Origin of the sequence: Acidovorax bellezanensis, assembly GCF_025421555.1 — a bacterium.
GTDB classification, from domain to species: Bacteria; Pseudomonadota; Gammaproteobacteria; order Burkholderiales; family Burkholderiaceae_C; genus Comamonas; species Comamonas bellezanensis.
The window spans coordinates 54,347-140,307 of record NZ_JAODYH010000006.1; the positions used below are offsets into that span (position 1 = coordinate 54,347).

Below are 85,961 nucleotides of genomic sequence, written 5' to 3' on the forward strand. Positions count from 1 at the left end.
CTGGCACAGGCCGATCTGCAGACCCTGGGCCCGCGGCGCTGGAGCACGCTTTCGGGCGGCGAGCGCGCGCGAGGCATGCTGGCCGCGGTGCTGGCCGCCGATCCGCCCGTGCTGCTGGCCGACGAGCCGGGCGCGGCACTCGACGTGCAGCACCGCCTGGCGCTGGTGCAGGCGCTGGCGCTGCGCGGACGGGACAGACTGGTGGTGGTGGCGATGCACGATCTGGACCTGGCGTTCGAGCGCTTCGATCGCGTGATCGTCATGCATGGCGGCCGCGTGGCCATGGATGGCAGTCCGGCGCAACTACTGCACCAGCCCCAGCTCGACGAAATTTTCGGCGTGCACTTCGAGCGCATTGCCGCGCCGCCCCACATCTTGCTGCGCGCGCGCAGCAGGCCACAGGAGACAGCGACATGATGCGTATCGACATTGCCGGCTGGACGCGTGAAGCCATGGCCGGCGATCCCAAGGCGTTCAGCGCGATTTTCGAGAACGCGGACCGCTGGGGCTTTGACGGCGTGTGGTTCAGTGAATTCCGCCTGCCGCAGACCGACTGGCAGTATCCCTCGCCCTTGCTGTTCGCGGCGGCGCTGCTGGCGCGCACCGAGCGCTTGCGCGTGGGGACGGCGGTGCTGGTGCTGCCCTTGCACCATCCGCTGATGCTGGCCGAGGAAATCGCGCAGCTGGATTTCCAAAGCGGTGGCCGTATCGACGTAGGCATAGGCCGCGGCACGGAGCCGGCGTCATTGGAATGCCTGGAAATCGACCCGGCCAGCACGCGCGAGCGTTTCGAGCAGGGCGCGCGCATTCTGCGCGATGCCTTGCGCGGCGAGACGGTGGCGTCGACGGGGGAACTGTGGAATTTTGCCTCGCGAAAATTGATGTCGCTGCCCGTGCAGCGCCCGCATCCGCCGATCTACGTCGCGGGCTCGACACCGGAAACCCTGGGCTTTGCGCTGGCCGAAAACCTGCCCTTGCTGCTGAGCCTGGAGCCGCCGGAAAGCGCGCAATTGGAGCGCCTTGCAAGCGTTGCCCGGCAGCAAGGCGGCGACGCCCAGGCGCTGCTGGCGCGTTCGTCGCTCGCGCGCTATGTCTGCATCGGCGCCAACGAAGCGCAGGTCGCGCAGCAGCTCGATGCGCTCTGGGAAAAGCTTTACGCGCGCCGTGTCCACTTTGCCGCCAAGCGCGGTGTGGCCGCGGCCGACGTGCCGCCCATCGATAGGCAAAAGGTGCTGCGCGAGCAATTCATCCACGGCACGCCAGAACAATGCCATGCGCAGATTCGCCAGTTGCAGGCAGACACCGGCATCGGCAGCCTGCGCTGCATCTTCAATGCCAACGGCCTGTGGAGCAACGGCGCGGCGCTGACCGCGATGGCGCTGTTTGCCCAGGAAGTCCTGCCGGCCTTGCACCAGGAAGTCCGCACACCGCTGCATGCCTGACAATGCCGGCATGGACTCAGAACAACTCCAGCGCCTGTTGAGCGTGCAAATGCCTTACGGCAAATACGCGGGCCGCTGCATTGCCGACCTGCCCGGCAACTACCTGATGTGGATGGCGCGCGAAGGCTTTCCGCGCGGCGATCTGGGGCGCCTGCTGGCGCTGATGTACGAGCTCGATCACAACGGCTTGTCGCACTTGCTCGATCCACTGCGCAGGTCGCCGCCGCAGGCCTAAGCCTTGCGGGCCGGGCGCCGCAAACGCCGCCAGCCCATGACCACGCCGGTCGCGCTCAAGGCCAGGCCGCCCAGGCTCAGCGTCAGCAGCGTGATATCCCACAGCGGGCGCCGCTCCAGCAAGGGCAGCCAGTCCCAGCTGTGCAGCATGGCGAACAGCCAGCGCTTGGTGCGCTGGCGGCTGTCCAGCCGGCCGAGCACGCTGCCCGTGTGCGGGTCCAGATGGACCCAGGTCGCATGGGGATCGTCGAACACGATGCGCCAGATCGGCAGCGGCCTGTCGCTGCCGCCCATCATGCTGTGGGCTTCGCGGGCGTAGTAATACAGGTCGTAATCGAGCAGCGTTTCCATGCGCGCCACGGGGTAGGGCAGCAGACGTGCGGCCGCGGCCCCCAGGGTTTGCGGGGCCAGGGCCAGCGGCTGGGCGGTGCGGCCGTCGAGCAGCATGGGCTGGCCGCTGCCGATTTGCGCGAACGCGGTGGTCTTGCCGAGCACGGGGGCCCAGCGCAGCTCGCGCACGGATCCTCCTGCCGCGGTGATCAGCGCCTGGGGCGTGGCGTCCTGCACGCCGAAGACCAGCGGTCCGCCTTGCAGGGCGCTGGTCTGCAGCGGTGGCGCTCCGCTGTCGAAAATGCGCCAGGGGTTCATGGACATCAGGCCGCTGAAGATCCAGGTGATGGTGACCAGCGCGAACAACAGGCCCGTGACATGGTGCCAGCGCAGCATGCTGCCGCCCGCATAGGGCGAGCGCGAGCCGCTGCGGTAGGTGCGCGTGAAACGCCAGCGCAGCAGCCCGACGGCGGTGCCCGCCAGCGCGACGGCAATGCCGGCGATGGACAGGGCGTTGACGATGTCGCTCCAATAGGCATCGAGCGCATTGCCGCGAAACGGGTAGAGCCAGTGGATCCAGGCGCCGGCGTAATTCCAGAGCCGTTCGCTGCGCGTGGCGTCGCGCACCACTTCGCCGGTCTGGCCGGAGATGTACAGCCAGGTCTTGTCGGCATCCGGCAACTCCACGCGGTGCAGCGGACGGTGGGCGTCCAGCCCGCGCGAATGGGTGAAGGCGTCTTCGTCCAGACTGCCGAGATAGAGCGGATCCGCACCGCTGCCCCCATAGGCGGCGGCGCTGGCCAGCGCCCAGGCGGCGTCCACCGGAGGCAGGCGCTCGCCGCTGGTGGCATCGATGACCGTTGCGCGGCTGCCTTTCGTGGCCGAGGGCGTGACGAAGTAGACCGCACGTCCACCGCTGGCCGCGGCCAGGCGCAGCTCCTTGAGCGGGCCGCTGATGCCTGCCCGGTCCAGCGCCTGGGCCGGACCCAGCAGCGGCGCCGTGGCGGCCAGGGGCGGCAGGTGCTGCAGCCGCTCGGCGGGCGTGAGCTTGGGGTAGCCCACGTACATCATCACCATGCCCGAGAAGAACCACATGGCAAAGAAAGCGCACAGGGCGATGCCCAGCCAGCGGTGGGCCAGGTACAGCCAGCGTTTAGGGTGAAAGCGCATCATCAATAAGTCACGCGTAGCGTGAGATCGGCGGTGCGCGCCGCACCGAGATAAGCCATGGTGCTGGTGACGTTGGACGCGTACAGCCGGTTCGTGGCGTTGCGCACCCGCGCCACCACCGACACATTGCGCTGGACCTGGTAGCTCAGGCCCAGGTCGAGCAGCGTGTAGGCGGGCCAGTTCTGTGTGTTGGCGGCGTCGGCATAGACCTTGCCGACATGGCGCAGGCCGGCGCTGGCCTGCCAGGCGGGCGAGAAGGCGTACGAGGTCCAGAGGTTGGCGACCAAGGCGGGGGTGTTGGTCGGCGTGCTGCCGGCCAGCGATACGCCGCCTTGGCGGAAGTTGTCATAGCGGGCGCGCACGAAGCTGACATTGCCCTGCAGGGACCAGGCGCGCGTGGGCTGCAGGCCCAGGGCCAGCTCCAGGCCCTGGGACGATTGCTCGCCCACGAGCACGGTGAGGGTGGAGTTCTGCGGGTCCTGCGTGGCGATGTTCTTGCGCGTGATGCGGTAGGCCGCCACGGTGGCCGTGCCCTTGCCGCTCCAGAAGTCCAGCTTGCTGCCGACTTCGATCTGGCGGCCGGTGGTCAGCGCGCTGTTGTTGCGCACATCGGCGAACGAGGCCGTGGAGAGCACGCCCGACGGTGGGTCGGCCGCCGTCGCGTACTGGGCATAAAGGTTGGCGCCCGGCGCGAAGTCCCAGACCAGGCCGATGCGGCCCGTGGTCGGGTGGTAGCTGCGCTCGAACGTGGCGGGGCTGGCGGCGGTGACTTCGCGGCGGTTGGTCAACTCCAGCGCAATGCGTTCATGGCGCAGCGCCGTGAGCAGTTGCAGCGAAGGCGCGATGGCCGTGCGGTTTTCCGCGTACAACGCCGTGGTGACGATGCGGTTGTCGCGGTCGGGGTTGAAGCCGGGCGCCATGCCGGGAATGTCGAAGAAGTTCTCCGTGCGGAAGGCATAGGGGTTCACCGTGCTCACCGTGGCCGGCAGGCTGTTGGGAAAGCGGGTCTGGCGGTTGAGGCTCACATCCAGGCCGAAGGCCCAGTCGCTGCGCCGCCCGAAGAGCTGTCCCTGCTGCGTGGCTTCCATGCGGTTGCCGATCAGCTGCTGGTCGTGGCGCTGCAGGAAGGCGGCCGAGCGGATGACGGCGCTGTTGTTGGCGTTGAAGCGGTAGCTCTCGACGTTGCGGTAGTCGCGCAAGGCATCGTAGGCGTAGAAAGTGTTCTTGAACTGCAGCGCGTCGTTCACGCGCCAGTCGCTGATAGAGCGCAGCCACTGCACGCGCTGGGCGTACAGGCCGTCGGCGCTGTTGTAGTTCTTGAAGCGCGTGTCTTCGTCGATGCGCAGCGTCCCCTTGGCCGGGTTGAGCAGGGGCGTGCCCCAGTAGGGGCGGTCCACGTTTTCGTTCTGGTACTCATAGGCCAGCGTATGGGTGAAGCCGTTGCCCAGGTCCGACAGCAGCGAGGCGGCCAGCTGGGTCGCGCGGCTGCGCGTGCCTTCGGTCCAGCTGTCCGCGTCCTTGTGGTTCAGATCCAGCCGCAGGAAATGCGCGTTGGCGCTGTCCGCGGCGATGCGGCGGTTCAAGCCCACGGACGCCTCCTTGAGGCCATGGCTGCCCAGGCGCAGCTGGGCTTCGGAGAAATCGTGGCGCTCGGGGAGCTTGGTGATGTAGTTGATCGTGCCGCCGACGCCGCCCGCGCCGTACAGAAAACTCGAGGCCCCGCCTATGGCTTCCACCCGGTCGTAAATCCAGCTGTCCACGGGGCGCGCGGCGATGCTGTACTGGACGTTGATGCCGTTGAACAGTTGGCTGAGCGAGCTGGCGCTGAACCCCCGGTAGCTCACGCCGATGTTGCCGGGCACGCTGTGGGCCGTGACGCCGGGAATGGCCTGCAGGATGTCCTGGGTGCTTTGGGCACCGCGCGCTTCCATGGTGGCGCGGTCCACCACGGTGACGCTGGCCGGCGTTTCGCGCGGCGTCAGGCCCAGGCGGCTGGCGGTGGCGGCGGGCGTGTCCAGGGGCAGCAGGCCGTTGGCCTGGGGCGCGGCGCCTTGCACTTCGACCGTGGGCAGGGAGGCCGGGGAGTCCTGTGCCTGCGCAGCGAAGGCAACAGTGGCGAGGGCGGCGGACAGGGCGGTAGCCAGGGGCTGGCGGCGATGGGGCGAAAAAAGCTGCGTCATGGAATTCTTGTTTTCACGGGGCGAAAGCGCTGGCCGCGCGGCAGTGCCGCATGGCCGGCCTTGGCCATGGGCCATGGGGTAGTAGGGGATCGAAGGGGGAGGTTCGCGCTGCGGGGTGCAGCGACGGCACGCCAGGCACGCGTGCGCGTGGCCAGGCAAGGTCAGCAGGGACGGAGCCGGCGGGGGCTCAGGCGCGCGTGGGGGGGCCGCGGGGCGGCAGCGGCGCGCCGACAAGGGCGGCGATGCGCGCAGAGACTACGGGCTGCAGCGCCCGGCCCAGCGGTTGCGGCTGGGCGAAGAGTTGCGCCGTCTGCTGCGGCGGCGGCGCATTGGCGCTCAGGCACAGCGGGCAGTCCAGGCTGTGCTGTCCGTTGGCTGTGACCTGCTGGCCGTCGTCGCCCACGACGATCATCTTCATGCCGCCGCTGGCCGAGCAGATCATTTCCATGGTCTGCGGACTCACGAAGGGCGAAGCCACGGCGATTCCCAGCGTCAGGGCGAACCACACCATGACCAGACGGGCCAGGGAGATGGAGTTGCGCAGGATTTGCATGACGGCACATTATGGCGCGCTGCCCGGGCAGCATGTGCGAATCTGCCTACAAACAACAACGGAGCCCTGGGGCTCCGTTGCGTGGGTCAACCAGGGCCGGGACAGGCCCGGACTGGATGGCTTACTTGACCGCGGCGCGCGCGGCTTCTGCCTTGGCCTTGGCGGCATCGGCCTTTTTCTGCAGCTCGGCCGCTTCGGTTTCGGCGGCCTTGGCTTCAGCAGCCTTGGCTTCGGCGGCCTTGTCGCCCGAAGGGCCGGCAATGGCGTTGCCCACCATGCTGCCGGCAACGGCGCCGACTGCGGCAGCGCCCAGCGTGCCCATCATGCCTGGGCCACGGGCCGGAGCGGCAGCAGCAGCGGGTGCAGCGGCCGCGGGGGCGGCTGCTGCTGCAGGGGCGGCAGCGGGAGCGGCTGCCGCTGCAGGCGCGGCGGGCTTGGCTGCGGGAGCTGCTGCTGGCTTGCCGATGCTGGCCGGGCGAACGGACTTGCCGCCACCCATGCGCTTTGCATGGGCCAGGCTAGGCGCGAGCAGCGCAGCAAAGGTCAAAGCAAGCACGGAGGCAGTGGTGCGGTAAGAGATGTTCACAAGAAATTCCAAATGAAAAGTCGACAAAAAGTGTGACCCATGCGGGCGCCAGGCCTGCTGCGCGCAGCAGTCAGGCCATTGGGTTCACCGTCTCTACATGGGGGGACTGCGCCAGAATGCAAGCGCGGCCGGGGCGAGAAGCCCAGGCGCGCAAGGTGGCGCAGGGCGCCCGCGTGGAATAAGTCGTTTTTGTGCGGGTGCTTGTTTATTCTAGGGGCCAAGCTAAAGACCTTGGCCCAGCGCTCAGCGCAGGATTTCCAGCAGCCGGTCGAGGCCGCCCTGGTTGATCGCGATCTGGGCTTCGGCGCGCACGCGGGGCTTGGCGTGGAAGGCCACCGACAGGCCGGCGGCGCCCATCATGGGCAGGTCGTTGGAGCCATCGCCCACGGCAATGCACTGCGCGGGCGCGATGCCCAGCAGCGAGGCCACTTCCAGCAGCGTGCGGCGCTTTTCCGCGCCGTCGCAGATCTCGCCCCAGGGCTGTTCGATCAGCTTGCCGGTGAGCACGCCCTTGTCCATGGCCAGCATGTTGGCGCGCACGAAGTCGATGTTCAGCAGACCGCGCACGTACTCGGCAAAGTAGGTGAAGCCGCCCGAGACCAGCAGCACCTTGAGGCCGGCCCGCTGGCAGGCCTGGACCAGGGTTTGCGCGCCCGGCGAAAGTTGCAGGCGCTCGTCGCGCACCTGGGCCATGTCGGCCTCGGTCACGCCCTGGAGCAAGGCCACGCGCTGGCGCAGGCTTTCCTTGAAGTCGGTGATCTCGCCGCGCATGGTGGCTTCGGTGATGGCCGCGACTTCGGCCTTCTTGCCCGTGGCGTCGGCGATCTCATCGACGCACTCGATGGTGATCAGCGTCGAATCCATGTCGAAAGCGATGAGTTTGTAATCGCTCAGCAGCAAAGGGGCGGGGGTGCGCTGGACCATCAGGCCAGGGGCAAATTCGGTAGCGGCGCTCATGTGGGGCGGAGGAAGGGGATAAAAAAAGAGCCCCTGCGCGCAGGCAGGGGAGCTGGGCCTGCATTATCCCCCCGGCCGGCGCTTTTGCAGGCGGGTGGTTTACCGGACGCCGGGCGAAGTCGGGGCTGCGACCGGCGTGCCGATCTGGCCCGCGGCGCCGGCCCGGCTTTCCTCCTGCTCGGCATGCCAATCCAAGGTCAGCGTAAGCGCAGCCACCGCCAGGCTGGCCACAGCGTAGGCGAGGGCGGGAATCAGGCGTTGAAGCAGCATGGTCAGCTCCGCAAGAGATCAGAAACAGGCGATTTGCCTGTAAAGGATCTAGCAAGCTCTGTGCCATGTGCGGGCCCCGAGGCCCAGGGCCCTGCGCTTAAGCCGCCAGCGTCTCGGCCTTGAGCGGCTGGCCCAGGCTTTTGAGCACGTCGCGCACCAATTGGGCGCGGGCCATGGGGTCGGGCAGGGCGCGTTCTATGCGCAGCTTCTCGTTGCCGGCCAGCTTGATGTGCTTGTTCTTCTGGATCAGGCTGATGATGTTCATCGGGTCGATAGGCGGCTGGGGCTTGAAGCTGATGTGGATCACGCCGGGCGCCGCATCGACCTTCACCACGCCATAGGGCTGGCTCAGCACGCGCAGGCGGTGCACGTCGATCAGCGTCTGCGCCTGGGGCGGCAGCTTGCCGAAACGGTCGACGATTTCTTCCAGCAGGTTGTCGATCTGGTCGGTGGACTTGGCCGTGGCCAGCTTCTTGTAGAACGACAGGCGCAGGTGCACGTCGCCGCAATAGCTGTCGGGCAGCAGGGCCGGTGCATGCAGATTGATGTCGGTGGCCACCGACAGCGGCGACAGCAGGTCGGGCTCCTTGCCTTCCTTGAGCGAGCGCACGGCTTCGGACAGCATTTCGTTGTACAGCTGAAAGCCGACTTCCATCATGTTGCCGCTCTGGTTTTCGCCCAGCACTTCGCCCGCGCCGCGGATTTCCAGATCGTGCATGGCCAGGTAGAAGCCGCTGCCCAGCTCTTCCATCTGCTGGATGGCGTCGAGCCGCTGCTGGGCCTGCTTGGTCAGGCTTTCGATGTCGGGCACCATCAGATAGGCATAGGCCTGGTGGTGGCTGCGGCCCACGCGTCCGCGCAGCTGGTGCAGCTGGGCCAGGCCGAACTTGTCGGCGCGGCTGATCAGAATGGTGTTGGCGCTGGGCACGTCGATGCCGGTCTCGATGATGGTCGAACACAGCAGGATGTTGTAGCGCTGGGCGACGAAGTCGCGCATCACGCGCTCGAGCTCGCGCTCGGGCATCTGGCCGTGGGCCACGGCAATGCGCGCTTCGGGCAGGATTTCCTCGAGCTTCTGGCGCCGGTTCTCTATGGTCTCGACTTCGTTGTGCAGGAAGTAGCACTGGCCGCCGCGCTTGAGTTCGCGCAGCACGGCTTCGCGGATCACGCCCGTGCCTTCGTTGCGCACGAAGGTCTTGATCGCCAGGCGGCGCTGGGGCGCGGTGGCGATCACGCTCAGATCGCGCAGGCCTTCGAGCGCCATGCCCATGGTGCGCGGAATGGGCGTGGCGGTGAGCGTCAGCACATCGACTTCGGCGCGCAGCGCCTTCATCTGCTCCTTGTGGCGCACGCCGAAACGGTGTTCCTCGTCGATGATCAACAGGCCCAGGTTGTGGAACTGCGTGGATTCCGACAGCAGCTTGTGCGTGCCGACCACGATGTCCACCGTGCCGTCGGCAATGCCTTTGACGGCTGCGGTGATTTCCTTGCCCGAGCGAAAGCGCGAGACTTCGGCGACCCGGATGGGCCATTTGGCGAAGCGGTCGACCAGCGTGCGGTAGTGCTGCTCGGCGAGCAGCGTGGTGGGCGCGAGCAGCGCCACCTGCTTGCCGCCCGTGACGGCCACGAAGGCCGCGCGCAGCGCGACTTCGGTCTTGCCGAAGCCCACGTCGCCACAGACCAGTCGGTCCATGGGCTGGGGGCTGATCATGTCCTGGATCACGGCGTGGATCGCGGCCTTCTGGTCGGGCGTTTCCTCGAAGCCGAAATCGTTGGCGAAGGTCTCGTAGTCCTGCGGGCTGTAGCGGAAGGCATGGCCTTGGCGCGCCGCGCGGCGGGCGTAGATGTTGAGCAGCTCGGCGGCCGAGTCGCGCACCTGTTCGGCGGCCTTGCGCTTGGCCTTTTCCCACTGGTTGCCGCCCAGCTTGTGCAGCGGAGCGTCTTCGGGCGACATGCCGGTGTAGCGGCTGATCAGCTGCAGCTGGCTCACGGGCACATACAGCACGGCATCGCCGGCGTAGGCCAGGTGCAGGAATTCCTGCAGCGCGGGACTGCCGTCGGGATTTTGCTGGCCCACGTCCATGTTGATCAGGCCCTGGTAGCGGCCTATGCCATGCTGGCTGTGCACCACCGGGTCGCCGATCTTGAGCTCGGACAAGTCCTTGATCAGCGCTTCGACATCGCTGACCTGTTCCTGCTTCTTGCGCCGGCGCGTGGTCGGCCCGGCCGCGAACAGCTCGGTTTCGGTGACGAAATCAATGCCTTGCGTCGCCCAGCGAAAGCCGGTGGCCAGCGGGGCCGTGGCGATGCCGACTTTTTCCGTCGTGTCGGCCTGGAACTCGGCCAGCGAGTCGAAGGCCGGCGGGTTGAGCTGCGACGCGCGGAAGAAGTCCAGCAGGCTTTCGCGCCGGCCGTCACTTTCGGCCAGCAGCAGCACGCGCTGGGGCGTCTGGCGAATATGGGCGTGCAGGCGTGACAGCGGGTCGTCGGCGCCGCGCACCACGGACAGGTCTTCCAGGGTCTGGAAATCGCTCGCCTCGGCGCTGGCTTCGGCCGCGCCTTCGGCGGGCGGGCGCACGGCCAGCTGCGCATAGGGCTTGGCACGCAGATAGAACTGCTCGGCGCTGAGGAACAGCGACTCGGGCGGCAGGGCCGGGCGCTCGGGGTCGCCCTGCACCAGGCGGTAGCGGTCCTTGGTGTCCTGCCAGAAGCGCTGGAAGGCCGGTTCCAGATCGCCGTGCAGCACCACGGTGGCCTGCTCTCCCAGGTAGTCGAAGACCGTGGCCGACTCCTCGAAGAACAGCGGCAGGTAGTACTCGATGCCGGCCGTGGCCACGCCATTGCCCATGTCCTTGTAGACCCGGCTGCGCGTCGGGTCGCCTTCGAGCAGTTCGCGCCAGCGGCTGCGAAACAGCGCGCGCGCGTCGTCGTCCATGGGGAACTCGCGCCCGGGCAGCAGGCGCACTTCGGGCACGGGGTAGAGGCTGCGCTGGGTGTCGGGGTCGAAGGTGCGGATGGAGTCGATTTCGTTGTCGAACAGATCCACCCGGTAAGGCACGGCCGAACCCATGGGGAACAGGTCGATCAGGCCGCCGCGCACCGCGTACTCGCCGTGGCTCACCACCTGCGAGACATGGGAATAGCCGGCCAGCGTGAGCTGGGCCTTGAGCTTGGCTTCGTCGAGCTTTTGCCGCACCTTGAAGTGGAAGGTGTAGCCGGCCAGAAAGCTCGGCGGCGCGAGCCGGTACAAGGCCGTGGTGGCGGGCACCAGCACCACGTCGGCGCCGGTCGCATGGTCGTTCTGGCTGATGCGCCACAGCGTGGCCAGGCGCTCGCTGATCAGGTCCTGGTGCGGGGAAAACGTGTCGTAGGGCAGGGTTTCCCAGTCGGGAAACAGTGCGCAGCGCAACTCCGGCGCGAAGAAGGCCAGCTCTTCCATCAGCCGCTGGGCATCGCCGGCATCGGCGGTGACGATGGCCGTCACGCGACCAGCGGCCTTTTCGCGGGCTCCCACACGGGCCAGCAGCAGCGCATCGGCGCTGCCCACGGGGCGGGGGAGGGTGAATCGTTTGCCGGGGGTGAGTTTGGGCAGTTCCATGCGGTAAGTGGTTGGCGCCGAAGATGTGGTCTCAATAGGCTTGGCGCCGGTCAAGCCGGAAGCAGCAATTCTAGAATGACGCCCATGAACGATTCCATTGCGCCTCCGATAGCCCCATCTGCAGTATCTGCTTGTCTTGCCTCGGAGCTTGCGGCAGGGCCGCGGTTGTGGGCTTTCGTGCCCTGCGCCGGCGTGGGCGCGCGGGCGATCGCCGCGGGCCAGCAGCCCGATCTGCCCAAGCAATACCAGAGCGTGGCCGGCCGGCCGCTGGTGCTGCACACGCTGGCGGCGCTGGCCGGCGTGGCGCGGCTGTCGGGCACGCTGGTGGGAGTGAGCGCGGGCGACCGCTTTTTCCAGACCTTGCCGGGTGCCTGGCAGGTCGCGGCCTGCGGCGGAGCGACGCGCGCCGACACCGTGCTCGGCGGCCTGGACGCATTGACGGCCCAGGGCGCGCAGGAGTTCGACTGGGTGCTGGTGCACGACGCGGCGCGCTGCCTGCTCACGCCGGCCATGGTCGACCGCCTGATCGACGCCTGCCTGGATGATCCCGTGGGCGGCCTGCTGGCCCAGCCGCTGGCCGATACTCTCAAGTCGGCCGCCGTGGTGGAAGGCGTGGCGCGTGTCGCCGCAACGCTGCCGCGCAGCGACAAATGGCTGGCCCAGACGCCGCAGATGTTCCGCCTCGGGCCTTTGCGGCTGGCGCTGCAGGCCATGGGCGCGGCTGCCACCGACGAAGCCAGCGCCATCGAGGCCCAGGGCCTGCAGCCGCGCCTGGTCGTGGGCGGCGCGCAGAATTTCAAGGTCACTTATCCCGAGGACTTTGCGCTTGCCGCGGCCGTGATCGAGTCGCGCGAGCGCGAGCGCATCGGATAATCGGCTTTTCAAGTGCTTTGCGGAGTCGAGTCAACCATGTCTATTCAATTTCGTATCGGTGAAGGCTGGGATGTGCATGCCCTGGTGCCCGGCCGCAAGCTGGTGATCGGTGGCGTGGAAGTGCCCCACAGCATGGGCTTGCTGGGGCATTCGGATGCCGACGTGCTGCTGCACGCCATCACCGATGCGCTGCTGGGCGGCGCGGCGCTGGGCGATATCGGACGGCATTTTCCGGATACCGATGCGCAGTTCAAGGGTGCCGATTCCGTGCAGTTGCTGGTCGAGGCCGCGCGGCGCGTGCGCGCCACGGGCCTGGAAATCGGCAACATCGACAGCACGGTGATTGCCCAGGCGCCCAAGCTCGCGCCGCATATTCCCGCCATGTGCGCGCGCATCGCGCAGGCGCTGGGGCTGGATGCCGACCAGGTCAATGTCAAGGCCAAGACGGCCGAGAAAATGGGCCCGGTCGGTCAGCTCCAGGCCATGGAGGCCCGGGCGGTGGTGCTGCTGTTCAAGCCCGCTGCGGTGCGCGCGGAGGCAGCTGGCGCTTGATCTGCGGACGCTGCAGGCGTTGCTCCGGGTCCTTGCCGTCGGGCAGGCTGGTGGCGCGCTGCAGTTGGATGTGGGCGGCCAGTCCGCCCGACGATGCGTTCGACAGGGCGAACACGCCGCCCATGCGCTGCACCGCCTTGTCCACGATGGACAGGCCCAGGCCTGCGCCGGCTGCGGCCGTGCGCGCTGAATCGCCGCGGAAGAAGGGCTGGGTCAGGCGGGCCAGCTGCTCGGGCGGTACGCCGCGGCCATGGTCGCGGATGCGTATCACCACCCAATGCTCGCGGTCCTTGGCCGAGACTTCGACCTGGGTGGTGTCGGTGTCCGGGCTCTTGCCGTAACGCCGCGCGTTCTCCAGCAGATTCGAGATCACGCGCGCCAGCTCCACTTCGTCGGCCAGCACGTACAGGCCTTCGGGCACGTTCATGCTGATCTGCAGTTCGCGGTGGTCCTGCACCGCATAGACGCAGGACGACACCACGGCATGCAGGTTGACGGTGGTCAGCGTGACATGGTCGGGGCGCGCGTAGTCGAGGAACTTGTCGATGGTCGCGTCGAGCTGAACGATGTCGGCGACCATGTGGTCGCGCGCCACGTCGTCGGCCACGCTCATTTCGGTTTCCAGCCGCAGCCGCGCCAGCGGAGTGCGCAGATCGTGCGAAATACCAGCCAGCATCACCGCCCGGTCCTGCTCCAGCTTGGAGAGTTTCTGGGCCATGCGGTTGAAGCCGATATTGACTTCGCGGATCTCGCTGGTCACGGCCTCCTCATCCAGCCGGCTGGCGTCGAAATCGCCATCGCGCACGCGATTGGCCGCATAGCTCAGCTGCTTGAGCGGCTGGTTGATGAGGCGGGCAATCACGGCCGCGCCGGCCAGCGACAAGGCCCCGGCCGTGATCAGCCAGACCAGCCAGGTACGCCCTCCTGCCGGACTGAAGCGCGAGCGGTCCATCAACAGCCAGTTGGGGTCGCCATTGATGGTGAAACCCACCCACAGGCCGGCCTCGCCATTGACGCTGCGCGCCACGATGGTGCCCGGCCCTAGACGCGCCGTGAGTTCCGCGTTGAGCCGCGTGCCCAGCGCGCCTTGCTCCAGCAACTCGAACTTGTCGTTCGGCTCGCGCGGCAGGATGCGCACGCCTTCCTGGTCGGCCATGGTCTTGATCAGCGACACGCGCGCAATCCCGTCGGCGTGGACCAGGGCGGCGCGGCTCAAGTTGACCAGCGAGGCCACCTGCTGCGCTGTATGCAAGGTGCGCGGCTCGAATTCGAAGGCGCGCAGGGTTTGCAGCCAGGCCAGGATGGAGCCGATCAGCAGCAGCGCCAGCAGACAGAAAGTGCGCCAGAACAGGTTCAGGTTCAGGCGCGACCGCGCACCGCTGCGCGTGGTCGGATAGTCCAGGGGCGCCGGACTGGTGGCGTCAGGCGCTGGGGCAGAGGAAACGTTCATCGAGAAAATAGCGCCAGGCGGCAGCAGCGGTGGAAGGTCCGGGCCAGAGTGAAAATCTTAGCCATTGCCGTCCGGCACGAAGACATAGCCCACCCCCCAGACCGTCTGGATGTAGCGCGGGGCGGCCGGGTCTTCCTCGATCAGCTTGCGCAGACGCGAGACCTGCACATCAAGGCTGCGGTCGAAAGGCTCGAATTCGCGACCGCGTGCCAGCAAGGCCAGCTTTTCGCGCGACAGCGGCTGGCGCGGATGGCGCACCAAGGCCTTGAGCATGGCGAACTCGCCCGTGGTCAGCGGCAGCTCTTCGCCATTCTTCTGCAGCACGCGCGTGCCCAGGTCGAAGCTGAAAGGGCCGAAGCTGACGATTTCGTTGTCGCCCGAAGGTGCGCCCGGCGCTTCCTGCGGTGGTCGGCGGCGCAGCACGGCGTGGATGCGTGCCAGCAGTTCGCGTGGGTTGAAGGGCTTGCCCAGGTAGTCATCGGCGCCCACTTCGAGGCCTACGATGCGGTCTACATCCTCGCCCTTGGCGGTGAGCATGATGATGGGCGTGCGGTCGTTGGCCGCGCGCAGGCGCCGGCAGATCGACAAGCCGTCTTCGCCAGGCATCATCAAGTCCAGCACGATCAGGTCGACGGTTTCACGCAGCAAAATGCGGTTGAGCGCCTTGCCGTCTTCGGCGATCATGATCTCGAAGCCTTCCTGCGTGAGGTAGCGGCGCAGCAGATCACGGATACGCGCGTCATCATCGACGACCAAAATCTTGTCGGTGCGGTTGGTCTGTGTGGCCATTTTTGGTCCTCGGTCCTATTTGTAACAGAGCCCATTCTGACCATCTTGAAGCCAAAAATACGGCTTTGGGGTCAAACTTTGACTAAATGTTACAAGTGTTGCCGTGCCGCCGAGGTCGTATCCTCTTGGCTTACAGAAGCTGACGATGTCGGATGCTAAGGTAGGCCGCAGGCCTGCAGCCATACGGCGGCGGGTATTTCCCCCATCAGGAGAACGCATGAAGAAATTGTCCCAATGGATTGTGGTCGGCGCGCTGTGCGCCGGGGCTTCCGTGGCCGGAGCGCAAACGACGCCGCCGCTGCTCAATGTGCTCCAGCTGTCCAGCACGGGGACCGTGGAAGTGACCCAGGACCTGCTGGTAATGACCCTGGCCGCCACGCGCGAAGGCAGCGATGCGGCCAGCGTGCAGTCGCAGCTGCAGAAGGTGCTGGACCAGGCCTTGACCACCGCCAAGCGGCAGGCCCAGCCCGGGCAGCTGGACGTGCGCACGGGCAGCTTCGGCATCTACCCGCGCAACAACAAGGACGGCAAGGTGACCGGCTGGCAGGGCCGGGCCGAGTTGATCCTGCAGGGGCGTGACTTTGACCGCATCACGCGCACGGTTGCGCAAATCGACGGCATGCCGGTGAGCCAGACCGGCTTCGGCCTGTCGCGCGAAGCCCGCGAAAAAGTCGAAGGCCAGGCCCAGTCCGAGGCCATAGGCCGCTTCCAGTCCAAGGCCAAGGAACTCGCTCAGGCCTTCGGCTTTGCGCAATACACCGTGCGCGAAGTCTCGGTGAACAGCAACGACATGGCTTTTGCCCCGCGCATGAGCATGATGGCCAAGGGCATGAGTGCCGACGCCGCGGCTGCGCCCATCCCCGTCGAGGCCGGCAAGGCACAGGTGGTGGTGAATGTCTCGGGTTCGGTGCAGATGGTGAAATAGCCCCCACGCTTGCTCGCTTCGCGTAGCCGCTGCCCCCCAGGGGGCCGTCCGCCGCCTTGGGGCGGCCCGGCGGCGGCGGGTGTGGTCCTTTCGGACGCTCTGAGGTGTTTACCGATGCCCTCCGCAGGGCACGCGCTGCCGATGCCATAAAGAAGCTATCCCGTCCCACCCCTTGTGGATGCGCCTGGCGCGCACAGGGCGCGGGCTGGCCGGAGTGCCGAAGGACACGGAGGCTTCGTGATCTGACTCGCCGCGGTTGTTCGAGCGTAGCGCCGTAGGCGCGAAGCGAGTTCCGCGGTGCAGCCCGTGACCGAGCACGACAGGTTGCCCGGAGCGAAGCGCAGGGACGCAGGAAGCAGGGGCGCATTCTTTTGCTTCGTTTTCTTGTGCGAGCAAGAAAATGAAGTCGGCTGCCGGGCCGAGACCCGGCCCCTGCCCGCGGCAACGGCATGCCGCCTAAAGCAGGCAACAGGCGCAAGCCTACTGCGCCGCCCAGCCCCCATCCATATTCCAGGCCACTCCGCGCACATTGGCCGCCGCAGGCGAGCAGAAGAACACCGCCAGGCCGCCGAGCTCTTCGGGCGTGGTGAACTGCAGCGAAGGTTCTTTTTCGGACAGCAAGCGGCGCGTGGCCTCCGCGACGCTGATGCCTTGTTCGGCGGCCTTGGCGTCGACCTGTTTTTGCACCAGGGGCGTGAGCACCCAGCCGGGACAGATGGCGTTGCAGGTGATGCCGGTGGTGGCGTTTTCCAGTGCGCAGACCTTGGTCAGTCCGACCAGGCCGTGCTTGGCCGCGACATAGGCCGACTTCTGCGCCGAGCCGACGAGGCCGTGCACCGACGCGACGTTGATGATCCGGCCCCAGCCCTTGCCGCCATCGGCCGCCTGCATGGCCGGCAACACCAGACGCGTGGTGTGAAAGGCGCTCGACAGGTTGATGGCCAGGATGGCGTCCCAGCGTTCGGGCGCAAAGTCCTCGATGGGCGCAACGTGCTGAATGCCGGCGTTGTTCACCAGAATGTCGATCTGGCCGAAATTGCGCACGCTGTAGTCGATCATGTCCTCGATGTCGGCCACCCGCGCCATGTCGGCACCGTGATAGGCGACCTTGGCGCCGGTCGCGTGGCCCGCGGCCTGGACTTCGGCGCGCGGCCCGTCGACATCTCCAAAACCGTTGAGCACGATATTCGCGCCCTGTTGAGCGAGGGCCTTGGCGATGCCCAGGCCGATGCCGCTGGTGGAACCAGTGACAAGAGCAGTTTTGCCTTTCAGCATGGAAGGTCTCCGAATGAATTACGATGCTAGCGAGCATTATCGAACCGTGCTCTTGGATTGTGCCCCCATGAATCAACCTACGCTGAACTACGTACTGTGCCCTGGTGCCGCAGCCGCGCCCCAGGGCGCGGGGGCCACGGCGAGCCCATTGCAGGCTTTGCCCGAGGCCGGCGCGCACCGCATGGCCTATTGGGAGTGGAATGCCACCGGCAACCCCCACCACCCGCATGCCCTCATCTGTGTGCACGGCCTGTCGCGCCAGTCGCGAGATTTCGATGTGCTGGCCCAGGCGCTGAGCCGCCACATGCGCGTGATCTGCCCCGATGTCGTCGGGCGTGGCCACAGCGACTGGCTGGCCAACCCCATGGAATACGGCCTGCCGCGCTATGCGAGCGACATGCTGGCCCTGGTTGCGCAACTGCATGCCGCCAGCCCGCTGACCACCCTGGACTGGGTGGGTACAAGCATGGGCGGCCTGATCGGCATGATGCTCGCCGGCCAGGAGAAACAGGCTTTGCCCGTGCCTATCCGGCGCCTGGTACTCAACGACGTAGGCCCCAGCATCCAGTGGCAGGCCTTGCAGCGCATTGGCGAATACCTGGGCCAGCCCCTGGTCTTCGCTTCGCTGCAGCAGGCGGCCGACGCGCTGCGCCTGATTTCCACCGGCTTCGGGCCGCACACCGACCAGCAGTGGCTGGACTTGACCGCGCCCATGCTCAAGCCGCGCCTGGAAGGCGGGCTGGAATTGCATTACGACCCACGCATCGCCACGCCGTTTCGCGCGATGACGCCCGAGATGGCGCAGGCGGGCGAGGCCTGGATGTGGGCGGTCTATGACCGCATACAGGCGCAGACCTTGCTGATTCGCGGTGCGCAGTCCGACCTGTTGACGCCCGAGACCGCGCTGGCCATGGCCGAACGCGGCCCACGGGCCCGCTGCGTGACCCTGCCTGGCATAGGACACGCGCCCACCCTGGTTGCCGCCGATCAGGTGGCGCTGGTGAAGGAATTCCTGTTGTCGGCCAGTACCGCGGTCCGGGCCACGGCTGAAGCGGCTCTGGTCGACGGAGCCTGCCCATGAAAAGCGCTACGACCATTGCGCCGTCGCCTGACGCGGCAGCTCCGCGCCTGGGCGCCGAAGTGGTTCCGCCGCTGATCCAGGCCACGGCCATGACCTTGCCCGACCAGGTGGACGCACTGGTGCGCGCGCGCGCGTTTGCCGAGCCCCTGCTGGCCAGCGAAACCATGGCCACCGGGGAAAACACCTTGCTGCACGCGGATGCGGTGGCGGCGATTCTCAAAGGCATTGGCGGCTCCGAAACCATGCAGGCCGCCTGCTATCTGGTCTACGCGAGCTTTCACCTGAACCGCCCGCAGGAAGTGATTTCAAAGGCATTCGGCGAGAATTTCGCCACCTTGGCCGTGGAAACCACCAAGCTGATGCGCGTGCAGCAGCAGGCGCGCGACGCGGAAGCCTCGACCCAGCATGTGGACGACGCGGCGGCGCAGACCGAAACCGTGCGCAAGATGCTGCTGGGCTTTTCGCGCGACCTGCGCGTGGTGCTGCTGCGCCTGGCGTCGCGCCTGCAGACCCTGCGCTTTTACGCGGCCAGCAAGCGGCCGGTCTCGCCCAGCATTGCACGCGAAGCCCTGAATGTGTTCGCTCCTCTGGCCAACCGCCTGGGCATCTGGCAGATCAAGTGGGAGCTCGAAGACCTGGCCTTCCGTTTTCTCGAGCCCGATACCTACCGTGAAATCGCCCGCTGCCTGGACGAAAAGCGCGCCGAGCGCGAAGTCTTCATGGAGCAGCTGCGCAGCCGCCTGGAAAGCGATCTGCGCGCGCACAGCATCAGCGCCACCGTGCAGGGCCGGCCCAAGCATATCTACAGCATCGTCAAGAAGATGCGCGGCAAGTCGCTCAACTTCGATCAGGTGTTCGACATCCGCGCACTGCGCGTGGTGGTGCCCACGCTCAAGGATTGCTACGCGGCCCTGTCCTGGGTGCACGAGCAGTTCACGCCGATAGAGGCCGAGTTCGACGACTACATCGCCCGCCCCAAGGCCAACGGCTACCAGTCGCTGCACACCGTGGTGCGCGATGAAAACGGCCGGGCCATCGAGATCCAGATCCGCACCCAGGCCATGCACGACCATGCCGAGCATGGCGTGGCCGCGCACTGGGCCTATAAGGAAGCGGGCGCCAAAGGCTATGCGGGCGTATCGGCCAGCAGCGAGTACGACGCCAAGATCGCGGTGCTGCGCCAACTGCTGGCCTGGGGCAGCGACCTCGCGGGCACGCCCGCGCATCGCGGCCTGTTCGAAGACCGCATTTTTGTGCTCACCCCCGACGCGGCCGTGATCGAGCTGCCACAGGGTGCGACGCCCGTGGACTTCGCCTACGCCGTGCACACCAGCCTGGGCCACCGCTGCCGCGGCGCGCGCGTGGACGGCGCCATGGTGCCGCTGAACACGCCGCTGCAAAACGGCCAGACGGTGGAAATCACCACCGTCAAGGAAGGCCGGCCTTCGCGCGACTGGCTCAATGCCGATCTGGGCTACCTCAACAGCCACCGCGCGCGCGCCAAGGTGCGCGCCTGGTTCAACGCCCAGGCCACCCACGAAACCGTGGCGCGCGGGCGCGAATCGGTGGAAAAGCTGCTGCAGCGCGAAGGCAAGACGGCGATCAAGCTCGAGGACCTCGCGGGACAGCTGGGCTTCAAATCGGCCGATGCCTTGTTCGAAGTGGTCGGCAAGGACGAGTATTCGCTGCGCAATATCGAGGCCGTGCTGCGCCCGCCCGAGCCCGAAGGGGTGGAGGAGCCGTTCTCGCCGGTGCGCAAGGCGCGTGGCAGTGAAGCCGGGCCCAAGGGCGGGGTGCTGGTGGTCGGCGTGGATTCGCTGATGACGCAATTGGCCAAGTGCTGCAAGCCCGCGCCGCCCGACGACATCCGCGGCTTTGTGACGCGCGGCAAGGGCGTCAGCGTGCACCGCTGCGACTGCTCCAACTTCCGTGAAATGGCCGCGCGCAACAGCGAGCGTGTCATCGACGTGGCCTGGGGAACGCCCAAGGCCGCCGTGGGCGCCGCGGTCTATCCGGTGGACGTGGCCGTCGAAGCCGCGGACCGCCAAGGCCTGCTGCGCGACATCTCCGATGTCTTCGCCCGCGAGAAAACCAATGTGATCGGCGTGCAGACCCAGTCCGTCAAGGGCACGGCTTGGATGACCTTCACCGTGGAAGTGGCCGATTCCGGTCGGCTGAGCAAGGTGCTGGGCATCGTGGCGAGCGTGACGGGAGTGCGGTCGGCTCGGCGGAGGTAGCTGGGCTCCCCCTGAGCGGCTGACGCCGCTTCGGGGGACGGCAGCCTTGCTGCGGGGCTGCCCTTGCTCGGGAGCGCCGAGAAATAATCTGCGCTGTTTGCAAAAAAGAGGCCGGGTTGGGGAAAACGCCATTTTCCCAATGCTATACTTGTGGAATCGAACAGGTAGACGCAGGCGCGTAGCTCAGCTGGTTAGAGCACCACCTTGACATGGTGGGGGTCGTTGGTTCGAGTCCAATCGCGCCTACCAAATTCAGCAAGTCTTGACCAGAGGCTTGCAAAGGAAAATCCCGCTGAAAAGCGGGATTTTTTTTGCCCGGAAAAAGCGGTTTTCCATCCAGGCCAAAAAAAACAGGGCCTCGCGGGCCCTGTTCTTGTTTCCGCGAAAGCGCTTACATGCGCTGGGGCAAGGCGGTCACGATTTCGGGGAAGAACCACAGCATGACCAGCGCAAACACCATCAGCAGGAAGTAAGGCGCGCAGACTCTGGCGATATAGGTGATCTGCTTGCCTGTCATGCTTTGCAGCACGAACAGGTTGAAGCCCACCGGCGGAGTGATCTGCGCGGTTTCCACGGTGATCACCAGGAAGATGCCGAACCACAGCGGATCGATGCCAGCCGCGTGGATGATGGGCAGCACCACGCTCATGGTCAGCACGATGGTGGAAATGCCATCGAGGAAGCAGCCGATCAGGATGTAGAAGATGCCCAGCACGATGATCAGCATGCCCGGCGACAGGTTGAGGCTGCCGACAAACTCCGCCAACTGGCGTGGCAGGCCGATGTAGCCCATGGACAGGGTCATGAAGGCCGCGCCCGCCAGGATCAGGGCGATCATGCAGTACAGGCGCGTGGCGCCAAACAGCGAGGCCTTGAAGTTTTTCCAGCTCAGCGCGCCTTGCGATGCCGACAGCACCAGCGAGCCCGCGACGCCGATGGAGGCGGCTTCGGTGGCGGTGGCAATGCCCGAGTAGATGCTGGCGATCACGCTGGCGATCAGCAGCACCACGGGAATCAGGTGGCGGGCTTCGTAGACCTTCTGGCGAAAGCTCAGCTGGACATCGGCCTTGGGCACCTTCTCGGGGTTGAGCAAGGCCCAGACCATGATCCAGCCGCTGAACAGGGCGGCCAGCAGCAGGCCGGGCACCACGCCTGCCATGAACAGCTTGGAGATCGACAGCTCGGCCGACACCCCATAGACGATCAGGATGATGGAGGGTGGAATCAGCAAGCCCAGGGTGGCGGGGCCGCCCAGGGAGCCAATGATCTGGTCCTCGGGGTAGCCGCGTCGGCGCAACTCGGGAATATTCATCTTGCCCACGGTGGCGCAGGTGGCGGCGGACGAGCCGGACACCGAGGCAAAAATGGTGCAGCCGATGACGTTGGTGTGCAGCAGGCGGCCGGGCAGGGCGTTGACCCAGGGAGCGAGGCCGCGGAACATGCTTTCCGACAGATTGGTGCGGTAGAGAATTTCACCCATCCAGACAAACAGCGGCAGGGCCGTGAGGGTCCAGCTGCTCGATGAGCCCCAGATGGTCACGGCCATGGCGTCGCCGGCCGAGCGGGCGGTGAAGAATTCCATGCCGAACAAGGCCACGCCGGCCAGCGTCAGGCCGACCCAGACGCCACCGCCGAGCAAGGCGAGCAAAACGACAATCAGCGCAACGCTGGCAAAAATTTCATTCATGGGGAGTGCCCTCGGTGACGCGGGGTTTGCGTTGGCCCATCAGCTCCAGCACCAACTCATCGCAAAAGGCGATGAAGAACACCAGCGTGCCCAGGCCCATCAGCAGTTGGGGAATCCACAGGGGCGTGGCGTCTATGCCCACGGAGATGTCTTCAATCTCCCAGGACTGCCAGACCATGCGTGTGGAGTAGAACGCCAGAAAGCCCGACAACAGCGTGGCGATCGCCAGGGCGGTGACTTCCATGGCCTTGAGGGCCTTGCCTTTGAGCATGCCCAGGACCAGGGTGACGCGAATGTGTTCGCCGTGTTTGAGGGTGCTGGCCAGGGCCATGAAGCCGGCGCCGGCCATGGCGTAGCCCGCATAGGCGTCGGTGCCGGGGGCGGAAAATCCAAACTGGCGGCTGATGACGGTGGCCAGCACCATCACCAGCACGCCAACCATGGAAATTCCGGCCAACCAGGCGCTGGCGGAATATAAGGAGTCGAGCAATCTGCGCATCCGATTGGTCCTTGGGGGGCGAGCGAGTCAGCCGCCCTCATGCGAGGGAAATGAAAATCCCCGGACCGCGCGCAAGGCGCTGTCCGGGCAGGGGGGGGCGCAGGATTACTTGGCGGCCTTGAAAGTGTCGAGCACGGACTTGCCGTCAGCGCCGGCTTTGTCGGTCCATTCGCTGACCACGGTGGCACCCACCTTGGCCAGGTCGGCCTTGAGCTGGGCCGACGGTTCTTCGATCTGCATGCCGCCGGCCTTCATGGTGGCGATGGAGCGGGCATCGACGTCGCGGGATTCTTTCCAGCCACGCGTTTCCGCGGCGGCCGCCGCCTTGAGCACGGCTTCCTGCTGGGTCTTGTCCAGTGCATTGAAGGCCTTCTTGCTGACCACCACGGCATTCTTGGGAATCCAGGCCTGCACGTTGTAGTAGTACTTGAGGTTCTCGTACAGCTTGTTGTCGGCGCCCGTGGCGCTGGAAGTGATCAGACCTTCGATCACGCCGGTGGCCAGGGCCTGGGACAGTTCGGCTTCCTGGATGGTGACGGGTTGCGCGCCGACCAGCTCGCCAATGCGGGCGGTGGTGGGCGAGTACACGCGCCATTTCATGCCCTTGAGGTCGGCAATGGAGTTGATCGGCTTCTTGGTGTAGATGCCTTGCGGTGGCCATGCCACGGCATACAGCAGTACCTGGCCTTGTTTGTCCAGCAGCTTTTGCAGCTGCGGCTTCTGGGCCTGGTAGAGCTTGAAGGCTTCGTCGTAGCTGCTGGCCAGGAAGGGCAGGCCATCGACGCCGAAGATGGGTGCTTCGTTCTGGAAGCTGACCATGAAGAACTCGCCCATTTGCGCGTTGCCGGTTTGCACGGCGCGCTTGATTTCCGGCATCTTGAACAGCGATGCGCCAAAATGTGGCGTGATCTTCAGCTTGCTCTGCGTGGCGGCATCCACATCCTTGACGAACAGCTCGTTGTTCTTGGAGTGGAAATTGAACGCCGGATAGGCTGTGGCAAAGTCCCACTTGGTTTGTGCCGCGGCAGCGCCTGCAAACCCGATACTGGCCGCAAGGGTGGCGGTGGCACAAAAAATTCGACGCTTCATGGGTGGTTCCTGACAAAGGTGAATGGAATATCTGCATCCCGGTGCGGTACGGGGCTGGCAGGCCGTGTTGCTCATGCAGGCAATTTGCGTGCCAAAAGTAACACTTATTACCTTTTTGACTTATTGGTGTTTTCAACAATGCCAAGCATTTGTAGGTGGTGTAGCTTCTGATTGTTGGCTGTTCAATTTGGAATTGTTCAATCAAATTTGGTGCATCGTTCTATCTGCTTTTCTCCACCTTGGTGCACGGCAAGCCCGCCCTTGAAGGCCTGGGAAAGACTGCGGCGCAGCCGCCCCGGCGCCGAGGGTCAGACAGAACATGGCCAAAATACGTGGAAGATCCGGCCGTTTTTCATTTGGCATGGTGAAAAACTGCTATAGTTGCGGCTTCGAAAGATTTAGGCGCGTAGCTCAGCTGGTTAGAGCACCACCTTGACATGGTGGGGGTCGTTGGTTCGAGTCCAATCGCGCCTACCAAATTTCTAGAAAAATCCGAGTGATCGGATTTTGTTTTTTCAGGGTTGATGCAGACCGAAGTCTGCACCGCCCAAGCCGACCCAGGCGCGTAGCTCAGCTGGTTAGAGCACCACCTTGACATGGTGGGGGTCGTTGGTTCGAGTCCAATCGCGCCTACCAATTAACCATTGGTTAAAAAGCCTTTCAGATCAACGATCTGGAAGGCTTTTTTGTTTTCCGCACGCGGTCGCTCAGCTCCTCGCTGCGCGCCAGTGCTTGAACAGCGCGCCGATCCGGGTGCCCCAATCCGCCGGCCGGGCGGGTGCCACCGGCATGACCGCCGGGCTCCAGCGTATCCGGGCCTGCGTGCCCATGGCCGTGACCTGTATCCAAAGCACGCCCGGGGCACGCCAGCTTTGGCCCGCCTGCAGTCGCAGCGACTGCCCGGGCAGCGCGTAGTCCCCGGCCAGCGCCGAGGTGCTCAGATGCAAGGTGCCGCTGGCACAGAATATTTCGTCGCCCGCGGCAAGTACACGGGTCAGGGTCTGGCCGCTGGCCAGTTGCGCATGGGAGGGGATAGGGGCGGTCATGGGAGGCCTGGCTATGCTGCTGTTTCGTTCCGCCAAGCGTAGGCCCAGCGCTGTATGCGCAACAGGCACAGCAGGGCGATTGGGGCAGCACAGCAGCGCGGATTTTTCCGCATCTGTTCCGGTGGATTTACGGTCCATCTGTATCTGTTGTGAAACAGCAGACGCAGGCATGATGCGGGGCCGGTCCTTTTTTCGGGATGTCCCATGTTGCTGCCCTTGCCCACCGATGTGTCACTGCCGCTGTACCAGCGGATCGCCGCCGATTACGCCCGTGCGATGGCCATAGGGGCATTGCAGGTCGGGGAGCGCATGCCTTCGGTGCGTGAAGTGATGCGCCGCCACCAGGTCAGCCTGTCCACCGCCTTGCAGATGCTGCGGCATCTGGAGGCCGCGGGCCACCTGGAAGCCCGCCAGCGTGTGGGCTACTTCGTGCGCCATGCCCAGGGCAGCGCCCTGGCGCCGAACAGCGAACCGGATCTGAGCCAGCCTGTGCAGGGCAGCGATCAGGCGCATTTTGTCGGCATCAACGAACATATCTCGCTGCTGCTGGAGCAGGGGCGTCAGGCCGATGTGCACACCGATATCGGCGGCTGCACGCCGCCCGCGGGGCTGTTCGACCACCACTATCTGAACAAGGTCGTGGCCAAGCTGCTGCGTGAGCAGCCGACCCTGCTGGTGCAAGGGCGTTCGCTGCTGGCCAACCAGGGCAACCACCCCGACTTCCAGCAGGCCATGGCAAGGCGGGCGCTGGCCAGCGGCATCCGCGTGGCCCCGGCCGATGTGCTGGCCACCACGGGCAATTCCGAAGCAGTGGCCTTGGCGCTGGCGGCCGTGGCCTCGCCCGGCGACCTGGTCGCGGTGGAATCGCCGACCTATTACGGGCTGCTGCAGGTCGTGGAGTCGCTGCAGCTGCAGACGCTGGAAATTCCCTGCAGCCCGCGCACGGGCATGTCGATCGAGGCGCTGGAACTGGCGTTCCAGACCCAGCCGCGCCTCAAGGCCGTGGTGGTCGTGCCCGAGCTGCAGATGCCGCTGGGCGCGCGCATGCCCGACGCCCACAAGGCACGCCTGGTGGCGCTGTGCACGGCCCATGGCGCGGCCTTGATCGAAGACGATTCCTATGGGCTGTTTGTCGAAACCGAGCAGCCCGTCAAGCCCCTCAAGGCCTGGGACAACGCTTCGGGCCATGTGATTTATTGCCAGGCCTTCAACAAAAGCCTGGCCCCCGGGCTGCGCCAGGGCTGGATGAATGGCGGCCGCTGGCACGGCCGGGTGCAGATGCTCAAATTTGCCCAGAGCCGCAATACGCAGACGCTGGGCCAGTTGGTGGTGGCCGAGGTGCTGGGCTCCGCCGTGCACCAGCGCAGCCTGGCGAAACTCAAGCAGCAGCTGCGCGATCAGCGCGAAGGCATGGCCCGGCTGGTGGCGCGCTTTTTCCCCCTGGGCACGCGCCTGAGCCTGCCCCCGGGAGGCTTGTGCCTGTGGGTGGAGTTGCCCGATGGGTTCTCGAGCGCGGCGCTGTTCGCCGAGGCCCTGGCGCAGGGCATCCGCATTGCCCCGGGCAGCATGTTTTCGAACTCCGGGCGCTACGAGCACTGCCTGCGGCTGGCCTGCACCCACCCCGTGAGTCCGGCGATGGAGCAGGCCTGCCGCACGCTGGGCGCCATGGCTTGTCGGCAGCTGGGGCAGGCCGCGCGCGGCTGAGCGCGGCCTGAATGGGCTTACTGCGGCCGCTGGCGCGCGGGCACGCGCTGCTCCAGTGGCGCGGGTTGGTAGCTGGCATCAAAGCTGCAGCCCTGGCCGAACGTCGGCTCGAAGCCGCTGCAGGCCGTGGTGATGCCGGCGGGCGTGGGCTTGCTGCCCTGGTCTATCCAGCGCAGCAGCGCGGACATCAGCGTGGGGTAGGTCGGGTCGCTGATGTAGCTGTGCGTGCCTTTGCGGGTGAAGGTCTGCACCAGACGATCCGCACTGCCGCCTTGCTGCATCACGCGCAGGTAACGGGCGTCCAGCTCGACGAAGGCTGTGGGGTCGCTGATCCACTTGGCGGAGAGCACGGGCACGGGGATCTTGCCGACCGGGTCGGTGTCCTCGGCAAAGCGCGCATAGGCGGCGGGATCGGCGCGGTAGCGCAGCACGCCGGCATTCAAGGCCGCGTCATCGGCCGAGCCGGAGTAGACCGCGCCGGTATTGCCGAACGGGCTGGCGCCGCCGGTGCGTTGGGCACTGATGTCCTGGAAGTGCAGGGTGGCCCAGTGCAGGTGCGACGCAATGGCGCTTTCCGGAATCCGGATCACGCCCGCCAGCGTGCGGATTTTCGCCTGCTGCGCGGGCGTGCGCTGCGCGGCGGGCTTGTCCAGCGCCAGGCATTCGTTGGCGCGCGCTGTCACGTCGGCGTTCTTCATGCTGGCCTTGGCTGGCAGGCCCAGGTTGAGAGCGTACTGGGCTTCGTTCGGGCGCGGATGGTTGCCGCACAGGTACTGGTAGACCACGCGCAGATCGGTGCGGAAATCGTAGGCATGGGTGCCGCCGCCGAGCACGCCGCTGGTCAGCAGCACGCCGTCATACGGGCGCTCGCCCACGCTGTCCTGCGTGAACATTTCCGCGCCCTTGGCCGCCACCCCCGCGCCCCATGACTGGCCGTGCAGGATGGTGCGGCGGGGCTGGGCCACATGGTCGCGGAAGATGCCGCGCAGGCGCTCCGTGTCTTGCGCCGCGGCACGCACGGCCACGCCGCCTTGGCGAAAGCTCGAGCCTGCCCAGGCATAGCCGGCCTTGACCATGATGGCCCAGCGGGTGAGGTCTTCTTCCACGCGCGCGGCGCTGGGCGCGGCGAGGCTGGGGCCGCCGTGGGCGTGCAGCACCAGCACGCCGTTCCAGTCGGCGGGTCGGGCGATGAGGTAGTAGGCGCCCATGGCGTCCTTGCCGGCAAGGCATGTGGCGCTGCCGGGCACCGCCGCCGGACAGGCGGTGGGCGCGGGCGCTGCTTCCTGGGAGGTGGACGGGCCGTGCAATCCGGCCGAGCCGCCGGCGCAGCCGGAAAGCGCCAGCAAGGCGAGAAGAGAGATGCCGTGGGGGCGCAGAGGCAGGCGCATGGGTTGTCTCCTGTGTGGCGGGGCCGCCAGGGAGTCTATCGGCAAGCCCGCGCGGGCAGGAAATTGGGCCGCAGGGACCGGTTTGCAACGCAAAAGTTCCAGCGCTTTTTTATGCCTTTAATCCTCTATTCAAAGTGAGGACAAGGTGCTACAACCACTGCATACGGCAAGCGAATGCCTTGCAACCTTGCGGCACTGTTCGCCTTTGAGTGTCGCCACGGGAGGTCATATGGATGTCCTGAGCAACTCTGCTGCACGTTACGTTCGCCTGCGCGAAGAGGAAATGTCTGTCGACGAATACCTCGCACTGTGTCTGCGCGATCCCATGGCCTACGAGAGCGCTGCCCAGCGCATGCTGGTCGCCATGGGAGAGCCGGAAATAGTGGATACGCGCAGCGACCCGCGTCTGTCGCGACTGTTTGCCAACAAGGTCATCCGCCGTTACCCCGCCTTCGCCGAGTTCTACGGCATGGAGGACTCCATCGAGCAGGTGGTGAGCTTTTTCCGCCATGCAGCCCAGGGACTGGAGGAGCGCAAGCAGATCCTGTACCTGCTGGGCCCGGTGGGCGGCGGTAAAAGCTCGATCGCCGAACGCTTGAAGTACCTGATGCAGAAAGTGCCGTTCTACGCGCTCAAGGGCTCGCCGGTGAACGAGTCGCCGCTGGGTCTGTTCGATGCCGTGGAAGATGGGCCGGTGCTGGAAGAGCAGTTCGGCATTCCGCGGCGCTGTCTGCAGCATGTGCTTTCGCCCTGGGCCGTCAAGCGGCTGGAAGAGCTCGGCGGCGATATCCGCCAGTTCCGCGTCGTCAAGCGCTACCCCAGCATCCTGCGCCAGATCGCCGTCGCCAAGACCGAGCCGGGCGACGAGAACAACCAGGACATCTCCAGTCTGGTGGGCAAGGTGGACATCCGCAAGCTGGAGAACTTCGCCCAGGATGACACCGATGCCTACAGCTATTCCGGCGGCTTGTGCCTGGCCAATCAGGGCCTGCTGGAATTCGTCGAAATGTTCAAGGCCCCGATCAAGGTGCTGCACCCACTGCTCACCGCCACGCAGGAGAGCAATTACAAGGGCACGGAAGGCTTTGGCGCCATCCCCTTCGATGGCATCGTGCTGGCGCACAGCAATGAAAGCGAGTGGAAGGCCTTTCGCAACAATCGCAACAACGAGGCCTTCCTGGACCGCATCTACATCGTCAAAGTGCCGTATTGCCTGCGCGTCTCCGAAGAGGTGAAGATCTACGCAAAGCTGATCCGCGAATCGGCGCTGGCCAATGCCGTGTGCGCGCCCGGCACGCTCAAGATGATGGCCCAGTTCTCGGTGCTCACGCGCCTGATGGAGCCGGAGAACTCCAGCATCTTCAGCAAGATGCAGGTCTATGACGGCGAAAGCCTCAAGGACACGGACCCGCGTGCCAAGAGCTACCAGGAGTACCGCGATTTCGCGGGCGTGGACGAGGGCATGTCGGGCATCTCCACGCGCTTTGCCTTCAAGATCCTGTCGAAGGTCTTCAACTACGACAGCACCGAGATTGCGGCCAACCCGGTCCATCTGATGTATGTGCTGGAGCAGCAGATCGAGCGCGAGCAGTTCTCGGCCGAGCTGGAGACCAAGTACACCGGCTACATCAAGGAATACCTGTCGCCGCATTACGCCGAGTTCATCGGCAAGGAAATCCAGACCGCTTACCTGGAGAGCTACAGCGAGTACGGCCAGAACATCTTTGACCGCTACGTCACCTACGCCGACTACTGGATCCAGGACAACGAGTACCGCGACAACGACACCGGCGAGGCCTTCGACCGGGCTGCACTCAATGCCGAGCTGGAGAAGATCGAAAAGCCCGCGGGCGTCGCCAACCCCAAGGATTTTCGCAACGAAATCGTCAACTTCGTGCTGCGCGCGCGCGCCAACAACCAGGGCAAGAACCCGGCCTGGACCAGTTACGAGAAGCTGCGCCTGGTGATCGAGAAGAAGATGTTTTCCAACACCGAGGAGTTGCTGCCCGTCATCAGCTTCAACGCCAAGGCCAGTGCCGAGGATGCGCGCAAGCACGAGGATTTCGTCGTCCGCATGGAGTCCAAAGGCTATACGCCCAAGCAGGTGCGCCTGCTGTGCGAGTGGTACCTGCGCGTGCGCAAGAGCAGCTGAGAGCCGCGCCGGCATTCAGCACGGCGGACCATGCATGGGGAGTTCAGATGGCATTGCAAATCATCGATCGTAGGCTCTCCGGCAAGAACAAGTCGGTGGGCAACCGCGAGCGCTTCGTGCGCCGCTACAAGCAGCAGATCGCCGAGGCGGTACGCCGCGCCGTGGAAAAGCGCGACATCCGCCACATCGAGAAGGCTGAAAACATCACCATCCCCCGCAAGGACATCCACGAGCCTGTGTTTCGCCACGGCCAGGGCGGCATCTCCGACATCGTGCACCCGGGCAATAGCGACCATGTGCGCGGTGACCACATCGCCCGGCCGCAGGGCGGAGCGGGCGGGTCGGGCTCGCAGGCCAGCGACAGCGGGGAGGGCGAGGACGATTTCACTTTCACGCTGTCCAAGGAAGAGTTCATGGAGCTGTTCTTTGAGGATCTGGCGCTGCCGCGCCTGCTGCGTACCCACATCGGCAACACGCTGCAGTACAAGACGCGCCGCGCCGGCTACAGCCATGACGGCACGCCGCACAACCTGGCCTTGCTGCGCACCATGGGCGGGGCCCTGGGGCGGCGCATCGCCCTGACGAAGGCGCCGCAGCGCGAGCTCAAAGTGCTGCAGGCCCAGCTCGAATCCCTGCTGGCGCAGGACGATGGCACCAGCGAGACGGTGGCGGAACTGCAGCAGCGCATCGACGCACTGAAGGCCCGCATCGGCAAGGTGGCCTTTCTCGACCCCATAGACCTGCGTTTTCGCAACCGCATGAAAGTGCCCGAGCCCAGCAGCCAGGCCGTGATGTTCTGCGTGATGGACGTGTCCGGCTCCATGGACCAGGATCGCAAGGATCTGGCCAAGCGCTTTTTCATCCTGCTGTATTTGTTCCTCACGCGCCACTACGAGAAGATCGACATCGTCTTCATCCGCCACCACACCCAGGCCGCCGAAGTCAGCGAGGACGAGTTCTTCCATTCGCAGGAGACGGGCGGCACGGTGGTCAGCAGCGCGCTGGTGTTGCTCGATCAAATCATTCGCACGCGCTATCTCGCGAGCGGCTGGAACATCTATGTGGCCCAGGCCAGCGATGGCGACAACTTCAACGACGACAGCGCCAACTGCCGCAATCTGCTGGTCGACAAGATCCTGCCGCTGGTGCGCTACTTCGCCTATGTGCAAGTGGTGCAGGAGGAGCAGAATCTGTGGGTGGAGTACAGCCAGCTGGCGCCGATGTATCCGCACTTCGCCATGCGCAAGGCGACCGCGGCGAGCGATATCTATCCGGTGTTTCGTGATCTGTTCAAGAAAGAGGGCGTCTCCGTATGAACCTCTCTCAATACCCTGTGCTGGCGCCGCGCCAAGGCCCGCATCCCTGGAAGCCCGGCGTCACGGGTGAGCGCCTGCAGCGCGGCGTGCCCACGGCCCCGCTGCCAGCGGGCAAGCGCCCGGCCCACCCTTTGCCCGACCCCAGCGACTGGACGTTCGAGCTGATCGAACGCTACCACGCGGCCATTGCCGCCACGGCCGAGCGCTTCGGCCTGGACACCTATCCCAATCAGCTGGAAGTGATTTCGGCCGAGCAGATGATGGATGCCTACTCGAGTGCCGGCATGCCCGTGGGCTACCGCCATTGGAGCTATGGCAAGGACTTCCTCGCGACCGAGCGGCGCTACCGGCGCGGCCACATGGGCCTGGCGTATGAGATCGTCATCAATGCCAATCCCTGCATCAGCTATCTGATGGAGGAAAACACCACGGCCATGCAGGCGCTGGTGATCGCCCATGCGGCCTATGGGCACAACAGTTTCTTCAAGAACAACTACCTGTTCGGCATGTGGACGGATGCGGGCAGCATCATCGACTACCTGGTCTATGCCCGGGATTTCGTCGCGCAATGCGAGGAGCGCCACGGCCTGGAAACCGTGGAGCAGTGGCTGGACTCCTGCCATGCCCTGGCCAATCTGGGCGTGGACCGCTACCGTCGCGCGACCAAGAAAAACCTGGCGCGCGAGCGCGCCGAGCGCGAGCAGCGCGAGGCCTACGCCCAGCAGCAGGTGAACGTGCTGTGGCGTACCCTGCCGGTGCGCCCGGGCAAGGACAGTGCGGCGCAGGAAAACGAGCGCTTTCCCAAGGAGCCGGAGGAAAACCTGCTGTACTTCATCGAGAAGAACGCGCCCCTGATGGAGCCCTGGCAGCGCGAGATCGTACGCATCGTGCGCAAGATCGCCCAGTATTTCTACCCGCAGCGCCAGACCCAGGTGATGAACGAGGGCTGGGCCACGTTCTGGCACTACACCTTGCTCAATACCTTGTATGACGAGGGCTGGCTCACCGACGGGGTGATGATCGAGTGGCTGTCCTCGCACACCAACGTGATCTACCAGCCGCCGGCAGGGCACCGCGCCTACAGCGGCATCAACCCCTATGCCCTGGGCTTTTCCATGTACCGCGACATCCGGCGCATCTGCCAGGATCCCACCGAGGAGGACAGGCGCTGGTTCCCGGACATGGCGGGCACCCCCTGGCTACCGGCGCTGCACCATGCCATGCAGAACTTCAAGGACGAGAGCTTCGTCGGCCAGTACCTGAGCCCGCAGCTGATGCGCGACATGCGTCTGTTCTCCATCCACGATGACGCCAGCGAGCACGATCTGCTGGTCAGCGCTATCCACGACGACGACGGCTACCGCAGCCTGCGCCAGACCCTGTCGCAACAATACGACCTGGGCGCGCGCGAGCCCAACATCCAGGTCTGGAATGTGAACCTGCGCGGCGACCGCAGTCTGACCTTGCGGCACACCCGCTACCAGGGCCGGCCCCTGGCCGACGATGTGCTAGAAGTGCTCAAGCACGCGGCACGCCTGTGGGGCTTTGGCGTGCGGCTCGAAAGCGTCAATGGCGACGGTGAGATGCCGGTGCTGCTGCATTCGGTGTCGCCGCCGCCGGGGTGACCTGACGCACCCCCTGAGCGACTTCGTCGCTTCCCCCTCTCATCCTTCGGTGGAGGGGGACGACACCATCGCTGCGGGGCGGCCCTTGCTCGGTGTCCCCTTGCTGGGGCGCGCCGGTTTCATAGGCCGTGGGCGATGCCGCGGCGGCCGCGCCGTCAGTCTGGCCGAGCGTTGCGTTCCAGCGGCACCACCTTGCACTGGTCGATGATGTAGCGCACGAAGGTCTCGGTCACGCGCAGCATGCTGGCGATGTCCACGGCTTCATCGATGCCGTGGATGTTGCGGGCGATGGGGCCGTAGTTGGTCACGGCCCAGGGGGTGGACAGGCGGAAGTGCCTGCCGTCGGTGGTGGCGGTGCAGGCCAGGTGCCGGGGCGCCGCGCCATGCATGTCCGCGTGGGCCTGTTGCAAGGCCTGCATGGCGGGCGCTTCGAGGTCGTAGACGCAGCCCGGGGCCTTGAAGCCGCGGTGGTCTATCTCGATGTGCAGCGCGGGATTGATGCGCTGTGCCGCCTGGCGGATCAGCTGGCTGAACCATTGCACGGCTTCGTCGGCATCGCGGTCGGGATAGAAGCTCGCGCGTATGCCCAGCGTGCAGGTGCAGGGCACGGAGGAATGCCATTCGCCGCCTTCGATCTTGCCCAGGTTGATGTTGATGGGCTGGGCTACATGGGCGAATGCCGGGTGGCGGTTTTCCGGCCGGTTGAGATCGTCCTGCGCCTGCTTGAGGACTTGCATGATCTGTATGCCGGCTTCGATGGGGTTCAGGCCCTGGTTCATGTAGGCGACATGGGTCGGCCGTCCCGTGATCTTGACGGTCAGCCAGCACACGCCGATCTGCGCCGCCATGACGGTTTCGCCAAAGGGCTCGGGAATGAGCACGGTGTCGAAGGCTTCATAGCGGGCCTTGAGGCGTGCCTGGTGCAACGCGCCCAGGCTGGCGAGCGTGCCGTTGCCCGTGTCCTCTTCGTCCACCACGGCGTTGATGCCGACCAGCGAGGCCGGCTGCAAACCCATGGTCTTGAGCGTTTGCAAGGCGGTGAGGGCGCAGGCCAGGCCGCCTTTCATGTCACCCGCGCCGCGCCCGTACAACCAGCCGTCCTGTTCGTAGGGGGCGAAAGGCGGTTGCGCCCACATCTCGGCCGGGCCGGTGGGCACGACATCCAGATGGCCGTTGAACAGCAGCTTGCGGCCTTGCGAGATGCCCGACGGCGGCTGGTGGATGGCCAGCAGGTTGTAGCGGTTGTTGTCGGGGTTGCAGGGGCAACTGAACAACGGGTGGTTGCGCAGACTTTCGCTGTCCATCGGCAGGTGTTCGGTCGCCAGGCCCTGCGCCTGCAGCAACGCTTCCATGGCCTCGCAGGCGCTGGTTTCCGCGCCGCTGAAACTCGGCGCGGCGACCAGCCGCGCGGTGCTGTCGATCAGGTAGGCGCGCTGCTGCTGCACGGCGTGGCGTATGGCTTCGGCGCTGGGATGGAGGTGGTGCATGGGGCATTCCTTGAAGGGGGTGCGGCTTGCTTTGCAATATATGGGCCCAGCGGCGCAGCCTGGGCTGTGTGGCTCTACTGGTCTGATAGGTCGATGGGATTTTGGGCTGAATTCCGTGAAATTGGTGCAATTTCAGGATTTATGTGCACCACGATGGCTCTTGGTCAGACCAGTTTGGTGCTGGATTCATGACTTTAAAGAGTCCGAGAAACATGGCTTTCCGGCTTGTCCGCGCCGGTTGGACAGCCGTTGTCAGAGGCCGCGGGAGCGTGGGCAATAGAGGGCGCCGGGGCTGGCATGGCATTTGCGTAAAGAGCTGCAGATGTCAACCGATACCGTGGAGCCCATTGAATGAACTATGCCACCGCAGCCGTCGCCTCGGCCACCAAGAACCCGCCAGCCTGGAGCGATGAGGAATGGGTGGTACGCAAGGATCTGGCCGCGGCCTACCGGCTCATGGCCTTGCTGGCGCTGGACGACAGCATCTACACCCATATCTCGGCGCGGGTACCGGGCACCGAAGACCAGTTCCTGATCAATCCCTACGGCATGTTGTTTGGTGATGTGACGGCCTCGTCCCTGGTCAAGGTCGACACGCAAGGGCGCATCGTCGAGCCTTCGGCGCATGACGTGAATCCGGCCGGTTTCACCATCCACAGCGCGTTGCACATGGCGCGCCACGATGCGCAGTGCATCGTGCACACCCATACGGTGGGCGGCGTGGCCGTGAGTTCGCTGGCCTGCGGCCTGCAGCCTTGCAATCAATGGGCGCTGCAGTTCTACCAGCGTGTGGCCTACCACGACTTCGAGGGCATTGCGCTCAACCATGCGGAGCGTGAGCGCCTGGTGAGCGACCTGGGTCCGGTCCACAAGGCCTTGATCCTGCGCAACCACGGTTTGCTCACGCTGGGCGGCAGCATCGCCGAAGCGTTCATTCTGATGATCAACCTGGAGCGTGCCTGCCGCGTGCAGATCGCCATCCAGTCCAGCGGGCAGATTGCCTTCACCGTGCCCAGCGAGGTCTGTGAATTGACGGCCCGGCAGTACGAGTCGGGCGAGAGCAACCGCTTGGCGGACGACGCCACGCCTTGCGCGCGCGAGTGGCGCGCGCTCAAGCAGCGGCTGGCCCCGGCCTCGGCGCTGCCCTTCGACTGCTGAGCGCCCGGCGCTTTCCCTGATTTCCATCCTCTTGCCATGCTGGCGGGCTGCCGGCAGGGGGTGGCTGCGCCTTTTTATTCCAAGGAGTCTTCTATGAAACGCCGTGAACTGTTCCAACTGACCGCTGCCGGCATGGGGCTGGGTATCGCAGGGGTGCCCCTGCATGTACTGGCCCAAGGCAAGGCGGGAGGGGTCATCAATGCCGTGGTCCAGCCCGAGCCGCCGGGACTGATGCTGGGCATACTGCAGAACGCTCCGACCCAGATGGTGGCGGGCAATATCTACGAAGGCCTGGTGCGCGTGGATGAGAAGCTCAACCCCATGCCGGGCCTGGCCCAGTCCTGGGCGATGAGCAGCGACGGCCTGACCTATACCTTCAAGCTGCAAAACGGCGTGAAGTGGCACGACGGCAAGCCTTTCAGCTCGGCCGACGTGGTGTTCTCGGTGGATACCTTTCTGCGCAAGACCCATGCGCGTCTGCGCGGCAATCTGGGCGTCATCGACAGCATCACGGCGCCGGATGCGAACACCGTGGTCTTCAAGCTCAAGCACACTTTCGGTCCTTTCCTGGGCCTGTTCGAAGTCGGCTCCATGCCCATGGTGCCCAAGCACATCTACGAAGGCGCAGCCGACTTTCTCAACCATCCGGCCAACAGCGCGCCCATAGGCACGGGGCCGTTCAAGTTCAAGGAATGGGTCAAGGGCTCCTACATCCACCTGACGGCCAACGAGAGCTACCGCGAAGCGGGCGTGCCGCAGGTCAAGGACTTGTACTTCCATGTGATCCCGGACGCCGCTTCGCGCGCCGCGGCCTTTGAATCGGGCAAGGTGGACGTGGTGCCCGGCGGTGCCGTGGAGTTCTTCGACGTGCAGCGCCTGTCCAAGCTGCCCGGCGTCTCGGTGACGACCAAGGGCCATGAGTTCTTCGCCCCGCACTCCTGGCTGTGGCTGAACAACCGCCGCAAGCCGTTCGACAACGTCAAGTTCCGCCAGGCCGTGATGTATGCGCTGGACCGCGAGGCCATGGCCAAGATCGCCTGGCACGGCTATGCCAAGGTCGCGACCGGCCCGCTCAACAGCGCGGTGAAGTTCCACTCCAACAAGGTGACCCATTACGCGCGCGACCTGAACAAGGCCAAGGCCTTGCTCAAGGAGTCGGGCTACGACGGCAAGCCGCTGCGCCTGCTGCCCATGCCTTACGGCGAGAGCTGGATGCGCCTGGCCGAAATCATCCGCCAGAACCTGATGCAGGCCGGGGTGAAAGTCGAGATGGTGTCCACCGATGTCGCCGGCTGGAACCAGCGCCTCAACGAGTGGGACTACGACATGGCCGTGACCTATGTCTTCCAGTACGGCGACCCGGCCCTGGGCGTGGCGCGCAACTACATCTCCAGCCAGATCGCCAAGGGCTCGCCGTTCAACAACGTCGAGGGCTACAGCAATCCCAAGGTCGATGCCTTGTTCGACGCCGGCGCCAAGGAGATCGATCCCGCCAGGCGCGCCGCGATCTACGAGGAAGTGCAGAAGCTGCTGGTCGACGAGGTGCCGGTGGCCTGGCTGCACGAAATGCAGTTCCCCACGCTCTACCGCAGCAGCAAGGTCGAAGGCCTGATCAATTCCGGCATCGGCCTGAATGATGGTTTCGCGCGCGCCAAGCTGAAGTAAGCCATGGCCTGGCGGGGTGGTCGGCGCTGGCCGCGGACCGCCCCGAGCAGGCCCGTCAGAGTCCCCGCGTCGCAGGCGCGGGCATGGACCTCGGAAGCGAGAACGATATGAACCGATTGCAATTGATGCTCAAGCGGGTGGCCCAGGGCCTGATGGCCATTCTGGTCATCGCCACCGTGAATTTTCTGCTGATCCGGGCGGCACCCGGCGACCCGGTGTCGGTGATGGCCGGGGAGGCCGGCGCCTCCGACGCGCAGTTCGTCGCCCAGCTGCGCAGCCAGTTCGGCCTGGACCAGCCCTTGCCCATGCAGCTGTGGCATTACCTCAGCAATGTGGTCCAACTGGACCTGGGCTTTTCCTACCGCCAGCAGCAGCCGGTGCTGGACCTGATTCTGGAGCGGCTGCCGGCCACGCTGCTGCTCACGGGCAGCGCCTTCGTGCTGTCGCTGATCCTGGGCGTGGCGCTGGGCGCCTGGGCCAGCCGCAAGGTCGGCACCTGGGTGGACAGCGTGATCACCGTCTTTTCGCTGGTGTTCTACGCCACGCCGCTGTACTGGCTGGCGATGATGGCCGTGCTGGTGTTCACCGTCTCGCTGGACTGGCTGCCGGGCTTTGGCTTCTTCAGCGTGGGCGCGGACCTGAGCGGCATCGCCCTGGCCTGGGACATCTTCAAGCATCTGCTGCTGCCGTCGATCACGCTGGCGCTGTTCTACATGGCGGTCTATGTGCGCATGACCCGCTCCTCGATGCTGGAAGTGGCGCAGATGGATTTCGTCAAGACCGCGCGGGCCAAGGGCGTGCACCCGCGGCGCATCCAGCGCGCGCACATCCTGCGCAACGCCTTGCTGCCAGTGGTGACGCTGGCGGGCATACAGGCTGGCGGAATGATTGGCGGCGCGGTGCTGACCGAGACGGTTTTCAGCTGGCCGGGCATAGGCCGGCTGATGCTGGAAGCGCTGCTGCAGCGCGACTACAACCTGCTGATGGGCTGCTTTCTGGTGACTTCGGCCATGGCGGTGCTCTTCAACCTCATCACGGACTTCATCTACACGCTGGTGGACCCGCGCATAGAGCTGGCTTGAACCATTTTTGAAAGCACATCATGAGCAAAGCATTCTGGCGGCGATTCGGCCGCAACAAGGGCGCCGTTCTGGGCCTGTTCGTGCTGGCCTGGGTGGCGCTGGTGGCCCTGGTCGGTCCCCTGCTGATCAGCCACAACCCCTGGGACATGGTCGACGCGCCGTTCGTGCCGCCCATGGGGGCTGATGGCATGTTGCTGGGCACGGACACCATGGGGCGGGACATTCTCGCCGGGCTGGTCTATGGGGCCCGGGTCTCGCTGATCATCGGCCTGGTGTCGACGGCCGTGTCGCTGATCATCGGCGTGGGGCTGGGCGCCGTCGCGGGCTATTTCGGCGGCTGGGTGGACGCGCTGCTGATGCGTTTCACCGAGCTGTTCCAGTCGGTGCCCAGCTTCGCGCTGGCCATCGTGCTGGTGGCCATCTTCGAGCCTTCGGTGGCTTCCATCGTGACGGCCATCGCCATCGTTTCCTGGCCGCCGGTCGCACGCCTGGTGCGCAGCGAGTTCCTGACCCTGCGCCAGCGCGACTTCGTCTCGGCGGCCCTGCTCGCCGGCCAATCGACGCCGCGCATCATCCTCACGCAGATCCTGCCCAACGCCATTTCGCCCATCGTGGTGATGGCCTCGCTGATGGTGGCCAGCGCCATCCTGCTCGAGTCCAGCCTGAGCTTTCTGGGTCTGGGCGATCCCAACCAGATGAGCTGGGGCTACATGGTCGGCACCGCCCGCACGGTGATGCGTCAGGCCTGGTGGATGGCGGTCTTTCCCGGCCTGTCCATCGTTCTCACGGTGCTCGCCCTGAATCTGGTCGGAGAAGGCCTCAACGACGGTCTCAACAGCCGCCTGGACGCAAGGAAATAAGCCATGAATGCACCTCACGCTGTACTGAATTCCGCCGCCGCACCCGTGCTCAAGGTGCGGGGCCTGAGCATCAAGCTGCCCGCCGGCGGCGACCGCCAGCTGGCCGTCGATGGCGTCTCCTTCGATCTGCTGCCCGGCAAGACGCTGTGCGTGGTGGGCGAGTCCGGCTCGGGCAAATCCATGATTGCCAACGCTGTCATGGGCCTGCTGCCCAAGCCCCATGTGGCGCCCGTGGCCGGCCAGGTGCTGTTCGAAGGCCAGGACCTGCTGCCGCTCGACGAGGCGCAGATGCGCAGCCTGCGCGGCCAGCGCATAGGCATGATTTTCCAGGAGCCGATGACGGCCCTCAATCCGGTGATGCGCATAGGCGCGCAGCTGGAGGAAGTGTTCGATGCGCATCTTTCGCTCGGCAGCGCGGAAAAGCAGCGCCGCATCATCGCGGCCCTGGGCGATGTGGGCCTGCCGGAGCCGGAGCTGATCTGCCAGAGCTATCCGTTTCGCCTCTCTGGCGGCCAGCGTCAGCGCGTGATGATTGCCTGCGCGCTGTTGCTCGAGCCCACCTTGCTGATCGCCGACGAGCCCACGACGGCCCTGGACGTCACCACCCAGGCGCAGATCCTGGCACTCATACGGCAATTGCAGGAGCGCAAAGGCACGGCCGTGCTGTTCATCACCCATGACTTCGGCGTCGTCTCCGAGATCGCCGACCAGGTGGTGGTGATGCAGATGGGGCGCTGCGTGGAGGAGGGCGCGGCCAGCGACGTGCTGCTGCGCCCACAGCATGCCTATACGCAAAAGCTGCTGGCGGCGATTCCCACAGGCCAGGTGCGCAGGCTGCCAACGCAGCGTTCCCCGCATTTCGTGCTGCAGGTGCAGGACCTGGAAAAGGTCTACCAATCGGGCGGCGGGCTGTTCACCAAGGGCCGGCGCGTGCACGCGGCCAGGAAGATCTCCTTCAACCTGCGTCGTGGGGAAACCTTGGGCCTGGTCGGCGAGTCGGGTTCGGGCAAGTCCACCGTGGGCAAGTGCCTGGTGGGCCTGCATTCCTTCGATGAGGGGCGCATCCTGTTCAACGGCAAGAGCCTGCACCCCGAGTCCGACTTCCGGGCCGTGGCCGCGGGCAAGATCCAGATGGTCTTCCAGGACCCCTATGCCTCGCTGAATCCGCGCCACCGCATAGGCCCGACCATTGCCGCCGGGCCCATCGCCCAGGGCGTTCCCAAGGACAAAGCCATGGCCCGCGCGCTCGAGCTGCTGCAGCTCGTGGGCCTGGGGCCCGAGGCCGCCGATCGCTTTCCGCACGAGTTCTCGGGCGGGCAACGCCAGCGCATAGGCATTGCGCGCGCCCTGGCGATGGAGCCCCAGCTGCTGGTCGCCGACGAGCCGGTGTCGGCCCTTGATGTGTCGGTGCAGGCCCAGGTGCTCAAGCTGTTTGCCCAGGTGCGCGAGGAGTTCGGCCTGGCGATGGTCTTCATCACCCACGACCTGCGCGTGGCGGGCGAGTTGTGCGACCACATCGCGGTCATGCAAAGGGGGGAGATCGTGGAGTACGGCACCAGCCAGGAAGTGCTGTGCAATCCGCAGCACCCCTATACCCGCTGCCTGATAGATGCCATCCCCAAGCTGGCGAGCGCGGCGCTGAGCCCGCTGGAGCTGGCATGAACGCGCAGGGCGTGACGGTGCTGCTGCTGGCCAGCCGGCACCTGGACATGACTTACCTGCTGGCGCCGCTGCAGTCGGCGTTCGACCGTGCAGGGCAGGCGGTGGAACTGCGCCTGCTGCCGCCTACGCCGTCGCTGGCCGGCGTGCCAGGCGGTGAGGAAGTGGATCTGGCGCTGTGCTGGGATGCGCCGCTGGGGCTGTGGCCGCACCTGCCGCGGGTCCAGCTGGCGCAGTCGCTCGCGGCCGGCGTCGACCATTTGCTGGCCGATCCCACGCTGCCGCCGGACCTGCCGCTGGGGCGCATTCGCGACCCCCACATGGCCTCGGGCATGACGGCCTATGTCGTGGGCACGGTCGCGGCCGGCCACCGGCAGCGCGCGACCTATGCGCGCCAGCAGGCACAGGGCCTGTGGCGGGAACTGCCGGTGGTGCCGGCCACGCAGTACACGGTCGGCATCGCCGGCATGGGCACGCTGGGCGCGCGCTGTGCCCAGGTGCTGGCGGCCATCGGCTACCAGGTGCGCGGCTGGAGCCGCACGGCCCCGGCCGCGCCTTTGTCGGGTTGCTCCCACTACGCTGGCGAGGCGGAACGGGATATGTTCCTACAGGGGCTGGACGCCCTGGTCTGTCTGCTGCCGTTGACGGCGCAGACACAGGGGTTCGTGAACCAGAAGTGTCTGTCGCAGCTGGCGCGGGGCGCCCATGTGATCAATGTCGGGCGCGGTCTGCATGTGGTTGACGCCGACCTGCAGGCAGCGTTGCACAGCGGCCAGGTCGGCTTGGCAACCCTGGACTCGTTCGCGCAGGAACCCTTGCCGGCGGAGCACTTCTGGTGGCGCACCGCAGGCGTGGAAATCACGCCGCATATCGCCACGCGCACGGCCCCCGCGGTGATCGCCGAGCAGACCTTGCGGCATTGGCAGCAGGCGCAGGCGGGCCGGCCTTTGGACGCCGCGGTGGACAGAGCACAGGGTTACTGAAGTGAAGCACGAAAAGGAAAATCGATGATCCAGGCTTTTTTTGATGCCGAGCAATTGGGCCACGACCCACAGCAGTTCATGCGCCTGGGGCGCTTGCACAAGCCCACCGATGTGCCCGCGCGCGCCGAGGCCTTGATTCGCGCCCTGCAGGCCTGCGGCGCGAGCGTGCAGGTGCCGGCCGATGGCGGGGCGGAACTGCTGCACAAGGTGCACAGCCCGCACTACATTGACTACCTGGCCGGCGCCTACGAGCGCTGGCAGGCGCTGCAGGGCATGGGCGTGGAGCCGGGCATTGAAGTCCTGCCCAATCTGTCGCCCTACTACGGCGTGGCGCCGGGACAACGGCGCAAGCCCTGTCCATCGCCTTCGCTGGTGGCGCAGACCGGCTACTACCTGGGCGACCTGTCCTGCCCGCTGGGACCCAAGAGCTGGCGCTCCATCCTGCGCTCGGCCCATACGGCCGCCGCGGCCGCGCAGGCGGTGGTGGACGGCGCGCGCCTGTCCTATGCGCTGTGCCGGCCTTCGGGCCACCATGCCCACCACGATCGGGCCAACGGCTTTTGCTATGTGAACAACAACGCCCTGGCGGCGCAGATCCTGGCCGAGCACTTCGGCCGCGTGGCCGTGCTGGACGTGGATGCCCACCATGGCGACGGCACGCAGAACATCTTCTACGACCGCGGCGATGTGCTGACCGTCTCGACGCACGCCGACACCAGCGCCTACTTTCCTTTCTATACCGGCTTCACCGATGAGCGCGGCGTGGGCGCGGGCGAGGGCTGCAACCGCAACTTCCCGCTGGCCCACGGCAGCACCACCGCGGACTTTGCGCCCGTGCTGGCGTCGGCCGTGCAGGCCGTGGAGGAGTTCGCTCCCGCGGTCGTGGTGCTGGCCATCGGTTTCGACACCTACGAGTACGACCCGATCAGCGTGCTGCGCTTCGACTTCGAGGCCTATCGCATGGTCGGCCAGCGGCTGCGCGCGCTGGGCCTGCCCGTGGTGGTGGTGCAAGAGGGCGGCTACATGGTCGATTCCCTGCAGCCCGGCCTCACCGCCTTGCTCGAAGGCCTGGGCGCGGTCTGACGTTTTTTGCTCGCGAATATTCTTGAACTGGGAGTCAATATGGTGGAATGTCTCAATCCCGTGCAGGCGCGCCTGAACGTGCGTGGTGATCGCCTGTGGCAATCGCTGATGGAGCTGGCGCGCATAGGCGCGACGGCCAAAGGCGGCAGCTGCCGCCTGGCATTGACGGCCGAAGACGGCCAGGGGCGGGATCTGGTCGTGGGCTGGATGCGCGAAGCCGGGCTGCAGATCCAGATCGATGAAGTCGGCAACATCTTCGGCCTGCGCGCGGGCCGCGATCCCGAGCTGGCGCCCGTGATGACCGGCAGCCACATCGACACCCAGCCTACGGGCGGCCGCTTCGATGGCTGCTTCGGCGTCATGGCCGGCCTGGAAGTGATGCGCAGCTTGCAGGAGCAGGGCGTGGAAACCGAGGCGCCGCTGGCGCTGGCCATCTGGACCAACGAGGAGGGCTCGCGTTTCGTGCCCACCATGATGGGCTCGGGCGTGCACTGCGCGATCTTCCCCAAGCAAGTGGCCTTGGAAGCCCGTGACGGCCAGGGCATTTCTGTGGCCCAGGCCCTGGACGGCATAGGCTACCGCGGCACGCTGCCGGTGGGCCAGCTGCAGCCCCAGTGCTACCTCGAAGCGCACATCGAGCAAGGCCCCATCCTCGAAGCCGAGGACAAGACGATTGGCGTGGTCACGGGTTCGCTGGGCCTGCGCTGGTACGACGTGACGGTGACCGGCATGGAAGCCCACGCAGGCCCTACGCCCATGCCCATGCGCCAGGACGCGCTGTACGCGGCCGCGGAACTCATGCGCGAAGTGGTGGACATCGCCAACGCCGCGCCGTTCGCGCCCGCGGGGCGCGGCACCGTGGGCGAAGTCCATGTGCACCCCAACTCGCGCAATGTCATTCCCGGCCAGGTGAAATTCACCGTGGACCTGCGCCACCCCGACATGGCACAGCTGAATGCGATGGAAGCGCGCTTTCGCGCCGCCGCCGCGCGCGTGGCCCGGGGCACGGCGGGCCTGCAGGTGTCGGTGGTGGACGTGCAGGAGTTCCCGGCGACGCCGTTTGCCGCCCACCTGATCGACGCGGTCGAGGAAGCTGCGCAGGCCCGCGGGCTGTCGCACCAGCGCATCCTGACCGGCGCCGGCCACGATGCGGTGTACATGGCGCGGCGCGTTCCCACGGCCATGGTGTTCGTGCCCTGCAAGGACGGCATCAGCCACAACGAGTCGGAAGATGCGGACCCGGTCCATCTGGCCGCGGGCTGCCAGGTGCTGTGCGATGTGATGCTGGCCCAGGCCGGGCAGGCGCGCTGAATGCCCGGCGCCGAAGGCCAGGCAGGGCCGGTGGCCCTGAACTTCTGGCAGCGCCTGTCACCGCAGGTGCAGGGCATGTGGCTGTTTCTCGGCACCTTGATGGTGTTTGCGTTCTATGACGCTTTTGCCAAGACCATGCTGACCCAGCACAGCCCGGTGGTGATGAACCTGGCGCGCTACCTGACGATCAATGTGGTGGCGGCCGGGCTGCTGTGGCGCTATTGCCGCGCCACGCCCGGGGCGACCCAGGCGATCGCCGGCGCCTTGCGCCAACCCAACCTCTGGTGGCGCAGCCTGTGCCTGGGCGTGGTGGGCACGAGCTTCATGACGGCGCTGGTCACCATGCCGCTGGCCGAGGCGACGGCGATCTACTTCACCGCCCCCCTGCTGATGGTGTGGCTGGCCCGGCGCTGGCTGGGAGAGTCCGTTTCCGCCGTGCAATGGGCAGCGGTGGCCCTGGGCTTCGTGGGCATGCTGCTGGTGGTGCGCCCCGGCAACAGCCTGCCGCTGCAAGGCACGCTGCTGATGGTGCTGGCCGCGGCCTGCTATGCGGTCTTCCAGCTGCTCACGCGCAAGCTGGCCGGGCAGGTGCCCGGGCCTATCCAGTTCGCGCACATGGCCTGGATCTGCCTGCTGGTGACGGCTTTCCCGGGCTGGCTGGCGTGGCCGCTGACCTGGCCGACGGCGGCGCAGTGGCCGGTGCTGGTGGTCGGCTCGCTGGCCAGCGGCCTGGGGCAACTGCTCATGCTGGCCGCCTACCAGCGGGCTTCGGCCGGCACCCTGGGGCCGTTGAACTACCTGCAGCTGTTGATGGCCGTGGCCATCAGCGCTTTCTGGCTCGGAGCGGCGCCCGATGCCTGGGCCATGGGCGGTATTGCGCTGATCGGCAGCGCCGGGCTTTATCTGGCCTTGCGCCGCCAATGATGTCCATGCCCTCCCAGAGCATTTCCACCCGGCGGCTGTACCGCGAGATTGCCGAGCAGATCCGTGCGCGCATCGAAGCCGGGAAGTTCCCCCTGGGCGCGCGCCTGCCTTCCGAGCGCGAGCTCGCGGAGAGCTTCGATGTCAGCCGGTCTTCGGTGCGCGAAGCCCTGATCGCGCTGGAAATCAGCGGCTACGTGGACGTGCGCATGGGCAGCGGCATCTACGTCTGCGCCCTGTTGCCGACGGGCGAGGGACTGCGCCAGGCGGAGGCCGCCGCCGAGATGGCGCCGTTCGAGTTGCTGGAGGCGCGCCTGCTGGTCGAGCCCGAGTGCGCGGCGCTGGCGGCCCAGCACGCCACGCCCGAGCAGCGCGCGCAGTTGGCCGAGTTGCACCGGGCAACGGAATGGGCACACCAGCATCCCGCCGCAGGCCAGGGGCCGCTGCATTACGACCGCATGTTCCACCAGGCCGTGGCCCAAGCCTGCCCCAACGCGGCCCTGGCTTCGGCCTGCATGCATTTGTGGGACCTGCGCGAGCGCTCGCGCATGTTCCAGCGGCTCGATGACTACTTCGTCACGCCGGCAATCTGGCAGATCGCGTGGAATGAACATGTGCGCATCGTGGACGCCATCTGCGCCGGCGATGCGGTGCGCGCCCGCCATGCCATGGCCTATCACATCAATGCCATCATGGCGCGGCTGCGCGAGGACCCCGAAGGCTGGGTCAGCTGAAGCCGCGGGGTGCTGTACGGCGGCTCAGTCGGTCTGCAGGCACAGGTATTTGAGTTCCAGATAGTCCTCAATGCCGTGCTTGGAGCCTTCGCGGCCCAGGCCGGATTGCTTGACGCCGCCAAAGGGCGCGACTTCGTTGGAGATCAGGCCGGTGTTGATGCCCACCATGCCGTATTCCAGCGCCTTGGCGACACGCCAGGTGCGGCTTTGGCTTTCGGTGAAGAAGTAGGCGGCCAGGCCAAAGATGGTGTCGTTCGCGCGCGCCACGACTTCTTCTTCGCTGTCGAAGCGGAACAGCGGCGCCACGGGGCCGAACGTCTCTTCGCTGTGCACCAGCATGTCGTCGCTCATGTTCGTCAGCACCGTGGGCTCGAAGAAATACGGGCCCATCGCGGACTGCTGGCCACCCAGGCGCAGTTGCGCACCCTTGGCCACGGCATCGGCGACATGCTGCTGGGCCTTGCGCACTGCGGCGGCGTTGATCATCGGGCCGTGGGTGACGCCGGGCGTGAGGCCGTTGCCCAGCTTGAACTGGGCCACGGCGGAGACCACGCGTTCGGCCACCTGTTCGTAGATGCTGGCGTGCACATAGATGCGGTTGGCGCAGACACAGGTCTGGCCCACATTGCGGAACTTGGACGCCAGGATGCCGGCCACGGCCTTGTCGATGTCGGCGTCTTCGAAAACGATCAGCGGTGCGTTGCCGCCCAGTTCCAGCGAGAGCTTCTTCACCGTACCGCTGCACTGCTGCATCAGCAGGCGGCCGGTCTGCGTCGAGCCCGTGAAGCTGAGCTTGCGCACGGTATCGCTTTCACACAGGGCCTGGCCTATGGCCTTGGGGTCGCCGGTCAGCACCTGGAAGACACCCGCCGGGATGCCGGCTTCCAGGGCCAGCACGCCCAGGGCCAGGGCGCTGAACGGCGTGCTTTCCGCAGGCTTGAGCACCATGGCGCAGCCGGCGGCCAGGGCTGGGCCGGCCTTGCGGGTGATCATCGCGGCCGGGAAATTCCAGGGCGTGATGGCCGCGCAGACGCCGATGGGCTGCTTGATCACCAGCAACTGCTGGGCGGCGTTGGGCGACTGCAGGATCTCGCCATCGATGCGCTTGCTTTCCTCGCTGAACCATTCGATGAACGAGGCTGCGTAGCCCACTTCGCCCTTGGCTTCGGCCAGGGGCTTGCCTTGCTCCAGCGTCATGATGCGGGCCAGGTCGTCCTGGTGCGCAAGCAGCAGCTCGTACCAGCGGCGCAGTATGGCCGCGCGCTGCTTGCCCGTCAGTGCGGCCCAGGGCTTCATGGCGCGCTCGGCCGCGGCGATGGCCGCGACGGTTTCGGCGTGGCCCAGTTCGGGCACATGGCCGATCAGCTCACCCGTCGCCGGGTTGTGCACGGCGATACGCGGGCCGTCGCCCACTTCCTGCCAGCCGGTGGCGAGCAGGCAGGCTTGACGAAACAGGTCGGGGCGTTGCAGGGATAAAGACATGGCGTGGGGGGATGAAAGAAAAAAAAGGCCTGGGCCGGGGAGCAGCCAAGGCCGGAAAAGTGACGGGGCCGACGCAGCAGCCCCTGGGCTCAGCGGCCCTGGATGAGGGTGTCGAGCAGGTCCAGCGCGCGGTCGAACAGCGCATCCTCGATGGTCAAGGGGTAGAGGAAGCGCACGACGTTGCCGTACATGCCGCAGGTCAGCAGCAGCAGGCCTTGGGCCATGGCAGCCTGCACCAGGGCATTCACGCGCTCGGCATCGGGCACGCCGTTCTTGCGGAACTCCACGGCGACCATGGAGCCCAGGCCGCGCACATCGGCGATGCCCGCGTCCGCCGCCTGCAGGGTGCGCAGACGGGCCTGGAGCTTGCTGCCCAGGGCCTGGGCGCGGGCGCAGAGCTTTTCGTCTTCAATGATGTCCAGCACGGCATGCGATGCGGCCACCGCCAGGGGGTTGGCTGCGTAGGTGCCGCCCAGGCCGCCGGGGTGGGGCGCGTCCATGATTTCGGCGCGGCCCACGACACCGGAGATGGGCATGCCGCCGCCCAGGCTCTTGGCCATGGTGATCAGGTCGGCCTTCACGCTGTGGTGCTCCATCGCGAACATCTTGCCCGTGCGGCCGAAACCGGTCTGCACTTCATCGGCGATGAGCAGCATGCCGTGCTGGTCGCAGAGCTTGCGCAGGCCTTCCATCAGTGCGGGTGGCGCGGGGTTGAAACCACCTTCGCCCTGCACCGGCTCGATGATGATGGCGGCCACGCGTTTGGGGTCCACATCCACCTTGAACAGCATTTCCAGCGCGGCCAGCGAGTCGCTGACTTCCACGCCTTGCATGGCGCTGGGGAAAGGCACATGGTAGACGTCGCTGACCATGGTGCCGAAGCCGCCCTTGTAGGGCATGACCTTGCCGGTCAGCGTCAGGCCCATCAGCGTGCGGCCATGGAACGCGCCGTTGAAGGCGATCACGGCCGAGCGGCCCGTGGCGTAGCGGGCGATCTTCACGGCGTTCTCCACGGCTTCGGCGCCGGTGGTGAAGAACGCGGTCTTGGCCGGGCCGGCGATGGGCGCGAGCGCATTGAGGCGCTCGGCCAGCGCGATGGCGCTTTCGTACGGCACGATCTGGTAGGCCGTGTGCGTGAAGTGGCCCAGTTGTTCCTGGATGGCTGCCACGACACGCGGATGGCGGTGGCCGGTGTTGAGCACGGCGATGCCGGCGGCGAAGTCGATGTATTGCTTGCCTTCGACATCGGTGATCAGCGCGTTGTCGGCCTGCGCTGCATGGAAGTCACACATGACGCCGACGCCGCGGGGAGCGGCTGCGAGACGGCGTTGTTTGAGGTCGGCGTTGGTGCTCATGGTGTTCACAGTAAAACGTTGAAGTGATCTCATTAGAAGCCTGAATTGGCCCATTGGGCTAGGCCACTTTGGCGTCAGAATATGGTGCCAATTGGATTGGTGACGCGGAATACCGCAACAACGCAGGAAAAGACGGACTTATGCAATCAGTGTGCGCAGACCTGGTGCTGCAAATGGGGTGGGAACGTGGGGCAGGGCCGGGCCGCGCAGGGCCGGGCCGCGCAGGGCAGGGCTTGACCCAGCGCCTGAGCGCCTGCCTGCGCCAGGCCATTTCCGAAAGGGTGCTCGAACCCGGCAGCCGCTTGCCAGCGTCGCGGGATCTGGCGCGGGAGCTGCAGGTGGCGCGCAACACGGTGTCGAATGCTTACGAGCAGTTGCGCATCGAAGGCTATGTGCAGGCCCGCGTGGGCAGCGGCACCTTTGTCGCGGATGCGGCGCCAGAGCAACTGCTGCACGCCCCGCGCCTGTCCGGGCGCCAGCGTGCGCTGGCCAGCGAGCCCTATCCGCAGCCGCTGGTCAGGCTCGCCGACCGGGCGCAGCGGGTGCTGGCCCAGGCCTCGGCCGCACCCCAGCAATGGGGGGCTTTCATGCCGGGCGTGCCCGATGTGTCGGAGTTCCCCCGGGAGGTCTATGCGCGCATTCTCAACCGGCTGTGGCGGCATGCACCGCCGCAGATGCTGACCTATGGCACGCAAGCCCATGTGACGGCCTTGCAAAAGGCGCTGGCCGCGCATTTGCGGGTGGCCCGCTCGGTGCAATGCCAGCCGGAGCAGATCCTGATCACCGAAGGCGTGCACCAGGCGATCGATCTGGCGGCACGCGTTCTGGTCAATCCCGGCGAGCATGTGTGGATGGAAGAACCAGGCTACTGGGGGATTGCCAATGTCCTGCGCATGAGTGAAGGCATTGCCATTCACGGCATGAAGGTCGATGGCGAGGGCATGGTGCTGGAGCCGCAAGCGCCGGTGCCCAGCCTGATCTGCACCACGCCGTCCCACCAGTACCCGCTGGGCAGCGTCATGAGCCTGGCGCGGCGCAAGGCCTTGCTGGCCTATGCGCGCAAGGTGGGCGCCTGGATTGTGGAAGACGACTACGACAGCGAGTTCCGCTTTTCCGGCAGCCCGGTGCCCAGCATGCAGGGGCTGGAATTGAACGCGCCAGTGATTTACGTCGGGACCTTCAGCAAGACGCTGTTTCCCGGATTGCGCGTGGGCTATATGGTGCTGCCGCAAGGCCTGGTCGAGCCCATGCAGCGCATGCATGCGGAGATGTACCGCGAAGGCCACCAGATCACGCACCAGGCCTTGGCCGAGCTGATGGAAGGCGGCCATTACGCCGCGCATATCCGCCGGATGCGCGTGCTGTATGCGCGCCGCAGAGAGCATTTGCTGCAGCTGGTGCAGCGCTACCTGGGCGACGAGTTCATGCCCGGACACGACAGCCAGGCAGGCCTGCACCTGGTGCTGCCACTGCCGGCCCATGTCGACGACCAGCTGCTGACCAAGCGCTTGTCGGAAGCGGGCGTATTGGCGCGCCCGCTGTCGCAATATTACGTGGGACCGGACGCGCGCAAAGGCTTGCTGCTGGGCTATGCCAGCGTCTCGGAAGCGCAGATGCAGCTGGCCTTTTTCACGCTGGTGCAAGTGCTCAGAAAGCAGCTTGCACCCACGGCCTAGGCCCGCTGGCGGTTAGGGCTTCAAGCCGGCGGCCGCGATGATGGCCTCGGTTTTTGGCATCTCGCGGGCGATGAATTGCTCGAAGTCCTGCACGCTGCCGCCCATGGCTTCGGCGCCCGTGCCTTGCAGCTTGGCCTTGAAATCCGGAGTGTCCAGCGCTTCGTTGATGGCCAGGTTGAGCTGGTTCACGATGTGCTTGGGCGTGCCTTGCGGAGCGGCAATCCCGTACCAGGGTGCGATGTCGTAGGCGGGATAGTTTTGCTCGGCAATGGTGGGGATGCTCTTGGCCATGTCGGAGCGCTTGCTGGTCGACAGTCCCAGAGAGATCAGGCGGCCCGATTTGACCTGGGGCAGGGCGGTCATGATGGTGTCGAAGTACATGGACACATGGCCGGCGATCAAGGCAGGAATGGCATCGCCCGCGCCTTTGTAGGGCACGTGAACAATGTCCACGCCCGCCATCTGCTTGAGCATTTCACCGGCGATGTGCGAAGTCGTGCCCGCACCGAAGGACGCATAGGTCAGCACGCCTGGATGGGCCTTGGCGTACTGGATCATTTCGGCCAGGGTCTTGAAAGGCTGGTCCTTGTTGGTCAGCAAGACATTGGGCGTGTAGGCCACCAGGGCCACTTTTTCGAACTTATCGGGGTTGTAGCTAAGGTTCTTGACGGTGAACTTGTTCGTCACCATGGAGGCAGGGCCCGTCATCAGCAAGGTGTAGCCATCGGCGGGAGCGCGGGCGACCGCGACGCTGCCGATGCCGGCCGAGCCGCCCGGCTTGTTCTCGACAATGAAGGGCTGCTTGAACTTGATGCCCAGGTTGTGGGCCAGTTGGCGCGTGATCAAGTCGGTGGCGGAACCGGCGGAAAAAGGCACGACGATCTTGACGGCCCGTGTGGGCCATTCGTTGTCGTTGGCCATGCCGGCTGCCATATGACCAGCGAGCAATGCGAAAGCAGCGGCTTTCAGGTACTTATTGAACTGCATGATCTGATCTTTCATCGGTGAGAAAACGTGAATCGATTCCGGGAAGCGGGCACCGGCAGCGACGGCCGGCGGTGCCGTGCTCGGCGCTGGGCTCAGTAGCCCAGTGCGCAACCGTCCTTGCGGTGGTCGGAGGCGCCATGCAGCACGCCGTTGTGCCAGTCGATGCGGATGGCCTGGGCCCCGCCGATCGCCGGCTGCAGGGGCTCGGCCAGCTGGTAGCCCATGGCCTCCAGACCGGCCTTGGTTTCTTGCGGCATGGTGTGCTCGCACTCGACAATGTCCTGCCCAGGCAGGGGGAAGAGCCGGGGCAGATCGCTGGCCGCCTGAATGTCCATGCCGTAGTCCACCACCTTGCTCAGAAAGTGCGCGTGGCCCATGGCCTGGTAGTGGCCGCCCATGACGCCGAAGACGTACTCCACCTGACCGTTTTGCGTGGCCATGCCGGGGATGATGGTGTGCAGGGGGCGCTTCCACGGGCCTATGCAGTTGGGGTGTCCGGGCGTCAGCTCGAAACTCTGGCCCCGGTTGTGCAAAAGAATGCCGCTCTGGGGATCGATCAAGCCGGAGCCAAAGGGGTGGAAGACGGAATTGATGAAGCTGGCGCAGTTGCGGTCCTTGTCGACCACGCTGATGTAGACCGTGTCCTTGTGCTCCACGGCCAGGTTCTGGCGGGTGCTGTCTATGACTTCGGCGATATCGCCTTCGCTGACGCGGCGCGCAAACTCCGCGGACAGGATGTAGTCGACATCCATGTCGGCGAATTTGGGGTCGGCCAGCAGTGCATCGCGCACCTTGTAGGCGAGGCGGGTGGCATCGATTTCCGTGCGCATGCGTTCGGCCGACAAAGGGTCGGGTGCCACGGCTTTTTGCTGCAGGAGGTTGAGCAGCAGCAGCGCCACGATGCCTTGGCCCGGAGGCGGGCATTCATGGACTTCGTAGCCCCGGTACTGGACCTTGATGGGGTCCAGGAACTCGCCGCGGTAGTTGGCAAAGTCTTCCAGCGTGTGGCTGCCGCCCTTGCTTTGCAAATAGCTGACCAGGTTCTGCGCAATTTCGCCTTCGTAGAACACTTTGCGGCCTTCGGCGGCAATCTTGCGCAGCGATGCCGCGAGCCGGGGTTGCTTGTGCACCGAGCCGGCACTGGGCGACTTGCCGTGGACGAGCAGCAGCTCCTGGCCTTCTGGCGTGGCCTGGATCAGGCCGGTCTGCATGCGCCAGTCTTCGGCGCAGCGCGGGGCCACGGCGTAGCCGTCTTCGGCAAAGCCGATGGCCGGCGCGAAGAGGCGGGACAAGGGCATGCTGCCGAATTTCTCGCGCAAGGTGGTCCATGCGTCGACGGCGCCCGGTACGGTGACGGCATGCGCGGACTGGCGCGGCAGGAACTTGTCTCCGGTGGCCGTCAAGGCTTTGACATCGATGTTCTTCGGTGCCCAGCCCGCGCCGTTGAAGGCGGTGATCTTGTCCGTGCCTTTTTCGCTGTACAGCGCAAAGCAGTCGCCGCCTATGCCGGTGGAGCCTGGCTCGACCACGCATTGCACGGCGCAGGCGGCAATCGCCGCGTCCATGGCATTGCCGCCGTCCTGCAGGACCTGGATGGCCGCCAGTGTGGCGCTGGGGTGGGATGTAGCCGCCATGCCATGCTTGGCCATGACCACCGAACGTCCTGATTTCTGGAAATCTCGCATGCGTTTGCCTCTTGAAGATGTGGAACAACCGGGGAAGCCAGGCACGTGGGCCAGGCTTCCTATATCTGTGTCACCGCCACTGTGCTGGCTTTTTTCAACAAAGTGAATACGTGTTTACTTGGATACTTGGATCCAATTTATTGCAAGCAAGCACCGTGCCATGTGTGTGCCGAAGGGGCAGGAACGGAGCGAGGAAATCGCCTGTACAGAGAGGCGCGGCGGCGTTTTTCCCGGACATGTCGCTGGCGCGGTCGGCCGAAAGCAGGGCGCGGACCTGGGGGCCGCATCAGCTTGGTGCGCGAAGCGCTGGGGCGCCATCGTGGGCGCGCTGCGCGGTGGTCGAAAACGGTGCATGCCTTGAAGGCGCGCGATGCGACGGTGAAATGGGGCGGCGCGCTTTTACAATGGGGGAGGCGCATGCTCCACACCAGAGATTTCTAGCGCGCCAGACATGGCGGTGTCAGCGCAAATCTGGATGATGGTGACGGCGAAATGACTGGCAGGCCACATATCAAATATATTCAATATGAATATATTGACGAATAAAATTTCTCGGTCCTGGAAGGTTTGAATCTATGAATCGTAATCAGTTGAGCGCCCAGGAAGAGGCGTACCAATATTTGCTCAATGCGATCCGTATGGGGGAGTTGCAGCCGGGCCAAAGAATTGTGGCTGAAGACGTCGCGGAAGTGCTGGATATGAGCAGAATGCCGATTCGCGAAGCATTGCGGCGGCTGTCGACGGAAGGGCTGGTGGCGATGCGTGCCAATCGCGGGGCCGTGGTGAAAAAGCTCAGCAAGGATGAAGTCCAGGAGATTTTTGAAATGCGTGCCGCCCTGGAAGCCCTGGCCGCGGCCAAGGCGGTGACGAAAGCCACGGCTTCAGATATTCACGAGTTGGAATTCCTGTTGAGCCGGCTGGAGTCGGTGAAGTCGGATTTGTCCTTGTGGATCACAGCGCACCGCGAGTTCCATGAAAAAATATCGGCAATCAGTCAGGCGCCGCGTTTGCTGGCGCAAATATCGTCATTGCATGCACTGATTGAGCCCTTGATGCGGATCTGGATAGAGAAAGCGCCAGGGTCGAAAAATGTGAACTCCGTGCACCAGGAAATCCTGCACGTCATGAAGTCCGGCGATGCGGATGCCATGGAGAAGCTGATCAAGAAGCACTCCAAGGTGACGGCGGACGTGATCCTGCAAAGCATGTTTGACGAGTGAGCGGCGGGCGAGCGCGCCCTGAGCGATCGCGCCCCGAGCCTTCCGCCGTGGTGCGGCGACAATGACCGCACCATGGATCTGCGCACTCTTCGTTATTTCATTGCCGTGCTGGAGGCGGGCAGCCTCTCGCGCGCGGCGGGCTCGCTGTTCATCGCGCAGCCTGCGCTGACCGCGCAAATCAAGAAGCTGGAAGCTGAGTTGGGTGCCAAACTCTTCGAGCGTTCGCATGCCGGTGTGACGCCCACGCCCGCGGGACTGCAGCTTTATGAGGACGCGCGCCGCTTGCTTTCCGATGCCGATGCCGTGCGTGAACGCATACAGCGTTTGCCTCAAGGGCCTGAGGGCTCGGTCACGGTGGCGGTGCCGTTTTTGTTGGCTTCGCTGCTGATGGGGCCGGTTTTGGCGCACTTGAAGACAAGCCATCCGCGCATCCGCGTGTTCGTGCTCGATGACCTGAGCTTGATGGTGAAGAATGCCATGCTCGATCGCCGGGCCGACGTGGGCATCCTGGTCAATACGGCGCAGGTGGACGGCTTGCGCTGCAAGCCCCTGGCGCGTGAGTCCATGTACATCAGCGGGCAGGATGCGGATGGCGCGGTGGCCGCGTTGCTGCGCTTCCCAGGCAATGCGGGCGGCGTGGCACGGCCGGAGATCGATTTTGCGCAAGCCGTGCAATTGCCGCTGCTGCTGCAGTCGCGGCGATTTTCCATCCGGCAGAACGTGGAAGATGCGGCAGCTTCGCTGGGGGTGGTCTTGAACGTGGTGCACGAGCATGATTCCCTGCGCGTCATCCGATCGCTCTACCGATGTGGCGCGGGCTTTGCCTTTACGCCCGCCTGCTCCTTGTCCGACAGCCCGCCACCGGCGGAGAACTGGGTGACTGCCCGGGTGGTCAACCCCGAGTTGCCGCGCAGCTATCACCTGGCCACCTTGGCCGACCGCACTCCCAGCCTGGCGGCGTGCGCGGTGATGGAAGCGCTGGAGCAGATGTCGCGGCACCTGATTCGCGCGGGCCTCTGGGAGGCGGATCTGCTGCTGCCGGAGCAGTAGGCCTGAGGCTTTGCATGGGAGGGGCTCATCAATTTCATTGATGGCTATGGATAACAAAACAGTATTTCCTTGATGCCTGGTGGTTTGGGACACTGCGATGCATAGGCGGGCAGAACGCACCGCACACCAAGGAGAGCCTGTGAGTCAGTCCCCCATCTGGGTCGCCAACGTTGGCGAACTCATCTCGCGCTGCGCACGCGCTTTCGGCCCGCGCATCGCGGTCAAAAGCCCTGACCGCAGCAGCACCTACGCTGAATTGGAGCAGCGCTCGAACCGCCTGGCGAATGCGCTGCTGGCTGCGGGTTTGCGGCGCGGCGACCGCGTCGGCATTTATCTGCCCAATTGCATCGAGGTGGTCGAAATCGAGCTGGCCTGCTACAAGGCCGGACTCGTCAAGGCGCCTTTCAATTCCCGGCTCTCGCCCGCGGAAGTGGGCGATGTCGTGGCGAACAGCGGCGCCGCCCTGGTGGTCACCACGGCCCAGCGGGCGGAGGCGTTTCGGCCCCACATCCAGGGCTCGATGCCAGGCCTGCTGCTGCTCGATGGCGGGCCGCAAGCCAGCGACGCCAGCAGTTATGAAGGCGCGTTGGCCCAGGCCAGCGATGTGTTCAGCGCCGTGCGCGTGACGGCCGATGAGGTCGCCGTGCTGCACTACACATCGGGATCGTCGGGCGTTCTCAAGGCGGCGATGCAGACGTTTGGCAACCGGCTGGCGCAGCTGCGCAAGTTCCTGACGCGCTCGGAGCACCTGCAGGCCGGACATATTCTGGGGTTGGTGGGCCCGATCACCCATGCTTCGGGCATGCAGATCGCTCCCGCGCTGTGCAGCGGCGCGACGATTCGCCTGTTCTCCAGCTTCGAGCCGGGCCGTTTTCTGGCCGAGATGAAGACGGATCGCGTCACGCATACCTTCATGGTGCCGACCATGATCAACATGCTGCTGGCCGAGCTGGGGAATCAATACCGCCCGCTGCCCGACCTGCAGCGCCTGGGATACGGCGCCGCGCCCATGGCGCCAGCCCGCATCCTGCGCGCCATGGATGTGTTCGGTCCCATTCTTTCCCAGGGCTACGGCGCGGGGGAAACGACTTCGGGCGTGTGCGGCTTGACGACCGAAGACCATTTGTTTGCCCGCGCTGCACGGCCCGAGCGCCTGGCCTCGTGCGGGCGGCCGTTTCTCGAATCGAATGTCGAGATCGTCGACGATGCCGGCCAGCCCGTGGGCGCGGGCGACATCGGCGAAATCGTGGTCAGCGGACCGGACGTTTTTGCGGGTTACTGGCAGGCGCCCGAGCTCACCGCCGAAGTGCTCAAGAACGGCATTTATCACACCGGCGACCTGGCGCGCATGGACGACGACGGCTACATCTACATCGTCGATCGCAAGAAGGACATGGTCATCAGCGGCGGCTTCAACGTCTACCCCTCCGAGGTCGAGGCCGTGCTCTACCAGCACGACGCGGTGGCCGAGGCCTGTGTCTTTGCCATTCCCGATGACAAATGGGGCGAGGCGGTAGCCGCGCATGTGGTGCTCAAGCCCGGTTGCACGGCCAGCAATGCAGTGCTCGATGCCTTTTGTGCCCCGTTGCTGGCCGGCTTCAAGCGGCCGCGCCACATTGAGTTCGTTTCTTCGCTGCTCAAGAACCCCAACGGCAAGGTGGCACGCAGAGCCATTCAGACGCCGTACTGGGCCGATCGCAGCCGCATGGTCAACTGATGAAGGAACACGCAATGACGTCCACGCCCCAAGCCCTTGACAGCCGCGCCGCGCCGCTTTTTGACATCCCTTTTGAAGGCTCGCCCCAGGCCGCCGACTGGATCGCTCGCATCAACGACTTCCTGCACGGCGAGCTGGCAGCGCTGGCGCGCGACAAAGGCATCGACCATGAGAACAGCCCGGATCTGGAGACGCTGCGCCAGGTCTGGCGGCGCTCGCATGCGCTGGGCTTCTACGGCATGACCCTGCCCACTCAGATGGGGGGGCCTAGCCTGTCGGTGCTCGACCATGTGCTGATCAAGGAAGCGATCTACGCCCATGGTTCCCCTTTTGCGCCGCATATCCTGGGCGAGCTCAGCGGCCCGCCGCGGGTGGGAGCGCTGGCCCGCCAGGCCACGCCATGGCAGATGGAGCGTTTCATCCTGCCGGTGGCGCGTGCCGAAAAGGCGATCTGTTTTGCGCTGACCGAAGTGGAGGCGGGCTCTGACGCGGGGGCGCTGCAGACCCAGGCAGTGCGCGATGGCGACGACTTCGTCATCCATGGGCGCAAGCGATTCATTTCGGGTTCTCCCTTTGCGGATTTGGCCGTGTTGCTGGCGTCGACATCGAGCGATCCGCAGCAGCGCGAGATCTCCGCCTTCTTCGTCGACCTGGCGCAGCCGGGCGTGCGGGTGGAGGCAGGCTACAAGACGATGGCAGGGCAGTCCCACACGGGCGACATCGTGCTGGAGAATGTGCGGGTGCCGGCGGCACAGCTGATCGGCGAGCAGGGGCGAGGGCTGGCGCTGGCGCTGGGGCGCATCACCGTGAACCGGCTGCTGCACTGTCCGGCCATGGTCGGCCTGGCGACGGCAGCGCTGCGCGATGCCCGCGACTACGCCTGCCAGCGCCGCCAGTTCGGGCGCGCCATCGGCCAGTTCCAGGCCATACAGCACATGCTGGCCGACATGGCCACCGACCTGGCCGCGGCCCGCGCGTTGATGATCGCGACGGCGCGCCAGATCGACGCCGGCTCCGAAGCGCGGGCCCAGGCCTCGATGGCCAAGCTGTTCTGCTCCGAGGCGGGCTTTCGCATTGCCGACAAGGCGGTGCAGATCCACGGCGGCGAAGGCATCGTGCAAGGGCGGCGGGTGGAGTTCCTGTTCCGCATGCTGCGCATGTACCGCGTGCTGACCGGCACCAGCGAAATCCAGCGCAATACCATTGCGCGCGAACTGGTCGGCGAGCTGCGCTGAACAGCCCGGCCGACACAAAAAAACAAACAAGCCAGGAGACAAGACATGATCGACTCACAACGGCGGACCTTGCTGGGCCGCGCTTTGGCCACGGCTTTGCTGCCCGCGGCTTGGCCCGCTTTGGCGGCCGACGTCTGGCCCAGCCGCCCCATCCGGTGGGTGCTGCCTTACCAGGCGGGCACGGGCCCGGACATCACAGCGCGCCTTCTGGCGAATGCCGTCTCGCCGCTGCTCGGCCAGGCGATCATCGTCGACAACAAGGGGGGCGCGGGCGGCAACATTGGCGCGCGCCTGGCGGCCAAGGCGGCGCCCGACGGCTACACCTGGGTCTACTCGGCAGCGCCCATGGCGGCCAACATGGGCATGTACAAGGACCCGGGCTACGACGCGCTCAAGGACTTTCGCCATGTCATGCGGCTGACGTCGTCGGACATCGTGCTGATCGTTCCCGTCGATTCGGCCACGCCCACTTTGGCGGAGCTCACGGCGCGCATGCGGGCCGCGCCAGGCCAGCTGAACTATGCCTCCGGCGGGGTGGGCACGCCCTCTCACCTGGGGGTGGAGTTGCTGCTCAGCGCCCAGCATGTGCAAGCCACGCATGTTCCCTACAAAGGGGCGTCGGAGTTGGTGAACGCGGTACTGGGCAAGCAGGTGAGTTTCGGCATGCCTATCTTCGGCGTGGCGTATCCGCAGATCCAGGTGGGCAAGCTCAAGGCCATCGCCATCGCCGGAGCGCAGCGCAACCCCTTGCTGCCCGATGTGCCGACGCTGGCGGAGCTCGGCGTGCGGGGTGTCGATCTCACTTCCTGGGGCGGGATATCGGTTCCCGCAGCCACGCCCGACCCCATCGTCGCACGCGTCAGCGCGGCCTTCGAGAAGGCGCTGCAGCAGCCCGGCCTGCGAGCGCAGCTCGAAGCCAATGGCGGCAATGTCCGGCCGTCCGCCAGTGCGCAGGAATACATCCAGGATTTCGTGAAGGAAATCGCTTTCACCGAAGCCATGATGAAAGCCACGAAGCTGGTTCCGCTGTAAGTGCGTTGGGCTTGAATCACCGCGCATCTGCGTGGTCGGGTTCAGGCCGAGGGTTCTTTGGCGACATGGAATGCGGGCGCTGCAAACGGCCAAGGCCTGGCGCACCGCGCATTGATAAAAATCCCAGGAGACAAGACATGATGAAAACCATAGCCGCTCTCGCGGCGTTGGCGGCCTGCGCCTGCGCGTCGGCGCAAAGCGCAGTGAGCGTGTTTGGCACGGTCGATATGTATGTCGGTCATGCGAAGTCCGGCGCCTACTCGTCGACCCGCCAGGACAGTGGCGGCAATAGTGCTTCACGGCTTGGTTTCCGTGGCACGGAAGACCTCGGCGGCGGCTGGTCCGCCCGCTTTGTTCTGGAGGGCGGCCTGGACACGGATACGGGCACTGGAAATGGCGGGTCTGCATTTTCTTTCATGCGGCAATCGTCGCTGGGGCTGTCAGGGCCTTGGGGCGCGCTGGATATGGGGCGCATGTACACGCCCATGTTCCAGGCCGTCGCCCGCGCCGATGCGTTCGCTTTGAACACCGTGTTCTCGCCCATGAATCTGGCAGCCATGGTGGATGCGCAGCCGGGTTTGCGCTCTTTCGCACCACGCGCGAGCAACATGCTGCGTTATCGCACGCCATTGGGGCAAGGGCTGTTCACCGACCTGGCTTACGCACCCGGCGAAGCGGGCGCATTGAGCCAGCGCAGCGGCGATTTGTACAGCGGCAGCCTGGGCTGGTCGCGGCAGCCGTGGTATGTCGCCTATGCCTTCCAGCGTGCCTATTCCGGTTCGGCGGCTGTGCCCGTGGCCGATCCCGAAAAATCCACCTACCAATCGCTCAGCGCTGCCTACCGCGGCCCGCAATGGCAGTTCTTCGGCACGCTGGCACGCAATGAAGTCAACCGCCCCGGCGTCGGCGCTGCACAACTGGTGAGCCTGGGCGCCGCGTGGAATGCCACGCTGCAATCGCGTCTGGCCGTCGCCGTGGTGCAGCGCAAGGTCAGCCACAGCGCGCGCTCGCAACGGGCCTGGACGCTGGGCTACGACTATGCCCTGAGCAAACGCACTGCGCTGTATAGCCGCTGGCTGCATCTGGACAACGGCGCCAATGCCTCGGCGTCGCTGGCCCAGATTCCCGTGGCGGCGAACAGCGGCAATTCCGCGAGCCTCATCGCGGTCGGTGTTCGCCACAATTTCTGATGCGTTTTGGATGCAAAGCACATGCCCATGTCTGTTTTCACCTCTTCTCGCTCCATGTCGCCGCATGCACCGCATTGGCGGCTGCGCGCGCTGGCCTGCGCCGCCTTGCTTTGCCTGTCCGCCACCGGGCATGCGCAGGACGCTGCCGTGCCGGCAGTGAGCGCGCCGGCCCAGGACTTGGTGGCACCGCGCGTCACGCGGGCCAACTGGCTGATGCCGGCGAATATCCGCTGGGCGATGCGCAACACCCGCCTGGTCGTCCCCACGGCCGGAATTCGCCACGCCGACGTCGCTGCCGAACTGCCGGAGGGCGCCAGCCTGGCGCTCGACGACATGCGCTTGGCCATGCCCGAGGGGCGCACAGCCACGTTCGCGCAATATCTTGCGGGCAACCGTGTCGACGGGCTGCTGGTGCTGCACCGGGGGCGTGTGGTCCATGAGCGTTACTACGGCGGCATGGACATGCACGACGCCCATGGTTGGGCGTCGATGTCGAAATCCGTCATCGGACTGCTGGCCGCGCAGTTGGTGGAGGAGGGCCGCTTGGATCCAGCCGCGCCGGTGTCGCGCTATGTGCCGGAGCTGGCCGATACGCCGTTTGGCAAGGCGACCGTGCAGCAGAACCTGGACATGGAGGTCGCACTCGCCTATCTGCCGCAGCTCCCGCCCGATATCGGGCTCTTCACCGCCGCAGGACTGTTGCCGGCGAGAGAAGGCATGCCGGGAACCATCCACGACTTTCTATTGACCGCCACCCGCTCGATGGAGGCTTCGCACGGCAGCACCTTTTATTACCAGAACGGCGCCACCGAATCCGTGGCCTGGGCGCTGCGGCGCATCACCGGGAAAGCGCTGGCGCAGCTCGTGGGCGAGCGCCTATGGCGTCCCATGGGCGCGCAGGACGACGCCTATTTCTCGGTGGATGCGGCCGGCGTGGAGTTCGCTGCGGGCGGGCTGTCCAGCACCTTGCGCGATGCAGCGCGGTTTGGTGAGCTGGTTCGCAACCAGGGCCGCATAGGCGGTCGGCAAGTGGTGCCGCGCGAGGCCCTGGCGCGCATTCTGCGGGCGCCGTCGGCAGGCAACCAGGAGCGCCTGGCACGCGCGGGCCGCAACCAAACCGGTTACGGGAATTTCTGGTGGTATCCGGGCGACACCCAGGGGGCCTTGTATGCTTCCGGGCGCTTCGGCCAGCGGCTGTATGTCGATCCGGCCAACGAACTCACGCTGGTGCAGTTCGGCGCCTACGCCGATACGCGCGCGCGCTCGGTGTCGGGCAACCAGGCGGCGGCCGCGCATGAGAACGAGTTGCGCAGCGGTGATGCCCTGGTCGCCTTGGCACGCGCGATCGAAGAACGTCTGGCGGGTGCCGGGCGCTGAGCCCGGTGCTCAGTAGCCGAAAAACTCCTCGCTGCGCACATCATCCTCATCGACGCCCGCGCCGGCCAGGACAGGCCGCATGGCTTCGACCATGGCCGGCGGTCCGGCGATGTAGAAGATGGGGGTGGGCAGCCCCTGCATGGCACGCTGCACGAAGCCGCTGTCGATGGGCCCCGTATGCCCGGCCCAGGCCTGGGAGGAACGGCCCATCTGCGTCATCGTGGCGTTCATGTGGAACCTGGGGTTCAGGGTTTCCAGCTGCCGCAGTTCGCCGAGAAAAGCCGCGTCTTCGGGACGGTGGTTGGAGTACAGCAGCAACAGGTCTTGCGGCGTTTGCAGGTGGGCCGCCTGCCGCAACATGCTCATGAAGGGCGTGATGCCGATGCCGCCGGCGATGAAGATGCCCGCGCGGGCGGCGGCCTTGTGCAGGCCCAGCGATCCGAACGGGCCGTCGAGCGTGAGCGCTGACCCTATGGGCAGGGCGCCCAAGGCGCGTTTGAAGGCGCTGTCACGCATGCGGGTGGCGACGATCAGTTCGTTCTGGAAGGGCGCGCTGACGATGGAGAACGTGTGGCGGACCTCGGGCTGGGTGGACGTCTGGTCCGCGCCGAGCACGACATCCATGGCCTGGCCTGGCTTGAACTCGAAGCCGGGCGGCCGCTCGAAATGAAACGCCAGCGTGCCTTCGGCAACCAGGTCGCGGGCCAGGAGCCGGGTGGTGTGCATGGTCATGATGAACCTCGCAGGTGAGTGCATGGATTCCAGGGGCTGCTGGTCATTGGATGCAGCCATGGGGCAAAACATTCCCGCTGTCTGGGTGCTGCCAAGCGCCTTGCTAGGGATGCGCGCCGCCTGTGGTCAGGGTTAGCTCTGCGCAAGGGGGCTACGCCCTGCGCCTAAAATCACCATTGCAGTGCAAAGCAGGGGCGCCAAGCCCAGAGGAGCCAGCCGTGCAAGAGAACAAGACATCGACCGAGCAAGCCAAGCCCAAGCCACGGGTCATCAAGAAGTACCCCAACCGCCGGCTCTATGACACGGATACATCCTCGTACATCACGCTGACCGAAGTCAAAACGCTGTTGATGGCCAACGAGCAACTGGTGGTCCGCGACGCCAAGACGGGGGACGACCTCACGCGCAGCATACTGCTGCAAATCATTCTGGAGGAAGAAGCTGGCGGCAAACCCATGTTCAGCGAAACGGTGCTGGCCAACATCATCCGTTTCTACGGCCATGCCATGCAGGGCAGCATAGGCGCCTGCCTGGAGACGAACGTGCAGATGTTCAGCGACTTCCAGGCCCGCATGGCCGAGCAGGCCCAGGGCGGAACGCCGGAAATGTGGAACCAGTTCGTGCGCATGCAGCCATCCATGGTGCAAGGCATGATGGGCAATTACCTCGACCAGTCGCAAACCATGCTCACGCAGATGCAGGAGCAGGTGCAAAAGCAGACCGAGCAGATGCTGGGGGCGATGGGGTTGAAGCGGTGATCACCCCCTGAGCGGCTTCGCCGCTCAGTTCACGGCCTGTGAAACTGGCGCGCCCCAGCCCAGGGACACCGAGCAAGGGCCGCCCCGCTGCGATGGTGTCGTCCCCCTCAGGGGGAAGACGGGGCGCGCCTAGCGCGAAGCGGCTCAGGGGGGCCTAATTCACGCCCAGCTGCCGCAGATCGAGCTGCCCATTGCGCATGGGCGGGCACCACAGATAGCTGCCGGTGACGGGCGTGGAGAAGCGGAACAGGGCGTCGACGATGCCGTCTTCCTGGCCCAGCATGCGGCGCAGCTGGGCTTCAAACGCATCGAAGGAGCAGCCATAGGCCGCGAACATCAGGCCGCCCTTGTCGCCGCTGGGGCTGTGCAAGGCCCAGGGCATGGAGCGGCGCAGCACAAAAGCTTCGGGCGTGAAGCTTTCCTGGGCCGTGCGCTTGACGTGGGCCCACTCGGGTGCGTCATCGAGCTCTTCGTTGTCGCTGCGCCGGCGGCCCACGCAGTGGTCCTGCTCCTGAGGCGGCATGGCGTCGAACGCATCGAAGTTGTGCAGCCACTGCTGCAGCGCCAGAAAGCTCGATCCATCCATTCCATCGCCGAGACCGCTGGCAAATGCCGCGGCTTCGGCTGCCTCGCCTTCCGGGTTTTCGGTGCCGTCTTCATAGCCGGTCAGGTCCAGGCCGTGGCCCGTCGGGCCCTTGCCGTGGCGGAATGCTTCGACGATGCGGCTGATCTTGAGCGCCGGTGCCAGCGCCTTTTCCAGCGCGCGGGTGGGCTGCAGCAGCTCGCCCAGGTCATTGCCGCGCAGCCACAGGCACAGCGCCACGGACGTGGAGGGCGCTTTCACGCCCGGGCCGGTCAATTCGGGGAAGGGACGCAGGCCGGGCACCTGGGCGCCCAGTGCCTGCACCAGTTCAGTTCCCAGGGCCGCGACCACGCGCTTGCCGTCCACCAGGGCGGCCAGGCGCTGCAGGCTTTGGCGCAGCACGGCGGCGTCGCCTTGCGCATCGGCCGACAGGGAGAAAAAGACATAACGCCCAATCGCAGGGATGGGCTGCATGATTCCTGCTTGAGAAAGTGTCATGAGGTGCTTCATAGTGAGGTCGAACCACCATTGTGGCTGGCAAAGCGCGTGCCCAGGCCGTAAAACAAAGACAATGCACGCTGGCGCCCATGTCCGCAGCCCACTTGTGGTGCGCGCGGCAGGCTGCGGCCGCAGAGGGAAAATGCCCCATGCCGCCGGTACAGGCGGCAAATTGAGGCATAGTTAAGGGTTAACACCCATTTGGCGCTGCGAGGCAGGCCAGCGGGCTATTGCCATTTCTGATCGTTCCTGCCGTGCGCGGCGTGAACGCGTTTTTTCAACTCAACGAGCGCAGGCAGACCGGGTGTGTGCACTGCGCCAAAGCACATTCCATGATCGACATTCGGGGGCTCTCCCAGATCTACCAAGGCCCGACCGGCCCGGTCGAGGCCTTGCGCGGCATCGACTTGCATATCCAGGCCGGCGAAGTGTTCGGCATCATCGGGCGCAGCGGCGCGGGCAAAAGCTCGCTGGTGCGCTGCATCAACCTGCTCAACCGGCCGACCCAGGGCGAAGTGATCGTCAACGGCCGCGACCTGACCAAACTGAACGACGCCGACCTGCGTGCCGCGCGCCGCGATATCGGCATGGTGTTCCAGCACTTCAACCTACTGGCTTCGCGCACCGTGTTTGACAATGCCGCGCTGCCGCTGGAGCTGGTTGGCATGTCCAAGGCAGACATCCGCAAGCGGGTCGACCCGTTGCTGGATCTGGTCGGCCTGAGCGCGCTGCGCGATCGCTACCCTTCGCAGATTTCGGGCGGGCAAAAGCAGCGCGTGGGCATTGCCCGCGCACTGGCCAGCAACCCCAAGGTGCTGCTCAGCGACGAAGCCACGTCGGCACTCGACCCTGAAACCACGCGCTCCATCCTGGACCTGTTGCGCCAGGTCAACCGCGAGCTGGGCCTGACGGTGGTGTTGATCACCCACCAGATGCAGGTCATCAAGCAGATCGCCGACCGCGTGGCGGTGATCGAAGCCGGCCGGATTGCGGAAATGGGCCCGGTCATCGACGTCTTCACCCGGCCGCAGCAACCCATCACCAAGAGCCTGATCGACGAAATCCTGCCCCAGGAGTTGCCGGCCAGCGTGCTGGCGCGCGTGCGCACCTTGGCCACCAACCTCCAGGGTAAGTCGGGTCAGTTGCTGCGCCTGTCGTATGCGGGCGAAAGCGCCTACCAGCCCATCTTGTCGCAGATGATTCGCGATTTCGGCCTGGACCTGAGCATCCTGCACGGCCAGATCGACGAGATCCAGGAGCAGACGTTCGGCTCGCTGGCCGTGTTCGCCAGCGGCGATGCCGCGCAAATCCTGGCGGCTGTCGCGCACCTGCGCGCCGCCGGCGTACAGGTCGAAACCGTGCAGATCGAGGGTTGAGCGATGTTTGAAAATTTCTCTGAAATGATGCTGGAGCTGTTTGCCACTTCGCTGTGGGAAACCGTGGTGATGGTCGGTATTTCCGGCCTGGTCGGTGGTCTGCTGGGCATTCCGCTGGGCGTGTTCCTGCGCCTCACGGACGAAGGCGGCGTGCTGGAAAACGGCCCGCTGAACAAGACCGTGGGCTGGATCGTCAACGCCGTGCGCTCCACGCCCTTCATCATCTTGCTGGTGGCCATCATTCCGCTCACGCGCCTGATCACGGGCTCGTCCATCGGCACGGGCGCGGCCGTGGTGCCGCTGACGCTGGCGGCTGCGCCGTTTGTCGCACGCCTGGTCGAAAGCGCGCTGCGCGAAGTCGACAACGGCCTGGTCGAAGCCGCCCAGGCCATGGGCGCGACCACCACCCAGATCGTCTGGAAAGTGCTGCTGCCCGAAGCCTTGCCAGGCATCGTCGCCGGCCTGACCATCAGCTTCGTGAGCCTGACCGGCTACTCGGCCATGGCCGGCGCGATCGGCGGCGGCGGCCTGGGCGACCTGGGCATCCGCTACGGCTACCAGCGCTTCCTGCCGGACGTGATGCTGGCCGTGGTGGTCGTGCTGATCTTCTTCGTGCAGGCCATCCAGAGCCTGGGCGACTGGGTCGTGCGCCGCTTGAGCCACCGCTGAGCTGCAGACAAGAGCCCCCAGGCCTGGGGGCGTGATGGGTGCCCGAACCGGGCCGGGAAACAGGAAAGTAGGATTTTGACGATGAACAAGCGCTCTTTGTTGCAAACCCTGGCCCTGGCGGCCGTGCTGCCGTTGACGGCCCTGCCGGCGTTCGCCGCGGACCAGCAGGTGGTGATCGGCGTGACCGCCGGACCCCATGCCCAGATCGCCGAAGTCGCCAAGCGCGTCGCGGAAAAGAGCGGCCTCAAGGTCAAGCTGGTGGAGTTCGGTGACTTCATCCAGCCCAACGCGGCGCTGGTGCAAGGCGAGATCGACGCCAACATCTACCAGCACCAGCCCTTCATGGACGCGCAGAACAAGGACCGCGGCTACAAGCTCGTGCCCGTGGCCAAGGCCGTGAACCAGCAAATGGGCGTGTACTCGAAGAAGATCAAAAGCCTGCAGGATTTGAAGACCGGCGCCCGCGTGGGCATTCCCAACGACCCCACCAACGGCTCGCGCGCCCTGCTGGTGCTGGTCGAGCAAAAGCTGATCACGCTCAAGCCCGGCGTGGGCGCGCGCGCTTCGGTGCTCGACATCACGGCCAACCCCAAGAAGCTCAAGTTCATCGAACTCGAAGCCGCGCAACTGGCGCGCTCGCTTGACGACCTGGATGCCGCGGCCGTCAACAGCAGCTACGCCGTGGCGGCAGGCCTGTCGCCGCAAAAGGATTCGCTGGCGCTGGAAAATACCAACACGCCCTATGTGACGGTGCTGATCGCTACACGCGCCGGCCATGAGAAAGACGCCGACCTGCTGGCCTTCGTGAAGGCCTACCAGTCGGCTGAAGTCAAGCAGTTCGTCGACAGCACCTTCAAGGGTGCGTACACGGTCGCCTGGTAAGGCGCTGGTGCCAGCCTGCGGGCTGGCCAGCCTCTGATGCGCTGCGCCTGGGCCCAGCGCTTTTTTTTCGATTTGCGATGGAGAGATTGCCATGACCCTGCCTTTTCATGATCTGGACCAAGCCCTGTTCGCGCGCGCCCAGACCCTGCTCGACGACGAGTGGCTGTCCAAGGATGCCGACCTCGCGCCCTTGCTGCCGGTGGTGCTGGCGCGCAACGTGGGCCAGGACTGGCACAAGGCGGGCACGTTCCGCCACCACCTGGTCGGCGTGGCCCGTTCGCTGGCCCTGTGGCAGCAGCCCAGGGACGTGCGCCTGCTGGGCCTGCTGCACAGCGTCTACGGCAATGCCTTTGTCGACCTGGTGAAGTTCGACGCCGCCAGCGAGCGCGGGCGCCTGGCGGAGCTGGTCGGCGAGCGCGCCGAACACCTGGTCTATCTGTTTTGCACCATGAGCCGCACGCAGTTCGTGCAGCGCGTGATGGCCGGGCAGATCGAGGCCGACGGCTCCATGGTGCTGGAAAAGAACGGCCAGCCCATGCTGCTCACGCCGTTCGAAGTCGCGGCCTTCATCATCGTCAGCATGGCCGACAGCATAGAGCAGTGGTTCAGCTGGCAGGACGATATCTATTCGCAGTTTCCGCAGGTGCAAAGCCAGCGCCCGCAGGCCGTTCACTGGGCGGCTTCGCTGTGGCCCGGCCCCATGCGCCCCAGCGGCCGCATGCTGCACCAGATTGCCAGCCTGGGCCTGGCGCTGCAGCACCCGGCGCTGAAAAACCTGCTGCCCCTGCCGCCGGTGTTCGGCCAGTGCGCGCAGCCGCTGGCGGCCTCCGACGAAGCCGCGGCGACCTCGCTGTACTGGTCGGTGATCCAGCTGGACCAGCCCCTGGTCGACCTGGACGCCGCGACGGCGGTGCTCGAGCATGCCGTGCGCCACAACCCCTGGGTGGGCGAGCCGCAAATGGTGCTGGCCCAGCTCTATCTGTCGGCCGGCCGCGCCGAGGACGCAGAACGCGCGGCGACCAGCGCTCTGCAGTGCTTCAGCGCCTGGGGCAATGCCTGGGACAAGCGCGTGCAATGGGATGCCTGGGTGGCCTGGACGCGCATTCTGCGGCAATCGGCGCAGCAGGGCAGCTGGCCCGAGCGGCTGGACAAGCTCAACAACCTGGCGCTGCGCGGCTGACGGGGACGCCGCCTGACAAGCGGCTGCTGCCATGGCCTACGGCCTGGGGTTCGCCCGCGGGCGCAGCATGCAGGAGGCGGGTGGCTGCGTGGGGATGGCCCGGCGCGCAGGCCGCCGGGAGCAAAGCCATGGTCGATTCCCGTTATGTGATTGCAGTGCACGGTGGGGCTGGGACGATATCGTCGTCCCCCCCTGAGAGCGAAGCGCCCTACCACCAGGGCCTGAAGGCGGCGCTGGCGGCGGGCGCTGCCGTGCTCGAAGGCGGCGGCTCGGCGCTGGATGCGGTGCAGGCGGCGGTGGAGTCGCTCGAAGACTGTCCGTTGTTCAATGCCGGACGGGGCTCGGTCTATACGGCCGACGCGCACCACGAAATGGACGCGGCGTTGATGGAGGGCCGCCATCTGGCGGCCGGCGCCGTGGCTGGCGTGCACCATGTGCGCAACCCGGTGGCGCTGGCGCGCAGCGTGATGGTGTCTTCCGGCCATGTGCTGATGGTGGGCGCCGGCGCGGAGTGCTTTGCGCAGCAGATGGGCCTGGCCATGGAGCCCGAAGCCTATTTCCATACCGATGAACGCCTGGCCCAGTTGCGTCACGTCCAGAGCGGTGGGCTGGACCTGCTGGCGGCTGCGGCCGTCCCCGAGGCACCGCTGCAGGAAAACGGCAAGATAGGCACCGTGGGGGCGGTGGCGCGGGACTGCCATGGCCACCTGGCGGCGGCCGTCTCCACGGGCGGGCTGACCGGCAAGCGCCCGGGCCGGGTGGGCGATTCCGCCGTGATCGGGGCCGGCATCTATGCCAACGACTTGAGCTGCGCCGTGGTCACCACGGGCACGGGCGAGCATTTCATCCGCGCGGTGGCCGCCTACGATGTGCATGCACGCATGGTCTACCGGGGCCAGACCTTGCAGGAAGCCGCACCCGATGTGGTGTTCGGCGAGCTGCGGCGCATGGGCGGGCGGGGCGGCCTGATCGCCGTCGATGCCCTGGGCGATGTGCGCATGCCTTTCAATACTTCAGGCATGTACCGCGGCCTGCAGCGCCAGGGCGAGCCTGCCTGCACCGCCATCTTCCATGAGGACGGACAGGCCGGGTTCAGGCCTTGATCGGCACCGGGGCCACCGGTTCGGCCGGGGACTGGCGCTGTGCATAGCGCCCGGCCACCCAGGCCGAGAGCATCAACTGCATGGGGTGGAAAATCATCAGCGGCAAGACGATGACGCCCATGAGGCTGGGCTCGAACAGTACCTTGGCCATGGGCACGCCGCTGACCAGGCTTTTTTGCGCGCCGCAGAACACGATGGTGATTTCATCTTCCTTGGAGAAGCCGAAGCGGCGCGCCAGCCAGGCGCTCAAGCCCATGGACAGGGCCAGCAGCAGCGCACAGACCAGCACCAGGATGGCCAGCGCGGCCGGCGGGATCTTGGACCACAGACCGGCCACGACCGAAGCGCTGAACGCCGAATACACGACCAGCAGGATGGAGCTCTGGTCCAGTCCTTTCATGCGCTTGGCATGGCGTTGCAAAAAGGGGCCGACCCAGGGGCGCAGGCCGTGACCGAGTGCGAACGGCAGCAGCAATTGCAGCGCAATCCGGCCCATGGCCTGCAGCGGGTCGCTGCTCGTGGCGGTGTGCGACAGCAGCAGGCCGACCAGCAGAGGCGTGATCACAATGCCCATCAGTGTCGAGCCCGACGCGCTGCAGATCGCGGCCGGCATGTTGCCGCGTGCTACGGCTGTCAGCGTCACCGCCGATTGCACCGTGGCGGGCAGGGTGCACAGGAACAGCACGCCCAGGTACAGGTCGGGCGTCAGCAAAGGCTCCAGCACGGGGCGCAGCGCCCAGCCCATGACCGGGAAGACCACGAAGGTAATGGCCGTGACCAGCAGGTGCAGTCGCCAGTGGCTGATGCCGGCCCAGATCGCGGGGCGCGACAGCTTGGCGCCATGCAGGAAGAACAGGAAAAAAATCACCCCTATCGTGATCAGCTCCAGAGGCCGCACGAAGCTGCCGTAGACCGGCAGTACGCTGGCCAGCAACACGGTGCCGATCAGCATCAGGGTGAAGTTGTCGGGGAGAAATCGGGGTCGGGCCATGCCGTGCTTTCAAAAATGGGGGCAGACCTCGGAGTCTGCGTTCAGGGCCTGATTGGATGGCATCTGAATTCAAAAGTGAAATGTATTTATCTGATCGTTCTATAATTTTTACTCATGAATATCACTTTGCGCCAGCTGCGCGTGTTCCTGGCCGTGGCCCAGCAGCAGAACTTCAGCCGCGCCGGCGAAATGGTGGGCCTGACCCAGCCGGCCGTGAGCCGCAGCATCACCGACCTGGAGCAGCAGTTGGGGCTGCAGCTATTGCATCGCAGTACGCGGGAAGTGGAATTGAGTGACGCCGGCCGCATGCTGCAAGGCCGAGTGGCACGGGTGCTGGACGAGCTGGACGCGACCCTGCTCGAAGTGCGCGGCCTGGCCACCCAGCGCCACGGTCGGGTGCGCGTGGCCAGCAGCCCGACCCTGTCCGCCCACCTGATGCCCGAATGCATTGCCCTTTGCCAGCAACGGCACCCGGGTTTGCAATTGCAGCTGCTCGACCGCATGCAGCAGGGCGCGCTCGACAGCGTGCATGCGGGCGACGTCGATTTTGGCGTGGTCATCGATCCCACCGAGCACGAAGACCTGCACTGCGAATCCATTTTGTCCGAGCCGTTTTGCCTGGTGTGCCGGGCCGACCACCCGCTGGCGCAGCAGGCGAGCGTGCATTGGCGCGACCTAGCGGGCCAGCCGCTGGTACTGCTGGACCATGCCTCGGGCAGCCGCCGCCTGATCGACCGCGCGCTGGAGCAGCATGTCCAGACCTGGCAGGTGGTGCAGCAGGTGGGGCATACCACCACCATCTTCAGCATGGTCCAGGCCGGGCTGGGCATTACCGTGGTGCCCAGACTGGCCTTGGCGGAGCAGGGCGGTGAAAGCGCCGGCCTGGTGCACCGGCCCCTGCTGCCCGTGGTCGAGCGCCAGGTGATGCTGGTCCACCGGCGGCACCGCAAGCTCGCACCCATGGTGCAACTGGTCTGGGATGTGGTGCGTGACGTGGCCCACACCCGCTGGAGCCGCCTGCCCGGGACCGAGGGCGCCTAGCGGCGAAAAATGCCAGCCGGAGCCGTGGATTTTTGCGCGTTCAGGGCCATCCAGTGCCTGGTCACGCGCCAGCAAAGGTATGATGGCGCTCCATTGACGGCCAATGCAGCAGTGTCCCTGCCTGCTCTGGCGCATGTATTTACTGCCCGTAGCTCAACCGGATAGAGCAATTGCCTTCTAAGCAATAGGTCGGGGGTTCGAGTCCCTCCGGGCAGGCCAAATTGGCGTATCACACCGCCCCCAAACATCTCACGACCCGCGTACTTCATAGGTGCAGCGGGTTTTTTGTTGTCTCACTTCATCCCCGGATGTCAGGTAGGTGGCCGTACCAACAGGCCACGTACCCCAAAATTCAGGCACCAATGGGGGTCATATGGCACTGACGTCAGTGACCCAAGAACCCCCCGCCATAACGCCTGTTTAGCGGCGGGAGTTTTCATCAAACTCACAGCCCGAAGCGTTCGTGCCATCGCTGCGGCACAAGCGAGTCAACCAACAGCGCGACCAGCATCGAGGCGCCGAGCAGGGGATAAATGAGCCCGAGGACTGCGGCTGCGGCGATCGCGCCTAGCGCTGCGCGGTCGCCCGATCGCCGCGGTGGCGCCGCCAGGCGCCCCTTGGGTCGACGCTTCCACCACATCACTGCTGCGGAAAAAACCAAGGTGATGATGGAAAGACAGGCGGTCAGCATCACCAGCTGATTGACCCAGCCGAACTGCAGCCCCGTATGGATATTGATTCCCCACTCGATGGCGCGGCCAGCGGTGCCGTAGTTGCGATAGCCCACGTCGGAAAGCACATCGCCGCTATAGCGGTTCAGGTGTACGACGCGCTGACCACGCACGTCGTGCGGAAACAGCATCGCGGCGTAGGTGCCATGCGGTCCATTGGGCAAGGATACCGGCGTGCCAACCGGCAGCCCCAGGCGCTCGAAGATCCGCAGAGCTTGATTCACGCCAATCGAGGGTGCATCGGTGCCCGCTGAGGGCACGGTTGCGAACGCTTGCGCCTGCTCGCCATGCCCCCCATGTCCTGTGTGCGGCAGCGCCGATTGCGGCGCTGGCGCCTGCGAAATCATCCAGGGGACGCTTCCGCCCGCAACGGCAACTGGTGGCGCTGAAGCCGGGCCCGGGCCGAACAGATATGGCGGCAGGCCAATACCCAGTTCGGCAGTGATGCGGCCGAAATGCTGACCCCAGTAGGCCGACCACGGCATGCCAGTGACTGCGAGAAACAGGATTGCGGCGGCGGCCGTGACGCCGGTCACCGCGTGCAGGTCGCGCCACCAGGTCCGTTGCGCCGGACGGCCACGCACACTGTAGACACCACCTTTGCGACCACGAGGCCACCACAGGAACACGCCGGAGATCACGAGCACGATGGCCCAGCCAGCGACGATTTCCACCCAGTAATTCGCCACCTTGCCAACGATTTCAAGCGAATGCAATTGCTTGATGACTTCCATCAACCGCTGGCTGTCGGGCAGTTCGCCCAGCACGCGGCCAGTGACTGGATCGAGGTAAATGCCCACGATGCCATCGGCGGTCCGTATGCCGACCTCTGCACTTGTGCCCTGTGTTGGCGGGCCAGTGAAGCGCACGGCTTGACCAGGCCGTGCCTCGACGCCCTTGCGGATCAAGGATTCGGCATCTAGCGCGACGCCGGGCGCGCCGTCAACGAAGCGCAGCTCGGAATAGAACCATGACTCGATCGGGTCCTTGAACAGATAGAGCGCCCCTGTCACCGCCATCAAGGCCAGGAAAGGCATGCAAATGAGCCCGGCGTAGAAATGCCAGCGCCACACACGGCGGTAAAGCGCAGACTCTGCGGAGGATGGACTCGTGGAAAGTTGCATGCCGTTTCCTTGGGCTTCCGTCAGTCCTCGCAGGTCAGAACTTCAGCCGCGCGCCCATATAGAGCGATCGAGGTTCGCCCGGCGTAAGAATCGCAGCGTTCGCCGCGGCGATGTCGCGCACGCTGAAATACGATACGTACTTCTTGTTGCTCGCATTGCGCAGTTCGGCATACACCTCCCACTGCGGGGTCGTATATCCAGCGCGCAAACCCCACAAGGAGTAGCTGTCGACGGTGTACGTATTGGAGAAGTCCGCGAACCGACGGCCCACCACATCAAAAGTCGGGCCGAAGAAGATACCGCTCGCGTGGCGGTACAAGACCTCACCCTTGATGGTGTAGCGTGGCGCAGCCGGCAAGCGGTTGTTGCGGTAGCTCGAATCGTTCTTGAACTCGAACTGGTTCAGCGTGATGTTGACCAGCGGCTCCAGTCGATGTGCTCCGGCGCCATCCATGGCGAGGCTGGCGCCGACCAGGGCTTCCACACCGGCGTGGAGGGTCTTGCCAACATTCGTCGACAGGCTGGTGCCAGGTGCATTCGGATCGTCGCGCGAGAGGATCTCACCGTTCAGACGGCCATAGTAGACCGCTGTATCCCAGTGCACCCGGTGGCGGTCGAACATGTGCGAGCCGCGCGTGCCGACTTCGAGCACCACCCCTCGCATGGCGTCCAGGGTGGAATTGTTCCCGCGCACATCGTCGTCCAGCTCGTACAGCGTCGGTGCTTCGTACAGGCGGCTCACATTGGCGAACAGCTGCGCCGTGGGTGACAACTCACGGATCACACCGATCCGGGGATTGATGCTGTCAAAGTCGGCCTTGGGGTTGCGCACCGCGCCGGTGGCCACGTTGGTGTTGCGGATCTCACGGCTGCCTGAAACCATCTGCGCGCCATACACGGCCGTCCATTGGGGGGCGAATTTCCAGCGATCGACGACGAACAGTTCGACGTTGTCGGCGTTGTTGTCCACTCCCGTGTTGATCGTCTGGGGGCCTCCAGTGACATAGCTGTAGTTGCCCCCCTTGACGCTGGTGCGTCCATAGTTCAGGCCAGCCAGAAAGTCGTGGTCGCCGGCGCGGCGCTGGTAGCGAAGGGTGGTGCCCAGGTTGCGCAGGGTTGTGTCGATCAGCAGCGAAAAGAAGGGCGGGGCGTAGACGATGGGGTGGTAGAGCTTCTGTTTCTCGAACGAGATGCCGGCCGTGAGGCTGGAGTCTGCATCGATATCCCACACGGTCCGGTTGGCGACACGCAAGGTCCGCACATTCAAGCGGTAGTTGCCTGCGACGGCTGCGGCTTGCGCCGCACGGGGATTGGCATTGAACTGCGCACGGGTGAGCGTACCGGGCAACTGCTGGTCGTTGTCGATGCTGGTCAGGTAAAACCGGGTACTCAGCGCTTCGCCGAGCTGCAGCCCGGCGTTCGCATAAAGGCCTTGCCGCTCTTGTCGCTGGTGGTCTCGAAACCCGTCGCTACGCTTGGCTTCTGCGGTGACGAGGGCATCGAAATTTCCGGCTACGCCACCGACGGTGAAACGAGCCTGTCGCTGCCCGTGGCTACCGCCGTTGATGACGGCCTCCGACGGCGCACCATCGCGCGCAGTGGGGGTGATGAAGTTGATCGCGCCCCCGAGGGTGCTCGCGCCATAGGTGAGCGCGTTGGCGCCGCGGGCCACGATGGCGCGTCGCATCGAAAGTGGATCGACATCGCGGTTGTGGTTGCTCCCGTCCGCCGCGGTGACGGGCAGACCGTCGATCAGCAGCTTCACGCCATTGCCGTCGTAGTTGGTGGCATCCAGGTTGGAGCCTCGAATGGACAGGAAGCTAGAGTCTCCGGTCGAGCCGCTGGCGGCCCACACGCCGGGCACGTAACGCAGCATGTCCGTGAGGCTTGTGACATTGCGCAAACGCAAGCCTTCGCCCTCCACTACGGTGACGCCGCCGGGAGTGGCGGCGCGTTCGGCCTCGACCTGCTTGCGGGATTGATCGCCGTCGCGTTCTGCCGAGATGGTCACCTGCTCCAGGGTGTTTTCTGTGGTGTCCTGGGCTTGCGCAATGGCGCAAGAAATGGTGGCCAGTCCTGCTGCCAGAGCTCGCATATTTCGACGCATGGAAACCCCCCCTGAGTGATCGGCTGAGATGGTCAACGGGTCGCAGTTCGGTCCGTGACAAGCATAGCAGCCGGCTGCGAAAATCACACGCGTTTTGCTAGCGTGGGCCTGTCATACGCCGAGCCTGTGTGCCGAGAAAATTTCAAGAGGTATCGCGGCCCGAGACCACCTCGGAGAATCCCAGTTTCCAACTTGCCTCAACCTGCCTTTTCCCGGGACCGGCCCTGAGCTGCCTGGCGGTTCACTTGTGGAGGCTGGCACACCCGCGGACAATCGATGGACGGGATTGACTGCACAAGGGAGAAATGGCATGCATTCGAAAAAGCTTCTCCGAGCTGTGTTCGTGGCGGTTGTTGCGATGTGCTGCATGCCCGCAGCAGTTGCCGCTGAATGCCTGCCTCCAGCCTGCGCTGTGAACGAAAGTACCGATGGAGGCGTGCCGGACGGCGTCTTCGAAAGCGATGGGGCCGCAGTGAAGGCATCTCCCGCTGATCCACCAGCTTCCAGGGGCGACGCTGCCGACGATCCTGGCTCAGCCATCTTCAATCCGTTCGCCGGCGCTCAGGACCGGCAGAAACCGCCATTTTCAGCCACCCTATTGAGTCTCTTGAATGGCAATTACGCAGAAGCTCTGGCCATTGTGTTGATCCTGGCGCTGGTGCTGGCGGGTGTCGCGGCCTTCATCTCTTTTTTGCGCCGCAAGCACTCGTAAGCGGATGTGTTTTTTTACCTTGATTATTGAGAGAAACTATCGAATCTCCAATAGTGAAAAATAATTGCATCAATTTTCATCCTCATACAGAATTCATCACCAAAGTTGCAAATCGACCACCGCTTGCCGATTGCTTTTGAAAGCAACGACTTACGGCGTGCCGACCTAGATCACTCCAATTCCTTGATGGAGAGACGTATGTATAGGTCATCAGGCGGGTCCCGAAGAGGGTGCTATTTGCATCCTCGTGTCGGCAATCTGTGTAATAACGCCCATCGCTCCATCGAGGTCGGCTATATCGCCCAGCTGCGATATACGACCGTTCGACGACGACCCTAGCCGTCAGCTAGGGACGTGACCACCCGTGGGTCACGAATCTCACCACTCTCTGCACACCTGAGCAAAGCCGCATGTGTCTTTGCCTTCGGCTGCGCGGGTTTGTGGTTGCGTCGATCGTCCTGTGTTTTGGGGAGCATCAAAATGGCCACGTTAATCAGATCCGATCTCGAGTTCATTCTTCAGCAAATCCTTATCGCGGAGGCACAGGCAGCGGGAGCGGACCCCGCGAGTTTGGTGCCCAACACTTTTGCGCCCTTTGGTCTCAGGACGGTCGATGGCTCGTACAACAACCTGATGCCTGGCCAGAGCGAATATGGCGCGTCGGACAACCCGTTTCCGCAGCTCGTGCCGCAAACCTATAGCAACGAGCAGGACGACAGCTTCCTGGGAATCACCAACACCAACTACGGCGCTCCCGGGAATGTGGTGGACGCCGATCCACGGCTGATCAGCAACCTGATCGCCGACATGACCAGCAACAACCCCGCAGCGGTGACCGCATTCGTCAACGCCGGTCTGGGCACGCTCGATGGGGCCGGCGTTCTGCATGACCTCAATGGCGCCGTCATCCCTGCCGGCACCTTGCTGGATATCCCCAACGTCGCGCCCGACGCAGGTCTGTCGGCGCCATTCAACTCCTGGTTCACTTTCTTCGGCCAGTTCTTCGACCACGGCCTCGACCTGGTCAGCAAGAACAGCACCGAAACCATCTTCATGCCGCTGCAGCCCGACGATCCGCTCTTCGTCGAAGGCAGCTCGACCAATTTCATGGTCTTGTCGCGCGCCACGCGGGACGCCAACGGCGACCAGATCAACCTGACCACGCCTTTCGTCGACCAGAACCAGACCTACACCTCGCACGCCTCGCACCAGGTCTTCCTGCGCGAGTACGCATTGAATGCGCAGGGCCATCCGGTCGCGACCGGCAACCTGCTCGATGGCGCCGACGGCGGACTCAGCACCTGGGCCGAAGTCAAGGCGCAAGCCCGGGCCATGCTGGGCATCGAGCTCACCGACGCCGACGTGCTCAATGTTCCCTTGCTCGCGACCGACCAGTTCGGCAAGTTCATTCCCCATCCCGTGACCGGTTTCGCGCAGATCGTCATCAGCGCTGGCCCGCCTCCGGTGCTGGCATCGGGCACGGCGGATGCGCCGATCACGACCGCCGGTGCCGTGCGCACGGGCCACGCCTTCCTGGATGACATCGCGCACAATGCCAACCTGGTGAACAGCCAGACCGGTGCGCTGCTCACGCCCGACGGCGACGACATCATCAACGACGGGCCGCCGGTCGCAGGCACTTACGACGACGAACTGCTCGATCGGCACTTCATCACCGGCGACGGCCGCGGCAACGAGAACGTTGCGCTGACCACCGTGCACCACGTTTTTCACTCCGAACACAATAGACAGGTCGAGGAAATCAAGGCCACGGTGCTGGCGAGCGGTGATGCCGCGTTCATTGCCTCATGGCAATTGCCTGACGGCTCCTGGAACGGCGAGCGCATCTTCCAGGCCGCGCGCTTCGCGACCGAAATGCAGTACCAGCATCTGGTGTTCGAAGAGTTCGCACGCAAGATGCAGCCGCAGGTCGATGCCTTCCTGCCCGAGGTCAACTACGACACGACCATCAACCCGGCCATCGTCGCCGAGTTCGCGCATGCGGTGTTTCGCGTCGGCCATACCATGCTCACCGAGACGGTCGACAGGCTCGATCCCAACTTCGCATCGAGCGATCTCGCGCTGGTCGAGGCCTTCCTCAACCCGGTGGCCTTCAACAACAATGGCGCGCTGTCGCCCGAAGCTGCGGCCGGAGCCATCATCCGCGGCATGACGCGGCAGGTTGGCAACGAGATCGACGAATTCGTCACCAATGCGGTCCGCAACCAGTTGCTGGGCCTGCCTCTGGACCTGGCTGCCATCAATATCGCGCGCGGTCGCGACACGGGCGCGCCCACCCTCAACGAGGCGCGCCGCGAGTTCTACGGCTCGACCGCCGACCCGCAACTCAAGCCCTATACCAGCTGGGTCGACCTGACGCAGAACCTCAAGCATGAGGCGTCGGTGATCAACTTCCTCGCGGCCTACGGTACCCACTCCGCGCTCCTGGCCGCCGATGTCGACACGCTCGCCGAAAAGCGGGCCGTGGCCGCGGCATTGGTCTTTGGTGGCAGCGTGGTGATCAATGCCGGCATCGCCGGGGAGCGCACCTTCACTGCGAATGAGACGGACCGGCTCGACTTCCTCAACAGCACGGGCGCCTACGCCAGCGGCCCGAACGGCGTGACGATCACGGGCGTCGACGACATCGACCTCTGGATCGGCGGCCTGGCCGAGAAGCAGATGCCTTTCGGTGGCCTGCTCGGCTCGACCTTCAATTTCGTCTTTGAAAGCCAGATGGAAGCGCTGCAGAACGGCGACCGCTTCTACTACCTGTCGCGCCTGGCCGGGTTGAACTTCCTCACCGAGATGGAGAACAACACTTTCGCCCAGCTGGTGATGCTCAACACCGATGCCACGCACCTGCCGTCGGACATCTTCTCGACGCCGGGCCTGATCCTCGAGGTCGACCAGAGCAAGCAGTTCACCGGCATAGGCGTCGGTGGCCATGGCGACCCGACCGAAGGCGGGACCGAATTGACGCCGCTGGTGATTCGCGACAACCCGACGACCGCGACCATTGAAACCAATTACCTGCGCTACACCGGGGACGAGCATGTCGTGCTTGGCGGTACGGCCGGCAACGACACCTTGATCTCCAGTCTGGGCGACGACACCATCTATGGCGATGGCGGCAACGACCGCATCGAAGGCGGTGACGGCAACGACCATATCGACGGCGGCGCCGGCGACGACATCATCACCGACCGCGGCGGCGACGACGTGATCAAGGGCGGTGACGGCAACGACGTCATCCAGGGGGGCAACGGCGCCAATCTGATCATCGGCGGCAACGGCAAGGACTTCATCATCACCGGCGAAGATGTGTCGGAAGTGTTCGCCGGCCAGGGCGATGACTTCATTCTTGGTTCCAAGGCCAACCTGCCGACCCTCGGCAACGAAGGCAACGACTGGATCGAGCTGGGTACGCAGGACGGCACCACGGGCGACAGCTTCGACCCGCTGTTCCGCGATGCGGTGATTGGCAACGACGTGCTGATCTCGGGCGGCGGCTTTGACGAGCTGATCGGCGAAGGCGGCGACGACATCTTCAGCGGCTCGGACGGCGAGGACCACTTCGACGGCGGCTCGGGCTTTGACTGGGCCATCTACAAGTTCGACAAGTACGGCGTGACCGCCGACATGATCGTCAACGACTTCGTGGTGCCGCCGGTGGTCAACTCGAACGCCGCGATGATGGACCGCTTCGCGTTCACCGAAGGCCTTTCGGGTTCCGCCTTCGCAGACTTCCTGCGCGGCGACGACGCCGACGCCACGGAGATCCTGCAGGCCGGCTTCACCGGCAGCGTGCTGACCAACATCGCATTGATCAACGGCCTGGCCGACGTATTGCCGGTCGGAACCACCTCTTTCGGCCAGGGCAACATCATTCTCGGCGGTGACGGCAGCGACATCATCGAAGGGCGCGGCGGCAACGACATCATCGATGGCGACGCCTGGCTCAATGTGCGGATCTCGGTCTCCGGCGTGCCCGGCCTGACCAGCGTCGACAGCATGAAGGAACTGGTGCCGCGCATGCTCTCGGGTGAGATCAATCCGAGCCAGCTGAGCATCGTGCGTGAGATCCTGATGTCGGACACTCCCGACTACGACACAGCGATGTTCTCCGGCCTGCGTGCCAACTACACCATCAGCACCGGCATTGGCGGGCGCACCATCGTCACCGACAACGTCGGCACCGACGGTATCGACATCCTGCGCAACATCGAGCGGCTGCAGTTTTCCGACGAATCCGTATTGCTCTCCGGCAGCAACAGCGCCCCTGGCGGCGCGGTCACGATCAGCGACAACACGCCGCAGATCAACCAACTGCTGAACGTCACGTCCCTGCTCACCGATGCGGACAATCCCGGCGGTGCGGTGAACGGGCCGATCAGCTACACCTGGCAATACGAGCCCGACCCGGTGAACGGCGCCGGTATTTTCCGCGACATCATTGACGTCGGTGGTGGCCAGCCGGCCACGGTCAACGGCACCACTTTCAGGGTGACTTCGCCGTTTGACGGCCTGGCACTGCGCGTGCGCGCGGTCTACAAGGACGCCAACGGCGTGCTCGAAACCGTGTATTCGGATGCCACCGCGCCCGTAGCGGGCACGGCCGTGGTCGTGCCGCCCGCACCGTTGCCGTCCGAGGTGCTGGTTGACAGCACAGGCGTGCGCTTCATCCAGTCCGACCTGCAGTTCATTCTGGAGCAGATCAAGATCGCCGAGCGGCACGCGTCTGGCAACGAGACACTGACCGACATCCTGGACAACCCGCGCGCGCCGCTCGGACTGCGCACGGTTGACGGCAGCTTCAACAACCTGGTGCAAGGTCAGTCCGGCTACGGTGCGGCCGATGAGCTGTTCCCGCGCCTGGTCGATCCGGTGTACCGGAACGACGCGGACGGTGACTCCATCAACCTCGGCGGGCCCACACCGCTGACCAACACCAACTACGGTAGCAATGGGAACGTGGTCGATGCCGATCCGCGCATCATCAGCAACCTGATCGTCGACATGACGAGCAACAACCCGGCCGCGGTCAGCGCTTTCGTCGACGCCGGGCTCGGTACCCGCGCCGACGGCACCCAGCTTGGCTCCGATGGCCTGCCGATTCCGGTCGGTACTCTGCTTGACCTCAATAATGTGCCGATTCCGGCCGGCACCCTGCTGGTGCTTCCGAACACAGCGCCCGACGAAGGCCTGTCGGCCCCGTTCAACGCCTTCATGACCTTCTTTGGCCAGTTCTTCGACCACGGCCTCGATCTGGTGCAAAAGGGTGGCAACGGCGCAATCTTCGTGCCGCTGCAGCCCGACGACCCACTTTACGTGGTGGGCAGCAACAGCAACTTCCTGGTGCTCACGCGCACCACCCAGTTCGCCGGCCCGGGCGCGGATGGCCAGCTGGGAACCCCTGATGACACGCACGAGGCACGCAACCTCACGACGCCTTTTGTCGACCAGAACCAGACCTACAGCTCGCATCCGTCGCACCAGGTGTTCCTGCGCGCCTACGAGCTCAATGCCGATGGCAAGCCGGTCGCCACCGGGGGGTTGATCACCAACCGTGACCTCGGCGGCGACGGCATCTTCGGCACCGGTGACGACATCGAGCTCGGGGGCATGGCAACCTGGGCGGTGGTCAAGGCCCAGGCGCGTGACCTGCTGGGCGTGGAGCTCGACGACATGGACGTGCTCGACCTGCCGCTGGTCGCAGCCGACGCGTACGGCAACTTCATTCCCGACCCGGTCACCGGTTTCGTGCAGATCGTGCGGCAGTCAGACGGCCTGCTGGTCTCCGGCACGCCAGACACACCCGTCAATGCCAGCTTGGCCGTGCGCACCGGTCATCCTTTCCTGGCCGACATCGCCCACGCTGCCAACCCGGTCAACAGCCAGGGGTTGGCGCTGACGGCAGATGCTGACAGCGTCGTCGGCGGCACACCGGCCGCGGGCTTCTACGACGACGAGCTCCTTGACGCCCACTTCATCGGCGGCGATGGGCGGGTCAACGAGAACATCGCGCTGACCGGCATCCACCACATCTTCCACTCCGAACACAACCGGCTCGTGGAGCACACCAAGGCCGTGATCCTGGCCTCGGGCGATGCGGCCTTCATCGCCGAATGGCATCTGCCCGACGGCTCGTGGGATGGCGAGCGCCTGTTCCAGGCCGCGCGCTTCGGCACCGAGATGCAATACCAGCACCTGGTGTTCGAGGAGTTCGCGCGCAAGGTGCAGCCGCAGATCGACATCTTCTTCGCCGCCACCCAGGTCTACGACACGGAGATCAATCCGGCCATCGTGGCCGAGTTCGCGCACACGGTGTACCGCTTCGGCCACTCCATGCTGACCGAGACCGTGGACCGTTTCGACGCTGACTTCAACGTCATCGGCAGCGGCCTTCCCGGCGCCGATCCGACCCAGCAGATGGGGCTGATCGAGGCTTTCCTGAACCCGCTGCAGTTCACACCCGGCGGCATCAGCGCCGAAGCGGCCGCGGGCGCCTTGGCCCGTGGCCTGACGCGGCAGCAGGGCAACGAGATCGACGAGTTCGTGACCGATGCCTTGCGCAACAACCTGCTGGGCCTGCCGCTGGACCTCGCCTCCATCAACATCATGCGCGGACGCGACACCGGGGTGCCGACGCTCAATGCCGCGCGGCGTGACTTCTACGGCGTGACCGGCGATTCCCAGCTCAAACCCTATGAAAACTGGGTCGACTTCATGCAGCACATCAAGCATGACGCTTCGGTGGTCAACTTCATCGCCGCCTACGGCACGCATTCCAGCCTGGATGCAGCCCTGACGGTGGACGCGAAGCGCGCGGCCGCCATAGCGCTGGTCTATGGCGGTATCGGTGCGCCGGAAGACCGGCTCGACTTCCTGTACGGTCGCAATGCCTACGCCAACGCGGCCGGCATCACCACCACCGGTGTGGATGACATCGACCTGTGGATCGGTGGCCTGGCCGAAAAGCAGATGCCTTTCGGCGGTCTGCTCGGTTCGACCTTCAACTTCGTCTTCGAAGAGCAGATGGAGAAGCTGCAGGACGGCGACCGCTTCTACTACCTCGAGCGCACGCAGGGCCTGAACTTCCTGACGGAGCTCGAGAACAACTCCTTCGCCAGACTGGTGATGGCCAACACCGACGCCACGCACCTGCCGGGAGACGTGTTCACGTCGCCGGGCTTCACGCTAGAAGTCGATGCGACCAGGCAGTTCACCGGCCTCGGCTTGCTCGGCCGTGACGACCCCACGGGCGCTGGCAGCCTGACGCCGCTGGTGCTGCGCGACAACCCCGGCACCGCCGGTGCCGATGTCAACTACCTGAAGTACAGCGGTGAAGACCACGTCGTGCTGGGCGGTACCGCAGGCAACGACACCATCATCTCCAGCGTGGGAGACGACACGCTGTGGGGCGATGCGGGCAATGACCGGCTCGAAGGCGGCGACGGCAACGACTTCGTCTTCGGCGGCGCCGGCGACGACATCATGACGGACCTCGGCGGCGACGACAACATGCAAGGCGGGGACGGCAACGATGCCATCCATGGCGGCAACGGTATCAACCTGATCCTCGGCGGCCATGGCAACGACTTCATCGTGACCGGTGAAGACCCGTCGGAAGCCTTTGGCGGCACCGGCAATGACTTCATCCTGGGGGCGCGCGCCAACGAGTTCGTGTTCGGCAACGAAGGCGACGACTGGATCGAGCTGGGCATGGCCGACGGCAGTGCCGGCGAGAACTTCGACGCCTTCGGACGTGACCAGGTGGTGGGACACGATGTCTTCATCGGCAACACCATCTCCGACCGCATGGACGGCGAAGGCGGCGACGACATCATGTTCGGCAACGGCGGCCAGGTGGACCGCTACGAAGGCGGCTCGGGCTTCGACTGGGCCGGCTTCAAGGACGACCAGTTCGGCGTCACGGCGGACCTGCTGCTGCGTGCCTTTGACGAGACGCCGGTGCCCGTGTCCAACGCCACGGTGCTGGCACGCTTCACCTCGATCGAGGGCCTGTCGGGGTCGGCCCACGCCGACGTACTGGCGGGGGACAACAACGATGCCAACGCGATGGCGCTTTCCGGCACCACCGGCAGCGTGCTGACCCGCATCGGGCTCATCGATGGACTGCAGGAGCTGCTTGATGAAGTGCTCGGTGTCGGCACGGGGCTGGTGGGCCCGGTGACATCATTCGCCGGCAACATCCTGCTGGGCGGTGGCGGCAGCGACATGCTTGAAGGCCGCGGCGGCAACGACATCATCGATGGTGACGCCTGGCTCAACGTGCGCATCAGCGTGCGCGCGAATGCCGACGGCACCGGCGCGGAGATCGCGAGCTACGACACCATGACCAATCTTGAGTTGCAGTCGCGGGTGTTCAACGGCACCTACAACCCTGGCCAGCTCACGATTGCGCGCGAAATCCTGATGTCGCCCACCTCTGACTTCGACACTGCCGTGTTCTCGGATGTGTTCGGAAATTACGAGGTCACCTTCATCGCAAACGATGTCTGGCAAGTCGCCCACGTCGTGGACGGCACGCCGGGCTCGGATGGCATCGATGTGGTGCGCAACATTGAACGGCTGCAATTCTCGGACACAGCGGCGTTCATTGCCGAAACCGGCTTCAATTTCGACCCGATAGGCCTGCTGACCATCAGCGATACCACGCCCTCCATCGGCGCGACGCTCAGCGTCTCGGCGCTGGGTGTGACCGATGCGGACAACGTCAGCGCTTTGAACCCGACCGGGGCCATCACCGGCCCGATCGCCTACTACTGGCAGGCCGAGGTCCGTCCCGGCATATTCCAGGACATCCTGATCGAGAACGCTGGTGGTGAAGTCGCACGCGCCACAGGACCCACCTACACACCACGGTTCTTCGAAAACGGGCTCGCGTTGCGGGTGAGGGCTGTCTACAAGGATGCCAACGACGTGCTGGAGAACGTCTACTCGGCACCGACCACGCCGGTCACCTTGGCACAGCCTACGATCAGCGACACGACGCCTACCGAAACCCTGACGCTTACCGCAGGGACCGCGGGCATCAGCTTGACCAACGGCCTGCCTGTCGTGGCCTTTGCTTATCAGTGGCAACAGGCCGTCAACACCGGTGTGGGCGGCGGTGACGCTGGCTTCACGAACATCGCGGGCGCAACACTCCAGACCTTCACGCCTGGCGCCGCTCAGGTTAACCGGGAGCTGAGACTGCAGGTGAGTTTCACTGACAACTTGGGCAACCTCGAAACCCGAACTTCGGATGTGACCATCGTGACCGGAGATTCGATTCCCGCCGCTGCCGCGGCCCAGGTGCTCAACGGCACGGAAGGCCAGGACATCATCCTGGGCGGCGCGGGCGCCGACACGATCAACGCGCTCGGTGAGGACGACATCATCGATGGAGGCAGCGGCAACGACACGGTTGCAGGCGGTGGCGGCAATGACACCATCAACTACACCGTTGCCGAGGGCGCGGATGCGGTTGATGGAGGTGCCGGCCTGGACA

The 85,961-nt window shown here is 65.3% G+C and carries 65 protein-coding genes and 4 tRNA genes (1 of these 69 cut by a window edge); 44 read left to right on the forward strand and 25 right to left on the reverse strand.

From position 1 onward, the window contains the following. The 3 genes in view from N0K08_RS13705 to N0K08_RS13715 are tightly spaced (at most 10 nt apart) and all read left to right on the forward strand, a layout consistent with a single transcriptional unit that may run on beyond the window. A protein-coding gene (locus N0K08_RS13705) for an ABC transporter ATP-binding protein (RefSeq protein ID WP_261500951.1) crosses the window boundary here: on the forward strand, positions 1–417 show its 3' portion. 345 nt of this gene lie to the left of the window's left edge; the window shows 417 of its 762 coding nt (coding positions 346–762); its start codon lies beyond the left edge, outside the window; it ends in the stop codon at positions 415–417. Next, positions 414–1,442 (forward strand): LLM class flavin-dependent oxidoreductase, encoded by a 1,029-nt coding sequence (locus tag N0K08_RS13710; protein ID WP_261500952.1) that lies wholly within the window; start codon positions 414–416, stop codon positions 1,440–1,442. The genes N0K08_RS13705 and N0K08_RS13710 overlap by 4 nt, the downstream gene beginning before the upstream one ends. Positions 1,443–1,452: 10 nt before the next feature. Next, a complete protein-coding gene (locus N0K08_RS13715; protein WP_261500953.1) occupies positions 1,453–1,677 on the forward strand; it encodes a DUF3820 family protein in 225 nt (74 codons plus the stop codon). Here the strand turns inward: N0K08_RS13715 and N0K08_RS13720 are convergent. The 7 genes from N0K08_RS13720 to mfd form a co-directional block, all read right to left on the reverse strand. Beyond that, entirely contained in the window at positions 1,674–3,176 is a 1,503-nt protein-coding gene (locus N0K08_RS13720) for a PepSY domain-containing protein (RefSeq protein ID WP_261500954.1), read from the reverse strand. The genes N0K08_RS13715 and N0K08_RS13720 overlap by 4 nt on opposite strands. Positions 3,177–3,178: 2 nt before the next feature. Beyond that, positions 3,179–5,356 (reverse strand): TonB-dependent receptor, encoded by a 2,178-nt coding sequence (locus N0K08_RS13725; RefSeq protein ID WP_261500955.1) that lies wholly within the window; start codon positions 5,354–5,356, stop codon positions 3,179–3,181. 187 nt (positions 5,357–5,543) lie between these two features. Further along, entirely contained in the window at positions 5,544–5,909 is a 366-nt protein-coding gene (locus N0K08_RS13730) for a DUF2946 family protein (RefSeq protein ID WP_261500956.1), read from the reverse strand. 121 nt (positions 5,910–6,030) lie between these two features. Beyond that, on the reverse strand, positions 6,031–6,522 hold the full coding sequence (locus tag N0K08_RS13735; protein ID WP_408642954.1) for an ABC transporter substrate-binding protein: 492 nt from the start codon (positions 6,520–6,522) through the stop codon (positions 6,031–6,033). Between the two features lie 216 nt (positions 6,523–6,738). Beyond that, positions 6,739–7,452 (reverse strand): phosphoserine phosphatase SerB, encoded by a 714-nt coding sequence (gene serB / locus N0K08_RS13740; protein ID WP_261500958.1) that lies wholly within the window; start codon positions 7,450–7,452, stop codon positions 6,739–6,741. A gap of 99 nt (positions 7,453–7,551) precedes the next feature. Beyond that, positions 7,552–7,722 carry a hypothetical protein gene (locus tag N0K08_RS13745; RefSeq protein ID WP_261500959.1) on the reverse strand — a complete coding sequence of 57 codons (171 nt, stop codon included), beginning with the start codon at positions 7,720–7,722 and terminating at the stop codon, positions 7,552–7,554. 97 nt (positions 7,723–7,819) lie between these two features. Then, positions 7,820–11,320 (reverse strand): transcription-repair coupling factor, encoded by a 3,501-nt coding sequence (mfd, locus tag N0K08_RS13750; protein WP_261500960.1) that lies wholly within the window; start codon positions 11,318–11,320, stop codon positions 7,820–7,822. Positions 11,321–11,404: 84 nt separating this feature from the next. On the opposite strand from mfd, the gene N0K08_RS13755 reads away from it, so the two are divergent. Together N0K08_RS13755 and ispF are read left to right on the forward strand one after the other, a co-directional pair. Continuing rightward, positions 11,405–12,193 (forward strand): IspD/TarI family cytidylyltransferase, encoded by a 789-nt coding sequence (locus N0K08_RS13755; RefSeq protein WP_261500961.1) that lies wholly within the window; start codon positions 11,405–11,407, stop codon positions 12,191–12,193. A gap of 36 nt (positions 12,194–12,229) precedes the next feature. Then, positions 12,230–12,745 (forward strand): 2-C-methyl-D-erythritol 2,4-cyclodiphosphate synthase, encoded by a 516-nt coding sequence (ispF, locus tag N0K08_RS13760; protein ID WP_261500962.1) that lies wholly within the window; start codon positions 12,230–12,232, stop codon positions 12,743–12,745. Here ispF and N0K08_RS13765 read toward each other — a convergent pair. Both N0K08_RS13765 and ompR read right to left on the reverse strand, forming a co-directional pair. After that, positions 12,705–14,195, reverse strand: a complete 1,491-nt coding sequence (locus N0K08_RS13765; protein ID WP_261500963.1) for a sensor histidine kinase — start codon at positions 14,193–14,195, stop codon at positions 12,705–12,707. The genes ispF and N0K08_RS13765 overlap by 41 nt on opposite strands. A gap of 57 nt (positions 14,196–14,252) precedes the next feature. Continuing rightward, positions 14,253–14,984: an osmolarity response regulator transcription factor OmpR gene (gene ompR, locus N0K08_RS13770; RefSeq protein ID WP_261500964.1), complete on the reverse strand. Its 732-nt coding sequence runs from the start codon at positions 14,982–14,984 to the stop codon at positions 14,253–14,255. Positions 14,985–15,201: 217 nt separating this feature from the next. Between ompR and N0K08_RS13775 the strand changes: the two genes are divergently transcribed. Then, complete coding sequence (locus N0K08_RS13775) at positions 15,202–15,909, forward strand: SIMPL domain-containing protein (protein ID WP_261500965.1); 708 nt, start codon at positions 15,202–15,204, stop codon at positions 15,907–15,909. 480 nt (positions 15,910–16,389) lie between these two features. Here N0K08_RS13775 and N0K08_RS13780 read toward each other — a convergent pair whose 3' ends face one another. Continuing rightward, a complete protein-coding gene (locus N0K08_RS13780) occupies positions 16,390–17,184 on the reverse strand; it encodes a 3-hydroxybutyrate dehydrogenase (protein ID WP_261500966.1) in 795 nt (264 codons plus the stop codon). Between the two features lie 67 nt (positions 17,185–17,251). On the opposite strand from N0K08_RS13780, the gene N0K08_RS13785 reads away from it, so the two are divergent. From N0K08_RS13785 to N0K08_RS13795, 3 genes are all read left to right on the forward strand, one after another. Further along, positions 17,252–18,265: an alpha/beta fold hydrolase gene (locus N0K08_RS13785; protein WP_261500967.1), complete on the forward strand. Its 1,014-nt coding sequence runs from the start codon at positions 17,252–17,254 to the stop codon at positions 18,263–18,265. Continuing rightward, entirely contained in the window at positions 18,262–20,502 is a 2,241-nt protein-coding gene (locus N0K08_RS13790; RefSeq protein WP_261500968.1) for a RelA/SpoT family protein, read from the forward strand. Before N0K08_RS13785 ends, N0K08_RS13790 begins: the two co-directional genes overlap by 4 nt. Positions 20,503–20,674: 172 nt before the next feature. Beyond that, positions 20,675–20,751 (forward strand) — tRNA-Val (locus tag N0K08_RS13795). A 142-nt stretch (positions 20,752–20,893) separates the two neighbouring features. On the opposite strand, the gene N0K08_RS13800 is transcribed toward N0K08_RS13795, so the two are convergent. The 3 genes from N0K08_RS13800 to N0K08_RS13810 form a co-directional block, all read right to left on the reverse strand. Then, entirely contained in the window at positions 20,894–22,189 is a 1,296-nt protein-coding gene (locus tag N0K08_RS13800; protein WP_261500969.1) for a TRAP transporter large permease, read from the reverse strand. Next, positions 22,182–22,688, reverse strand: a complete 507-nt coding sequence (locus N0K08_RS13805; RefSeq protein ID WP_261500970.1) for a TRAP transporter small permease — start codon at positions 22,686–22,688, stop codon at positions 22,182–22,184. Before N0K08_RS13805 ends, N0K08_RS13800 begins: the two co-directional genes overlap by 8 nt. A gap of 105 nt (positions 22,689–22,793) precedes the next feature. Next, a complete protein-coding gene (locus N0K08_RS13810) occupies positions 22,794–23,777 on the reverse strand; it encodes a TRAP transporter substrate-binding protein (RefSeq protein WP_261500971.1) in 984 nt (327 codons plus the stop codon). Between the two features lie 22 nt (positions 23,778–23,799). On the opposite strand from N0K08_RS13810, the gene N0K08_RS13815 reads away from it, so the two are divergent. The 3 genes from N0K08_RS13815 (at position 23,800) to N0K08_RS13825 (ending at position 24,413) form a co-directional block, all read left to right on the forward strand. Further along, the gene (locus N0K08_RS13815; protein ID WP_261500972.1) at positions 23,800–24,042 is read left to right on the forward strand and encodes a hypothetical protein; all 243 of its coding nucleotides are present in this window, start codon (positions 23,800–23,802) and stop codon (positions 24,040–24,042) included. Positions 24,043–24,177: 135 nt separating this feature from the next. Beyond that, positions 24,178–24,254: transfer RNA gene (locus N0K08_RS13820), tRNA-Val, on the forward strand. Between the two features lie 82 nt (positions 24,255–24,336). Beyond that, a tRNA-Val gene (locus N0K08_RS13825) sits at positions 24,337–24,413 on the forward strand. A gap of 71 nt (positions 24,414–24,484) precedes the next feature. Here the strand turns inward: N0K08_RS13825 and N0K08_RS13830 are convergent. Further along, on the reverse strand, positions 24,485–24,823 hold the full coding sequence (locus tag N0K08_RS13830) for a DUF2917 domain-containing protein (RefSeq protein ID WP_261500973.1): 339 nt from the start codon (positions 24,821–24,823) through the stop codon (positions 24,485–24,487). Positions 24,824–25,027: 204 nt separating this feature from the next. Between N0K08_RS13830 and N0K08_RS13835 the strand changes: the two genes are divergently transcribed. Next, positions 25,028–26,527: an aminotransferase-like domain-containing protein gene (locus N0K08_RS13835; protein ID WP_261500974.1), complete on the forward strand. Its 1,500-nt coding sequence runs from the start codon at positions 25,028–25,030 to the stop codon at positions 26,525–26,527. 17 nt (positions 26,528–26,544) lie between these two features. Here N0K08_RS13835 and N0K08_RS13840 read toward each other — a convergent pair whose 3' ends face one another. Beyond that, a complete protein-coding gene (locus N0K08_RS13840) occupies positions 26,545–27,915 on the reverse strand; it encodes a hypothetical protein (protein WP_261500975.1) in 1,371 nt (456 codons plus the stop codon). 229 nt (positions 27,916–28,144) lie between these two features. Between N0K08_RS13840 and N0K08_RS13845 the strand changes: the two genes are divergently transcribed. Genes N0K08_RS13845 through N0K08_RS13855 form a run of 3 tightly spaced genes read left to right on the forward strand, consistent with a single transcriptional unit; the run spans position 28,145 to position 33,008 of the window. Further along, complete coding sequence (locus N0K08_RS13845) at positions 28,145–30,067, forward strand: PrkA family serine protein kinase (RefSeq protein ID WP_261500976.1); 1,923 nt, start codon at positions 28,145–28,147, stop codon at positions 30,065–30,067. A 47-nt stretch (positions 30,068–30,114) separates the two neighbouring features. Then, entirely contained in the window at positions 30,115–31,383 is a 1,269-nt protein-coding gene (locus N0K08_RS13850) for a YeaH/YhbH family protein (protein WP_261500977.1), read from the forward strand. After that, positions 31,380–33,008, forward strand: a complete 1,629-nt coding sequence (locus tag N0K08_RS13855; protein WP_261500978.1) for a SpoVR family protein — start codon at positions 31,380–31,382, stop codon at positions 33,006–33,008. The genes N0K08_RS13850 and N0K08_RS13855 overlap by 4 nt, the downstream gene beginning before the upstream one ends. Before the next feature lie 155 nt (positions 33,009–33,163). Here N0K08_RS13855 and N0K08_RS13860 read toward each other — a convergent pair whose 3' ends face one another. Beyond that, positions 33,164–34,495, reverse strand: coding sequence for an ArgE/DapE family deacylase (locus N0K08_RS13860; protein WP_261500979.1), 1,332 nt, complete (start codon positions 34,493–34,495; stop codon positions 33,164–33,166). Positions 34,496–34,846: 351 nt separating this feature from the next. Between N0K08_RS13860 and N0K08_RS13865 the strand changes: the two genes are divergently transcribed. The 10 genes from N0K08_RS13865 to N0K08_RS13910 all read left to right on the forward strand — a co-directional run bounded on the left by N0K08_RS13865 (position 34,847) and on the right by N0K08_RS13910 (position 45,951). After that, the gene (locus tag N0K08_RS13865) at positions 34,847–35,653 is read left to right on the forward strand and encodes a class II aldolase/adducin family protein (protein ID WP_261500980.1); all 807 of its coding nucleotides are present in this window, start codon (positions 34,847–34,849) and stop codon (positions 35,651–35,653) included. Positions 35,654–35,746: 93 nt separating this feature from the next. Next, positions 35,747–37,318 (forward strand): ABC transporter substrate-binding protein, encoded by a 1,572-nt coding sequence (locus tag N0K08_RS13870; protein ID WP_261500981.1) that lies wholly within the window; start codon positions 35,747–35,749, stop codon positions 37,316–37,318. 107 nt (positions 37,319–37,425) lie between these two features. Next, positions 37,426–38,400: an ABC transporter permease gene (locus tag N0K08_RS13875; RefSeq protein WP_261500982.1), complete on the forward strand. Its 975-nt coding sequence runs from the start codon at positions 37,426–37,428 to the stop codon at positions 38,398–38,400. Between the two features lie 20 nt (positions 38,401–38,420). After that, complete coding sequence (locus N0K08_RS13880) at positions 38,421–39,260, forward strand: ABC transporter permease (RefSeq protein ID WP_261500983.1); 840 nt, start codon at positions 38,421–38,423, stop codon at positions 39,258–39,260. Positions 39,261–39,263: 3 nt separating this feature from the next. Further along, the gene (locus N0K08_RS13885) at positions 39,264–40,922 is read left to right on the forward strand and encodes an ABC transporter ATP-binding protein (RefSeq protein ID WP_261500984.1); all 1,659 of its coding nucleotides are present in this window, start codon (positions 39,264–39,266) and stop codon (positions 40,920–40,922) included. Continuing rightward, complete coding sequence (locus N0K08_RS13890) at positions 40,919–41,902, forward strand: NAD(P)-dependent oxidoreductase (protein ID WP_261500985.1); 984 nt, start codon at positions 40,919–40,921, stop codon at positions 41,900–41,902. Before N0K08_RS13885 ends, N0K08_RS13890 begins: the two co-directional genes overlap by 4 nt. Before the next feature lie 27 nt (positions 41,903–41,929). Beyond that, positions 41,930–42,985 (forward strand): histone deacetylase family protein, encoded by a 1,056-nt coding sequence (locus N0K08_RS13895; RefSeq protein ID WP_261501017.1) that lies wholly within the window; start codon positions 41,930–41,932, stop codon positions 42,983–42,985. Between the two features lie 39 nt (positions 42,986–43,024). Continuing rightward, complete coding sequence (locus tag N0K08_RS13900; RefSeq protein ID WP_261500986.1) at positions 43,025–44,296, forward strand: Zn-dependent hydrolase; 1,272 nt, start codon at positions 43,025–43,027, stop codon at positions 44,294–44,296. A gap of 75 nt (positions 44,297–44,371) precedes the next feature. Beyond that, a complete protein-coding gene (locus tag N0K08_RS13905) occupies positions 44,372–45,220 on the forward strand; it encodes a DMT family transporter (protein WP_261501018.1) in 849 nt (282 codons plus the stop codon). A gap of 5 nt (positions 45,221–45,225) precedes the next feature. Beyond that, a complete protein-coding gene (locus tag N0K08_RS13910) occupies positions 45,226–45,951 on the forward strand; it encodes a FadR/GntR family transcriptional regulator (RefSeq protein WP_315968006.1) in 726 nt (241 codons plus the stop codon). Between the two features lie 24 nt (positions 45,952–45,975). Here N0K08_RS13910 and N0K08_RS13915 read toward each other — a convergent pair whose 3' ends face one another. Both N0K08_RS13915 and gabT read right to left on the reverse strand, forming a co-directional pair. Next, positions 45,976–47,433 carry an NAD-dependent succinate-semialdehyde dehydrogenase gene (locus tag N0K08_RS13915; RefSeq protein WP_261500988.1) on the reverse strand — a complete coding sequence of 486 codons (1,458 nt, stop codon included), beginning with the start codon at positions 47,431–47,433 and terminating at the stop codon, positions 45,976–45,978. 89 nt (positions 47,434–47,522) lie between these two features. Next, positions 47,523–48,788, reverse strand: a complete 1,266-nt coding sequence (gabT, locus tag N0K08_RS13920; RefSeq protein WP_261500989.1) for a 4-aminobutyrate--2-oxoglutarate transaminase — start codon at positions 48,786–48,788, stop codon at positions 47,523–47,525. A 140-nt stretch (positions 48,789–48,928) separates the two neighbouring features. Here gabT and pdxR point away from each other — a divergent pair, with 140 nt between their 5' ends. Then, positions 48,929–50,464: a MocR-like pyridoxine biosynthesis transcription factor PdxR gene (pdxR, locus tag N0K08_RS13925; protein ID WP_261500990.1), complete on the forward strand. Its 1,536-nt coding sequence runs from the start codon at positions 48,929–48,931 to the stop codon at positions 50,462–50,464. Between the two features lie 12 nt (positions 50,465–50,476). Here pdxR and N0K08_RS13930 read toward each other — a convergent pair whose 3' ends face one another. After that, positions 50,477–51,451: a Bug family tripartite tricarboxylate transporter substrate binding protein gene (locus N0K08_RS13930; protein ID WP_408642955.1), complete on the reverse strand. Its 975-nt coding sequence runs from the start codon at positions 51,449–51,451 to the stop codon at positions 50,477–50,479. 92 nt (positions 51,452–51,543) lie between these two features. Continuing rightward, positions 51,544–53,136, reverse strand: coding sequence for a gamma-glutamyltransferase family protein (locus N0K08_RS13935; RefSeq protein ID WP_261500991.1), 1,593 nt, complete (start codon positions 53,134–53,136; stop codon positions 51,544–51,546). A gap of 575 nt (positions 53,137–53,711) precedes the next feature. On the opposite strand from N0K08_RS13935, the gene N0K08_RS13940 reads away from it, so the two are divergent. The 7 genes from N0K08_RS13940 (at position 53,712) to N0K08_RS13970 (ending at position 61,957) form a co-directional block, all read left to right on the forward strand. Beyond that, positions 53,712–54,356, forward strand: a complete 645-nt coding sequence (locus N0K08_RS13940; RefSeq protein WP_261500992.1) for a GntR family transcriptional regulator — start codon at positions 53,712–53,714, stop codon at positions 54,354–54,356. 72 nt (positions 54,357–54,428) lie between these two features. After that, a complete protein-coding gene (locus N0K08_RS13945) occupies positions 54,429–55,406 on the forward strand; it encodes a LysR family transcriptional regulator (RefSeq protein WP_261500993.1) in 978 nt (325 codons plus the stop codon). 97 nt (positions 55,407–55,503) lie between these two features. Then, complete coding sequence (locus N0K08_RS13950; RefSeq protein ID WP_261500994.1) at positions 55,504–57,123, forward strand: AMP-binding protein; 1,620 nt, start codon at positions 55,504–55,506, stop codon at positions 57,121–57,123. A 14-nt stretch (positions 57,124–57,137) separates the two neighbouring features. Next, positions 57,138–58,358: an acyl-CoA dehydrogenase family protein gene (locus N0K08_RS13955; protein WP_261500995.1), complete on the forward strand. Its 1,221-nt coding sequence runs from the start codon at positions 57,138–57,140 to the stop codon at positions 58,356–58,358. A 45-nt stretch (positions 58,359–58,403) separates the two neighbouring features. Continuing rightward, positions 58,404–59,390 carry a tripartite tricarboxylate transporter substrate binding protein gene (locus N0K08_RS13960; protein ID WP_261500996.1) on the forward strand — a complete coding sequence of 329 codons (987 nt, stop codon included), beginning with the start codon at positions 58,404–58,406 and terminating at the stop codon, positions 59,388–59,390. 137 nt (positions 59,391–59,527) lie between these two features. Next, positions 59,528–60,580 carry a porin gene (locus N0K08_RS13965; RefSeq protein ID WP_261500997.1) on the forward strand — a complete coding sequence of 351 codons (1,053 nt, stop codon included), beginning with the start codon at positions 59,528–59,530 and terminating at the stop codon, positions 60,578–60,580. 27 nt (positions 60,581–60,607) lie between these two features. Further along, positions 60,608–61,957, forward strand: a complete 1,350-nt coding sequence (locus tag N0K08_RS13970; RefSeq protein ID WP_261500998.1) for a serine hydrolase domain-containing protein — start codon at positions 60,608–60,610, stop codon at positions 61,955–61,957. Positions 61,958–61,966: 9 nt separating this feature from the next. Here N0K08_RS13970 and N0K08_RS13975 read toward each other — a convergent pair whose 3' ends face one another. Then, the gene (locus N0K08_RS13975) at positions 61,967–62,689 is read right to left on the reverse strand and encodes a ferredoxin--NADP reductase (protein ID WP_261500999.1); all 723 of its coding nucleotides are present in this window, start codon (positions 62,687–62,689) and stop codon (positions 61,967–61,969) included. Positions 62,690–62,907: 218 nt separating this feature from the next. Here N0K08_RS13975 and phaR point away from each other — a divergent pair, with 218 nt between their 5' ends. After that, positions 62,908–63,447: a polyhydroxyalkanoate synthesis repressor PhaR gene (gene phaR, locus N0K08_RS13980; protein ID WP_261501000.1), complete on the forward strand. Its 540-nt coding sequence runs from the start codon at positions 62,908–62,910 to the stop codon at positions 63,445–63,447. 154 nt (positions 63,448–63,601) lie between these two features. Here phaR and N0K08_RS13985 read toward each other — a convergent pair whose 3' ends face one another. Beyond that, positions 63,602–64,528: a Dyp-type peroxidase gene (locus N0K08_RS13985; protein ID WP_315968007.1), complete on the reverse strand. Its 927-nt coding sequence runs from the start codon at positions 64,526–64,528 to the stop codon at positions 63,602–63,604. A 332-nt stretch (positions 64,529–64,860) separates the two neighbouring features. On the opposite strand from N0K08_RS13985, the gene N0K08_RS13990 reads away from it, so the two are divergent. The 5 genes from N0K08_RS13990 (at position 64,861) to N0K08_RS14010 (ending at position 69,738) form a co-directional block, all read left to right on the forward strand. After that, complete coding sequence (locus tag N0K08_RS13990) at positions 64,861–65,904, forward strand: methionine ABC transporter ATP-binding protein (protein WP_261501002.1); 1,044 nt, start codon at positions 64,861–64,863, stop codon at positions 65,902–65,904. Positions 65,905–65,907: 3 nt separating this feature from the next. Next, on the forward strand, positions 65,908–66,573 hold the full coding sequence (locus N0K08_RS13995; protein WP_261501003.1) for a methionine ABC transporter permease: 666 nt from the start codon (positions 65,908–65,910) through the stop codon (positions 66,571–66,573). Positions 66,574–66,654: 81 nt separating this feature from the next. Beyond that, on the forward strand, positions 66,655–67,455 hold the full coding sequence (locus N0K08_RS14000) for a MetQ/NlpA family ABC transporter substrate-binding protein (RefSeq protein WP_261501004.1): 801 nt from the start codon (positions 66,655–66,657) through the stop codon (positions 67,453–67,455). 91 nt (positions 67,456–67,546) lie between these two features. Continuing rightward, a complete protein-coding gene (locus tag N0K08_RS14005; RefSeq protein ID WP_261501005.1) occupies positions 67,547–68,635 on the forward strand; it encodes a DUF6817 domain-containing protein in 1,089 nt (362 codons plus the stop codon). A 128-nt stretch (positions 68,636–68,763) separates the two neighbouring features. Continuing rightward, a complete protein-coding gene (locus N0K08_RS14010; RefSeq protein ID WP_261501006.1) occupies positions 68,764–69,738 on the forward strand; it encodes an isoaspartyl peptidase/L-asparaginase family protein in 975 nt (324 codons plus the stop codon). On the opposite strand, the gene N0K08_RS14015 is transcribed toward N0K08_RS14010, so the two are convergent. Then, positions 69,728–70,729 carry a bile acid:sodium symporter family protein gene (locus tag N0K08_RS14015; protein ID WP_261501007.1) on the reverse strand — a complete coding sequence of 334 codons (1,002 nt, stop codon included), beginning with the start codon at positions 70,727–70,729 and terminating at the stop codon, positions 69,728–69,730. The genes N0K08_RS14010 and N0K08_RS14015 overlap by 11 nt on opposite strands. A gap of 114 nt (positions 70,730–70,843) precedes the next feature. On the opposite strand from N0K08_RS14015, the gene N0K08_RS14020 reads away from it, so the two are divergent. After that, complete coding sequence (locus N0K08_RS14020; RefSeq protein WP_261501008.1) at positions 70,844–71,770, forward strand: LysR family transcriptional regulator; 927 nt, start codon at positions 70,844–70,846, stop codon at positions 71,768–71,770. Between the two features lie 142 nt (positions 71,771–71,912). After that, positions 71,913–71,989 (forward strand) — tRNA-Arg (locus tag N0K08_RS14025). A 226-nt stretch (positions 71,990–72,215) separates the two neighbouring features. Here the strand turns inward: N0K08_RS14025 and N0K08_RS14030 are convergent. Continuing rightward, positions 72,216–73,625 carry a PepSY-associated TM helix domain-containing protein gene (locus N0K08_RS14030; protein WP_261501009.1) on the reverse strand — a complete coding sequence of 470 codons (1,410 nt, stop codon included), beginning with the start codon at positions 73,623–73,625 and terminating at the stop codon, positions 72,216–72,218. 34 nt (positions 73,626–73,659) lie between these two features. Beyond that, positions 73,660–75,720, reverse strand: coding sequence for a TonB-dependent receptor family protein (locus tag N0K08_RS14035; RefSeq protein ID WP_261501010.1), 2,061 nt, complete (start codon positions 75,718–75,720; stop codon positions 73,660–73,662). Between the two features lie 322 nt (positions 75,721–76,042). Here N0K08_RS14035 and N0K08_RS14040 point away from each other — a divergent pair, with 322 nt between their 5' ends. Beyond that, complete coding sequence (locus tag N0K08_RS14040; RefSeq protein WP_261501011.1) at positions 76,043–76,444, forward strand: hypothetical protein; 402 nt, start codon at positions 76,043–76,045, stop codon at positions 76,442–76,444. Between the two features lie 573 nt (positions 76,445–77,017). Beyond that, a partial coding sequence (locus tag N0K08_RS14045; protein WP_315968008.1) for a peroxidase family protein occupies positions 77,018–85,961 on the forward strand: 8,944 nt, incomplete at its 3' end.

What these genes read in the sequence shown, in the direction of transcription:
- N0K08_RS14015 (WP_261501007.1), bottom strand. Translation starts at nt 70,729, where the DNA reads ATGGCCCGACCCCGATTTCTCCCCGACAACTTCACCCTGATGCTGATC.
- N0K08_RS13725 (WP_261500955.1), bottom strand. Translation starts at nt 5,356, where the DNA reads ATGACGCAGCTTTTTTCGCCCCATCGCCGCCAGCCCCTGGCTACCGCC.
- N0K08_RS13900 (WP_261500986.1), top strand. Translation starts at nt 43,025, where the DNA reads ATGGTGGAATGTCTCAATCCCGTGCAGGCGCGCCTGAACGTGCGTGGT.
- N0K08_RS13715 (WP_261500953.1), top strand. Translation starts at nt 1,453, where the DNA reads ATGGACTCAGAACAACTCCAGCGCCTGTTGAGCGTGCAAATGCCTTAC.
- N0K08_RS13945 (WP_261500993.1), top strand. Translation starts at nt 54,429, where the DNA reads ATGGATCTGCGCACTCTTCGTTATTTCATTGCCGTGCTGGAGGCGGGC.
- N0K08_RS13965 (WP_261500997.1), top strand. Translation starts at nt 59,528, where the DNA reads ATGATGAAAACCATAGCCGCTCTCGCGGCGTTGGCGGCCTGCGCCTGC.
- N0K08_RS14020 (WP_261501008.1), top strand. Translation starts at nt 70,844, where the DNA reads ATGAATATCACTTTGCGCCAGCTGCGCGTGTTCCTGGCCGTGGCCCAG.
- N0K08_RS13975 (WP_261500999.1), bottom strand. Translation starts at nt 62,689, where the DNA reads ATGACCATGCACACCACCCGGCTCCTGGCCCGCGACCTGGTTGCCGAA.
- mfd (WP_261500960.1), bottom strand. Translation starts at nt 11,320, where the DNA reads ATGGAACTGCCCAAACTCACCCCCGGCAAACGATTCACCCTCCCCCGC.
- N0K08_RS13935 (WP_261500991.1), bottom strand. Translation starts at nt 53,136, where the DNA reads ATGCGAGATTTCCAGAAATCAGGACGTTCGGTGGTCATGGCCAAGCAT.
- N0K08_RS13845 (WP_261500976.1), top strand. Translation starts at nt 28,145, where the DNA reads ATGGATGTCCTGAGCAACTCTGCTGCACGTTACGTTCGCCTGCGCGAA.
- N0K08_RS13780 (WP_261500966.1), bottom strand. Translation starts at nt 17,184, where the DNA reads ATGCTGAAAGGCAAAACTGCTCTTGTCACTGGTTCCACCAGCGGCATC.
- N0K08_RS13805 (WP_261500970.1), bottom strand. Translation starts at nt 22,688, where the DNA reads ATGCGCAGATTGCTCGACTCCTTATATTCCGCCAGCGCCTGGTTGGCC.
- N0K08_RS14030 (WP_261501009.1), bottom strand. Translation starts at nt 73,625, where the DNA reads ATGCAACTTTCCACGAGTCCATCCTCCGCAGAGTCTGCGCTTTACCGC.
- N0K08_RS13860 (WP_261500979.1), bottom strand. Translation starts at nt 34,495, where the DNA reads ATGCACCACCTCCATCCCAGCGCCGAAGCCATACGCCACGCCGTGCAG.
- N0K08_RS13905 (WP_261501018.1), top strand. Translation starts at nt 44,372, where the DNA reads ATGTGGCTGTTTCTCGGCACCTTGATGGTGTTTGCGTTCTATGACGCT.
- N0K08_RS14040 (WP_261501011.1), top strand. Translation starts at nt 76,043, where the DNA reads ATGCATTCGAAAAAGCTTCTCCGAGCTGTGTTCGTGGCGGTTGTTGCG.
- N0K08_RS13885 (WP_261500984.1), top strand. Translation starts at nt 39,264, where the DNA reads ATGAATGCACCTCACGCTGTACTGAATTCCGCCGCCGCACCCGTGCTC.
- N0K08_RS13785 (WP_261500967.1), top strand. Translation starts at nt 17,252, where the DNA reads ATGAATCAACCTACGCTGAACTACGTACTGTGCCCTGGTGCCGCAGCC.
- N0K08_RS13850 (WP_261500977.1), top strand. Translation starts at nt 30,115, where the DNA reads ATGGCATTGCAAATCATCGATCGTAGGCTCTCCGGCAAGAACAAGTCG.
- N0K08_RS14000 (WP_261501004.1), top strand. Translation starts at nt 66,655, where the DNA reads ATGAACAAGCGCTCTTTGTTGCAAACCCTGGCCCTGGCGGCCGTGCTG.
- N0K08_RS13815 (WP_261500972.1), top strand. Translation starts at nt 23,800, where the DNA reads ATGGAATATCTGCATCCCGGTGCGGTACGGGGCTGGCAGGCCGTGTTG.
- N0K08_RS13880 (WP_261500983.1), top strand. Translation starts at nt 38,421, where the DNA reads ATGAGCAAAGCATTCTGGCGGCGATTCGGCCGCAACAAGGGCGCCGTT.
- N0K08_RS13955 (WP_261500995.1), top strand. Translation starts at nt 57,138, where the DNA reads ATGACGTCCACGCCCCAAGCCCTTGACAGCCGCGCCGCGCCGCTTTTT.
- N0K08_RS13810 (WP_261500971.1), bottom strand. Translation starts at nt 23,777, where the DNA reads ATGAAGCGTCGAATTTTTTGTGCCACCGCCACCCTTGCGGCCAGTATC.
- N0K08_RS13745 (WP_261500959.1), bottom strand. Translation starts at nt 7,722, where the DNA reads ATGCTGCTTCAACGCCTGATTCCCGCCCTCGCCTACGCTGTGGCCAGC.
- gabT (WP_261500989.1), bottom strand. Translation starts at nt 48,788, where the DNA reads ATGAGCACCAACGCCGACCTCAAACAACGCCGTCTCGCAGCCGCTCCC.
- N0K08_RS13720 (WP_261500954.1), bottom strand. Translation starts at nt 3,176, where the DNA reads ATGCGCTTTCACCCTAAACGCTGGCTGTACCTGGCCCACCGCTGGCTG.
- N0K08_RS13995 (WP_261501003.1), top strand. Translation starts at nt 65,908, where the DNA reads ATGTTTGAAAATTTCTCTGAAATGATGCTGGAGCTGTTTGCCACTTCG.
- N0K08_RS13800 (WP_261500969.1), bottom strand. Translation starts at nt 22,189, where the DNA reads ATGAATGAAATTTTTGCCAGCGTTGCGCTGATTGTCGTTTTGCTCGCC.
- N0K08_RS13915 (WP_261500988.1), bottom strand. Translation starts at nt 47,433, where the DNA reads ATGTCTTTATCCCTGCAACGCCCCGACCTGTTTCGTCAAGCCTGCCTG.
- N0K08_RS13710 (WP_261500952.1), top strand. Translation starts at nt 414, where the DNA reads ATGATGCGTATCGACATTGCCGGCTGGACGCGTGAAGCCATGGCCGGC.
- N0K08_RS13840 (WP_261500975.1), bottom strand. Translation starts at nt 27,915, where the DNA reads ATGCGCCTGCCTCTGCGCCCCCACGGCATCTCTCTTCTCGCCTTGCTG.
- N0K08_RS13950 (WP_261500994.1), top strand. Translation starts at nt 55,504, where the DNA reads ATGCATAGGCGGGCAGAACGCACCGCACACCAAGGAGAGCCTGTGAGT.
- N0K08_RS13775 (WP_261500965.1), top strand. Translation starts at nt 15,202, where the DNA reads ATGAAGAAATTGTCCCAATGGATTGTGGTCGGCGCGCTGTGCGCCGGG.
- serB (WP_261500958.1), bottom strand. Translation starts at nt 7,452, where the DNA reads ATGAGCGCCGCTACCGAATTTGCCCCTGGCCTGATGGTCCAGCGCACC.
- N0K08_RS13730 (WP_261500956.1), bottom strand. Translation starts at nt 5,909, where the DNA reads ATGCAAATCCTGCGCAACTCCATCTCCCTGGCCCGTCTGGTCATGGTG.
- N0K08_RS13930 (WP_408642955.1), bottom strand. Translation starts at nt 51,451, where the DNA reads ATGCAGTTCAATAAGTACCTGAAAGCCGCTGCTTTCGCATTGCTCGCT.
- ispF (WP_261500962.1), top strand. Translation starts at nt 12,230, where the DNA reads ATGTCTATTCAATTTCGTATCGGTGAAGGCTGGGATGTGCATGCCCTG.
- N0K08_RS13960 (WP_261500996.1), top strand. Translation starts at nt 58,404, where the DNA reads ATGATCGACTCACAACGGCGGACCTTGCTGGGCCGCGCTTTGGCCACG.
- N0K08_RS13940 (WP_261500992.1), top strand. Translation starts at nt 53,712, where the DNA reads ATGAATCGTAATCAGTTGAGCGCCCAGGAAGAGGCGTACCAATATTTG.
- N0K08_RS13990 (WP_261501002.1), top strand. Translation starts at nt 64,861, where the DNA reads ATGATCGACATTCGGGGGCTCTCCCAGATCTACCAAGGCCCGACCGGC.
- N0K08_RS14010 (WP_261501006.1), top strand. Translation starts at nt 68,764, where the DNA reads ATGGTCGATTCCCGTTATGTGATTGCAGTGCACGGTGGGGCTGGGACG.
- N0K08_RS13865 (WP_261500980.1), top strand. Translation starts at nt 34,847, where the DNA reads ATGAACTATGCCACCGCAGCCGTCGCCTCGGCCACCAAGAACCCGCCA.
- N0K08_RS13790 (WP_261500968.1), top strand. Translation starts at nt 18,262, where the DNA reads ATGAAAAGCGCTACGACCATTGCGCCGTCGCCTGACGCGGCAGCTCCG.
- N0K08_RS13870 (WP_261500981.1), top strand. Translation starts at nt 35,747, where the DNA reads ATGAAACGCCGTGAACTGTTCCAACTGACCGCTGCCGGCATGGGGCTG.
- N0K08_RS13835 (WP_261500974.1), top strand. Translation starts at nt 25,028, where the DNA reads ATGTTGCTGCCCTTGCCCACCGATGTGTCACTGCCGCTGTACCAGCGG.
- ompR (WP_261500964.1), bottom strand. Translation starts at nt 14,984, where the DNA reads ATGGCCACACAGACCAACCGCACCGACAAGATTTTGGTCGTCGATGAT.
- N0K08_RS13910 (WP_315968006.1), top strand. Translation starts at nt 45,226, where the DNA reads ATGCCCTCCCAGAGCATTTCCACCCGGCGGCTGTACCGCGAGATTGCC.
- N0K08_RS13765 (WP_261500963.1), bottom strand. Translation starts at nt 14,195, where the DNA reads ATGAACGTTTCCTCTGCCCCAGCGCCTGACGCCACCAGTCCGGCGCCC.
- pdxR (WP_261500990.1), top strand. Translation starts at nt 48,929, where the DNA reads ATGCAATCAGTGTGCGCAGACCTGGTGCTGCAAATGGGGTGGGAACGT.
- N0K08_RS13875 (WP_261500982.1), top strand. Translation starts at nt 37,426, where the DNA reads ATGAACCGATTGCAATTGATGCTCAAGCGGGTGGCCCAGGGCCTGATG.
- N0K08_RS14035 (WP_261501010.1), bottom strand. Translation starts at nt 75,720, where the DNA reads ATGCGAGCTCTGGCAGCAGGACTGGCCACCATTTCTTGCGCCATTGCG.
- N0K08_RS13755 (WP_261500961.1), top strand. Translation starts at nt 11,405, where the DNA reads ATGAACGATTCCATTGCGCCTCCGATAGCCCCATCTGCAGTATCTGCT.
- N0K08_RS13970 (WP_261500998.1), top strand. Translation starts at nt 60,608, where the DNA reads ATGTCTGTTTTCACCTCTTCTCGCTCCATGTCGCCGCATGCACCGCAT.
- N0K08_RS13985 (WP_315968007.1), bottom strand. Translation starts at nt 64,528, where the DNA reads ATGACACTTTCTCAAGCAGGAATCATGCAGCCCATCCCTGCGATTGGG.
- N0K08_RS14005 (WP_261501005.1), top strand. Translation starts at nt 67,547, where the DNA reads ATGACCCTGCCTTTTCATGATCTGGACCAAGCCCTGTTCGCGCGCGCC.
- N0K08_RS13830 (WP_261500973.1), bottom strand. Translation starts at nt 24,823, where the DNA reads ATGACCGCCCCTATCCCCTCCCATGCGCAACTGGCCAGCGGCCAGACC.
- N0K08_RS13890 (WP_261500985.1), top strand. Translation starts at nt 40,919, where the DNA reads ATGAACGCGCAGGGCGTGACGGTGCTGCTGCTGGCCAGCCGGCACCTG.
- N0K08_RS13855 (WP_261500978.1), top strand. Translation starts at nt 31,380, where the DNA reads ATGAACCTCTCTCAATACCCTGTGCTGGCGCCGCGCCAAGGCCCGCAT.